The organism is Nocardia sp. NPDC049526 (assembly GCF_044465765.1).
Classification (GTDB): Bacteria; Actinomycetota; Actinomycetes; order Mycobacteriales; family Mycobacteriaceae; genus Nocardia.
This window is the reverse complement of sequence record NZ_JBITMA010000002.1, coordinates 173,014-288,356: the sequence shown is the minus strand read 5'-3', so window position 1 is coordinate 288,356 and position 115,343 is coordinate 173,014. Positions and strand designations below refer to the sequence as shown.

58 protein-coding genes and 6 pseudogenes (1 of these 64 running past the window's edge) are annotated in these 115,343 nt (G+C 66.4%); 38 read left to right on the top strand and 26 right to left on the bottom strand.

Annotated elements, in window-relative coordinates:
- Nucleotides 1-173: 173 nt before the first annotated feature.
- From ACIBW7_RS05990 to ACIBW7_RS05965, 6 genes are all read left to right on the top strand, one after another.
- On the top strand, nucleotides 174-890 hold the full coding sequence (locus tag ACIBW7_RS05990; protein WP_397044606.1) for an alpha/beta fold hydrolase: 717 nt from the start codon (nucleotides 174-176) through the stop codon (nucleotides 888-890).
- A gap of 127 nt (nucleotides 891-1,017) precedes the next feature.
- Nucleotides 1,018-2,061: an L-glyceraldehyde 3-phosphate reductase gene (mgrA, locus tag ACIBW7_RS05985; RefSeq protein WP_397044604.1), complete on the top strand. Its 1,044-nt coding sequence runs from the start codon at nucleotides 1,018-1,020 to the stop codon at nucleotides 2,059-2,061.
- A 180-nt stretch (nucleotides 2,062-2,241) separates the two neighbouring features.
- Nucleotides 2,242-4,524 (top strand): glycosyl hydrolase family 65 protein, encoded by a 2,283-nt coding sequence (locus tag ACIBW7_RS05980; protein ID WP_397044602.1) that lies wholly within the window; start codon nucleotides 2,242-2,244, stop codon nucleotides 4,522-4,524.
- An 827-nt stretch (nucleotides 4,525-5,351) separates the two neighbouring features.
- Complete coding sequence (locus ACIBW7_RS05975; protein ID WP_397044601.1) at nucleotides 5,352-5,633, top strand: hypothetical protein; 282 nt, start codon at nucleotides 5,352-5,354, stop codon at nucleotides 5,631-5,633.
- Entirely contained in the window at nucleotides 5,626-6,678 is a 1,053-nt protein-coding gene (locus tag ACIBW7_RS05970; protein ID WP_397044599.1) for a polyprenyl synthetase family protein, read from the top strand. The genes ACIBW7_RS05975 and ACIBW7_RS05970 overlap by 8 nt, the downstream gene beginning before the upstream one ends.
- Nucleotides 6,679-6,704: 26 nt before the next feature.
- Nucleotides 6,705-7,868: an oxygenase MpaB family protein gene (locus ACIBW7_RS05965; RefSeq protein ID WP_397044598.1), complete on the top strand. Its 1,164-nt coding sequence runs from the start codon at nucleotides 6,705-6,707 to the stop codon at nucleotides 7,866-7,868.
- Nucleotides 7,869-8,384: 516 nt separating this feature from the next.
- On the opposite strand, the pseudogene ACIBW7_RS05960 reads toward ACIBW7_RS05965, so the two are convergent.
- Nucleotides 8,385-8,852: pseudogene (locus tag ACIBW7_RS05960) on the bottom strand (SDR family NAD(P)-dependent oxidoreductase); the annotation flags it as partial.
- Nucleotides 8,853-9,119: 267 nt separating this feature from the next.
- Here ACIBW7_RS05960 and ACIBW7_RS05955 point away from each other — a divergent pair.
- The 10 genes and pseudogenes from ACIBW7_RS05955 (at nucleotide 9,120) to ACIBW7_RS05910 (ending at nucleotide 19,547) form a co-directional block, all read left to right on the top strand.
- Nucleotides 9,120-9,389 (top strand): acyl carrier protein, encoded by a 270-nt coding sequence (locus ACIBW7_RS05955; protein WP_397044596.1) that lies wholly within the window; start codon nucleotides 9,120-9,122, stop codon nucleotides 9,387-9,389.
- The gene (locus ACIBW7_RS05950; protein ID WP_397044594.1) at nucleotides 9,386-10,897 is read left to right on the top strand and encodes an AMP-binding protein; all 1,512 of its coding nucleotides are present in this window, start codon (nucleotides 9,386-9,388) and stop codon (nucleotides 10,895-10,897) included. The genes ACIBW7_RS05955 and ACIBW7_RS05950 overlap by 4 nt, the downstream gene beginning before the upstream one ends.
- The gene (locus tag ACIBW7_RS05945; RefSeq protein ID WP_397044592.1) at nucleotides 10,897-12,042 is read left to right on the top strand and encodes a beta-ketoacyl synthase N-terminal-like domain-containing protein; all 1,146 of its coding nucleotides are present in this window, start codon (nucleotides 10,897-10,899) and stop codon (nucleotides 12,040-12,042) included. The genes ACIBW7_RS05950 and ACIBW7_RS05945 overlap by 1 nt, the downstream gene beginning before the upstream one ends.
- Nucleotides 12,039-13,034, top strand: coding sequence for a beta-ketoacyl synthase N-terminal-like domain-containing protein (locus tag ACIBW7_RS05940; RefSeq protein WP_397044590.1), 996 nt, complete (start codon nucleotides 12,039-12,041; stop codon nucleotides 13,032-13,034). Before ACIBW7_RS05945 ends, ACIBW7_RS05940 begins: the two co-directional genes overlap by 4 nt.
- Nucleotides 13,031-13,300, top strand: a complete 270-nt coding sequence (locus ACIBW7_RS05935) for an acyl carrier protein (protein WP_397044588.1) — start codon at nucleotides 13,031-13,033, stop codon at nucleotides 13,298-13,300. The genes ACIBW7_RS05940 and ACIBW7_RS05935 overlap by 4 nt, the downstream gene beginning before the upstream one ends.
- Nucleotides 13,301-13,302: 2 nt before the next feature.
- Nucleotides 13,303-14,703 (top strand): salicylate synthase, encoded by a 1,401-nt coding sequence (locus tag ACIBW7_RS05930; protein WP_397044586.1) that lies wholly within the window; start codon nucleotides 13,303-13,305, stop codon nucleotides 14,701-14,703.
- A 216-nt stretch (nucleotides 14,704-14,919) separates the two neighbouring features.
- Entirely contained in the window at nucleotides 14,920-16,371 is a 1,452-nt protein-coding gene (locus tag ACIBW7_RS05925; RefSeq protein WP_397044584.1) for a PLP-dependent aminotransferase family protein, read from the top strand.
- Between the two features lie 368 nt (nucleotides 16,372-16,739).
- Nucleotides 16,740-18,311: an HD domain-containing phosphohydrolase gene (locus ACIBW7_RS05920; protein WP_397044583.1), complete on the top strand. Its 1,572-nt coding sequence runs from the start codon at nucleotides 16,740-16,742 to the stop codon at nucleotides 18,309-18,311.
- A 96-nt stretch (nucleotides 18,312-18,407) separates the two neighbouring features.
- Nucleotides 18,408-18,771, top strand: a pseudogene (locus ACIBW7_RS05915) (peroxiredoxin).
- 26 nt (nucleotides 18,772-18,797) lie between these two features.
- Nucleotides 18,798-19,547: a hypothetical protein gene (locus ACIBW7_RS05910; protein WP_397044581.1), complete on the top strand. Its 750-nt coding sequence runs from the start codon at nucleotides 18,798-18,800 to the stop codon at nucleotides 19,545-19,547.
- A gap of 127 nt (nucleotides 19,548-19,674) precedes the next feature.
- Here the strand turns inward: ACIBW7_RS05910 and ACIBW7_RS05905 are convergent, their stop codons facing one another.
- The 10 genes and pseudogenes from ACIBW7_RS05905 to ACIBW7_RS05860 form a co-directional block, all read right to left on the bottom strand.
- On the bottom strand, nucleotides 19,675-21,213 hold the full coding sequence (locus ACIBW7_RS05905; RefSeq protein WP_397044580.1) for an alpha/beta fold hydrolase: 1,539 nt from the start codon (nucleotides 21,211-21,213) through the stop codon (nucleotides 19,675-19,677).
- A 227-nt stretch (nucleotides 21,214-21,440) separates the two neighbouring features.
- Entirely contained in the window at nucleotides 21,441-22,565 is a 1,125-nt protein-coding gene (locus ACIBW7_RS05900; protein WP_397044578.1) for an MSMEG_0565 family glycosyltransferase, read from the bottom strand.
- Complete coding sequence (locus ACIBW7_RS05895; RefSeq protein ID WP_397044576.1) at nucleotides 22,565-23,416, bottom strand: carbon-nitrogen hydrolase family protein; 852 nt, start codon at nucleotides 23,414-23,416, stop codon at nucleotides 22,565-22,567. Before ACIBW7_RS05895 ends, ACIBW7_RS05900 begins: the two co-directional genes overlap by 1 nt.
- Nucleotides 23,417-23,424: 8 nt before the next feature.
- The gene (locus ACIBW7_RS05890) at nucleotides 23,425-24,696 is read right to left on the bottom strand and encodes an MSMEG_0569 family flavin-dependent oxidoreductase (protein ID WP_397044574.1); all 1,272 of its coding nucleotides are present in this window, start codon (nucleotides 24,694-24,696) and stop codon (nucleotides 23,425-23,427) included.
- The gene (locus ACIBW7_RS05885) at nucleotides 24,680-24,997 is read right to left on the bottom strand and encodes an MSMEG_0570 family nitrogen starvation response protein (RefSeq protein ID WP_397044572.1); all 318 of its coding nucleotides are present in this window, start codon (nucleotides 24,995-24,997) and stop codon (nucleotides 24,680-24,682) included. Before ACIBW7_RS05885 ends, ACIBW7_RS05890 begins: the two co-directional genes overlap by 17 nt.
- Nucleotides 24,990-25,913 (bottom strand): carbon-nitrogen hydrolase family protein, encoded by a 924-nt coding sequence (locus ACIBW7_RS05880; protein ID WP_397044570.1) that lies wholly within the window; start codon nucleotides 25,911-25,913, stop codon nucleotides 24,990-24,992. The genes ACIBW7_RS05885 and ACIBW7_RS05880 overlap by 8 nt, the downstream gene beginning before the upstream one ends.
- Nucleotides 25,910-27,373, bottom strand: a complete 1,464-nt coding sequence (locus ACIBW7_RS05875; RefSeq protein WP_397044569.1) for an MSMEG_0567/sll0787 family protein — start codon at nucleotides 27,371-27,373, stop codon at nucleotides 25,910-25,912. The genes ACIBW7_RS05880 and ACIBW7_RS05875 overlap by 4 nt, the downstream gene beginning before the upstream one ends.
- Nucleotide 27,374: 1 nt before the next feature.
- On the bottom strand, nucleotides 27,375-28,433 hold the full coding sequence (locus ACIBW7_RS05870) for an MSMEG_0568 family radical SAM protein (RefSeq protein ID WP_397044567.1): 1,059 nt from the start codon (nucleotides 28,431-28,433) through the stop codon (nucleotides 27,375-27,377).
- Nucleotides 28,434-28,442: 9 nt separating this feature from the next.
- A complete protein-coding gene (locus tag ACIBW7_RS05865) occupies nucleotides 28,443-28,988 on the bottom strand; it encodes an MSMEG_0572/Sll0783 family nitrogen starvation response protein (RefSeq protein ID WP_397044566.1) in 546 nt (181 codons plus the stop codon).
- A 396-nt stretch (nucleotides 28,989-29,384) separates the two neighbouring features.
- A pseudogene (locus ACIBW7_RS05860) lies at nucleotides 29,385-29,528 on the bottom strand (ATP-binding protein); the annotation flags it as partial.
- Nucleotides 29,529-30,284: 756 nt separating this feature from the next.
- Here ACIBW7_RS05860 and ACIBW7_RS05855 point away from each other — a divergent pair.
- From ACIBW7_RS05855 to ACIBW7_RS05815, 9 genes are all read left to right on the top strand, one after another.
- The gene (locus tag ACIBW7_RS05855) at nucleotides 30,285-31,667 is read left to right on the top strand and encodes a hypothetical protein (protein WP_397044564.1); all 1,383 of its coding nucleotides are present in this window, start codon (nucleotides 30,285-30,287) and stop codon (nucleotides 31,665-31,667) included.
- 18 nt (nucleotides 31,668-31,685) lie between these two features.
- Nucleotides 31,686-33,275 (top strand): hypothetical protein, encoded by a 1,590-nt coding sequence (locus tag ACIBW7_RS05850; protein WP_397044562.1) that lies wholly within the window; start codon nucleotides 31,686-31,688, stop codon nucleotides 33,273-33,275.
- A gap of 9 nt (nucleotides 33,276-33,284) precedes the next feature.
- The gene (locus ACIBW7_RS05845; RefSeq protein ID WP_397044560.1) at nucleotides 33,285-61,127 is read left to right on the top strand and encodes a helix-turn-helix domain-containing protein; all 27,843 of its coding nucleotides are present in this window, start codon (nucleotides 33,285-33,287) and stop codon (nucleotides 61,125-61,127) included.
- 27 nt (nucleotides 61,128-61,154) lie between these two features.
- A complete protein-coding gene (locus ACIBW7_RS05840; RefSeq protein ID WP_397044558.1) occupies nucleotides 61,155-61,328 on the top strand; it encodes a hypothetical protein in 174 nt (57 codons plus the stop codon).
- A gap of 447 nt (nucleotides 61,329-61,775) precedes the next feature.
- Nucleotides 61,776-63,257: an SDR family oxidoreductase gene (locus tag ACIBW7_RS05835; RefSeq protein WP_397044556.1), complete on the top strand. Its 1,482-nt coding sequence runs from the start codon at nucleotides 61,776-61,778 to the stop codon at nucleotides 63,255-63,257.
- Nucleotides 63,258-63,753: 496 nt separating this feature from the next.
- Nucleotides 63,754-63,954, top strand: a complete 201-nt coding sequence (locus tag ACIBW7_RS05830) for a hypothetical protein (RefSeq protein WP_397044555.1) — start codon at nucleotides 63,754-63,756, stop codon at nucleotides 63,952-63,954.
- Nucleotides 63,955-64,390: 436 nt separating this feature from the next.
- Nucleotides 64,391-65,080, top strand: a complete 690-nt coding sequence (locus ACIBW7_RS05825) for a hypothetical protein (protein WP_397044553.1) — start codon at nucleotides 64,391-64,393, stop codon at nucleotides 65,078-65,080.
- Between the two features lie 400 nt (nucleotides 65,081-65,480).
- Nucleotides 65,481-65,882 carry a hypothetical protein gene (locus ACIBW7_RS05820; protein WP_397044551.1) on the top strand — a complete coding sequence of 134 codons (402 nt, stop codon included), beginning with the start codon at nucleotides 65,481-65,483 and terminating at the stop codon, nucleotides 65,880-65,882.
- A gap of 482 nt (nucleotides 65,883-66,364) precedes the next feature.
- The gene (locus ACIBW7_RS05815) at nucleotides 66,365-66,742 is read left to right on the top strand and encodes a phage tail protein (RefSeq protein WP_397044549.1); all 378 of its coding nucleotides are present in this window, start codon (nucleotides 66,365-66,367) and stop codon (nucleotides 66,740-66,742) included.
- Between the two features lie 262 nt (nucleotides 66,743-67,004).
- Here the strand turns inward: ACIBW7_RS05815 and ACIBW7_RS05810 are convergent, their stop codons facing one another.
- The 3 genes from ACIBW7_RS05810 to ACIBW7_RS05800 all read right to left on the bottom strand — a co-directional run bounded on the left by ACIBW7_RS05810 (nucleotide 67,005) and on the right by ACIBW7_RS05800 (nucleotide 68,551).
- Nucleotides 67,005-67,325 carry a hypothetical protein gene (locus ACIBW7_RS05810; protein WP_397044547.1) on the bottom strand — a complete coding sequence of 107 codons (321 nt, stop codon included), beginning with the start codon at nucleotides 67,323-67,325 and terminating at the stop codon, nucleotides 67,005-67,007.
- Between the two features lie 106 nt (nucleotides 67,326-67,431).
- On the bottom strand, nucleotides 67,432-67,893 hold the full coding sequence (locus ACIBW7_RS05805) for a PPOX class F420-dependent oxidoreductase (RefSeq protein ID WP_397044546.1): 462 nt from the start codon (nucleotides 67,891-67,893) through the stop codon (nucleotides 67,432-67,434).
- A 247-nt stretch (nucleotides 67,894-68,140) separates the two neighbouring features.
- A complete protein-coding gene (locus ACIBW7_RS05800; protein ID WP_397044544.1) occupies nucleotides 68,141-68,551 on the bottom strand; it encodes an ArsR/SmtB family transcription factor in 411 nt (136 codons plus the stop codon).
- Between the two features lie 62 nt (nucleotides 68,552-68,613).
- Here ACIBW7_RS05800 and ACIBW7_RS05795 point away from each other — a divergent pair, with 62 nt between their 5' ends.
- On the top strand, nucleotides 68,614-68,952 hold the full coding sequence (locus ACIBW7_RS05795) for a putative quinol monooxygenase (protein ID WP_397044542.1): 339 nt from the start codon (nucleotides 68,614-68,616) through the stop codon (nucleotides 68,950-68,952).
- Nucleotides 68,953-69,098: 146 nt separating this feature from the next.
- Nucleotides 69,099-69,284, top strand: a complete 186-nt coding sequence (locus ACIBW7_RS05790) for a hypothetical protein (protein WP_397044540.1) — start codon at nucleotides 69,099-69,101, stop codon at nucleotides 69,282-69,284.
- 22 nt (nucleotides 69,285-69,306) lie between these two features.
- On the opposite strand, the gene ACIBW7_RS05785 is transcribed toward ACIBW7_RS05790, so the two are convergent.
- Both ACIBW7_RS05785 and ACIBW7_RS05780 read right to left on the bottom strand, forming a co-directional pair.
- Nucleotides 69,307-70,881 (bottom strand): molybdopterin-dependent oxidoreductase, encoded by a 1,575-nt coding sequence (locus tag ACIBW7_RS05785; protein WP_397044538.1) that lies wholly within the window; start codon nucleotides 70,879-70,881, stop codon nucleotides 69,307-69,309.
- A gap of 244 nt (nucleotides 70,882-71,125) precedes the next feature.
- A complete protein-coding gene (locus tag ACIBW7_RS05780) occupies nucleotides 71,126-71,329 on the bottom strand; it encodes a cold-shock protein (protein WP_327099590.1) in 204 nt (67 codons plus the stop codon).
- Nucleotides 71,330-71,600: 271 nt separating this feature from the next.
- On the opposite strand from ACIBW7_RS05780, the gene ACIBW7_RS05775 reads away from it, so the two are divergent.
- Entirely contained in the window at nucleotides 71,601-72,656 is a 1,056-nt protein-coding gene (locus ACIBW7_RS05775) for an endonuclease/exonuclease/phosphatase family protein (protein ID WP_397044536.1), read from the top strand.
- A gap of 7 nt (nucleotides 72,657-72,663) precedes the next feature.
- On the opposite strand, the gene ACIBW7_RS05770 is transcribed toward ACIBW7_RS05775, so the two are convergent.
- The 3 genes from ACIBW7_RS05770 to ACIBW7_RS05760 all read right to left on the bottom strand — a co-directional run bounded on the left by ACIBW7_RS05770 (nucleotide 72,664) and on the right by ACIBW7_RS05760 (nucleotide 76,909).
- Nucleotides 72,664-73,356, bottom strand: coding sequence for a response regulator (locus ACIBW7_RS05770; protein ID WP_397044534.1), 693 nt, complete (start codon nucleotides 73,354-73,356; stop codon nucleotides 72,664-72,666).
- The gene (locus tag ACIBW7_RS05765) at nucleotides 73,353-74,588 is read right to left on the bottom strand and encodes a sensor histidine kinase (protein ID WP_397044532.1); all 1,236 of its coding nucleotides are present in this window, start codon (nucleotides 74,586-74,588) and stop codon (nucleotides 73,353-73,355) included. Before ACIBW7_RS05765 ends, ACIBW7_RS05770 begins: the two co-directional genes overlap by 4 nt.
- Nucleotides 74,589-74,677: 89 nt before the next feature.
- Nucleotides 74,678-76,909: an MMPL family transporter gene (locus tag ACIBW7_RS05760; RefSeq protein WP_397044530.1), complete on the bottom strand. Its 2,232-nt coding sequence runs from the start codon at nucleotides 76,907-76,909 to the stop codon at nucleotides 74,678-74,680.
- Between the two features lie 68 nt (nucleotides 76,910-76,977).
- Between ACIBW7_RS05760 and ACIBW7_RS05755 the strand changes: the two are divergent.
- Nucleotides 76,978-77,278: pseudogene (locus ACIBW7_RS05755) on the top strand (putative quinol monooxygenase); the annotation flags it as partial.
- Nucleotides 77,279-77,678: 400 nt separating this feature from the next.
- The gene (locus tag ACIBW7_RS05750; protein ID WP_397044529.1) at nucleotides 77,679-78,293 is read left to right on the top strand and encodes a cutinase family protein; all 615 of its coding nucleotides are present in this window, start codon (nucleotides 77,679-77,681) and stop codon (nucleotides 78,291-78,293) included.
- An 842-nt stretch (nucleotides 78,294-79,135) separates the two neighbouring features.
- Here ACIBW7_RS05750 and ACIBW7_RS05745 read toward each other — a convergent pair.
- Nucleotides 79,136-79,807: a DNA alkylation repair protein gene (locus ACIBW7_RS05745; protein ID WP_397044527.1), complete on the bottom strand. Its 672-nt coding sequence runs from the start codon at nucleotides 79,805-79,807 to the stop codon at nucleotides 79,136-79,138.
- Between the two features lie 800 nt (nucleotides 79,808-80,607).
- Between ACIBW7_RS05745 and ACIBW7_RS05740 the strand changes: the two genes are divergently transcribed.
- Together ACIBW7_RS05740 and ACIBW7_RS05735 are read left to right on the top strand one after the other, a co-directional pair.
- On the top strand, nucleotides 80,608-105,042 hold the full coding sequence (locus ACIBW7_RS05740) for a non-ribosomal peptide synthase/polyketide synthase (protein ID WP_397044525.1): 24,435 nt from the start codon (nucleotides 80,608-80,610) through the stop codon (nucleotides 105,040-105,042).
- On the top strand, nucleotides 105,036-105,824 hold the full coding sequence (locus ACIBW7_RS05735; protein WP_397044523.1) for an FkbM family methyltransferase: 789 nt from the start codon (nucleotides 105,036-105,038) through the stop codon (nucleotides 105,822-105,824). The genes ACIBW7_RS05740 and ACIBW7_RS05735 overlap by 7 nt, the downstream gene beginning before the upstream one ends.
- Nucleotides 105,825-105,842: 18 nt before the next feature.
- Here ACIBW7_RS05735 and ACIBW7_RS05730 read toward each other — a convergent pair.
- Nucleotides 105,843-106,022 (bottom strand): annotated as a pseudogene (locus ACIBW7_RS05730) (SAM-dependent methyltransferase); the annotation flags it as partial.
- A 510-nt stretch (nucleotides 106,023-106,532) separates the two neighbouring features.
- On the opposite strand from ACIBW7_RS05730, the gene ACIBW7_RS05725 reads away from it, so the two are divergent.
- Nucleotides 106,533-107,939 carry a selenium-binding protein SBP56-related protein gene (locus ACIBW7_RS05725; RefSeq protein WP_397044521.1) on the top strand — a complete coding sequence of 469 codons (1,407 nt, stop codon included), beginning with the start codon at nucleotides 106,533-106,535 and terminating at the stop codon, nucleotides 107,937-107,939.
- A gap of 197 nt (nucleotides 107,940-108,136) precedes the next feature.
- Nucleotides 108,137-108,538, top strand: a complete 402-nt coding sequence (locus ACIBW7_RS05720; protein WP_397044519.1) for a hypothetical protein — start codon at nucleotides 108,137-108,139, stop codon at nucleotides 108,536-108,538.
- 298 nt (nucleotides 108,539-108,836) lie between these two features.
- Here the strand turns inward: ACIBW7_RS05720 and ACIBW7_RS05715 are convergent, their stop codons facing one another.
- Nucleotides 108,837-109,613, bottom strand: coding sequence for an SDR family oxidoreductase (locus tag ACIBW7_RS05715; RefSeq protein WP_397044517.1), 777 nt, complete (start codon nucleotides 109,611-109,613; stop codon nucleotides 108,837-108,839).
- Between the two features lie 282 nt (nucleotides 109,614-109,895).
- On the opposite strand from ACIBW7_RS05715, the gene ACIBW7_RS05710 reads away from it, so the two are divergent.
- On the top strand, nucleotides 109,896-110,462 hold the full coding sequence (locus ACIBW7_RS05710) for a flavin reductase family protein (RefSeq protein WP_397044515.1): 567 nt from the start codon (nucleotides 109,896-109,898) through the stop codon (nucleotides 110,460-110,462).
- Between the two features lie 124 nt (nucleotides 110,463-110,586).
- Here the strand turns inward: ACIBW7_RS05710 and ACIBW7_RS05705 are convergent, their stop codons facing one another.
- From ACIBW7_RS05705 to ACIBW7_RS05695, 3 genes are all read right to left on the bottom strand, one after another.
- Nucleotides 110,587-111,450 (bottom strand): helix-turn-helix domain-containing protein, encoded by an 864-nt coding sequence (locus ACIBW7_RS05705; RefSeq protein ID WP_397044514.1) that lies wholly within the window; start codon nucleotides 111,448-111,450, stop codon nucleotides 110,587-110,589.
- Between the two features lie 145 nt (nucleotides 111,451-111,595).
- Complete coding sequence (locus ACIBW7_RS05700) at nucleotides 111,596-112,327, bottom strand: SDR family oxidoreductase (protein ID WP_397044512.1); 732 nt, start codon at nucleotides 112,325-112,327, stop codon at nucleotides 111,596-111,598.
- Nucleotides 112,324-112,593: an Atu4866 domain-containing protein gene (locus ACIBW7_RS05695; RefSeq protein ID WP_397044511.1), complete on the bottom strand. Its 270-nt coding sequence runs from the start codon at nucleotides 112,591-112,593 to the stop codon at nucleotides 112,324-112,326. The genes ACIBW7_RS05700 and ACIBW7_RS05695 overlap by 4 nt, the downstream gene beginning before the upstream one ends.
- 323 nt (nucleotides 112,594-112,916) lie before the next feature.
- On the opposite strand from ACIBW7_RS05695, the gene ACIBW7_RS05690 reads away from it, so the two are divergent.
- Nucleotides 112,917-113,591, top strand: a complete 675-nt coding sequence (locus ACIBW7_RS05690) for a phosphodiesterase (RefSeq protein ID WP_397044509.1) — start codon at nucleotides 112,917-112,919, stop codon at nucleotides 113,589-113,591.
- Between the two features lie 80 nt (nucleotides 113,592-113,671).
- Here the strand turns inward: ACIBW7_RS05690 and ACIBW7_RS05685 are convergent.
- Nucleotides 113,672-114,249 (bottom strand): annotated as a pseudogene (locus tag ACIBW7_RS05685) (maleylpyruvate isomerase family mycothiol-dependent enzyme); the annotation flags it as partial.
- A 514-nt stretch (nucleotides 114,250-114,763) separates the two neighbouring features.
- On the opposite strand from ACIBW7_RS05685, the gene ACIBW7_RS05680 reads away from it, so the two are divergent.
- Together ACIBW7_RS05680 and ACIBW7_RS05675 are read left to right on the top strand one after the other, a co-directional pair.
- Nucleotides 114,764-115,042 carry a hypothetical protein gene (locus ACIBW7_RS05680; RefSeq protein WP_397044507.1) on the top strand — a complete coding sequence of 93 codons (279 nt, stop codon included), beginning with the start codon at nucleotides 114,764-114,766 and terminating at the stop codon, nucleotides 115,040-115,042.
- Between the two features lie 47 nt (nucleotides 115,043-115,089).
- Nucleotides 115,090-115,343: the 5' portion of a hypothetical protein gene (locus ACIBW7_RS05675; protein ID WP_397044505.1), read on the top strand. 118 nt of this gene lie beyond the right edge of the window; the window shows 254 of its 372 coding nt (coding positions 1-254); the start codon lies at nucleotides 115,090-115,092; the stop codon falls past the right edge of the window.

Below are 115,343 nucleotides of genomic sequence, written 5' to 3'. Positions count from 1 at the left end.
CGAGGTTGGCGGTGAACGGGCATCGGTTGGCATTCAATCGGTGGCCAGCCACACCTTGATCCGGTGATACTGGCTCCCTGCGGAGTGGTCTTCAGTCGCGCAGAGCGCCCGACGAACCACATGTCATCGAGACAGCGTGCCTCGATGCCGCAGCTCGAGAGAAGGAGAAACGGATGGCGACGTTCGTCCTCGTGCCCGGCGGTTGGCACGGCTCCTGGTCGTTCGAGGCGGTGGTGCCGCTGCTGGAGCGCGCCGGTCATGCCGTTCACGCCCTGACCCTGACCGGTCTGCGGTCAGACGACGACAAGGCGACGGTCGCGACCGCCAACCTCGACACCCATGCCGACGACGTATTGCGGCTCCTTGATCGCGCCCACATCACCAGCGCGACGCTGGTTGGCCACAGCTATGGCGGGATGGTGATCGCTGCCGCCGCCGACCGCGCCCGCGGCCGGGTCTCACGACTGGTGCATCTCGACGCCTACGTGCCGCGCGACGGTGAGTCGTGCTGGTCGTCAACGACCGAGCGCTACCGGGAAGTGTTCGCTGCCGGCGCTGCGACCACCGGCTACGCCGTCCGACCGCCGGACGGCGGCGATCCGCGCCGCCGTCCCCATCCACTCGCCTCGTTCTTGCAAACGATCCGGCTCACAGGCCCGCTCGCTCAGGTCCCGCGTCGGGAGTTCATCTACTGCTCGGGATGGGAAGACCGGACGCCGTTCGCCGAACTCCGCACCCGACTCCAAGCCGATCCCGAGTGGCAGGTCCACGACCTGCCAACCGGCCACGATGCAATGCATGAGGCCCCGGAGGCTGTCGCTGCACTATTGCTCGGGGTTCGGGCAGGCGGGCCGGACCCGTTGGCCATGTGTGACCGGTTGCCGAGGTAGTGGGCGGTGTTGATCTCGGGCCTGAGCGCGCGAGCGGTGCCGAATGCGGCGTGCATACTCGGTGTTTGGGATACCTAGCTCGAAGTTCGATCAGATCGCGACGACCGCGCGTCTCGGAGGAGTACCGATGACATATGTTGCTGAGCCGGCCCGCTATGAAGGCACGATGCGCTATCGCCGCAGCGGCAGGTCGGGCCTCGACCTGCCGCTGCTCTCGCTCGGCTTCTGGCACAACTTCGGTGACGATCGCCCGTACCACGTCCAGCGTGAGATCGCTTTGCGCGCTTTCGATCTCGGAATCACGCACTTCGACCTGGCCAATAACTATGGTCCACCCTATGGGTCGGCCGAGATCAACGCCGGGCGCTTGCTGCGCGAGGAGCTCGCCGCCTACCGCGACGAATTGATCATCTCCACCAAGGCCGGGTGGGATATGTGGCCCGGACCGTATGGACAGGGTGGCGGTTCACGGAAGTACGTGCTGGCCTCGCTCGATCAGTCGCTGAGCCGGCTGGGCCTGGACTACGTCGACATCTTCTACTCGCACCGTTTCGACCCGACAACTCCGCTGGAGGAGACCGCGGCGGCGCTGGATACCGCGGTACGACAGGGGAAGGCACTGTACGTGGGGATCTCGTCGTATACCGCCGAGAACTCCGCGAGAATCGCGCGGATCCTGCGGGAACTGGGCACGCCGCTGCTCATCCATCAGCCGTCGTACTCGATGCTCAACCGCTGGATCGAGACCGAAGGGCTGCTGGACATCGCCGCCGAGGAAGGGTTCGGTGTCATCGGGTTCACCGCACTCGCGCAGGGCCTGCTCACATCGAAATATCTTGACGGCGTGCCGGCCGGATCGCGGGCCACACAGGGAAAGTCGTTCCAGACCGAGTTGCTGACCGCCGAGATGATCGCGCGGCTGCGCAAGCTCGACGCGCTCGCCGCTCGACGCGGACAGACGCTGGCACAATTGGCGCTGGCGTGGGCGCTGCGCGACCCGCGCGTGACCTCGCTGGTGATCGGCGCGTCCTCGGCCCAACAGCTCGAGCAGAACGTCGCCACACTCGACAATCTCGATCTCAGCGCGGACGAGCTGGCCGAGATCGAGGCGCTGCTCGACGACGACGGTGCGGTCGACCTGTGGCGAGCAGCGCGCGAGGGCACACTCTGAAAGATCGACGCAGTGCAGTTGGGTGCGTGCGTCGTCGAGGCGCGTCCTCGGCAGTAGCCGCGGCGATTCACTAGCTCATCGGACAGCTGCTGCACCGCGCCGTACCCGAGTAGCAGGGACGTGGTGCAGCCGCCGTGTCGTTGCGATCGGCTCCGCGCGACCGCTGCTACTGTCGGCCCGATGCGACTCGTGTCGAGTATCGGTGCGGTGCTGCTGACCTGCGCGTTTGTGCCGCTGCCCGGACTGTCCACGGTAGCGGTCGCGCAAGACGGGCATGCGGTCGGAGACGACTGGTCGGCGGTCTCCGAGACGTTCGAACCCGAGAACTTTCGCGCTGCCCCGTACCTGGGCAACGGGCGCATCGGCGCGATGATCCCGCCGAGCGGCGGCGGATATCAGGACTACGGCGTCTCGGTGCGCACCTCGTTCCCCTTGGTGGAACCGCGCTACACCGGAACATATCTCGCGGGCTTCTATGCCATGAAGTCCATGTCGTGGAACAACACGGAGGCGATCGCCGCCCTCCCCGCGTGGTCGAGCCTAACCGTCGACGTCGCGGGCCGAACCTACCGGGCCGACGTCGACCCGGCCACGCTCACGCACTACCGGCAGCGCCTGAATTATCGCGATGCCACCGTCACCACCGAAGCCACCTGGACACCCGACGCGGAACACCGGCTGGATCTGACCTACCGGACCTTCGTGTCACGGGCGCAGCAGAACCTCGCCGTCCAGCAGCTCACTGTCACTCCGCACTTCTCCGGGCCGCTCACCGTCACCGACCTGATCGACGGGGCCGCCGCGCGCCGGGTCACCCCGACGACGGCGGCCTCCGATCCGAACCGGGGGCAGACCACGGTCGGCGTGCGCGCCGACGGCACCGACCACACCGCCTTCCTGGTATCCACGGTCACCACGCCTGATGAGCTGGGTGGCGCCGCACTACCTACGAACGGGGCGACGGCTGGAACACGATTCGACGGCACCGTCGTGGCGGGCCGCAGTTACACGGTCACCAAGTACGTGGGAATCGCCTCCGGCGCGGACGGCGCGGATCCGCACGCGATTGCCACCGAAGTCTCCGAATCCAGCGCGGCGCGTGGTTTCGCCGCCGCCCACGCCGAACACGCAGCAGAGTGGGATCGCTTGTGGCAGCCCGCCATCGAGATCCCCGGCCGCGACGACTATCGGGACTGGATCCGGCCCGCACTGTATTCAGTGCTGTCCAGCGTCCGAGCCGGACAGCGGTGGTCCGTGCAGCCCGCGGGGTTGTCCTCCGACGACTATGGCGGCCTGACCTACTGGGACGCCGAGGCCTGGATCTTCCCCACCCTGCTCGCGCTCTATCCCGAATTGGCCCGCACCGTGGTGGATTTCCGCGTCGCGGCGCTACCGCAAGCCGAGGCGAACGCGCGCGCCTTCGGGCTGAGCGGCGCATTATTCCCCTGGAACGACGGACCGACACAGCGGTGCGCGTCGCCGTGGGTGTGCGGACTGGTCCAGGAACATTTGGGGAACGAGATCGCGCTCGCGCAATGGCAGTATTATTCGGCCACCGGCGACGAGCAATGGCTGCGTGACAGCGGCGCGCCGGTCATCACGGCTATCGCGAACTACCAGGCTGCCCGCGTCGGCCCGAAGCTGCCCGACGGTCGCTACCACTACGCGCCCGCGGCGGGCGCCGACGAATACGTTTCGGTTTCCGTGGACAACGCACTCACCAACGTCGGTGTGATGGCGACGATGCGCACCGCGATGTCGGCCGCCCGGCTGGCCGGACTGCCGCTGAACCCACGGTGGGCCGATATCGCCGCCCATATGGCGATGCCGCCGGACATCGTGCCAGGGGTGCCCGCCGAGTATCTCGGGTACCAAGGGGCGAAGATCAAACAGGCCGACACGGTGCTGATCAGCTACCCGTACTCCTATGCGGCGCCGGGATATTCGCCCGAGGCGACGCTGGCGTACTACTTCGACCGCACCGATCCCGACGGCCCGAACATGAGCAACAGCGCAGGCGCGATCCTGAGTGCGCAGTATGATCCCTGCCGCACACAGCAGTTCCTGGATCAATCGGTGCAGCCGTATGTCCGACCGCCATATGGTTTCCAGTCCGAGGCGCGTGGCGAACGGTCGGGTGAGAACACGGTCGGTCAACCGGCGTGGATCTTCGTGACGGGTGCGGGCGGATTCCTGCAGGGTTTGCTGTACGGACCGAGCGGGCTGCGATGGACTGAGACGGGTCCCCTGCTGGACCCGATGCTGCCCAGCGGGTTTCCCGAGGGGATGACGGTGCGCGACCTCGCGGTACGCGATAGCAGGTTGACCTTGCGCATCCGACCGGAAGGCACGACCGTCGACGTCACTTCGGGTGGTCCGGTCACCGTCGAGACGCCCGGCGGCCCGGCGACCGTCCGCCCGGAAACACCGCTGACGCTGCCGACCAGGAGCGCCTGTCCCTGATCCGGAAGACATCGCGCGGCGAACATATCGGCGCGGGTACCGCCGCAGACCGTCGGCGGTTTCGATAGAAACCGACCGGTGCGGATACGTGATTGAGTAAAGGTGATGGCGCGGATGTCGCGTGCCTCGGCGATCAGCTGCGCAGCATCCCAATCACGCTGGGACACAGGGTTTTTCTTCCATTTGTAGAACGCTTGGCTGGTGCGGCCGAGTGCCCGGCAGCCGTCGGAGGGGAAGTTGCGTGAGTTGTTGGCGATAAGTGATGAAGAGCGGCAGCGTCCGTGGACTGAACATCGCGAGCAGTACCACGCGACGGCGGGGTAGGGGACGGGCGAACAACAGCTCGGCCACATCGGTGTCTTTCTGCGTTCGCCGGAGCAACCCGAACTGTCGGCATAGAAACAACGTAATGGTGCCAACTAGGATTCGCGGTTGCGCGAGTTCACGGATTGTCGGCGGCTGACTTCGGTGGCGTAGTTGTATGGCTGGGCGTGCAGCCGTATTCCGTTCGGTCAGATCGTGGTGGCCTCGATCAGGACAGTGGGCACGTCGCGCTCGAGATCGAATGCACGCGACAGCAACATCGTTATTCGGTCGATGTCTGGAACATCGAACACCACTCTGCGTCAACGGGTCTCATCTGTTGATCACTGAGGGAAGGTCGGCCGTCTCTGGTGCACTCCGAGACCGTTCAGATTCCACAGCTTCCAGCAGGTTCTCGGCGTGTCCCGGTGGGCTCGGTGCCACACTGGGCGGGTCAGGCCGATTCCAGCCGGACGGAACTGCACGAGTGCCCGGTGCCGAACGTATGGATGGAGCGTGATCGCATGTCGCAGAATTCGAATCACTCCGGTGGCCGCGGAGCGGACGCCGTACTGCTCGCGGCAGGACTCGCAGATCTGGCAATGAGCCGGGTCGGGCCTGCGGTGGACCGGCTTCGGGGCCTATTGAGGCGGTCGGACCTGGCGGGGCTGGCGAGTGAGGTGGAAACGGATCTGAAGGCGCGCGGACGGCTTGCGCTGGACCGGTATGCCACCGTGCCCGAGGCGCATCTGGAAATCCTCGCCCGGCAGGTTGTTGCGCGGCGTAGCGCTTCCGGCGATGTCTGATCGCTACGATCCGGGCGCCTTCAAGGCTCGTGTCGATGCCGTGCTGGAACAGTTCGTCGGGCAGGAGAACGACCAGCTCCTGGCCATCGATCCGCAACTGCGGCCGGTGGCCGAGCAGATCGTGGTGGCGACAACGCACGGCAAACGGATGCGCGCGGCGTTCTGCTACTGGGGTTGGCGGGCGGCCGGACAACCGGATAGTGACGCACTCGTGCGGGCTGCGGCGGCAATGGAATTGGTGCACGCGGCGGCGAGTGTGCACGACGACATCATCGATGACAGTCCCCTGCGGCACGGTCTGCCCACCGCACACGTCACGCTGCGGGAACCGCTGCGGGATCGGCCGAGCTCCAAATCGTCCGCCCGGGCGCTCGCGATGCTGGTCGGCGATATGTTGATGGCGTTGGCGGGACAGCTTTTCGTCGCCAGCGGCCTGCCCTCGGCGTACCTGTCGCGGGCGCGTCCACTGTGGGCGTCGCTTGCTCGGGAATTGATCGCGGGGGAGTGCCTGGAAATCCTCTGCACCGGTGCGGCACCGGACATCGCCGAGTCGTTGAAGGTGGTGCGATACAAGACCGCGAAGTACACCGTCGAGCAGCCGTTGCTCATCGGCGGCGCACTGGCCGGCGCCGACCCCCGGCTGCTGAAGGCGTTCTCCGCGTACGGATTACCGCTGGGCGAAGCGTTTCAACTGCGCGATGACCTGCTCGGCCTGTTCGGCGATCCGGCCCGGACCGGTAAGGCGAACCTCGACGATCTCCGTACTCGACGCCCTACCGCCCTGCTCGCCGAGACCTGGCAGGCCGCCGACCGCGCACAGCGTAAACAATTGCGGCGCTTGTTGAATCGACGCGAGGCCAGCGACGGCGACCTGCACGAAATCCGCGATCTGATGACCCGTGTCCAGGCTCCTGCCCGCATCGAAGCGATGATCACCGCACGGGTCGAGGAGGCCACATCCGCACTGAGTGGCGTCGGCGTTGCGGCACACGCCGCCCGAGCACTGACCGAACTCGCCCGTGCCGCGACCGCACGCCGGCATTGACCCTCGCCTGACAACCAGGAGCCCAGATGACCTACACCGAAACGTCATTGGATGCGCTGCGGCAGTATGGCGACGAAATCGCCGACGCCACCGTTGCCGCGCTGTTCGAACGCGGCGAGGTGGGCAAGTTCAACACGCTCATGCGCTACGTCTCCACCGCGGGCGCGCCCCTGCCCGACGGTCTGCCCGATGTCGCCCGGGACTATCTGCACGAAACCTCGGCTCCCCCAGCATGGGTGGACTGGGACGAGATGGAAAAGGCCAGGCTGTTCTTCATCGATAACAACGTGCACATCTCCACCGCGTTGTCTTTTGCCGCGATGCCCGCCTGCTACGTTCTGCCGCCCGTCGCGAAACTGCTGTCGGCCACGCATTCGCTGGATTACCCCTCCAAACGCATGGCCGAGACCGGGCAGTTCACCGTCTACCTGATGCAGCCCGATGCCTTCGAGGCAGGCAGCCGGTTCATACCCGCAGTCCAGAAAGTGCGGTTACTGCACGCAGCCATCCGTCACCACCTGTCCCAGGAAAACCGATGGGACACCGATACATTCGGCACTCCCATCTGTCAGGAGGACATGATCGGCGGCCAGATGTTGTTTTCCCTCCTCGTGCTCGACAGCCTGCACCGACTGAACATCCACATGAGCGTCGACGGCGCGGAAGCGTACTTCTACGCTTGGCGTGTGGTCGGCGCCATGCTCGGCGTCGACCAAGAGCACGCACCCAAAGATGTGGAGTCCGCGCGGCACTTCCACGACCTCTATATGACCCGCCATATGGGCCCCAGCGACGAGGGCGTCCGCCTCACCCGACAGCTCATCGACCTCTACGAGGAAGTCGTACCCGGCACCTTCTTCGACCCGATCGTCTCCGCACTGATCCGCTACCTCGTAGGAGACACCTGCGCCGACTGGCTGCAAGTGCCGCGCACCGCCTGGGACACCGCCGTCAAGACCGCGCCCACCCTGCTCGGAATCCTGGAAACGATCGAGGACAAATCCCCATTGGGCGCTTGGGCCCTCGATCGCCTCGGCCACTTCAGCACTGTCTTCGAACTCAGCTCGCTCACCCGCGGCCGCGTCATGCAGTACGCCATCCCGGACCATCTCAAGCCGGAGTTCGGTGTCTCGCCCACACTTTCGCGCACCCGCCGCTGGACACCCCCGGCCGTCTCCATTACGACCTGACACACGATCAGTACGTGCCAGGTGGTCGGCCCAGGTTCGATACCGGCTACATCCTTGTTTGTGCGAACTCGTGCAGCGCCGCAGACGAATCTCGGTCAGTGTTGTTGAAATCGTTTGAGTGCCTTCGTATCCGGTGCTTCGCATCGACATCTACCTTGAATTGCTGTTGAGGAACTAGGGTTCGCCATCCCGCAGAGGCGTGACCGAAGCCCTGATCACATGACGGTTGGTTTTCCGTCTGAACACCATGCAGGCCACCCGAGGCATCGACCTCCAGGTCCTAGCTCCCGCTGTCGGTTGCGACGTTGGCCTCGGTAGGGCGAGCGATCGCAGCAAGCGGCTGTGGCAGGAGCGGTTTGGGGGTTCACGTCCGGAGGGGGAATCGACCAGTACGCCAACTCCTGCAACACCGAAAACTGCTGGTCATCGGCAAATAGCTGCGGGTTGACGGTTCTGGTCCGGTTGCTGCGGGTTCGTGCCCAGGACAGGGCTCTACATGGATGGGAACAGGACCGATCAGCATCTTCTTGCTGGCCACTCGTCATCGATGCCGATTTCCCGTCGAGTTCCGAGGTGTACTCGATGGTCGCCATGATCATCGCCAGCTTGGCGCAGCAGTACGCGGTGTACGCGCCGTAGTCGTGCTCGAGGTTCGGATCGTCGGGGTGCGATCTCCTGCTGCCCGGCGGAGGGCACGTTCACCACCCGCGCCGGTTCCGATGCCCTCAGCAGCGGAAGCAGCCGCCGCGTCAGCCGATACGGTGCCAGATGGTTGACCGCCCACCGTAATTCGTTGCCGTCGGCGCTGAACTCGCGTTTCCCGTTCGGCCGGCCGCCGGTGCCGGCATTGTTCACCAGCACATCCGATCGCGAAGTGCGGGCGATTATCTCGTCGGCCAGCCGGTCCACCTCCGCGAGCCGCGACAGGTCGGCCAGGACGATCTCCGGCGTGTGTCCACTCGCGGCGGTGATCTCGGCCGCGACCGCTGGGCGTCGATCACGGCGACATCGCCTCCAACCGGGGCCCTCGCGTTAATTCGGCACGCGACTGGACCACTGCGGTTCGTCGATATTGGCACTTTTCCTTGCAGGTTCGGAAATATATGGTGCATCCGTACGAGGAAAGAAATAGCGGACCGGGTCGGCGAATTCTTGTCCACCGCCCCGGGAAACAACGCCGTCCGATCCGGTGCACGACCGTATTCCGGGTGCCTCGTCCATGATGGAAAGAATAATTGTCAGGATATGAATATGGCCGGATTCGAAGAGTATTACGGCGGCAGCAATTGTGACCGGCTTCGCGCCATTACGGCCGAAGTGCTCGAGATGAACGTCGATGGTGTAGACGTGCGGGCGCATTTCTACGAGGATCTGGGCGCTTCCTCGCTGGAAAAGGTCGAAATACTTGCCCGTATAGAACGCGAATTCTCAGTGACGCTTTCGGACGGTTCGATCGCGCGCCTGGATTCACTTGGCGACGTGTTGGCGGTCGTCGAGGGCTCGGGTGGGGTGCACCGGTGAACCTCGTCGAATTTTTCGTCGGAAGGCACCTCGATTCGCCCGGAAAAGACGCGCCCGCCTATATCGATTCCGATCTCGGCGAGGTCGGTTACACCGAGTTGTTCCGGGCTGCGGGCGCATTCGCGAATGTGCTCTCCGACAATGGAGTCGTGCCGGGCAGCCGGGCCATGGTGTTGGCGGACGACTCGGTTGCCACGGTGGTGGCGGTGCTCGGGCTGTGGTGGCACGGCTGCGCAGCGGTCCCGGTGAATCCGGCGCTGTCGGACAAGGAGATCGGGTTCATCGCGGCCGACGCCGGGGTGAAGTTCGGATACGTCGACGTCCCCGGGACGCGTCGCAACAGACTTGCCGCGGTGCTGCCGGACATCGGGCAGCTCGACGGGGACCACATCCGCGAGTCGGTATTGCGGCAACGGCGCTCCGGCGAGCGGGCCGTGCTGCCGCCGCAGCAGCAGTGGCTGCCCGATCAGGAAGCCCTGGTGCAGTACACCTCCGGCAGCACCGGCGTGCCGAAGGGTGTCGCGCATCGGGCGAGCGCGCTGCAGTGGGTGCCCTCCGGGTTCGGGCGGATAGCCGCGCTGGCTCCCAACGACACCGTGCTGTCGACGGCCAAACTCTCGTTCGCGTACGGGTTCGGCAATTCCCTGTTATTGCCGCTGCACGCGGGTGCGACGACCGTGCTGCTCAACGGCGGGGTGGACGCCCAGGTCGTCGCGAGCGCGCTGCGCCGCCACCGTCCGACCGTGCTGTTCTCGGTGCCGCGCCTCTATGCCGCGCTGGCCGAATCGTTCGAGGACCCCGACAGCAGGCTGCGCCTGGCGGTATCGGCGGGCGAAGCGCTGCCTGCGGACCTGAGCGAACGGGTCATGCGGCGACTCGGGGTTCCGCTGGTGAACAGTCTCGGGACGACCGAAGCGCTGTACATCCTGCTGGCGACGACACCCGCCGAACCGGGTCCCGGCACCATCGGTGTGCCCGTTCCCGGGGTGCGGGTCACGGTGCGCGACCAGAAGGGCGAGATTCTCGACGGTGACGAGGTGCAAGGCCGCCTGCACATCGCGGGTCCATCTGTCGCGACCGGGTATCTCGACCGGGCGGAGGCGACGCGGGAAACCTTCGCCGATGGCGGCGCGTACACCGGCGACATTGTCCGGCGCGCCCGCGGCGGTCCGATCCACTATGTCGGTCGAGCCGACGACTTTCTGAATCTCGGTGGCTACAAGGTGGCGCCTGCCGAGATCGAGAGTGTCGTCCGCGCTGTCGCAGGCGTCCGCGATTGCGCCGTGGTCGGGGTGTCGGACGGCCACGGGCTGCAGGAGGCGGTGCTTTTTGTCGTCGCGGACGGTGAACGGGAGCCCGGTACCGTCCGTCGCGCTGTCATCGCCTGTCTGCGTGCAGAGCTGGCGTCGTTCAAGCGCCCCGGCCGCATCGAGCTGGTCGATGCCCTGCCGACGACGTGGACCGGCAAGCTCGCGCGAAACCGGCTCCGGGCGATCGGAGCGAACTGATGGCCTGGGATGTCATCGGAATGGCGGCTTTCGCGTCCGTCGGGGAGACGCCCGACGCGATCTTCGAGTCGCTGTGCGCACGGCGGAGCGGGATCTCGAAGCTGCGCGCGTTCGACGCGGCGAAATACCGGACGTGCCACGCGTACGAAGTCGACGACCGCATGGCAGAGGGCGACCGGCCGTTCCGCGCTACCGAGTGGCTTCGCGCCGTGATCGAGGCGGCGCTGGCCGACGCGGGCCTTGCGGCGGCTGCCGAGCGGTATCCGGTGGTGGTCGGAACCACCCTGCGGGAACAACGGTCCGCTGAACTCTGGTGGCGCAAAACCGGCGGAAAGACCGGGGATGTGCTCGATCCCGATCGACTCGACTTCTCTGCCGCCTTGCGGGACCTTCCCCAGGTCGGACGCGTGCACACCGTTGCCTGTGCCTGTGCGGCGTCGCTGTATGCGCTGGGAATGGCGACCGACATGATCGAACTGGGCCTCGCCGAGACCGTGGTGGTCGCGGGAACCGACTCGATCACCGAGAGCGCGTTCGGCACCATCGACCGCGTTCAGACCAGGACGCCGCAGGCGCTGCGTCCGTTCGACGCCGCGCGCGCGGGCATGATCATGGGCGAAGGCGCGGTGGCAGTCGTCGTGCGCCGGGCCGGGACCGATACCGCACCACACGCACGTCTGCTCGGTGTCGGCATGAACTGCGACGCCCGCCATGCCACGGCGCCGGAGCGGGAGAGCATCCGCGAAGTCATCGCCGACGCCCACGAACGGGCCCGCATCGACGCCGCCGATGTAGACCTGGTGATGTTGCACGGAAGCGGAACGCAACTCAACGATGCCGTCGAAGCGTCCGTACTGACCGACGTGTTCGGCGGGCCCGCCGCGCCACCGGTGATGACCGCGATCAAGTCGATGACCGGCCACACGCTCGGCGGGTCCGGGCTGCTGAGTCTGATCGTCGCGGCCATCGCCATGCGTCGCGGGCTGGTGCCACCGATTCTGGGTCTCACCGATCCGATCGCCGAGGCGGCCGGGCTGCATCTGGCTCGCGACGTCGTGCGGGCGGACCCGGCCGTCGCGCAGATCGACGCGTTCGGTTTCGGTGGCATCAATGCGGTCGCCGTCATCGGGAAGGGGACGCGATGACGAGCCGGGCGACGGTGGTCACCGGAGTCGGCCTCGCCGTCACGGGCTTGCAGACCGCTACCGATCTGCTGTCGACCGATCCGGTCGAGCCGGGAGCTGGACCGGCACCCGACCTTACGGGACGGCACATGCGACACAAGGACCGTGCGTCGCGACTGGCGCTGCGCGCGGTTGAGCAGGCGCTCGCCGACGCGAACCTGGCCACCGAATCGACCGATCGCGCGGACACGACGACAGCCACCGTAGTCAGCTCCAACTTCGGCAACCTCGACAGCGTCTGCGAGTTCGCCGACCGGATCGCCGAGCAGTCCACTGCCGCACTCAGTCCGCTGGGTCTGCCGCACGTGTCGTCCAATGCCATCGCCGGGTGGATCGCGATCCGGCACGGGCTGCGCGGACCGAATGTCACCCTGTGCAGCGGGCGGACCAGCGGGTTGGATGCTTTGTTGTGGGCCGCCACGCTCATCGGGGCCGGTCGGGCCGACGCTGCGGTCGTCGTCGGGGTCGAACCGGACACCGGACCGGTGCGCAGCTTGTTCGGACCGGGTCGGCGGGTCCTCGACGGAGCCGCAGCGGTGGTCCTCGAATCGGAAGCGCACGCGGCGAATCGGCAGGCAATCGTCCGGGCGTTGGTCGGCGATGGTTACCACAGCGACGGTGTCGATCAGGTGGTCGCCGCGATCCGCACGGCGGCCCGGCCGCCGGGATTGTGGCTTACACCGGCGGATGTGTCGCCGGAATTCGGTTCGCCGATTCGGGTCCTGGATCTGACCCGACCGCTCGGGGAGTGCTCGGGGGCGCTCGGAGTGCTCCAGTGCGTGGTGGCGGTGGCGCAGTTCGACGGCGGCGAGCGGAACCCGGTATACGCCACCTGTGGCGATCAGCACGGCGGCGAGGTCGTGACCCTACACCTGCGCGCACCGCATGCGGCGGCGTCCGTTTCGGTCGGACCCAGCGTCGGAAACCGCGAGCTCGACCTGGAGGAACGATGACAAGAAGCATCCCCGAGCGGGTGGACCCGGAGGACCTGCGGCAATTGGTGGCGCGCGTGTTGGAAGTGCCCGCCACCGAAATCGGTGACCACACAAACTTCGTCGACGAATGGAACGTCGATTCGCTGCTCGAACTCGAGCTCGCGACCCGCATCGAGAAGCGCTACCGCATAGCGATTCCGGAGACCGAGGTCGCTTCGCTGACATCACTGGCGAATGTCCGCGAACTCGTCGACCGCATGCTGGGTGCGGACCCGAATTCCTGAAGATGGAGAACCACGTGACCACCCCGGAATCCGTGCGAATAGCAAGCGCGGTCGATCCCGTGACCGCGGTGTCGCGGCTGGCAGGCTCTGGCCGCTTCGGTGACCACGTCGTCTATGAGCGGCCCGGTCAATGGGTGTTCGCCGCCGACCCGCTCGGCCGGGTCGAGCTGGACACCGACGAGCTGCGGGTGAGCGCAGCCGGAGGGTCCACTCGCGAACGCTGGACCGGCAGACCCGTGGACGCGCTGGAGCGAGGGGTCGACTCGCTGCGGGTGGCCTGCGGCGCAGGAGCCTCGGGCACCGCCTACGGCTGGATTGCCTTCGAGTTCTGCGCCGATGCGTTCGGCGCGCAACGGTACCTCACCGAGCGAACCAGCTTGGCACACATGATCATTCCGCGAATCGAGGTGACGGTCACCGAATCGGAGGTCACCGTCGACGGCGCTGCCGCTGCCGATCTCGAGGTGATCGAGCAACTGCTGCGCTCACCGGCCGAGCCGCTGCCGACACCTCATCCAGTCGACGTGCGCACCGACGCCTGCGGCTACCGTGTACGGGTCGCGGCGGCTGTCGCGGAGATCGCCGCGGGCGACTACCAGAAGGTGATCCTATCTCGCCGGGTCGAGCTGCCCTTCCGGGTCGACCTGCCTGCCAGTTACCGCCTGGGCCGGGCGCACAACACACCCGCCCGGTCGTTCCTGCTGCGGCTCGGTGGCCTGGCCGCGGCTGGATTCAGCCCGGAGTTGGTGGCGTCGGTCGACGACGAGGGTGTCGTCACCACCGAACCGCTGGCGGGTACCCGGGCGCTGGGGCAGGGCGTCGCGGCAGACCTGGCCGCCCGCAATGAGCTGGAGTCGGACCCGAAGGAGATCGTGGAACACGCCGTGTCGGTGAGAACGTCGTTCACCGAGATCGCCTCCATCGCCGAACCGGGTTCGGCGGCGGTGGCAGACTTCATGACGGTCCGCGAGCGCGGCAGCGTCCAGCATCTGGCCTCCACGGTGCGCGGCAGGCTCGCCCGGCACCGGACCCGGTGGGATGCGCTGGATGCGTTGTTCCCGGCGGTCACGGCGTCCGGCATCCCCAAGCGGGCGGGTGTCGACGCCGTGTTCCGCCACGACGCTGCCCGCGGGCTGTATTCCGGTGCGGTGGTGACACTTTCGGAAAGCGGCGCACTGGAGGCAACCCTGGTGTTGCGGGCGGTGTACCAGGACGAAGACGCGGCGTGGCTGCGAGCGGGCGCCGGTATCGTGGCCCAGTCGCGGCCGGACCGGGAATTCGAGGAAACCTGTGAGAAGTTGGGCAGCGTCGCTCCGTATCTGGTGCCCGTGGTCTCTCGTGGACCTGGGTCTACTCCGCGATCACCGATGGTGACGGGTGGGTCGCGCCACCGGCAGCGTTAGGGAATCGTCGAGTCTCGCATCCGGCGTCGTCCCGGTATAGCGGAGAAGTTGCGTCGCCCGAGCATGCCTGATTACTCTCAGGCATGCTCGGCTGGATTCCCCTGTGATCGCCGCACTTTCGGTTGCCCCGCGTGACGCCGGGCAGGCTTGGCGGGCTACCGGCCCTACCCATGTTCCGTCGTCGGCCCACCGCTGAGGCCGACTGTGGACTTGCATGTGAGCCTCACCGGCCGCGGGGACCTCGGCGGGCAGATATACCGGCAGATCAAAGACGCCGTGCTGGACGGGCGGCTGGCGCCGGGCCAACCGCTGCCGCCTTCCCGGGAACTGGCGCGCAGGCTGGCGGTGTCGCGCAATACCGTGACCGGCGCCTACGACCGACTGGTCGCCGACGGTCTGGCCGAAAGCCGGGTCGGCGCAGGCATTTTCGTGCGCGCTATGGTCGCGCGGCAGCGGCGTCGCCCGGCCGCGCCCACATCGGTCGCGGTGGTCCACCCGTCGCCGTCGTGGGTCGACATCAGGGTGCCCACGCCCGGCTTCTTCACCGACGCGCCGCCGTACGACCTACGGCCCGGCATCCCGGACGTGCGGTTGTTTCCGTATGAGGCGTGGCGGCGGTTGACCTCGCAGGCGTTCCGGGCATCATCGATCGGCACCGGAATGCCCATCGATCCGGCGGGGCTGCCCGCGCTGCGGGCGGCCATTGCCCGGCACATCGGGGTCTCGCGGGCCGTGCGGGTGACCGCGGACAACATCATCATCACGCAGGGCATCCAGCAGGCGCTGGACCTGGTGGGGCGGGTGCTGCTGCGGCCGGGCGACTGCGTGGCCATCGAGAATCCGTGCTATCCGCTTGTGCGGGAGCTTTTTCGCAGCCTCGGGGCCGACGTCGTGGGAGTCGACGTGGACTCGGAGGGCTTGCGGGTCGACCTGCTGCCCGATCGCACGCGGATCGTGTACGTCACCCCGTCGCATCAGTTTCCGCTCGGCATGCCGATGTCGGCCCAGCGCAGGCGGGCGCTGCTGGAGTGGGCGAGTAGCCGCGACGTGGTGGTGATCGAGGACGACTACGACACCGAGTTCCGATACGGTGGCCGTCCGCTCGAGCCGCTGCACAGCATCGACCCCGCAGGCCGGGTCATCTACGTGGGAACATTCTCCAAGGTCATGCTTCCGGTACTGCGGATCGGTTTCGTCGCCGCCCCCGCGCCGCTCTTCGCGGCATTACGCGCCGCGAAGTACGTGACCGACTGGCATTCGCCGCAGCCTGCGCAGGCCGCGCTTCTCGGCTTCATCGAAGAAGGGATGCTGGCCAAACACATCCGGCGGATGCGCCGGGAGTACCAGGCCCGCCACGACCGGATAGTCGAACTGTTGACCACGCGCTTCGCTGACTTGCTGACGGTCATTCCGTCGGCGGTGGGCCTGCACGTGTCGGCGTGGACCCAGCCAGGTGTCGACGCGGCTGCCGTCGCGGCTCACGCGCGGGCGGACGGCGTCGGCATCTTCCCGATCTCCCGGTATCGCATGGGCGACGGTCCAGACGGCCTTATCGTCGGATACGGGGCCATCGCCGCGACCGACGTCGACCACGCGCTCGACCTGCTGCACACCGCGCTGGAGCGGAACCGGGCGACGGCGCAGCGAAGCCGGGACTGCCACGCCTAGCGGCGATTTCACTGTGTGCTGCGGTTCCACGGGCACTGATAGGAACAGCGCCGGGTGTCCGCGCGCCGCATGCCTGGGCGATCTGAGCCGGGAGGACACGGGTGGGCCGGTGGCGAGCTGGGACGAGCTCGATTCGATCGCCCGATCTCGAGTCCGCATGGCGCTCAACCGGCTGAAAAAAGACGTTGCTCGGCGATGCGGGCAACTGGTGTCGCGGTTGCTCATGCGATTTTGTGACTTGGCTGCCCGTCGAAGCTGTGCCCATAGTCTGAGACTGTGCACGGACGTGTCAGCGAGGGTGGATGCTGCAGCGGAGCTCCTTTCCAGGGATCAACCGCTGCGAATGCGGAGACGCCTATGCTCGCAGCATGACGCGTGACGCTCGGGATTCGGGTGTTTCGCTGGCCGCGTTGCTGGCCGCGTTCTCGTTTGCGATGGATCTCGGCCTGGGCCAGCCGATGGCGCATGTGCTGCGGTCGTGGCTGCTGGCTTCGCGGCTCGGAGAGCGAGTCGGGTTGAGCGCGGAGGAACGGTCCGACCTGTACTACACCGCGGTGCTGGCTTGGACCGGTTGTGTGGCCGACGCACCCGAGGTGGCCGCGTGGTTCGGCGATGACATCGCTTTTCGCGCGGACAGTTACAAACTGGATTTGCACGGGTTGGGCGGGGCGGTCTTCTTCCTGTCGCATGCGGGGTCCTCGGGACCGTTCGCGCAGCGGGTGCGCAAGACCGTGACGATCGCGGCGAAGGGCGGCCGCGATATCGAGCGGGGGTTGATGTCGCACTGCCTCACCACATCGACGATGGCGGAACGTCTCGGGCTGGGCCCGGCTGTCGGGGACTCGCTGCGGCAGTTCTTCGCGCGATGGGACGGCAAGGGCGTGCCGGGCGGTGTCGCCGGGGAGCGAATCGGGCTCGGGATGCGGCTGTTCCATCTCGCCGACGTCGTCGAGGTGCTGCACCGTAGTGCTGGAATCGATGCCGCGATCGAGGTCGCTCGTTCGCGGCGTGGGACGCAGTTCGATCCGGCCGTGGTGGACGCGTTCTGTGTTTCGGCCCGCGACTTGCTGGCGGATGCGGAAGTCGAGCCGGATTACGGGGAACTCATTGCCGCTGATCCGGCGCTGCGGCGGCACCTTACCGGCGCGGAACTGGATTCGGCGCTCGAGGTGATCGCCGACTTCACCGATCTGCGCTCGCCCTATAGGGCAGGGCATTCTCGTGGTGTAGCCGATCTCGCAGGCCGTGCTGCGGCTATCGCCGGTTTCCCCGAAGCCGATATCACCGTGGTGCGTCGCGCGGCGTTGTTGCACGACATCGGGCTACACGGTGTTCCGGCCACCATTCTGGACAAGCCCGGAGCGCTGAGCGTGACCGAGCTCGAGCGGCTTCGGATGAGCTCGTACTACACCGAGCGGGTGCTGGCCCGCCCGGCCGCACTGTCTCGCATCGGGGCTGTCGCGGCCTTGGCCTATGAGCGCCTCGACGGCTCCGGTGCACATCGCGGGCTGACCGGACCGTCGATCCCGGTGTCGGCGCGCCTGCTGGCGGCGGCCGATACGTATCGGGCCATGACCGAGCCGCGTCCGTATCGAGATCCTTTGCTACCCAAGCAGATTCTCGCCGAACTACGTGCCGAGGTGCGCCGCGGTCGACTCGATGCGGGGGCGGTCGATGCCGTCCTCGAGGCAGCGGGACAGCCGCGCCATCGCCACCGCTCCGGCCCGGACGGTCTGACACCGCGCGAGCTCGAGGTCCTCGTACTGATCGCGCGGGGTGCCTCGACTCGGCACGTCGCACGCACTCTGGGCATCACCCCGAAAACGGCAGGCACTCACATCGAACGCATCTACACCAAGACCGGATCGTCGACCCGAGCGACCGCTACCCTCTACGCGGTTCAGCACGGCTTGCTGGACACACTTGCCGCCGATTCGTAGGGAGAACACCCGACGACACGCATATCCGTCGCGCCTAGCGTTCGTTTCGTGATCCATTCTGTCGTCCGGCGGCAGTGCATGAAATGAGGTTTCGCGATGTCGAACGCCGTGATCAGCTCGACCACGGGTCGGGCGGACCCGGATAAGGGTCGCCGTCGCGTTCCCGGTGGCCGTCTGCGCCGCCGAGACGGGGCGCGAAACCCTGATGTTCCTGATGAAGGAAGCCGTCCGGCTCGCACTCGAAGGCACCGCGCTCGGCGTCGCTTGCGACGGTTGTCCGCCGCTCACCGAGCTGTGCAAGCGCTACCAGGCTGGTGGTGGGCGCTGCTGCGTCTGCCCGATCGGCTTCGACACCGAGCAACTCGAGAATGGCGCGTTCGTCGGCAACGCCGAACTGCGGGGCATCATCCCGATGTGGCAGTGGATCGGCGACGTCCCGGCCACCACATTCAGCTACTGAGGCGCGCCGCGCCGGAGGTGAGGACCATGTTAGATCTGGCATCCCAGTTGACCGACCTGCCCGAACACCGGGGCCACGCGCCGTGGCCCGGCCACGAATATGTCAAGGGCTGGGGCGTTTTCGGTCTTCCCTTCGACAGCGGCCACATCCTCGCCCTGCGCGTCTTCCCCGAAAACGACTTCGGCCCATATAAAACCGTCTGGCACCGCGACCCCGACGGCCGATGGTCGATCTTCGTCGACGGCGACCGGCTCGAGACCGCCTGCCCGCGCTACTACGGTCCCGCGTGTGCCTACACCGGGTTCGCCACGATTCGAGTGGCGTGGACCGGACCGGCATCGCTGCGAGTCACCGTCGACGAGCCCGCGCTGGACTGGACGCTGACCGCACAGGAGACTCCGGCGTTGCATATGCTCAACGCCATCGGGCGGCGTCTGCCGCTTGCCACCTGGCGGCCGCGTTCGCTGGTGCGTGCCCGGGAAATGATCGCCGCCGCACTGGGGTTGGGGCATCTGAACATGACGGGTGCCATGCCGAGCGGGCACGTCGGAATCCTCATGCCCCAGCAGATGTACCTGATCACGCAGTCGACGGCCGTGCTCGACGACCGCGACCTCGGGCATCCCGCACGCCTGGACATGAACCCAGTCATCGGCGACGTCGCCCTGCCCGCCCGGGGCGTGGTCGCTATCGGCCAGGCGATGTGGCAGGCCCTAGCGCCGACCGAGAGTAATTCGGGCCCAGGCAATCTCACGCCCAATCCCCACTCACGATAATCAGGACCGTATCCCGATCGAAGCGGTCGAGCTACGGGGCTTTCGCAAGTGTTGGCCTTCCGCGCCGGAATCGGTTGCCCCACTCCAGGTTCAGGGCTCAGTTACAACGGTGCGGAACGCCACCCGGTTATTGGCCAGGTGGTGTCCGGGGCATGGAGGCGGCGGGAGTCCGGTCTGCGGCTTCCGCATCCGCGTAGCAGGTGATGTCTGTATCCAGCATTGTTCCCACGCTGAAGTATGTGTTGATCGCGTTGTTCACGCAGTTGCTCAGTTCGGGCCGGAATGTCATGTGGATACGGACATCCTGCAGCGTCACCATCCGCGACTCGGACATGTCCTGATGCAGTCGGACGCCGTGGGCATAAGGAGTTCGGGGATCTCCCGTCGCCTGCAAGATGAGCGCGGGTACCGAATTCCGGACGACAGTCGCAGGCTCGACCGGCCGAGGCCAGAAGGCGCACGGCTGGATGTTGTTCGCCAGCGCGCCGAACACCGGCTGCGTGGCGCGGGTCTCTTCGATGTTGCGCCAGTACCAGGTCGGATCAATCGGTGCCCCGACATCGCCGCAGGCGATCTGCGCAAGCACCGAGTTCTCGTTGTCGCGCAGCGCCTCCACGATGGCGCGAAGCCGGGGTGTTCGCGATGTAGTGGGCGGACCGCCCGCGGCATCGGCGATCTCCCGCACGGTGGCGGCCATCGCTTCGTTCAGCCGGAAGTTCATCAGCAATCCGTGCAGGATGAACGGAAGCCAGTGATCGTCAATGGCAAACCCATCGATGACAATGGGTTGGCGTGCGGCGATACGAACGAGCTCCTCGATCTTCGCTCGCACCTGCTGCGGAGTAGCACCGAGCCGGAACTCGTCATCTCGACCGGAAACCCAGCCGGCCCAGTCGTCCAGCGCGATCTCGTCTGCCGGACCCCAATCCTGAACCAAGCCCTCCCAATACCGATCCGGGTCGATCGAGCTATCGAGCACGACGCGGTCACTGCTCTCGGGGAACATCTGCGTGAACACGGCACCGAGGTAGGTGCCATAGGACACGCCGTAGAAGTTGACCTTCTCCTCACCCAGGGCGCCTCGCACAATGTCCATGTCACGCGCGGTGTTGCGAGTGGTGAACTGCCTCAGCTTGTTCGGATCACGAATCAGGCAGGTCGCGGCCATCCCAGCGGACTGAACGGTGTCGTGCACGAATCCCAGCGGATCCAGACCCGCCGACCGAATCATCTCGCCAACCGGCCACCCGCACCGCGGACTCCGCCCGGATTCGCCGACCCCGCGCGGATCCATGCCGATCAGGTCGTAACTCGCCAAGACCTGCGGCGAGAGCACATCACCGAGCAGATCCAGACTGTCCAGCCCCTCCGCACCTGGGCCGCCCGGATTGGACAGCAGAATTCCCCGCCGCTGCACCGGATCGCCGGCCTTCACCCGCGAAATCGCCACGGTCATCGTTCGATCGTCGGGATTCTCGTAGTCGAGCGGCACCAGTACATCCGCGCACTCGCCACCGGCCTTGTCGATATTCTCGACGCCGCAAGGCTTCCACTCGAGCCGCTGGTGATAGAACCAGTCCAACCCGATCGGGTGCGCGTCGTCCATCGGGCCCGCCTGGCTGTACGCCGGCACAGCCATCAGCAGGGCCACCGCCACTACAGACATCGAACGCCTGAGCAGGTTCACCGACAACAGACTTCACCTCTCGACATGAGGGATCACGCAGGTTGGTGCGACGTGAACCGTAGCCGATACGGCGGTTCGGTTGTGGTAACCCACACCCACTCAGGCTGAGTCAAGACGTTCGACGAGTAGCGTGTCCCAGGGATGCGGGTGGAGCTGACGGATCGGATCTGTACAAGGTTGGTGGGGATTTCCCTTCTTGCTCCGAGTCAGCGGTGGGTTGTCAGCATTCGGTTCGGTATGTCGGTCGGGTGGGCCTGGTAGAACTCGAGATGGGCTCGGGCTGCTCGCTCCCAACTGAATTCGGCGGCGAGTGCTCGGCCGTGTGCGGATCGGGACGGGTCGGGCCGCAGCGCTCGAGCCATGCCCGTAGCCATTTCCGCGGGAGTGACGGCATAGTGGACGGTGTCGCCGAATACCTCGCGCAGGACCGGTAGATCGCGTGCGACGACGGGGATTCCAGCAGCCAGGGCCTCCATGGCGGCCAGACCGAATCCCTCCTTGGTGGAGAAGAACGGCACCAGGGCTGCCCCGGCCATCAGGGCGGGCAGATCCTGGTGGGGGACCGTACCCAAGATGGTAGGGCGGATGCCGAGTTCGGTGGCGCGGGCATCGAACTGGGCGCGGTAGGCGCGGTAGTCGAAAAGTGTTTCACCACCAGCGAATACGAGGCGCAGTTGTGGCTGGTCGTGTTCGAGGAGGGCGAAGGCTTCGAGAAGGTCGATGCTGCCCTTGCGGGGTTCGATGCCGCCGAGCGCCAGGATGTAGGGGCCGAGTCGGTGTTGCCATGCGGTGCGTTCGGCGATGGCGGTGGCGGAGTCGCTCGCGGCGGTGGCGAACCGATCGTATTCGACGCCGTTGGGAATCACGGTGGGCCGCAGGCCCCATCCGGTACGGACTTCGCCTGCGACCGCGTCCGATACGCAGATGTGGGCATAGGGTTCGACGATGGCGCGTTCGTGGCAGCGGGCCAGTTCGGGGGTAGTGAAGGTATCGAGATGGTGGATGGTGCGGACGCAGTGGCCGACGGCGTTGGCACTGATGCAATCCTGTGCGTGCACGATGTCGTAGTCGTGCGGCGTGAACGTGTCACGTAAAACGTTGATGGAGCGTATGATTCGTCCCCCGACCGGCTCGTCGTCGACACTGGCGAAGGGCACGACTCGAACATTCACCGAGGGGGCGACCGGCCGGAAGAACCCGGCATCGCCGCTGCGGCCCAGCGTCCATACGGTGACGTCGGCGCCGAGGCGGGCGAGGGCTTCGGCGAGGTTGAGGGTGTGCACGACCCCGCCGCGGGGTTTGGTGGAGTAGGTGAGCAGCGCGATCCGCATCAGTGGCCGCCTTTGTCGGACATGAGGTTGTGGTAGGTGTCGATGCGGCGTTCCTCCAGGTGCCGCAGCACGCGGCGGGCGCGTTCGACTTCGGCGTCGATATCGACGTCGGCCACCGCGAGTCCGCCCTTGGACCAGGTCTTGGCGAGGATGTCGCCGCCGGGACCGACGATTTTGGCCTGGCCCAGGAACCGCAGATTGCCAGTGATGCCGGTTTGGTTGGAGGAGGCGAGAACGATCTGGTTCTCGGCGGCGCGGGCTTGATCGTAGAGGTCGAAGAGGCGGGATTGTCGGTCATTGGGCATGCGGGAGGCGCGGTCGGTGACGCTGGCGGGCCAGGCCGATAGCGCCGCGATGGTGCGCGCGCCGTCGAGAGCGAGCGAGCGCGCCGACTCCGGGAAGGTCTTGTCGTAGTCGATGAGCATCCCCATCCGCCCGACCGGAGTGTCGAAGGCCGCGAAGCGGTCTCCGGCGGCGTAGGCGAGGTGCTCACCGGCGGGCTGGTGCACCTTGCGGTGATGGCCGAGTACTCCGTCGCCGGTAAGGCACACCGAGGCGTTGTAGCGGGTGCCGTCGGCGTGTTCGGCGTAGCCGATGCAGATGGTCATGGCGCCGGCGAGCCGGCATAGCAGCCGGATCTCCGGCCCGTCTGGGTCGATGGCCTCCGGTACGGTGGCCGGATCCGGATTACGGAGGTCGCCGATGTAGCCGCCGAGGGTGGCGTCGGGCAGTACGAGTAGGTCGACACCGTCGTGGGTGAGCCGCTCGACCATGCCGGTGATCTTTTCTAGAGCGCGGGCGATATCTGCGCCGAAATGTGCTGCGACGGCGGCGATTCGGGTGCGTGCCATGGCTGTTCTCAGGCTGCGGCGGTTTCGCGGGCGGTGACGGTGATCCGGTCGGCGAGGTGTTCGGCGTCGCGGGCGATGGCGGCGAAGCGGCCCGAACCCCACGTGTGCAGCCAGGGCAGCCCGAGGAAATACAGTCCGGGTTCGGTGGTGACGCCGCGGTTGTGGCAGGGGTGGCCTTCGCCGTCGAAGACGCCGACCCGCAGCCATCGGTAGTCGGTGCGGAAGCCGACCGACCACACCACCGAGGTGATATCGCTTGCGGCCAAGTCGATTTCGGTGACCTCATGCTCGGGTCGCCACGCCGGCCGGTAGCGCGGTTCGGTCGGCACGTCTATGCCCGCGTGGGCGATGTAGGTGTCGATGGAGTCTTTGATGCTCTCGGCAACCGCGTCGGCGTCGTCGAGAGATTTTTCCAGCGATGGCTCGAAATGCGCTGTGCGGCTGGTGATGTCCATCATTCGGCCGTAGAGCGACATGCCTTCGACCGCGAATTGGCGCAGGTCGATGTCACGGCCGCCGTCGCGGCCGGTGACATAGTGGTTGGTGTTCTCCCGTTTGCCGAGCCCGCCGGGCTGGTCTTCGATGGGAATGTCGTAGTGGCCCATGTCGTGCAGCCAGGCCACGCAGTCGCGGCCCCGGTAGAAGCGGGCGACGCGCGGTGCGCTGCCGACCGCGAGGTGCACCTTTCGGCCTTCAAGGTGGAGATCCTCGGCGATCTGTGCGCCGGACTGTCCGGTACCGACGACCAGGACGGCACCGGCGGGGAGGTCTGCGGCGCTGCGGTACTCGCCGGAATGCAGTTGCCGGATCGACGCGGGCAGCCGCTCGGCGAAGCGCGGTGTGGTCGGCGTGTGATAGCCGCCGACGGCGACCACAACCTGATCGGAATGTATTGGACCGGAGGTGGTTTCGATGTCGTAGCCGCCGTCCGCCGCTACCGTCACCGCGGTGACGGCGACGTGCTCGCGAACCGGCGGGGTGAAGGTATCGGCATAGCCGCGAACCCAGGCGTAGACCTCGTCGCGTTTCATGAACCCGTGCGGGTCGGGACCGTTGTAGCGGTAACCGGGCAGCACGCACTGCCAATTCGGTGTGACGAGGGTGAAATTGTCCCACCGGGTGTCGCGCCATTCGTGGGCGACGGTGTCGCGCTCGAGTACGACGTGATCGATGCCGCGGGCGGTCAGATGCCAGCTCATCGACAGCCCGGCCTGCCCGCCGCCGATGACGACGACATCGCGGCGTTCCGCGGCCAGACTCGACTCAGCTTGCGGGGTCACGATTTTCCTCCGAAGGTAGGGATGGTGGGGTCATCGACAGCACCCGCACCGTGCCGGGTGCGGTCTGTGTGGCGGCCGATTCGATGGCGTCCAGGGTTTGCATAGCGGAGCTGCAGTAGAAGCCGAACTTCTCCTTGACGCGATCAGCCGCGATATTCAATGCGGTGGATGCGCGCCGCACGAAGTCGTCGATCGGATAGTCGACCCCGGTGGCGAGATGGTCGTGGATCACCAGCGAGGGTGAATAGCAGGACTGCACTGTGCCGTTGGGCCAGCGGATATCGAAGGTCATCTCAGGCATGGGTGGCCGCCAGTTCTTCGGGCACGGTCGGTTGTCCGACGACGCCGTGCTGCTCTACCACGCTGTGGTAGAGCTCCGGTCTCCGGTCGCGCAGGTTGTACATGCCGCCGCCGCGCGCCTGTCCGAGCGCGTGCTCGACATCGACGGTGGCGGTCGCGAGGCCGGGCTCGGTGCCGGTGGTGGCGAGGATGTCACCGCCGGGGCCGACGATCTTGGCGCTGCACACGAACCGCAGCGAGCCGAAGGTCCCGGCCTGGTTGGACGCGATCCACACCACCTGGTTCTCCACCGCGCGGGCACGGTCGAAGATGTCGAAACGCTGGGTCCATCGGTCGTCCTCGAGTCGTTCGGCGGTGGCGGTGCGCGAGGTCGGCCACGCCGACAGCGAGGTGATGATCTCCGCGCCGTCCAGCGCCAAGGCGCGTGCCGCTTCGGGGAAGGCTTTGTCGTAGCAGATCTGCATACCCATCCGGCCGACCGGGGTGTCGAACGCTGCATATTCGGATCCTGCTGCGTAGCAGAGGTTTTCGCCGAGCGGCTGATGCACCTTGCGGTAGGAGCCCAGGATGCCGTCGCCGGTGAGGGTGACCGCGGCGTTGTAACGCAGTTCGCCGTCGGCTTCGCAGAAGCCGAGTGTGACGACCAGATCTCCGGCCATGGCGGTGATCCGGCGCAGCTCGGGCCCGTCGAGGGTCAGCGCGGGCGGCAGGCTGCGCAGGCGGCGCTGTTTGGCCTCCTCGCTTTCCTCGCCTCCACCCAGGCTGGGCAGGTAGCCGCCGAGGCAGGCTTCGGGCAGCACGAGCAGTCGGCTGCCGCGCGCGCGGGCCTGTTCGATCAGCCCGGCGATGGTGCGGTAGCAGGCGTCCATGTCGCGGCTGAATTCGGCGGCGGCCACGGAGATGGTTAGTTCTGTCATGAGTGTCCCAATCCGGTGACGGTGCCGGGCACCGCTGTGGTCGTTGTTCCATCCGGCCAGCGCAGTCGCACGCCGGGAGTCGAGGTGAGCACACCGCACACCGCGGAGGTGGCGGGTCCGGCGTCGGCGATCGCCGCGCCTGGGCGGTCGGCGGTGAGCATGGCGAAGCCGGGGAAGCAGGTGATCCATTGCGCGAGTGCGGCTTTCGTTGGCCGGGGGATTCGCGCCACGTCCAGTTCGATGCCGACACCGGACGCTTCGGCCAGCATGCCCGCTGTTCCGGCGATACCGGCCATGCTGACGTCCTTCGCGGCGGCCGGAGCGGTATCCGCGACGAACCGTCCGAGTGTCCGCAGCTCCGCGCCCGTGCGATGGGAGGACGAATCCCATTGGTGACCTTGATATCCGGGACGCCACCCACCGCCGAGATCGGCAGTGAGGCGCAGCTCGTCGCCGACTCGCCCACCCCCGCCGGGCACCGGGCTCGCGGCGCGGCCCAACGCGGTCACCGACAACGCGGCCGGGCCGATCTGGGTGTGCCCACCCAGAATCGGCACACCCCACGTCTGACCGGCTCGAGCAAGGCCACGCAGGATCCTGGTCAGCAGCGACCGAGTTGGAGCGGCGACGGCATCGAGCAGCCCCACCGGCTCGGCGCCCATGGCGGCCAGATCATTGAGATTCACCAGCGCCGAACACCACCCGGCCCATTCCGGATCGCGTTCGACCATCGACGGGATGATCGCGTCACAGGCGGCGACGAGGTCACTACCCGGCACCGGCGCACCATCGTCGCCACGGAACCCCATGCCGCCCAGAGCCATCGGCTGATTGCCGAGGTCTTTCAGCAACGGTCCGAGCATCGACTTGGTGGTCTGTGCCAGTCGTTCGATGCGATCGATCGGCCAATGCATCCGCACATGCGGGGTGCCGCTGATCTCCGTCTCGCCCAACCGGATCCAGCCCAGGTGGGTGAACATCACGGCGTAGCGGGCCTGCACTGTGGCCTCGAAGCGGAGCACATTGTTACTCTCCGCGTAGGCGCAGGCCGCCCGCACCAGGGCGTTGCCGACGCCCCGGGTGCGCAGTCCGCAGTCCACGACCAATCGGCTACCGGTCCACCAGCCCAGGTCCTCTGCGGTGACCGGGGCAACCCGAACGCCACCGAGGACGGTGCCGTCCGGGGTCAGCGCCACCAGCACGGTGGTGCGCGGGTCATCATCGATATCGTCGGCGTCGCTGCCGCTGAACAGCCCCTGCTCGATCACGAAGTTCTCCCGGCGCAGCGCCCGGTAGGCGGCGAGCTGTGCGGCGTCGGCGGGCCGGATCAGGAATCCGTCCTCCGCTTCCGCCGGGCACGGATGCCCGGACAGGACGCAATAATCCAGCGACGGTGCACTGGGCGTGGCCGATTCGTCGAGCCACGAGCGTTGTGTGCGACGGGGTTCGGTGGTGGTCATCTCAGCCTCCCGCGGTCTGCAGTACGCTGCACGCCCCACAGGCCGCGCATCCGGCCTTCTGTCCGGAGCCGAACATTTCGGCGTTGCGCAATTCGATTGCGACCCTTTGTGTTACGTCCTCGAGTAGCTCCGGTGTAGGTGCCATCGCGCCGTCCACGTCGACGGCGAGGGTGCCTGAGAGCGGGCGGAACGGCACGATGAACGGATACACCCCCATCTCGATCAATTCCTTTGCGCCGAAGATCAATTCGTCCGGATCCTCGCCGAGGCCGACGAGCAGATAGGTGGACACCTGGTTGCGGCCGAATACGCGGACCGCCTCGGCCCAGGCCGCCCGGTACTCCGTCAGCGGCACGGTCGATTTACCGGGCATCCAGCGGGCGCGTACCCGATCATCGAGGGACTCGACATGGATACCGATGGAATCCGCCCCGGCCTCCCGCAGTTCGGTGAGGGTGGCCAGGTCGCCCGGTGGTTCGCACTGCACCTGGATCGGCAGGTCCGGCACGGCCCGCTTCACTGCCCGCACACAGCGCGCCAGATGCCGTGCGCCGCGGTCCTTTCCGGCGGAGGTGCCGGTGGTCATCACCATCTGGCGTACGCCATCGAGCCGGACCGCGGCCGCCGCTACCTCGGCGATCTGCTCGGGCCGTTTCACCGCGATCGTCTGGCCCGCTTCCAGGGAGGCCTCGATGGCGCAGAACCGGCAGCGTTGATCTTCGGCGTACCGGATACAGGTCTGCACCACAGTTGTGGCGAGTACATCCGCACCATGTAGTTTGGCGATTTGCTCGTACGCGACGCCTTCGGCCGTGCGTACGTCGTAGAAGCGTGGCCGCCGCACCGGCTCGACCGATACGCCCAGGTCGGCGCCGTCGAGTAACAGTCGATCGCCGTGCAGGGTGTAGGGGCTGTCGGACCGGATGGGAATGGCAGCGCCGGCACCCCCGAACAGCACATGACCGTCGTCGCTCGGCCCGGCCCCGGAACGGCGCTGCACCGGCACATCGACGCGAATGCCGAGTAGCGCCAAGTCTACTCGAGTGGATACCCCGGTCATGGCAGCGGCCTATACCTGGTAGGTGGAGTTGATGATCGCGCCCTTGCGCGCGTAATGGATCAGCGCGTCCTGCACATCCAGCGGATGCGCCGGAATCACGCCCTCGATCAGGTCTTCCTCACGCGCACCGTGCAGCGCCAGCCCGAACCGGCAGGCGAACACTTTGCCGCCCTCGGAGATGAAGGTGGCCAGCGCATCATTGATGTTCTGCTCGCCGGGGAACCCGCTGTCGCCGGTGGTCGGAAAGCCGCGGGTCGCAACAGCGTTGATGGCACCAGGACCATAGAAGTAGATCGCGGACTCGAAGCCCTTGCGCAGCGCCCGGGTCGCCTGCAGGACCGCCACGAAACTCACCGACGATTCGTGCGCGATGCCGTGCACCAGCGTGAAGTAGGTTTCCCCGGCCTCGGCCTGATAGTCCGGGAAGATCTTGGTCGCGCCATAGATATTGGTACCCTTCGGCAGCGCCGGATGCGGGATCTCGGCCAGCGACTTCGCGATGTTCTCCTCGATCGCCTTGTCGATATCGGTGGTCGACGTGGTGGGTGCGGACATGATTCATCTCCTGCGAAAGATGGAATTGGACTCGGTGAAAGGGAGATCTGCCGGTTCGTGATCGGCTCACCGATGAATCAAGTTGACGCCCGGCGCATTTCCGGTTGGTCACGTCCGGAAGAATACGGCGTTGCCGGGTGCTCACCATTGGAATCAAAGGTCGATCGAAGCGTATTGCATTGTGCCACAACAAAAGTCAGCCATATGCTACCCCCGGATACAATGACCGTCTCGATGCTGAGTAGTTGCGGCGTAATCGTCCTCCAGGACTTTTCGCTACTGAGTTAACAAGCGCTGTCCCTGATCCCGTCAGTTCGTAACATCGACGAAATCGCTATCTCGAGGTACAGACGCCGTCGTGCGTATAGGGGGCAATGAGGACGTCGAGGCCGCAAACAGTTGGGTGCCGGTGTCGTCCAGGGGCGCGAACCCGATCTCGTCGAGAATCATGAGGGCCGTGTGTAGGAGGGTGTCGATGATTTTGCCGACGGTGTTGTCGGCCAAGCCGCGGTCGCGGGTGTCGATCAGGTCGGCGGCGGTTTCCTCGTACGTTGACCGCGGCCGTGTGTGCGGGGGCCAGTGGCACGCGATGAACCAAGAGACCGTCGGTGCGCAGGCTGCACAAGCGGCCAGGTGGAGCGGCGATCACACGCAGCCGGGAGTCTGAGTGCAACGGCCTGAACAACTGGTCCGTCACTTCAGTCCCGTGTGGTGCTGTCGGCACAGTATGCCGCCCTGGTGGAGAGCTCGTGTTGCGTTAAGTCCGCTATACAGCGAACTTAGGATTGCGCTGCCGCGGAAACTGCTTCTGAACTGCGTGCTTCTGTGGCGACGCTGGCGCTCGCCACCCCTTTCCGAGGTTCCTTGGCTCGAACAAGAGCGGAGCCATCGATGCTGTTGTGCAAGTGTTGAATTCGGTTGTGCGGGCCTTGTGGCTGGATGCGGCGGAGGAGGCGCATCTGTATCGGCTCGCTGATGTGCCGACCCGCACGCGGGAACCGCTCTGCTGGAAGAGCTTCAGGTGATCCTGGGTCATTTGGAGCTGTTGCCGAGTGTGGTGTCGAGTGCTCGTTATGACGGGGATCACTGACCGGTGGGCTTGCCATGGCTGGTAAATACCGGCATTGCGCCGGGACGCGAAGTGCGAAATCTTCAGCCTGGGACGTTCCAAATCTTGACGACGAACCGATCCAGGCGATTTGGGGGAACTGCTCGTGAACTGCTCACTGTCGAGGCCGCGCGTTGGCGCCTCCGAGGTTTCGGCACGTTTGTCGTTCCTGGAACACGGAGAGTGCCGTGACGCAGGCCGAGGATGAGAACCTCGCGGGGTTGGTCGATCGGATCGCCGATGGGCTTCGTGCGGTAGCCCCACCCGGGTGGCAGCGGCTGGAGGCGTGGTTCGCGATGACCGTGGTCGCCGAATCGGCGCTGCTGGTGGTCGACGACGGCATCCGGTCGTTCCGGTCCCCGGTGCCAGATGCGGTGTGGGATGGAGTGCGCCGGCATCGGCAGGTGTCGGCAGGGGCCGACGGCGGGCCGTGGTGGCGGTTGCTGGTGCGCATCGATGCGGACGGTGTCGAGGCCGCTGCCGATCACGGTGCGGTGCCGTTTCCCGGCGAGCAATTGTTCGCACCGGAGGCCTACCTCGCCGACTTGGAACGCTATCCGCGGGATCGGCTGCCGGTGTGGCTGGCGGCCTACCTCGGGCGCGGCGAACGTCGGACGCGGCCGCCGCGCGTCGCCGCCGACGCGATGCGTGCGGACCAGCGCGCGGGTCTGCGGGCGGTGGCCGTGGACAACGAACTGCCGGAGCTGGCCGTGTTGTGGGCCCGGTGGGCGGTGCTGGCGGCGGCCTTCGTGGCGGTCGGGTCGGGGCATGGGCCGCGGATCGGTCCGTCGGTTGGCATTTTCGAGGGCGCCGGACGCAGCGGTTCGACGTTGACGCTACTGCCCGGTGACCGGGCCGTGCTGTCGGGTGGTGTGTGGGATGCGTCGGTTCTGGACGCCGCCTACAACGGGGGTGCGGCAATGCCGGACTTGTTTGCGGGAGCGCCGGATTGGGTGGCCGACCCGGTGCTCAATCCGCGGGCGGCAACCGGTTTGCTGTCGTTTTGTTACTGGTGGAAGGCCGGTCGGTGGTACCGGGGTGAGTCCGCGCCTCTACCGGAGTGCGCACCGGCGCTGCCCGCAGTGTGGACCGTCGGCACCGTGGCGGGTGTCGTCGGCAACCTGCTGGACGACCAGTCGGCCGCGGCCGAGTTGTTGGTATCGGCCGCGCAGGCCGGAGCGGTGACTCGCGAGGCGATCGTGCAGGTCTTCGGCGGCGGTGACGGCGCCGACATTGATGGTGCGATGTTCCAGTTCATGCTCGCGGATCTGGACGCGAACCACGCCGAGGGGATCGGCGAAGCGGATGCGCTCGACCTCGTCCGTGATCACATCCGACGGCAGGCGTACGACACTACGGGATACTCGCTGTCGACGTTGCGGGCCGATCGCGTCAGCGTGGGCTGGTTGGTGCGTTCGCCGGTGCCGGACGGCGACATGGCTTTGGACCGTTCGGTTTTCTATGTCGCCGACGATGGTGTTGTGGAGCGCTCGACCACGTCGGTGCCGCTGTCGGTGTTCGTCGCCGGTTTCGAGCGACGTTTCCGGCTGCGGGGCAACGGCCGAGCCTGACCGGAGGGGGATCGCGACGTGAACGGTGAAGTTCGGTTGGATCCGGACCACATGCGAAATCGGGGAGCGCGGCTGGCCGAACTCGGGGACCGCGTGGGGCAAACCTATGCGGGACTGCGCGATTCCCTGGCGCACGCCGAAGGCAGTTGGGGCAACGACGACCTGGGTATCGCGTTCGCCAAGGAGTTCAAGCCGCATGCCGACCAGTTGCTGGCCAACCTTCGGGCGATGGAGCAGAGCCTGCACAGCACGGCCGCTGGAATGGTCGACGCCGCAAGCCAATTCGAAATGCAGGACAGGTTCGGCGCCAGCTGGGTCGGTACTACGGCCGATGACCCGGACCCGATCGGCGAGCCGGCGCCGCCCCGGCCGGATGGCAGCGCGAACACGTCCTCGCTCGCCGGTGCACCGTCGCCTGTGACGTCCGATCCCGCGGCGACCTTTCCGGCAGCTGGGCCCCCGGCGTATCCAACGGACCGGGCTGACCCCACCGAACGATCCATCCCCGGCGGATCGCGGACACCGGACGCGTCCGCGGGACGCTCCACGCCGGAGAGCGGTCCGCAGCGGGATCCTTCGGGTCGGGCTGCGGGCGGAGAGGCGGAGCGGGGAGTCGGCGGTAACTCCGGCAAGCCTGCCGGAGACTCCGGTCGCCGTCCTCCGGCCGCCGCGGTGTTCCCGCCGGCCGCCGCAGTGTCCCCATCGATCCCCGTGCCCCCGGCCGCCACCCGGGGTTCATCCAGTGCCGCAGCAGGACGGCCGGCATGGGCGAGCCCACCGGGCGGCGCGGGACAGCGAGATACGCCGTGGTCCGGGCGGCCGCCCAAAACGGGCGGACCACCCGCCGGTGCCGCGCCGAGACTCCCTGGTCCTCGGGTGGCCTCTTCGCCGCGGACGCAGAAGCCCGCCGACGAATTGCCGCGCGATCGGCGTCGCTCTGGCGCGCGCCCGGTTAGTGATCCCGTGGTCGGCTGGCTGGCGTCGACATTGGCCGAGAACCACGACGTGCGGGTGACCGGATTCGATACCCCCGGCTTGCAGGTGCCCGTCATACGAGAATTCGTGGCCGCTGTGGACCGGGTGCTCACCGAGTACCCGGTGATCGATCTCGATGTCGTCGCGGTGGCGGAGCTCGATGTCGAACCGGGGCCGGTGTGGTGGAGTCGCGAACCGCGCGACACGCGGGGCAGGGGCGCCGGTCGGTCGATCACCCTCGACCAGCGGACCGCGCAGGAGCCGACGCGAGCGATCGGAACGGCGGAGTCCGACACCGAGCCGGCGGAGCTGGAAATTTATCAGGCGACGCTCCGCGAATTCGGCCGAGCACTCGACTTCGCCGGTGGCGGTCTCGCACGCAGGCGGGCACAGCGTGTCCTGATCGCGGAGTACCTGTGTCTGGAGGCGGGACGCAACAGCACACTCGCCGAGGTAGTGCGCGGTTACCGGCGCTGGCGTGCCGAGTTGACCGGGGACGCCGCGGACGCACGCGGGTTCGACGTGAGCCGGGCCCTCGGTGCCGCGTTCACCGATGTCGTGCTGCATGGAGACGAGGCGAGCCTCCAAGCGCGAGCACTGCACGCGGTGCTCGTCGACGCGACGTCGCGGTAGGCGGTGCCGGTGGACGGTTCGTGGTCGCTGAACCCGGTCGTGGAGCTGCGCCGATTGTTCGAGGGTTTGCCCACCGTGGTGCGGCGCCCGATCGAAATGGTGGTCTTCGGGGGAGACCTGCCGCGCGCCGACGTGTCCGGGATGCGGTGGATGGCGGCCGAGCTGCGGGCCAAGGCAGCCGCCATGAACGGTCATGCGGAGGACGCGGAACAATTACTGGCGCAAGAGGATTCGCTCGGCGCGCTGGGTGACCGAGTGCGCGAGGTATTGCGTCTGCAACACGAGGGCGCGGCCAGGCTGCGGGAGGAAGCGCTGGCTTTGGCCGATCAAGCGCACGCGGCCGCCAACGATGCGGAGAAGACGCTGTGCGTGATGTTCGTGTTCGGCATCGAGCTCGCCTGGCGCATCATCAAGATGCTCTCGACGGCCGCCGCGGCCGGTCCGGCCGGAGAGCTTGCGGCGGCTCCCTTGGTGGATTCGATGCTGGTCGAGGGCCGAGGCAAGGTCGCGCTGATGCGCGCGGGCCTGGAGCAGGCCTACAAGGTGGGCGCGGCGAAGACGGCGGCCCGCCTGTCGGCGTTGGGGCCGTACCGGTTCGCGTTCGCGGTCGGCAAGGCCGCCGCGCTGCCCGCGGGTGCGGATCTCGGGGTTCAGCTGATGCAGGTCTTGTCCGGCGACCGGAACCCGATCGTCAAGGGCGCGAACGGGGAGAACCCGACGGGTATCGATCTGAAGTCGATCGAAGCTGCAGGAGTGTCGGGCGCCGGGGGTGCGGTGGGCGGCATGTTCGCGCCCAAGGTCTTTCCCCGTCTGGAGACCAGCCGCGCGACGTTCGGGCTGGTGCAGGGGATTGCGGGCGCGGTGTCCGGTCTGGGTGCGGCGGCGTTGATCACGGGCTGGCCGGAAAACTTCGAAGATGTTCTGGCGTCGCTGCTCAGCGGCGGAGTCGCCGGAGTCGTGGATGTCCACGGTGGCGCCCATTCGGATCTCGGTTCTCCGATCGGGGAAGTGGTCGACGGCAGCGGGGCCCACGTCGCTCCGGATCCTTCCACGGTGAGTCTCAGCAAGGAAGCCGTGATGCGGCTGGCGGGGGCTCCCCAGGGTACGAAATCGCTGGCACTCGCTCCGACTGCTCCGGTGGACAGCAACGGCGGCACCACCCCACATCTCGCGAACTCGGCCGTGCCCGGCCATGCTGGGGGCGCCGGAGCACTGCAGCCGGGACGGAACCCGGTTTCATCGGGGCCGACGACAGCTACGGGTGATGGACAGCACGAGCCGGACGAGTCGGGAGGCCTGACGAGGCGCCTCGCCGATTCGGCATCGGGTGCGCAGGCTCCGGCCCCGGATGAAGACGCGAACGATCAGGCGAGGGCGGACAGGCAACCGGGCGAGCCCAATTCGCCTGCGCGGCAAGGCGACCACGCGCCGGAAGACCGTGCCGGCGATCGAGAGCCCGGTGTAGACCTTCCCGCCGGTGGTGATGAGCCCTCCGGCGGCGGGTCGCAGGCCGGTGGGGATGTGCAGGGCGGTAGTGGCGCTGCGCAGACCGGTGCTCCTGCGCACGCCGGTGCAGATGCGCAAGATGGTGCTAGTGCGCATGGCGGCGGTGCGCAGGTTGGTGGCGCCGGAAATGCACAAACTGGTAACGGCGGGCAGTCCGGTAGTGGCGCGGGTGCGCAAGCTGGCAATGGGCAGGCCGGTGGTGGTGTTCACGGTGCTGGCGGAGGTGGCAATGCGCAGGCCGGTAGTGGTGCGCCGGCTGGGGGTGGTGTGGCTTCCGGTGCGGTCCTGTCGAGCTCGGACGGCGACCACTCCGGTTCGGAACCGCAGCAATCGGCAGATCACGGCGAGGACGACGCACATGCGGTCGGTGGCGTCCGGAGCCCCCGGGCTCCGGACAGCGACGGTGCGACCGGGCACGAGCCGGCGGCTGCGCGGCCGGGGCGGGGGTCGGCGAAGGTTGATCCGCCGGTGGAGGTGGGCGATGCGTCCGGCCGCCATGCGGGTGGTGAGGGCCCGGCCCGGGTTACGGCGCCGAAGCAGGCGGACGTACCGCCGGCACACGACGCGCCGTCTGTGGCGCACTCCGAGGATGCGGTGCCCGCTGACGCGCGCCCGTCCGGACCCGACCGCCCGGTGGAGGAGCTGGCACAGGAGCTGGTGGGTTTGCCGTCGGCGGATCCGGCGACGAAGCGGGACCTAACCGCCGAGCAGCAGACGCAGTTCAAGGCTGCGGCGAAGAAGGCGCTGGCGTTGTATCGGCTGCGGCAAGAGGAGTTGGCCGGTGAGTCGTGGGGGCAGCGCAGGCACGCGATGGAGCATGGCGATCGGGTGGAGTCGCTGCTGCGGTACATCGACGCGGTGCGCGAAGGTACCGGGAAGACGCCACGGTGGAATCAGATCAAGGCGTTCCTGCTCGGCGAGCACGGGTTCATGCGGCAGATGGGCACGGGGCAGGGCAAGTCCATGGTCGGTGCGCTGGATACGTTGGGGCAGTTGTCGCGCGGGGAGCCGGTGGAGCTGGCGAGCGGCAAGTCGGTGCGGGTGCATCATGTGATCACCACGACCGAGGTGCTGGCCAACGAGGGGGTCCGGGAATTCGCGCCGATGCTGCGCAGTCTCGGGTACGAGGTCGCGCGCTGGGATCCGCACAATCCTCCAGGCGAGGCCGAACACCCGACCGTGTACTACATGACCTACGACGAGCGCGCGACCGCCGAGCTGTTCGACCGGCCGCCGCCGGGAAAGACCGCGACCATCGATGAGGCGGACGCGGTGCTGGTGCACAACCAGACGGTGCACTACCAGTCCGAGGGGCAGCGGGAGATCGCCTCGGAGGTCGAGGCCGCCGGAGTGTACCGGGTGCGGGACTTCTTGAAAGCCGTCTTGCGCAGCAGAATCACGGCGGCGAAGGACCTGTCGGTCCATCTCGAAGAGGCACTCCACGATGGGCCGTTGACGGCGGAGGGGGCCGGAGCGGTACGGGCGCTGTCGGCGGAGGAGATCGGGGCGGCACGGACGCTGACGGCGCGGTTGCTGCGCGAGCAACCCGAGCAGTGCCTCGACACGGTGAACCGGTTGTGGGAAAGCTACGCCGGGCGGAAATTCACCGCCGAGGAAACCGAGATGGCCCGTGCTTTCCTGGACGTCAAGGCGGGCCGGTTGAAACTGAATCGGGATTTCCAGATCTTCGGAAAGGATTTCGAGAAGAAGGTACAGATTCTCGATGAGTACGGGAAGCCGCGCAGCGATCCGAAGATCGGCACCGAGAGCCGGTGGTTCGGCGGCCGCCACAAAATGGTGGAGGCAATGTTCGGTGCCCCGGTGTATTCCGACGGGACTGGATCGAAACACGTCACGGTGGAGGACGTCCTCGGCGGGTATGAACAGTTGCATCTGATGTCGGGCACGCTGGAGCGGAGCGTGGCGGAGATCAAGGAGAATTTCCCGGTTCAGGGCGGTTTGGCGAAGGTGGAGGACTTCGGCCGGTCGAAACTGGTGGGGGAGCAGGATCGGATATTCCTCACCGAGCCGGAGAAATTGCGGGACGCGGTGAGCCGGGTGCAGCAGTTGCAGGCCGAGGGGCGGCCGGTGCTGGTGATCTGCCCGTTCAACGATCTGGCTCGGAAATTCTCGCTGATGCTCACCAAGGCGGACGTGGAACACAATGCGATCGACGCCCGGTGGTTCGCCGAGCACCGCGACAACAATGCCGCCGAGGAACACCTGCTGTCGGTCAAGGACACCGCGGGCGTTCGGGGCTCGGTGACCGTTGGCACGGGGATGCTGGGCCGGGGTTTCGACGTGTCGATCAGCGACGAGGTCAATCAGCTGGGCGGAGTGCACGCGCACATGCTGGGGCGTTCGCCGACCAATCCGGACGAGGACCATCAGTGGTCGGCGCGCGCGGGCCGCAACGGCCGCAACGGCAGCTTCTGTTTCAACGTCGCCACGTCCGACCGCCTCTACAGCGAGGCGCAGCATCACGGTGCGCGGGTCGCAATCACCCACTATCGGGCCGCGGTGGCCAAGCACACCGAGGCCACCACCGAATACACCGAAGCCGCCCGTCAGATGGGCAATACAGATGCGGCACAACCGGGGGAGGCCGTGCAGTCGGCGCGGACGAAGGTCGCTGCCACCGCGGCCGATGTCGCCGCGGCCGAGCGGGAGATGCGCAGCCTGACGGCCCCCCTGCAGAACGACGCGGCCGACCGCGCGTATCTGCAGCGTGCGATGCGCCGAGCCAACCAGGCCCACGCGCCCCCGATCGCAGGAGATCTTGCTGCCGGCTCGGCAACCTCGCCTCAGACCACCATCGCTGCGGGCCTCCACCACACCGGGCCGGACACCGGCCACGCCGGGGCGGATATGGACCGCGCCGCGATGGAGGCCGTGCACGCCGGGCCCGACGCCGTCCAACCGCACCTGCGGGGGGACCGGTTCGCGCGGCTGGCGGGCTGGCTGGGGATCCCCGCATCGGTCCAGGCGGCCGCGACCGTGTTCGACACCGACGATGACGACGACCCGTTGAGCCGACTGCTGGAACGAGCAGGCATCTCCTCCGCTGCCGTGGAAGCGCTGAACCAGCACCTCGATTACGCCCCGCCCGCGGCGGTGATGCACGCGGACGCCCTCACCGACGAGCAAGCGCTGAATCATCTGATGCCGCAGCGCAACCGGCTGGCCGCCGAACTCGGCTGGGAACCCGCCCGGGTCGCAGGCGCGGAGGGCGTGCGCCAAGTCGGTGCCGCCGTCGACACGGCCCGCAAAGAGCTGGCGGACCTGCTGGACGTTCCCGCCACCGAGGTGAACGCCGCCACCGCCCGCGACGGGCTCGCCGCCGCGGTCGCCCGCCTGCTCGACCCCACCGAAACTGCCGACGACCCGGCCTCCGAAGTCCTCGTTTTCGCCGCCTCCACCTACCTGGCCGTCACCGCCCTGCTCGACCTCACCGTCGCCATCCACCAGCGCAGCCCGAAGAGCTGCGTCAACAACGGCGTGACGATGATGCGGGTGCTGTACCCCGACAACGAGCACGCCTACCACCTGCCGGACGACATGCCACTGCGGGGCCACAACGCCGATGACACCGAGCGGGCCTTCGGCGGAGCCTTCCGGACATTCGGGTCGCTGGACGCGGCCGCCGAATCGCTGAAAGAGTGGCCCGGGGGTAGCCAGGCACTGGTCTACAAGTGGGTGAACAAGGGGCAAGTCGAAAGCCACCTGGTGCTGCTGGTCAATGACAGTGACCGGGCCGACGCCCCGAACCTGGTCGTCCTGGACATAGCGGCCGCCCCCGGCGAGGCTCCGATCACCCCCGCCGAGCTGGCCAAACCTCGCGCGCTGCTGAACAAAGCCGTCCCGTTCGAGCAGTGGCACCGCGAACAGCAGCCGTACATCGACCTACTCGATGAGGCGGACCGGTACATCCTCGCAATCGAATTCGACAGTACGGGCGAACCCCTCGACCGTCTGTCCACGACGCAGCGTGCGGTCGTCTCCGCCCAAGATCCTGGTTCGCCCCCGCCATCGCTGTGGTCGAGCCGCGCTCCACCGCCTCGGCGGGAAGAGTTCGCGCTCGCGGGCCAGCGCCCGCCCGGCGACGGCTTGTCACCGGACGGCTCCGTCCCGGCCGAGTCCAGAGACGCGGAGCAGACGCAACCGATCGAGTGGCCGGACCCTGGCGAGGTCAAGCCGTTCGGTCAATGGCTCGAAGCTGCCCGCAATTCCCGGGGCATGTCTCGCAGGGAACTGGGCGCCCGCATGGGTGTGCCCGGTTCGGCCACATATATCGGTTCATTCGAGCGCGGTGTCAAGCCGACCCGCGAAATGATTGTGCGCATCCTCGATGCCCTGGATGCCCCGGCCGACGTAGCCGAGGCGGTGCTCCGGGAAACGTTCACAGCGGAAATCGACAACCTGCCCGATCCCACAGATCCGAAATTCCCGCACCCCAATGCTTGGCTCGTTGCCGCGCGTAAGCGTCGGAAAATGTCGCAAAAGGAATTAGCCGCTCACGTCGGCCTGAGCGTGACCCAATGGGCACCGAGAGAACGTGCCACGAACCCCCGGACCAGGGCGTATCAGATCACTCAGGAGCAGGCGCAGCGCGCGCTCGAAGCCCTGGCAGCCACGGAGGAGGTCGCCGGCGTGTTCATGCAGCGATTCTATCCGGATGCCACATCGGAGACCGCGCCGCCGAACAGTGGTCGCGGTAATCCTCCCGATCTCATCGGCAGTCGTCCGCCGGACGACGAAACTCCCCTTCCGACCTGGCGTGGCGTCGATCCGGTTCCACCGCACGATGCGGACGGACCGCCCGGTCGGCCGTCCACGATCCCAGCGGACACACCCGAGCAGCCGGAGCGTCCCTTCCGGATCCTCGACGACCCCGGGATGTCCGGTGACCGCGAAGTCGAGCCCGGGTACTGGGGCCATTACGGGGCGGCGGGTGTTCTGGTCCGGCACGTGAACGAACTCGGTGCGGAGCTGTTCCTGGTTTGCAGATCGAAAGCCGGTTTCTCCCAGGGGAATTGGCAGCTTCCCGGCGGGGCGCTGTGTTCGCGGGAAACGCCGGCCCAGGGCGCGGCCCGCGAGATGAGCGAGGAACTCGGCGCGAGCGGGGAGTACCTGGCTGGCCTGGCCCATGTCGGGACGCATGTCATCCACGGGCCACGCGGGTGGAGATACCACGTCCTCGTTGCCGATGCGCCGCAGCGGCTCGATCCGGTGGTGGACGACAAGGAAATCGCGGAGGCCCGCTGGGTGAGCCGCAACGAGCTGATCGCGATGGCCAACCGCACCGAGTTGCACTCGGCGCTGGCAAGGAACCTGCCCCGAGCGCTCGGCCTGTTCGATCCGGGCGCGGACGACCCGGGCGAAGCACCGCCGGTCCCCGACTCGACGTCTGTCATGCCCGCCGAACCGGTGCGCGCTCGGCGGCAACCGGCCTTGCGCGCCCTGGACCGCGCGATGCTCTACGACTACACACAGCTGTACGAATTCGGGCGAGCGTCTTTCGGTGATCCGTCACGCACGCCCGAGGTAGCACGACGCAATGAGGAGTTCGTCGCCCGATATCCACAGGCGCGTGAGCCGGCCGTACACGGCCAGCTGGGGCAGTACCACGCCCTGCTTCGGGAGATCGGTGATCTGGCAGACGACCTCGGCCTGAGTGTCACCGAACTCCGCGCGCAGATGACCGGCGAACTCACCGATCTGGTCGAGGGCAAGCCGCTGGCGCTCCGGATGAGACAAGAGGCCCTGTTCGGCCTGCTCGCCGACGGTCGGTTCAAGACACAGTTCGAGGGCACGGTCGGTGGTGGTCGCCAGACCGATGTGGCGCAGCTGGAGAACCGGTGGTTCGGCAACCCCGAAGACATGGATCCGCGGCTGCGGCCGGTCTACGGGCACGTGCTCGTCGACGGCGAGCGCCCGGCCGGGCTGTCCGACGCCAGCGTCTCGGCGGGGCTGCCCGACCTCCACATCAGGCTGCACACCGAAAAACTGGCGATGTACGGCCGAATCGATCTGGTGTTGAAAGACGATGTCCGCGAACGGGCCACGTTCTGCGTCGGTGACTCGCTCGTCTACTCCGGCTCCGTGTGGGGGGGTAAACCGACACGAACCGTACCCTCGCCGCTGCTGGACCCGCAGCCGGAATCTTTCGGCGCTACCCCGTTGTCCGCGAACGCCACCGTGGAGGATCAACCCCTACGCGGAACGAATCGCGACTACTCCGGCCAACACTTCCGGCGGCATCAGTTCGTCGAATGCCATATCCACGGCGGAATAACCCTCGCCGACATCGATCACATCAACCTTCCCGAACCACCCGATCCGGAGTTGCGCGCAGCACTCGAAAACGCAGGCGTACCGTGGCGCGTCCTCGACAGCCACGCCATTGCCCGCAGCGGTGACCCCGAAGCGATCGCGAGAGAAAAGCGGCGACTCGAGGAAGACCTCGCGATGATCGAGGCCAGGGTCGCCGACATCCGCCGAGAGCTCGACGCTACCGAACGACCGGATGCCCCGCGTCGGCTGCGGGAACTGTCCGAACGCGTGCGAGTCGAGCTGCGCAACGCCGATGCGATGCGGACCCGGATCATCGAAATGCTCGCCCCCCTCGACGCCGGTCGCATCGGCAGCAGTCCTGATACCGAACCGGACGGACCGACAAGCTTCATCGGCAACCGTCCCTCGGACAGCCCGCCCGGCCGGCTACCAAACGTGTTTTCGCCCGACATGTCCGTGGCGGACGTTCGTGCGGCGGTAGCGCAGGCGCTGAGCGATCGTGACGCCGACGGTGCGTCGGCGGAATTTTCGTCGCAGTTGCCGGATGTCGCCGCGATGCTGGTGCACTACGCTCTGCAAGCTTCCGGCGGAGACGGGGCCCGCTTGTGGTCGAGGACGATGTGGACTGCCACCGGATACGCGGTGCACGGGCGGGTCGAAGGGCTCCGAATTCCCGAGCCGAGAGGTGTGCTGGCGGACAGCTGGGGCGGTGAGGTGTTCGGCGAATTCGAGTGGACCGATCCGGGAGACGGATCGGATCCGTCGTGGTCGGTTCAGTTGTGGGGTGGTCGCAAGCGCTTCAACCGGCTGGCTGCCGCTTTGCCGGCGCAGTTGGCCGGCTTGGTACCGGGTTTCGCTGTGCATCGGGCGGGTTCGCTGATAGCCGAGGCGGTCGAGGTGGCATCCAGCCGCAAGGGTGTCGGACGCGGCGGGACGCTGGCTGTCGAGGCGCAGGGCATCGAACTGAGGGTGCGGGTGCGAGAGGGCGTTCTGCCCATAGCGGGGGTGCCCGACAAGTACGTCGGCACCATCACCCGGGACGGACCGGACGGCCCGCAGGGCTTGATCGGCAGCAGGCCGCACGACGACGGAAACACCCACACCGCGCCGTTCGATCCGGCACAACCGGCGAGTATCTGGAACCTGCCATCGACCGAGCAGCTGAGTTTCGTCCATCACTCGGAAGGCCATGCGGGCCACAATTTCCGCGTCGAGTACAACGGCGACGCCATCGGCTTCTGGCACCCGCGCTTGCCCGACAACAGGGATACGCGGTTCGAGATGACGAATCGGGTCAATGCCTGGCGCGTCGATCACGAGATGCTGCGCCTGGGTCTCGTGCCCGATGCCAGGGAATGGACCGGCCCGGCGACGCTCGACGGAATCGACGTGCCGCGGGAAGGAACGCTGCACGCGTACGTGGCCAACGACGGCCCGGCGTGCGAAAAGCCGCCCGAATCCGGGGAAATGCCCGACCAAACGCTACGGGTACTGCGCAGCTCGGCCGGGAAGGCGGTCGCTGTCTTCCACTACATCATGGGGTGCTTCGACGGGAACCACCAGAACGCCCTGCGCCGGACCGACATTGCGGAAGAGTTCACGTTGGGAGGGGGCGCTGCGAACCGGATCGCGGTCATCGATACCGAGTGGATCATGGATGGTCCCTACATCGAATCCGACTACGTCGTGGCAAACCTCAGCATCGACGGCGAGGTCCACCCCCTGCCCTCCGGCCTGATAGCACACCTTCGAACAATCGATCCGTCCGAGTTCCGGCTCTTCCTCGGGACCCTCGGCTACACCCGGCACGACGCAGCCCGAGCGGCGAACCGGCTCACGGAGATCCGAACTACCGGCCTGATCACTGGCCACAGCAGCGATCTCGACATCCAAGACAGCCGCGAAAACGTAATCAGGCCTGCCCACGGACCCGATGGTCATATCGGCGCCAGACCGACCGGCCGAGCCGAGACCGCACCGACAGCGTTGCCCGACGGGGCGGACACAGGCCGCGGAATCGATCGCGACAGGGCCCAGGAGACACCCGATGTGGAGCGAACCCAGGCGATGCGGGGACGTCCGGGAGTCACGATCGAGCTGATGACCTTCGAGGACGGTGTCCAGGTCCTCCGTGAGACCTACGCCTATGCCGAACACGCCATGCAGGAGTGGGCGAAGGCGCTGATCGGCCGGGTCATGGGAGCACCGATCGCCGAGGTGCGCCTGAGTCCACCCGAATATCATGTCCTCTACCGCGATTATCAGTATGAAGGAGCACGTCGCGACCCCCGTGCGGCCGACATGCTCGGCATCTTCGCGGCCATCACCGGCAAGAAGAGCCCCTTCGCCGCCGCCTTCGTCCGCCATGTCGACGGCCGCAGCGTGTGGCAGGCCCATCACCTCGGTCGGCAAGATATCGTCGATATCGGACAGCAGGTGGATCGCCTCGGGGACGAGCTGGAACAGCTGGCATTTCCCGGGTCGCTCTCGCGGACAGTGCTCGATACGCAGATGTCGGCGATGCGCGCGCTGCGCGCGCTGGCACAGCACGCCGAGCATCCGCTGCGCATGGCCGGGCTCGACGACGAAACAAAGGCCAAGGCCCGGCTGGTCGAAGACTTCGCGCTCGACCACCCTTATCTCGAGCTGGCCGGGTTCGACAGTCCGCACGTCCCGGTGGCGACGGTCGGGGAAATCCTGGGGAAACTGGATGACCTGCTCGGAAGGTACCGGTACGCCCCCGGTTTCCAGAAGCTCATGACCAATATTCGCAAACTGCGGATCGACTTCCTGTTCGGGTCGCGCGCCGAGGCCGAACCCGAGCAGGACAAGCACGGTACGGATGGCGAGGTTTCCACCGTCCGGACGGAATTGACATTCAGTTTGCAGTACGCGGCCGATCGGGATGAGGCTCGCGCTGATAACGACCGTCGTCTCCAGTACGGAGCACATCCGAGCAGTGGCCAACCGTATGCAGATGACGTCTGCCACGAATTCGCCCACGCGATCGACCAAGCCACCGGCGGGGAACTCAGCCGGAACCTCACCACCGTGCTGCGCAATGCCCACGCGAAGCTGAAAGAGCGCGGCCTGATGGAGAGTTACGAGAAATGGCGCAATCGCCTGCCGTCGTACGCGTTCACCAACTCGGCCAAGACCACACTCAAAGAAGGCGAGGCCATTGCCGTCGGATTCGCCGACGCGGAGATCAACGGCATTGTCGTCGGCACCCCGCAATGGGTGATCCACGAGTACGTCACGAAACTTCGACCGCCGGAAGTCGAGTCGGCACGCCCCACCACGCACCGGCCGGACGGTTCCGAAGGTTTGATCGGCAGCAGGCCGTCGGATGGCCCGATCGACGGCGCTGGGCGAGCCGACGAAACCGGCACGGACAGCACGGTCGCCCGCCGCAACGCCGGGCTCGAGGATCATCACGACGGACCGGGCGAGCGACGCACTCCTCCTGGCGCGAGGTTCGCAGAGCTCATAGACGACGGTCTCGTCGCCGGGGTGGCACGCACCGATTCGTTGCCGGGATCGCCGGGAGTCAAGTGCGAACTGGTGACCTTCGGCAACGGCTACCAGGCCGTCAGGGAGACCTACGATGCCGCAGGCAACGCCACGGTGGAATGGCTGAAATCGTTGATCGGCGGTGCCATGGGCGCACCGGTTGCCGACACATGTCTGCAGCCCGGCGACTACACGGTCCTGTACCGGGAACTCATTCCCGGCCGACCGGCGGACATGGTGCTCCCGCAGCCCACGGCCCGAGCCTACGACTGGGGACTGGTCCACGATGACCTGAACGAACAAGAACGGGAGCTGGCCGCCGCGCTCGGCCCCCTGGACCGCCGGTATCTGGACGCCGCCCCCGGGGATCTACTCGGGCTGTTCGACGCCGCAACCGAGACGAGGCGCAGCACTCGGCACTGGAGTATCGGCCCGGACGGCACTGTGCTGGCAGGGCGGGGCGCAACCACCGCCGAGGATGGCGGACCCAGCCCATTCGCCGCGAAGTTCGTACAGCGCGTCGATGGCAGGGCGGTGTGGCGAGACCACCACCTCCCACGGCAAGACATCACGGCCATCCGGGAGCAGGTGTCCAACGTCGGGGAACTGGTGGAGCAGCGGCTGGCCGATCTTCCGGAGACGCACCGGAAAATGCTGCACGACACGCACCAGCGAGCGCTGGCGGCGCTGGCTCGGGTCGAGCAGCACGCTGTCCACACCACGGAGGAGACCTCGCATGTCAGCGGGTTGAGCGCGGACGCGCAGGCCAAGGCACGGTTGGTGGAACAGTTCACCCTCAACCATCCGTACTTTGCGATCGCCGGTCTCGAGCACCCCCTCGTGCTCGTCGAAGCCGCGCGGGAAATCCTCCAGACGCTGGACGAACTGCTCACGAGATACCACTACACGCCCGGGTTCCGCAGGCTCATGACAAACATCCGCGGGCTGCGGATCGACTTCCTCGACGATCCGGACATCAACGCCGAGACCGTTCCCGGCGGCCGCGATCGGACCCAGTGGATGACGTTCAACATGCGCAGGGCCGCCAACCGAGCCCAGGCCATCGAGGACGACAGCGAAGACAGCGCGACCGGTTACCACCCGAGCAGTGGACATCCCTACCACGACGATGTCGTCCACGAATTCGCGCACGCGATCGATCACGCCACCGGAAGGCGTCTCAGTGCGAATGTCGAAACCGTGCTGCACGACGCCTGGGAAGCGCTGCGGCGGCACGGCCTGATTGCCGAACCGTATGACGCGTGGCTTCGGCACCTCCCGGAGGCAGCCTTCACCAGCACGACGAAGGAGACGCTCGCCCCGGATGAAACCGTCGCGGTCGGGTTCGTCGACGTGGAGATCAACAGACCCGTTGTCGGCACCCCGCAATGGGTTGTCCACCACTACGTCACCACCCTGCGGCCGCCGGAGGTTGCGGGGGCGGGCGGAACGGCCGATCGCCTTCGCCCCGCGCACGACGAGCCGGAAAGTCGCGGTACGGACGCCGATTCCATGGACGGCTACATCGGCAGCAGGCCGGTATCGGATCCGGGCGATCGCTCCGACCAGGACGTCGCGGCGGACCCGGTGGAAGGCGCCACCGACAGTGATGTCGAACCACACATCGCAGATGAGGGCGCGATCGGCAGTGAATCACCCTATGATATGCCGTTCCACGCGGGGGATCTCACCGATCAGCAGATGACGGGGCCTGCTCTCGTTCCCGAGCAGCTTCTGCTCACCCAGGAGCATGCCGCCGCACTGTCGGATGCACTGACCGAACGCGATCAGGCAGTCGACCGGATCACCGATCAGGTGCGCGAATTGGAGCAGGCGCTCGCGGCATTGGTCGGTGAATCGGGAACGGTAGACATGATGTCTCTGACCGGTGTCCGCGATGAGCTGAATACATTCTTGGACCAGCAGTTGGCCGCATACGCCGAAACTCCAGAGGGACGGCGTGACCAGATGATCGCGACCCTGCGTGACGTCACCGCGCTGCCACGTCTCGACGATAGCGATATTCGAGTGCTTGCCGAGATAGTCCCGGCTAAGCACAGTGGACTCGCCGCGTTCCTTCCCGGGGCGAAAGATCGTTATGCCCAGGCGTTGCACAGCGCGGCCCGGGTTCGGCTTGCGGAACTGGATTCGCGTCGGGTGGAGGCCTTCCGAATCGATGACGCGATACGGCGTTTGCAGCGCGGAATCCAGGGTCAGCTCGACCGCGCGGCAGAGGTGCTCTATGACCGCGGTTCGCGCCGGACGGTCCAGGGTTTGCTCGACGACATCGATTCGATGCGGTCCGAAATATCGGCGGCGTGTCGGCATATCAGCGTTGGATGGCACGACATCCCGGGCGACGGGCTTGCACCGTTGCTATCAGAGATCGCCCGAGGTCTGCGTACCAGAGACGATGTAGTTGAAGCAGTAGCCGCCATCGCCGCGCCCCGGCACATCACCGTGAGCGTTGATGACGCACTGAGGATGGTCGAACGGTCCGCGGTAAGCATATTCGCCGAATCCTCGATGCGAGGATTCGTGTTCCGGGATCACGAGGCAAGGAACGTCAGGGCCTTGGCGGACACCATCGCCCGCGTACGCACCATGGTGGGCATTCCCGAGAGTACCCCCGACCTGTACACCCAAGTAGTGGACAAGTCGGCGGAGTACCGATCCGATTTCGGCACCTTTGTGGATCCGGCCGACACGTTATACCTGCACTTCACCCCAAACATTCGCGCCATCGCCACAGCGGGCATGATCCGGTCCGGCGCACACGACGAGGTCATCAACACCACGGCCGCCCATTCCGTCGGGGTGCATTTCATCAAGCCGGGGAACTGGCAGGGCACGGAAAACTTCAATATGTACGTCGGATACGCCGGACTCCGCCGCACACTCGAAATGGGAAACAGCACCGTACTGCCTGACCCGCTCGGCGCGATCGTCGTGATGCCACTCGGCGCGATCACGAAGACAACGCCGTTACGCAACGAGGCCAAGACGACCGCAGCGGACGAGGCTCATCTGGCCAGCGACGCCACGTTCCGTCCATTGAACGGGGATCCCAGATACGCCTACTCCCTCGACGACGCCTACATCATTCCTTGCTACAGCGACCAGCAGGTTTCTCGGGAGCAGCGTCTGGTCATCGACCCCGACACTGGGGAACGAAGCTTGCGACCGGTTGCCGAGCCGATTCGCGACGCCTTTCGCCGCGCCGGATACGACGAGACTTGGATCGACCGGCACGTCATCGAGCTACCAGAACGCATCGCAGCGGACCCCGGCACTCGTGGCCTCCACGGGGAGTACGACCGTACCCAATGGCTGATCCGGCAGGCCCAGGACGAGATCAAGCGGCGGATGGCCGAGGACGGGACGTACACGGATCGAGTCGTCGTTCCATTGACCACCGAGCATGGGCGGCAGTTCGAGACCCTCGACTTGCACGGCACAACGCGGCGGGGTTACCACTCGACATCCGATCTTGCCATCGAACGGCTGATTGTCACCGACCGGCACCCGCCGGTCGGTGACGCGGAGAAACCGCGCCGCCCAGGGGAATCCACGCCGCGGCCAGGTCGCAGCCGAGGTCCGAGTGGCCTGATCGGCAGCCGGCCACTGGAAGCGGGCTCCTCCCGCGACGGCGTGTCCGCCGGTCCCGACTTCCAGGACTTGGTGGTCGCAGGCATGCAGTCCGGAATAGTGGAGAGTTCGCTGGTCGAGGAGGCGCCGGGGGTGCGGGTCGAGGCGGTGACCTTCGGCAACGGCTCGCGCGTGTTAATGGAGACGTACACCGCCCCGGTTGCCGCTCTTGAGCAGGTGTTGCAGCGGGAAGTCGCCGCGATCATGGACGCGCCGGTAGGGCGGACCTGCCTGATTCGGGAGGGCGGCACCGTCTGCCGGGAGATCACTCCTGGGCAGCCGGGCGACAGCCTGCAGGCACTGGACCGCGGGATTCTCGGCTCGCGCTCGGCCCGGCGACTCGGCCTCTTCGACGCGGTGACCAGGACGAACCGCGCCACGCGAGAGTGGAATGTGGCCCCGGACAACGAGGTGGTAGGTGGTCGTGCCCCGTCTGCGATCGACGCGACGCCGACCGGTGTGTTCGCCGCGATGTTCGTGCGGCATATCGACGGCCGTGAGGTGTGGCAGCACCACGGCATCCCGAGGTCGGAGCTCTCGGCCATCCGGGAGCGGGTGGCGTACCTGCAATCGTGGATTTCGGATCTTCCGATACCCGATGAGTACAAACCCGCGCTGCGTCACATACACGGCGGGTACATGGACGCGCTGGCGGAGATCGAGATGCGCGCCGCACGCACGCCCGGCGAGATATCGCATCGTGCCGGGCTCGATGGCGAAGCACAGGCCAAGGCGCGGCTGGTCGAGTCGTTCAACCTCGACTACCCGCATATCACGATCCTGGGGTTCGAACATCCGGATGTTCCCGCCCATGTCGTCGAGGAGATCCTCGGTGCGCTGGACGAGATGCTCACCAGGTTCCCGGGCCGTACCAATATCCGGGGACTGTGGATCGATTACCTGGGTAACGAGGACGCAGGCGCCGCATCCTTCGCCCAGCGCGATTCCGCATCGACGTTTCGAACTGTGGGGATCCAGTTCAGCCTGCGCAATGCGAGCAGGCCGGCATGGACTGTCGAACGCGGTATCGAGATGCGCGAGCTTGGTGTCAATCCGGTCGGTGACAGACCGTTCCACCACGATGCTGTGCACGAATTCGTCCACGCGATCGATGCCGTGGAACTCCTGTCGGTGACCCTGCCGCAGGTGCTGGACGAGACCTGGTCCCGGCTCCACGAACTGGGCTTGATCCGAGAACCCGAGCAGGCTTGGCTGGCGCGACTGCCCGCGTACGCCTTCGTCGACGCAACCAAGGCACAGCTGCGTGAATACGAGGCCCTCGCCGTCGGGTTCGCCGAGACGGACATCCACGGCGCTGCGGTCGGCACGCCGCAATGGGCGATCCACGAGTACGTCACCACCGGTCGGCCACCGCAGATCACCCCGGACCTCGATGTCCCGACATCGGACCACCCGGACATCGCCCCCCCGAGGTTCATCGGCAGCAGACCACAGCAGGGCACGCCCGAGCCGCCCGACTCGCGGCCGGGTGCGGCGGTCACCGACGACGTGCGTGTCGTCAACGAGGCGGTGCGGGCCGGGCGGGGACCGCTTCGTGCTGAGCATTTTCCGGTGCCGGGGCTGCGGATAACGAGCAACGATCCGGGCCGGAGCGCGGCATTGCGGAGGTTCTCACTGTGGCAGGCGTACGTGGCCAATCGCGGATTGGGAAAGCTTGTCAGCCGGTGGGGTTCGGCGGTGACTCCGGCGGCGCGGCGCAGGGTGCTGGCGGAGCTGTATTTCTGGATGTCGCATCAGCGCTACATGCGGCAGGTCTGGGCCGTCGAGCGTGACCCCGGCGCGGTGGGGGAGCACGGGGAAAGTCATCCCGACTACTTCCGCACGAGGCTCGGCGACGACGCGGCCAACACGGATATCGTGGGTCGCCTGACCGGTCTACGCGCCGAGGTTCATCGCGATCCTCGGACCGGAAGATGGCACGGCGGCGTTGGGACACAGGCGTTCTGGACCACCGTGGCGATCGGCCGTCTCGTCCGAGCCCGGATGGACAAGGAGGTGCCGGGCGGCGAGGTGCTCGGCGAGGTGCTGCAGAACATCGTGGAGCTGCCTGGTGGCACCCGCGTCAACGGAAACGCCCTGTACGCGCTCGAGCACGACCGGTTCGTAATCGAGACCGCGCAGTCCGACGACCAGCGGACGATCTTCGATGCCGCCATAGCCGAACTGGCCGCCGCCCTCGACCAACGATCGGTGGAACCGTCTGTCGATGTCCTGCGACGGTTCGCCAACGCGGTCTATCTGTTGTTCCAGGCGCCACTGATGACGCGGGGTAGCGACGCGACGATCAGGACGTTCGCGGCAACAGCGTTCACTGTCGCCTTCGGCCGACCGGTCCGCCTGCCGCACGACATCGACCTGCAGGCCATGTCGAGGCGGCAGTCGGACTTCGTCGAGTGGTTCGCTGCCGCGCTCGGCCGGAGTCTGTACCGGGTCGGCGGATCGGATGCGGAGGGGCGCCCGGACGCCTGGACGGCGACAGGCAAGGACGACCGTCCACCCGGATTCATCGGCAGCCGTCCCCGGGAGCAGCCCGATCCGCCGCCGGGCGCCTTGCGCGGTGCGTGGCGTCGAGCCACCGAAGTCGGTGGGGGCGAACAGAATCCGCCGCGTCGCCTGGAAGGGCCACAACCGGGATCGCTGATAGGTGCGTCAGGAGAGCCTGTGCCGGGTCCCTCGCGCCTGATCGGCAGCCGTCCGTCGGAGGAGTCCGGACCGACCGATTCCGCACTGTCGGTGCCCGATGTCTCACCGGGAGCATGGATCAAGGCGCAGCGACACGAACGGGGGATGCAGCAGAAGGAGGTCGCACGAGCGGCTGGGATGGCCGCAGGCCACCTCTCGGCCATCGAAAACGGCAAGAACATCCCTCGGCTGGCGACTTTCCGACAAATCGGTGCGGCGTTGAACATCGGCGAGGCGCTGCTGCATGCCGCGACACGTCGCTTCTATCCGGACACCGATACCGATACCGATCCGGACGCGCACGATTCCGTCGGTAGTTGGGTTGCCGCGCTGCGCCACGGCAAAGAAATGACCAAGACTGATCTCGAGCGCGCGACAGGCGTAGATCTGTCACACATCGCCGATATCGAAAACGGCAAGTATATTCCACGCCTGCCGACACTGCGGCGAATATGCGAGGCACTCGATGTCGAAGCAGAAATGCTGCGGGCCGCGGTCAGTCGCTTCTATCCAGAGACCGACAGCGATACCGATCCGGCTGCGTACGACTCCACCGGAAATTGGATTGCGGCACTGCGACGCAACAAAGGAATGTCGCAGACTCGGCTGGGCGACGAAGCCGGAATGGCCCAAACCTACGTTGCCGGTATCGAAAACAACAAGCATGTTCCGCAGTTGAAAACATTCCGGCGCATCTGCCTGGCGCTGGGGGTGGAAGGGGAACTGCTGGAGGCCGCAGTCCGTCGCTTCTATCCGGAGACCGCCGCCGATACCGATCCTGCCGCGCACGAGACGCTCGGCGATTGGATCGAGGCAAGGCGCAGCAGCCTCCGGATGACACAGGTGGAATTCGCTCGCCTGGTGGGCCTCTCCGGCCGCTATATCACCGATATCGAGAACGGAAAACAAATTCCGCACTTCCGCAGCTTCCGGCGTATCTGCCGAAAGATCGGAGTTCGTGGTGGCGAGCAGATCGACGCTGTCCGGCGTTTCTACCCTGATATCACTGCCGATATCGATCCCGCTTCGCACAAATCATTGGGGCGTTGGATTGCGGCGCTGCGTTACGACGAAGGAATATCGGCGACTGAGCTCGCGCGGCGCGCGAGGATGCCGCGTAGCACTATTTCCAGTATCGAGAACAATCGTTATCTTCCTCGGTTGCGGAAATTGCGGCAACTGTGTCGGACGCTGGGAATCGGTGGCGATATGTTGCTGGAAATCGTCGATCGTTTCTATGGCGAGCGATACGAGCGATCCGGCTATCGCGAGGAAGAAGAGCTGTTCCAGCGGTATGTGGTAACTCGGGTGGGGTCCCGCGAAGAGCGTGAAATCCAGGATGAGATACTCGAGAAGTTTGCCTGGGTTCCGAATGCGGTGGCGCGTCGAGAATCCCCCGATATCCGTGACGAGGCGGTTAATGTCGCCTGGATCGCGACTATCACCGCGATCACGAGCCACATTCCCTCCGCCTCGTTTGCCGCTCATGCCTGGGCCAGTTGCCGGGGCGCGCTTTTCCGCTTCCGTCTCGAGCGTAAATTCCCGAACCTCGATAATCGAACACGGAAGATGGTGAGCACGGTAGGCGCCCAGATCGGCAGGATGGTTGCCGAAGGGGAGGATCTCGACGACGCGGCGATCGCACGAATATTGCGATTGAGCGTGGCCGAAGTCGTGCGAGCGCGCGAAATTCTGGAGCGACCCACGGTTTCGGCGGATGCGCCGGTGCGCGGCAAGTCCGGCGGCGCCGTGCCCCGCGAGATCGCCGACCCGTCTGGCGCAGGGTTCTCCGATACGGACTTCATGATGACCGTCCGAGCGGCGCTGGTGGATCTGCCCGATCCCGGTGTCGCCGAACGGCTGGTGCTGGCTCATCTGGTCGAGGGCGTGTCGCTGGCCCACATCGCAAGGCGGCTGGGCCTGCCACATGCGATCGCGGCGGACGTCCTCGCCGACGCCATTGCCCGGTTGCGTACCGCATTCGACCCCGACGTCACCGCAAGTGATCGGGACACCACCGCGAGCGAGCAGAATCTGCCACTGCCGACACCGACACCGTGGAGCTCCTCGACCAAGGAGTCGGATCGACCGCCGAATCCACCAGTGTCGCAAGACGATTCCGCGCCGGGCGAGGGCACGACCAGGCCGGGCGGATTCATCGGGAGCAGACCACCCGAACCGGGGGAGTCTGCACGTAGGCCGGCATCGGAGGAGACGCCGCGGGCGACGCCATGGTCGCGGCTCTCCGACAGTGAAGCACACGATGGTGTCGGCGGCGATGGAGAAACGGCCGAGATGGTCGCGGCGGAATCATCTGCGGTACCCGCGTCGGCCAGGGTCGTGGAGCACTTGCTCGGGTACTTCACCCGCAGAGATACGGCCTACTGGTGTCAGCTGAAGCCGGACAGCGTCTTCGCCGACTGGGGCTGGTCGAGTGATGAACAGCTCCCCGCCCTGGCCTCGGACCTGCCGCTCAGCTGCATCGACATGGTGGTGTACGCCGCCGTCGCCGCGGGTGTACTCGGCCGCGAGCAGGTCCCCGCGATCTACAACTGGGATGGCCCAGATGACTTCTCCCGACGCTGGGTGCGCGAACTGCCCGGCCTCCTTGCCCCGGCAGGACGGCAGCGCCTCTCGGACGGTGACCCGGGGTCACGCCCACAGCACGGTGACGTCGTGATGTGGTTCGGCACGGATCAGCCGGGCGGAGAAGAGCGGTTGATGCATGTCGCGGTGGCGGACGGCAAAGCCGATCGCAGGGCTGACTCCGCCTCCGTGCTTTCGTTCGGCGCCCGTTGCTCTTGGCTGCCGTCACAGCCGCGCCGCCGCGAGACCAGATTGAGCGGGGTCGAAGTCACAACAATCGCGGAGATCAGCACCGCAATGCTGGCGAACTGGTCGCACACGGTACGTGTCGAGTTCGGACCCGGGCCGTGGACGCAGCGACCGGCGATCGGTGGGGAGCTTCGAGTGCCACCGAGCCGGGAATCGCGGGCCTTGCGGCCGTTCAACAAGAAGAATTGGCGACGTGAGTTCCCTGGTTTCGCTGAATGGGTGCAAGGACGGCCCGACGTACAGCGATTGACCGCCGCGTTCGACGAGTGGGAGCGGGCCGAGGGCGCCGCGGGTGCGCCGACGCGACTGGTCGAGATGGTCGACACCGCCGTGTCGCGCACGCGGATCGAGGAGGTGCTTCGGTCGCCCGGGGCATTGCCGATCGACGGACACCCGCAGGTGGCAGTACAGGTGGACCGGGATGACAATCCGACCGGCCTGAGAGTCGCGAGCATGGGCGGGCACGGCCGTGTCCTGCGCAAGCTGTTCACCGAACGCCCGGATGTGCTGGACACGATTCCGCGCGACGGTGGCCGCCTGCGGATCGCCTACGACGGTATGCAGCTGCGGATCGACGGGGAGGTTCGCAGCGAGCATCTCCAGCCCGACGATGCCGATCCGAGCCGGAAACTGATCCCGGGTCGGCTGCTCGACGAGTACCTGCGTCTGTGCAATGCGGGAGCGCTCGACAAGCTGGGGACCAAGCCTGGGAAATCGCCGAAGCGGCCGACCTTCGAGCAGTGGATCCAGGGGCTCCCGCCGAGCGTGTTCAAGGGCCCTGGTGACTCCTCCTACACAATGACGACCATCGGCCACATTCTGACCGACCGTGCCGTAGAGGAGGGGTGCCGGCCACCACGGGCGAGTGAGTCCGACGATCCGCACGGTGCGTTGGCGGCGCTACGCCGGGTGGTCCTTCAAGCCCCCCACGATGTCGCCCGCCCCGCGCCGATCCCGGAACAACCGGCACCGTTGACGGAACGCACCAGCGAAGTGCTCGACCTCGGTGTGATGTCGGCGCGTGTCACGGTGGGGAAGGACCCGTCGGGCAGGTGGCGTCTGCTGGTGCCGTCCTACTCCGACTTCTACCCGGGCGATGTGCTCGCCCGCTGGTGCGGGCAACTGCATGCCGGCCACCGCCGCCGGTTGCTGAACCTCATCCGGAGGCAGCTGAACGGCCGAGTGGTCGCCGCACCCGCGACCACCGCTGTCGGACCCGGCTACATCGGCAGTCGCCCGACGGACTCCTCTGATTCGGTACCGGTGGTGCTGACACCAGAGGAGAGATCGGCGCTGCGAGCGGAGCTGGCCGCACTGCTGCCGGTGGATCAGCAGATGCCGGAGCGCCGGGGACCGGGCACGGTGCTGGAGCGGCTGCTGACCGAGGAGTTCGCCGCCGACCCGCTACGGCCGGGCAGCTACGAGGCTGTAACGGAAGCTATCGCCGACATGGTGGCGACCGCATTCGGTGAACCGCCCATGCCCGCCCGCAGGAACCTGGTGGCGGCCATTCACGGCATACTCGCCGACCGGGCCGTATTCGGCGATGCCAGCGCCCTCCGCCGACACATCGCCGCTCTCGTGGGACATGGCGCGCAGTCGGCTGCTTCGGGCAACCCCCCGCCCGCCGGCACCGGACCGATTGGTGGGCAATCGCTTCCCCGAACCGATGCCGAACCGCCCGAGCCCGGCCCCACCGGGCCGGAGCACCGTGAGCCGGGCGATTCGACCCCCGAGGCCGCACGACCTGACGATGCGCCGACCGGTTGGCTGCCGTCGGCGCAGGTGCCGCGCACGGTCGTGTCGCTGATTCGCGGGCTGTCGAAGGAGGGCATGACGCGAGTGCTCGCGGAACCGGCACGGGCACGGGCGGTTATCGCCGAGGTCGGCGAGCGGTTCGCGGAGACGGATCTCCCGGTGCGCGTCGGCGGTGTCACGAGGCGGCTGGCGGAGTTGTTCCCGCCGGATGAGCTTGCCTATCTGCAGTATTCGCTGGAGCGGTCGATCGCGTCGGGATGCCTGCAGTACAAGCTGACCGAGACGGCGTTGCAGCAGATGATGAGCCACCCCGAGCGGGTAACCGCGGCACTGCAGGCAACGTATTCGGAGGTCGAGCCGGGGTATTTCGCGTCCTGGCTGGACGACGACTACGTCATGCACGGCCGCGACGGATACCCCCGCGACAGCGGCCGGCATGCGTTCATGCAGGCGGCAGTCGAGCATCTGACCGAGGTCTGGGATCTGGTGGACGAGACGGTATGGCAGGAACTCGCGGCCATCAAGGACGAACGCTCCCGCGACCGGGCACCGATGCTGAACTCGATTCCGCCGCACCGACGAGCCGAACTCGACCTACCCGCCCACTCGGTCGACGAATTCTCGATACCGGGCAACAACACGGTGCTCAGCGCCGCGACCAACATGGGCAGCGTGCAGATCGTGCTGCGGGGCTACCTCGAAAGCCTCGCCGAGCATGCCGACGTGATCGAGGGCTGGCCGTGGGCCAGCATCCAGCACGGCGTCCTGGAATTCGCCAGCCGGTTGAGCGTGCTGGCGGGAGTCACCTTCACCACGCTGGGTGAGTTCACCGAGCCGCGTAACCCGCCGCGGTTCGCCGTCGAATTCGACACCACGAGCCAGACGATCACGTCGGTCGCGATCACCGGACTGGCGAAACAGGCACGCGCGGCCGACCGCGGGGGGGTGTGCCCGGGTTTCGTCACGTTCGAACCGACCGGAGTAGCCCGGGCGTCCACCGACCGGCTCCGGGAGTCACTGGTGGGATTCGACGTCGAGGCGTACCGCCAGACGTCGGGCTCGAAAATCGCCGTAATGGCCGGTGGGTTGCTGCTACCGCTGCTCGGACGCGATTTCCCGCAACTTCGACTCACCGAACCGACCCTCACCGGCCGGATGTCCGACCGCTCCGGCGAGCCGGTCCGAGCCGTGCCGCGGCCGGTCGGCGACTCGTCCGTACAGCCGGTAGACGACCGGCGAGAACACCTTCTGACGCAGTTCCTCGCCGTCGCGGCCGACCAGGGATACGGTTCGATGTCGCTCGAGACCGTCCTGGAGCGCGCCCAGTTGACGCGCCGGACGTACTTCCGGATGTATTCCGGTAAGCGGAGCGGCTTCGAGGCCGCCTGCGCTGCGGCGCTCGACCGCGTGCGGACGGCCTGTGACGCGGCGATGCCGGATGCGCCTGAGCGGCCCGGCGGCGTGCGGTCGCGGCTGGAGACCGCCACGCGCGCATACCTCACCGCCCTGGCCGAGCATCCGGACGAGGCCTGTGTCCTGCACCGAGATATGTTCGCTCCCGGTCTCGAGGCACGTCCGCTGCGCGACCAGCACCGGTCCATGCTCGCCGAGCACTTCGCCAGGGCGCTCGGTTGGATCGACACACAAACCGGCCGCCTGCTCGCCTCGGCGGTCACCGGCATCGTCACCGATCGGATCCGGAGCGCAGGTGCCGAACGCCGAATGATCGCGAACCTGCCGGACCTCACACCCACGGTCACGGCCTTGGCCCAAGCCCTCCTCTCTGGCGGGACCGAGGTGATCGAGCCGGACCAGGTCGTGCTGGACGGCACGGGAGACTCCGGGAAAGCGAACATCCGGCCGGACAGCCCCCGTCCGCTCACATCCGACGGATCGGCGCAATCGACGGAGCGGCCGACTCCGAACAGTCGCGAGCCGTTTCCGCCGGACGGGCGAGGAAACATCGGATCCGACGGATACATCGGCAGCCGACCCGGTGGCGGTGACGAGTCGGCCGATCCGGCCCGGGCGCAGGAGCCGGAAGGTGCCGGAGCGGATGGTCACATCGAGCTCATCGGGCCGGTCGATGCGCGTGCTGGGCTGCCCACCTACACGCCGCCCGATGCGGACCTGCGTATGCGGGCCGAGCGGGTGTTGCGTGAGCAGTGGGGGTTGGCGGCAAGCCCGCAGGATCTGGTGTATCGGTGGCGGCGGCGACCAGCCGCGAACCGCGCGATTGCCGTCCAGGAAAGTGCAGAGCACGCAGCCGAGAACGAGCGGCGCGCGCGGCGTCTGAGCGTGGACGAGCTGCGTGCGCTGGTGCGGGTGTGGCCGGAACTTGTCGGCAAAGCGGGCGGATTCCCGAGAAATGTACGCGACCAGGCCAATCGGTGGGCGTTCGCGAAAACGAAGGCCGCGCTCGACGACACCGCGGCGACGACCCGGCCAACCGCGCCGGAACGGGCGCTGCGGGAGTATCTGCTGAATGTCGAGGACTTGCTGATCCGGGCGCGCCAGCTGGCCGCGACGGTGGAGACTCCCGGAGTACCGGTACCGACGGTGCTGCTCGAGCAGTTCGTGGCAGACCGCCCGGTCGCCGGCTCGATCATCATCTCGTTCGGCAGCGGAGATCCACTGGCGGAGGCGTGGCACGTGGATGGCACCGCCGGCGACCTGCGCCGCCTGGATCGGCGAATGCAGTTGGCGTGCAACCACTATGAGGCGGCCGTACGGGAAAACCCGGATCGCCCCGTCAGGATCGTGATGTGGTCCGGGACCGATGGTCACCGGTTGGCCGGGGATATGGCGGCGCTGGACGCCGACATGCACACCGGCGCAGCGTCTTATCCGGCGGTGCGGCCGGAACGCCAGCTGGTTGTGCACGGTAACGGCGGTCGAACCGCGAAGAAGGCACTGGTTCACGAGTCGGCCGCGCATACGGTCGACACGGTGGTGGTCTGTGGCGAATCGAATCTCGCGACGATGCGTGACGCACTGGCGGATATCGCATCGTCCGCCGACGTGTACTACGGGATCGCATCGCTGTCGAGTAGCCCCGCAAGAGCAATGGATTTGCCTGGCGTGCAATTCGCGTGCCGGTTTCCGACCGGCGATGCGGGAAATTCCAGTTCCGTCCTGAAGGACATGCGCGATATGGCGCAGAGATACGAGAAGGAGCCGTTCGAGGCGGGCAAGCCGATCGATGACGAATTCCTCCTGTATGTCGACGATCGCACCAAGGCGCCCACGGAGTCGCTGGACAATATGAGCCACATTCTGGCCGGCCGCCCGGATCGGGTCGCGCGGCATGATGACGCGCAGGATGCGTGGGTGCGCTTCACCGACTGCATTGAACGCACCGCCGATGAGCAGATCGAGTCCGCCTATATTGATGTCCTGCCGCGCGATCCGAACACTGGCGTGCCTACCTTGGTCGAGACCGGTGGCGACGGTGCGCTCGCCCGAAGCGCGATCGAGAAGCGCGGCGGCGATCTGGGGCCCGATGTCCTACTGCATCGGGGTCTGCCGGACGATTTCACCAGAGTCGGCCGGCTTGCCGTCGACAACAAACGGTGGTGGAATTCACTGCACCGCGACGAGCAGCGCGCAGTCGTGGCCCGGCATCCCAAAATTGTGGGCAACGCCCCGGGCATTCCGTCCGAAGTGGCGAACTACGCGAACGACTATTGGCGATATGCCACTTCCTCGGCTATCCACGCGAAAGGCAGCAGGAAAGCCGGCCGGGCGGAGCATCAGATTTTCAGAAACCTCTACGCCGTCGACGAGGCACTCACACGCTCGGTCACGGTGCACCGCGACATCCCTGCGCCGATCGTGTCAACGGTGGCGTTGGACCCGGAGGCGTTCGGCGGCAACGGATCCGGCACGTTCGTCATCGGCAACTGCCGACTCGAGGACGCCGAACACGTGGTCTGGTACGTGGACGGCGTGAACACGCGGCTGCAGTCGGCACCGGCCCGGCTGGGGAGTGCGCGGAATCTTTACGAGGAGCTGGTGCGGGCGGATCGTTCCACCAGGGTCGCGGTGGTGTGCTGGATCGGCTACGAAGCGCCCGCCAAGAACAAGGAAGCGTGGGCTGCCAGGCCAGAGCTCGCCGAGGCCGGTGGGAGGCTGTTCGCGCGCGACGTTCTGGCCTTGCGCGCGGTGAGCAATGCGAGATTTTCCGTGCTCGGTTACAGCTACGGAACCCCGGTCGTGTCCGACGCGACCGTGGGTGGGCGACTGGATGGTGTGTTCGTCAACCGCGCGATCGTGGGGTCGCCCGGGCGTGGCCGACGCTACGACAGCACGACCGATGCCAGTTGCCGGAACACCTGGGTGCTGGCGCAATCCGACGACCCGGTGACCGGTTTGGGCGGCGATTCACCGGGAGTGCGTGGCCGGTTGCTCGGTGACGGGCCACTGGGGCTGGGGACCGATCCGGCAACCGACCTCAATGCGACGCGCGTACATGCGGAACGCGGTTTCCCGTACTCGCTGGCTCCCTTCGACGGGCATGGCGAGTACCTGCAGTACTCATTGATAGGTGCCGCGCAGGCCACGGAATCGTTGCGGTACGCCGCGTGGTGTCTTGCCGGCCGGGGTGCTGAGGTGCCTACCGAGCAGCATCGGCCTACCGTCGAGAACCCGACAGCGATGCATCGCATTCGTGCCGCGGTGGTCGATGCCGCGCGTGATCGCCGTGCGCCGCAATTGGACGCGGCACTCGACGAACCCGCTGGAATAGGAGCGACCGATCCGTTTGGTGGACGGCGGACGCGTCCGGCCGAGCCCGGCCGGGCGGCAGCGGGAGCTTCCGATGCGGCTCGCGTGGGGATCAGGATCGCAGTACATCTCGGGGGAGGCGGGCTGACGGATGACGGGCAGGCGTTGACCGACGCGCTCGCGCTGGGAGTGAACGCGGTCGTCGTGGAGCTGGGCCGGGCCGCCGCCGACATGGCTGCCCTCGACGCCGTATGCCGGTCGGCGGCCTTCGCGGATGCGGCGCTGTCGGTGGAGGTGCCCGCGGGGCCCGCCTGGTCCGACTCGGAGGTCCGTGCCCAGGTGGGAGCGATTGCGGGCACGCTGGAGCGGCACGGCGTGCGAGGAGAGCTGCACGCGGTCGACCTGCGAGTATTGGCAACGGCCACGGAGCTGGCACCGGATTTGCGGCGCGTGGCGATGATCAACTCGCTGACGGTGGCCACGAGAGGGATGCATGCCGCCGCCGGATGGGTGGCTCGCGCGGTGCGGCCGGGTGCCAATGACATCGATGCCATCATCGACGAGGTGCACCGTGTGGGGGCTACCGGTCTCACCGTCCCGTACCCACTGCTGTCCGCGGGCTTCGTGCGGCAAGCCGGCGAGGCAGGCATGGGTCTGGCCGTATGGGGCGTAGCCGGTTCCGGCAGGATGCGCGCGGCGATCGCACTGGGCGTCGGCGAGATATGGACTAGAAGCAGTGAGCATCTCGCACTCCTGCGCGCCGAGGTCGCCGAAAGCGGGTTCCGGATACCCGAAGCGTTCTCGCGCTCGACGCCACCGCCGGACGGCCCGTCGAGAGCCACGCCGTGGTCGGGGTTCCTGGGCCGATGACGGGGGCGGGGAACCGGACACTTGCCCGTGTCTCGTCGATCCGCACCGGGCGCGGCGCACGAGGGGCAGGGTCGCGAGCAGCCGTTGCTTCGCGATATGGCCGACGGCCCGCGCATCGCCGAATTCACCGCCGGAAATTCGAACGACGAGACAGCCGTACTATCGGTGCTTCGTCAACTGCGCCGCGTCGCTGATAATTGACTGACCGTTGAATGGTTTTCGCTCAATCTCTTGGCGATTCGAATCGAGTTCCAGTTAGCGAGATGGTGGCTGGAGGATCGTTTCAGGGGTCAAGTCGTGACGTCGTATCCTCATCCGCCTGACCGGGCTGATCTGCGGCGACAGGCCCGTCGTCGCCGTCGCAGGCCAGATTCGCCTCGGCGGTTCATGCAACGTTTATGCATTGGAATAGGTGGTAAGCCCGAGCCGCAGGGCGGCGCGTAGTCGCCAACGGCTGACATACCAGGAGTCTTCCGATGGACCGCCTCGACAGCAGTCACCGGCCAGGCGAATCCGTGTGCGGCACAGGCAACAACTCATTCCCGCACACATGGCGTACGCAAGCGTGGGGTATGGCGCGTTGGTGCCGGGGCGGTCGCGGTCCTCACTGATCTCGACGTCCATGACCGGGAAGAAGGATGGTTGAGCATGCGGTGTGTGGTTTTCGGCGCGACCGGCTACATCGGCGGACGTTTGGTGCCCGAACTGGCGCAGGCCGGTCATCAGGTGCGGGCGGTGGCCCGGACGCCGGCGAAGCTGGCGGAGGTGCCGTGGCGGGATCGAGTCGAGGTGGTCCGCGGCGATGTCAGCGATGACGACGAGGTGCGCGCCGCGGTCGCCGACCAGGAGGTCGTCTACTACCTGGTGCACTCGTTGACCCGCCGCGACTTCGCAGGCATCGATCAGCACGCCGCACGGGTCGTCGCGGCCGCGGCGACCTCGGCCGGGGTCAGGCGCATCGTCTATCTCGGCGGCATCATCCCGGAACATACAGAGCTCTCGCGCCACCTCGCCTCCCGCGCCGAGGTCGGAGAAATCCTGCGGGCATCCGGGGTCCCCACTGCGGAACTGCGCGCGGCAGTCATCATCGGATCCGGCTCGGCCAGTTTCGAGATGCTGCGCTACCTGTCCGAACGCCTGCCCGCGATGATCACCCCCCGTTGGGTGCGCAACCGCATCCAACCCATCGCCGTGCGCGATGTCTTGTACTACCTGCTGCGGGCCGCGGAGCTGCCCGCCGACGTCAACCGCCCGTTCGATATCGGTGGCCCCGACGTCCTGACCTATCTGACCATGATGCGCGAATACGCAGTGGTCGCCGGGCTGACTCGTCGGGTGGTGCTGCCGGTCCCGGTGCTCACGCCATGGCTGTCGGCGCAATGGGTCAACCTGGTGACCCCGGTGCCGCGCGCCTTGGCCGTCCCGCTCATCGAATCTCTCGTGCACGAAGTCGTGTGCGGCGACCACGACATCGCCGCGCACATCCCCGATCCCGCCGGCGGCCTCACCAGCTGCGAACGTGCCGTGGAACTGGCACTGACCCGCATCCGCAACGCCGAGGTGCCGACCCGCTGGTCGGACGCCAGCACACCCGGCGTGCCCTCGGATCCGCTGCCCACTGACCCGGCCTGGTCCGGCGGTTCACTCTACGAGGACTTCCGCGAGCGCCACACCCACGCCGACTCCGACACCCTGTGGGCGGTCATCGAATCCATCGGCGGCGAAAACGGCTGGTACTCGTTTCCGCTTGCCTGGTCGCTGCGCGGCTGGATCGACCGGGTCACCGGCGGGGTCGGTTTACGTCGCGGCCGCAGAGACCCACACCGCCTGCACCCTGGCGAAGCCCTGGACTGGTGGCGCGTTGAACACATCGACCGTCCCCACCTGCTTCGGCTTCGCGCCGAAATGCAGGTCCCGGGACTGGCATGGCTCGAACTCGGCGTGGAGCCCGACCCCGGCGGGGGTTCCCGCTATCGGCAACGCGCCATCTTCCAGCCGCACGGACTTGCTGGGCACCTCTACTGGAAGGCGATCACACCGTTTCACGCCGCCGTGTTCGGCGGCATGGCCCGCAACATCACCGGGACCGCCGAACACACCCCCGCCGCGGGCGCGCCCTCATCGAACTGAAGATTCGACGACCTACCCAAGGAGTTCCTGGGCTTGCTACCTGCTGGCCGTCATCCCGCAGGCCGGCCACGTGATCCCGATGCGGTGTCGGGAAATCTGTTCTCGCAGCGGCTGTTTGCCGTGATGGGCGGGTACGGGCAGCTTTTCCGGACGGCATAGTCCGGGTGGAGTTGGGCCCGAATCCGGTGATGCCGACCAGACAAGCACAGGTGGCGGCCGCCTTCGGGCGGCAGGGTGTGGTCTACGCCGATGTTCAGCACGGTAAGGCGTTTCTCACGCAGCTTTGCTGGCGGGGCGGCGTTATCTGCTTGTCGTCGACAATGTCTGGGCGGCTCAGGATCTCGGCGATCTCGATGCTGTCGAGGTGCCTGGACGGTTATTGTTCACCACCCGGGATATCGCTCATCGTGAGCGGTGGGCGCGACCTGCTTCGAGGTGACCGTGCTGAGCATCCGGGAATCGCTGGTCTTGCTGACCCCGGTGGGCACGGCTCGCGGTGGAGGCACTACCGCAGGAGGCGTTGGGGATCGCGGCCGGTGGCTATCTGGCGCTGGCGGGCGCCATGATCGCTGGTCGTCCGGAGCGCTGGCCGCCTGGAGTGCTGCGCCGACTGCGCCAGGCCGATCTCGCCGAGATCGCCCAACCATCCATACCCAGATCTTTTGCGCGCGATCAGCGTCAGCGTCGACGCCCTTGATCCTGCCGATCGCGCCGCTATGTCGAACTCGCGGTATTCAACGGCAGGAATCCGACTATCGGTGCGGCACAGGCACTTTGGCAGCACGCCGGACTCGATGAACTGGATGTGGCGGAGCTGCTCGACCACCTCGCGATCGATCGCTGATCAATCTCGGTAGTGACGGTCGTTTCGGAATGCACGATCTGCAAATGGGCTATGTGCGCCACCAGGTTTCAGAGCTGACGCACTGCGGGCGATGGCGCGCAACGGATGACCCAACCTTTCGGCACGTGTGGTGGTTGTTTCCTGTAAGGAGGTCGACGCCAATGACTTTCACTGGAGGTGCACCGATGAACAGTGGCCGAACCGAGCAGGGGCGGAGATGGTCGCGACGTGGGGCGGGATTGTGTGGGGGTGCGGTGTGAGGATCCGTCGACTGCCGTACGGAGGATCCTTGTGTGAGCGTTCTCTTCGGCAGTGGATCATCGTCGCGCTCGGTCTGGGTGTGCTTGTCATGGCGCTCGCCTCCGCCGCTGGCCCATACCGGCAGACTCGGGAGTTCCGGGCGGCCGTGGAGTGCGAGGAGACCGCGGGCGACTGTTTGGCCGGCGAGCGGGGTTCCATTGCGGGCCGGCGCACCTACACCACGACGACGACGCAGACCGACCCCGACGGCCACATGAGCACGACCACGACCACCCACTACGAGGTCACCTGGCAGCGGACCGACGGGTCCCGGCAGACCCGCGAGGTGTCGTCGAGCTTCTACGGCAAGGCACGGGAGGGACAACCGGCCACCCTGCGACTCTGGCGCGATGAGGTCGTCGGCGTGGAGGTGGCGGACGGGACCCAGTGGTTCCTGCCGGAGTCCGGCAAGATGCTCGGCAACTGGCTGTTCCTGGCCTTCTTCGGCCTCGGTGTCCTGCTGTGGGGACTGTTGTTCGGCTGGTGGGACGGGTTGTTCATGCTCGCCTTCCGTACGTTCACCTGGATGGTCATCGGCGTCGTGCCGGTAGGCATGACGACGCATGCTTTGGCCTACGGCCTGCGGCCCGGGGTCGGTCTCGGCTTCGAGATCGCGATGGGCGCCTTGTGCATCGGCGTCGCCGGTTGGATGCTGATCAGCTCGCTCAACGGCGAGTGATGCGGGTGAGCGACCGCTCCGGGTCTGCCGGTGCCCATCTCGAAGCGGCCGTCGGTCAGTAGCCGTCGGTGTGGAGCCAGCGCTGAAAAGGTGCGGATTGCGTGCCTGCGGCCAGGTTCGGGCTCCCTCATCGAGGACGGATGCGTGCGATTTGCCGCGTCTCCGACGGGCGTGCGGAGTTCTACAGCCGCAACCGCAACAGCGTTGTGCGCGCAGTCTTGTCCGGTCCCGACGGTCGCGGCGTTCGAGCATGGCCGGTTCGAGCAGCACCATAGTGGCCTGTGTGCTGGCGATACCTACGCGGCGGATCGGCCTCAGGCGTCCGATCACATATTTACGCAGTTCCGGGGTAGTCGAGTGGCGTTAGGAAAAAAGGGGGGTGAGTGCGAGGAGTCGAAAGATGAGCACCACCGTTGTGATCGTGATAATTGTCGTCGTTGTTTTGGTTGTTCTGCTTCTGGCAGGCGCATGGGTGTTGATGCGCAAGCGGCGCGAACAGCGGCGGGTCGAAGCCGAGGGCATCCGTGACCGCGCGGCGGAACGGGAATTCGAAGTCGGTCAGCGGGAAGCGCGGGCGCAGGAGACTGCCGCCAGGAGCCGGGCGGCAAAGGCCGAAGGCGAGATCAAGGCGGCACAGGCCGAGCAGCTTGCCCAGCAGGCGCGTGCGCATCGCAGCGAGGCGGCGGATTCGCGAACCGAGTTGGACAAGGAATGGGAGCGCGCGGATCGGGTCGATCCGGACTCGAAGCCAGGTGAGAAGGGGCAGGGGGCTGATCCGGGAGCGCCGTCGCACAACCCCTGAGTGCACGAATTCACCTCCGGTGTGGGCGCCGGGGACCCGGTTGACCAGCCCACCTGATACGAACGGATCAGCTCCCGATATCGAGGCGACGCGGTCCGGAGTAGCCCCAGCATGATCGGCCCGACCGGACCCAGCCGGTGTTGCTATCCACGCGAGTGGCCGAAGCGTGAACGAGATCGCAGGGGGCCGACCCGACGCGGCCGGTGCCCGGGCCGGGCCTTCGGCGGGGGCTCCCCAAACCATTCGATGGGTTTTCCGAACGCCGACCATCGCTCGGAATGGGCCCCCGAGGTCGCCGCGACGCACATGACTATGCCCCCGGCAGCATACGGTCGATCACGCGAATGCTGCTGGCCCCACAAACGCCGACGACCGACGGGATTGGGCGAATTCGCACTCCGGTGGCCCGAGCCACACCGTATTCTCGAGTGGCATTGCCTCATGAGAGAGAACCCAACCGGTTACGAATTCAGGAGGTCGACATGCAAATCCAGGACAAGACCGACAGCCGCAGCTTCGCCATCGATCTGGGCGATTTCAGGGTGGAGACGGTGCAGGACGTGAGGGGTATCAGCACGCCGTCGGAGGGCACGCTGGGGGAGGTGCGAATCACCCGGGGGCTTGATCGGAGCAAAGCGTTCACCGATTGGATCGAGCGAACGTTGGCCGACGGCGACGTGGATTCGGCCAGAGAGGACATCACCATCACCGTGATGGACGCTGATAAGAAGCCTGGTCGGCGGATTCGCTTGCTGCGCGCATTGCCGACCAGTTGGACGGAGCCTTCGCTCGACGCTGAGAATGCAGAGCCGGCGAGTGAGAGCGTCACTGTCGCCTACGAAGAGATGAGAATCGAGTAGCGCAGTTCGCTCGGCGTCGTTTCGGCGACCAGCCCGGGTCTTCGGCGCTGGATCGGCCCGCGCTGGTCCGCGGCGGGCCGACTCGGCGGTTGATCATCCGTGAAATGCCACCGCCGCACCCAGGCGCACTATTTCACCCAGTTCCTCGGCGAGGTTGTCGCTGGGATGCCGCGCACGATCCGCGTACGCCGGCGGCCGACGAGCACATACGCACCGTCCGGGATTCCGGTGCCGAAGCTGACCGTTCCAGCGCGGTCGGTAATCACCTTGCCACGGCGCTGTCACCGGCTTCTTCGAGTTCGTCGGCGATCCACTCGATCAGATTGCCCAGCCCTTTCAAAACGGGCACCTGTACTTCCTCGACGGTGTCGATTGCGGGTCCAATGAGACCATGTCGGGCAGCCGACCAGACCGCGGCCGCCCCGACCTGTTGGTCGATATGCGGGCCCTCGATTCCGGCTTCGAGTGTGCCGATGGCGGTTTGCGCCAGCCCACGTGTCAGTACCGCCCGCAGGACGGCATCGTCGACCGTCGCGGCAGCGTCGGCGGCGCGGCCTTGTGATGTCGTCGCCAGTGTGGTCACATTCGTGTGCTCGCCGCGAACTTGCCACGCTCGCAGCGGTTTCGGATGCTGCTCATGAGTGCCTGGCGCTGCATGGGGATCGGCCGCCCGGTGGACCACGACCGTCTCAGTCCGCGAGTTCGGGCGGGAAGCCGCCCGTCGCGACCGGGCCCCAGCGCTCGATGTCGATGCGCAACAGCGACTTGTTCTGCCGTGCCATGGCCTCGCGATACTCGGCCCAGTCCGGATGTTCGCCGGAGATGGCGCGAAAGTACTCGACGAGCCCTTCGAGGGCCTCCGGCATGTCCAGCACCTCGGCGCGGCCGTCGACCTGCACATAGGGGCCGTTCCAGTCGTCGGATAGCACGCAGATGGACACGCGCGGGTCGCGTCGCGCGTTGGCGACCTTGGCGCGGGCCGGGTAGGTCGACACCACGATGCGGCCCTCGGGATCAATCCCGCATGTTACCGGCGACAATTGTGGGCGGCCGTCGCTGCGGCTCGTGACCAGGACGCCGCGGTTGCGAGTGCGCAGGAATTCCAGCAATTCGGCTCGTTCGACCGGGTCGGCGGTGGCGATACGTGGCATGGTCGGGCTCCTGTCGTGGCGGTGCCAGGGACAAACGCGGTCGCGGGTCATCGATGACGACCGCGTCACCGACGACGATGGGAGTAACCGTCGGGCCCGCCGCGCGATCGTACCCGCTGGGCGCTGCCCGATTTGGCCACCTGGCCCGCCGACCCGCGAGACCCGCTGCCGCGCAAGCCGTCCCGACCCAACCGCTCCAGCAAGCAACTAGGCTGCCGTGACGATCGGGCGTCACCGGCCTGTCTGATCAATGAGGGGTTTTCGATGACCTCGGGTGCATCCCGTCCGGCGGAAGGGCTGCTGTGGTCGGCGTGAGTACGTCGGCGTCAGTGCTCGTGGTTCGGCGCTTGTTTTCCCCGATCAACAATTCGACCAGTCCAGGAAACCGCTGCTCCAGCTCACTCTTCCGCAATTGCGCCATGTTGCTGTTACCGCGGTTGACCTGCCGGATGATGCCCGCCTGTCGCAGGACCCGAAAGTGGTGTGTGCGAGTTGCTTTCGACACCGGCAGACCGAACGAGCTGCAATGCCGCTCCGCGCCGTCGGCGTCCGCGAGTAGGGCCAGCACCACCTCGAGGCGGTGTCGATCCGCCAGCGCGGTCAGTACGGCGCCTAGTTCCACATCCATCGGATCGGGCTGGTCGTCCCGCATCTTCACCCCACCCTCCTCAAGGTATGACTTGCATCGTACCTCCGATCGACTTACCGTCTGGAGGTATGATGGATTTCGTACCTAACGCGGTGGTTCCTTTCGTCCTGATGGGCTTCGCCCGCCCCAAGCCGGATCGTGTATCAGAGCTGAAAGAGCTTTTGTTGTCGTTCGTTGCGCCCACCCGGGCGGAGGACGGTGCTCTCGAGTATCACTTCCACGAGGATGTCGACGATCCGTCCACCTTCGTTTTCTACGAGGTGTGGCGATCGAAGGAGGATCTCGACCGACACCTCGAGCTCCCGCATATGCGCGACTTCTGGGAACGTCGTATGGACTACCTCGAGCAGGATCTCGAAATCCGATTCCTGTCCATGCAGAGTGCGTATCCGCGGCCGATCACCGCATAACGCCGGCTCGGGTGCCGCGGCCGGACGGGCCGATTGTCCTGTGTCGCGGCCGCATCCCACCGATGATCGGCTGCGGAACGGCGGCAGCTACTTCCGTGGCACGATGGATTTTCCAGGTTGCTTGCGACCGAAGCTGAGGAGCGGCGATGCGCTGGGTGTGGTTGATCATCGGGGTACTGCTCGTGTTGATGGGTGGTCTGTGGACGCTGCAAGGACTGAACCTGCTGGGGCAGACCGGTGGCATGAACGGGCAGGCGATCTGGGTCGTCATCGGCCTGATCGTGGTCGTGGTAGGCATTTTTCTGGCGGGTGTCGGGCTGCGGAGGCGATAGTCGGCGGGCCGGCATCGGGCCGCTACCCGACCCGCACGGACACCGACGGATAGCCGGACGCACCGTCTGGAAGTACGTCCTTGCTCTCGGCGGTCTGTACGGCACCGGTACCGTCGGTCGCGCGGGCGCGCACAGTGTGTGGCCCCGGCGTCGCGTTCCACTGATAAACCCATTGCCGCCACGTGTCGATCGAGTACTCCTCGGACAGTTGCGCGGGCTGCCAATCCTCGTTGTCCACCTGGACCTCGACGGCTGTCACACCTCGACGCTGGGCCCAGGCGACGCCCGCGATCGCGACCGGGCCGGTCGATAGTTTCGTCGATGATTTCGGCGTATCGATTCTGGCTTCGGTCTTGATCGGCCCTTGGGTCGACCAGCCGCGCCGCGCCCAATAACCGCGCGCCCGATCGAATCTGGTCACCTCGAGATCGATCACCCATTTGGTTGCCGAGAGGTACCCGTAGAGCCCGGGGACGACGAGGCGGGCCGGATAGCCGTGGGGTACGGGCAACGGTTCGCCGTTCATGCCGATCGCCAGCAGCGCATCACGGCCGTCGGTCAGCGCCGTCAGCGGGGTTCCGGCGGTGAAGTCGTCGGTGCTGGTGGACAGGACCATATCGGCGCCTGAGCGTACGCCTGCCTCGGCCAGCAGATCGGCGACCCGATAGCCGAGCCACCGCGCGTTACCGGTCAGGTCGCCGCCGACGGGATTCGACACGCAGGTCAAGGTGAATATCCGCTCGATCGGCGTGCGCTCGGCCAGATCAGCGTAGGAGAGGGTGACCTCGCGGTCGACCATGCCGTGGATGCGCAAGTTCCAGTCGTCGGTCGAGAGCTGCGGCGCGGTCAACGCGGTATCGATCCGGTAGAAGCTGGAATTCGAGGTGATGAATGGTGTCAGCCCGGAAACCCGCAGCTCGGCAGCGGCCGGAACGGACGCCGCTGGCTCAGCCGGCGCGGGCAGGCGGACCGCCGCCCGATTCGCGGACACGTCGTTGGCTCGCACGGCGAGTTGCCGTCCGGTCAATCCGGTCACCAGCGCGAGCACTCCGACACCGACCACTCCGCCGAGCAATCGGCGCCGTGCCAGCTGCTCCGACGAGGGCGCAGCGGTGGCCGATTCGGTAGCGGCAGTGCTCTTTTCGCGCGATGCCTGCCGGGGTTTCGCGGGCGGGACGGCGTCGACGCGTCGGATCAGCATCCGCAGCGTGAACAATCCGACAACGCTGCCGAGCAGCGTCGGCAGGGCGTAGGTCCACGACGCGTTCGCCCGGGTACATGCTGCCATCACGCCTGCGATGCCGAAGGCGACGAACAGCGCCGACCCGAGTGGCCGGGTGGTCCGCTCGAGCAACCCGGCGAGAGCGGCGACGCCGATCGCCACCAGGAACATCGCCGCGTACAGCAAGAGCTTGTCGTTGGTCCCGAAGGTGCCGATGACCCATTCACGAAGATTCTGCGGTGTGGAATCGATGACAATGGAGCCGAAAGCGTTGAACGGCGCGCTATTCGGTCCGATCGGGGCCGAAATCAGCTCGGCGACACCGAGGGTCGCCCCGGCGGACGCGATCCCGCTCGATGCGCGCAGATTTGCCATCGATAATGAGCCTACCCGGCCTCGTGACACCGCTGCCGGGCTCTGTCGATGCCTTCGATCTCGACCTCGACGCCGTCGCACAGGTCGGGATAGCGGCCGGACAGGGCTCCCGAATGGCGTACTGCTCCAGTGCGATCGAAGGATCTCAGCTGAGGCCGACCAGTAGCGCTGCCCCGGTGCATAGTCCCGGAATACGCAACAGCCCCGCACCCTGAGGGTGCGGGGCTGTACCGAGCTGCGTCGATCAGATAGCGCGGACGTCCTGGGCCTGCGGGCCCTTCTGTCCTTGTCCGACCTCGAACTCCACGCGCTGTCCTTCTTCGAGGGACTTGAATCCCGAGCCGGATACGGCGGAGTAGTGCACGAAGACGTCAGGGCCGCCACCGTCCTGCGCGATAAAACCGAAGCCCTTTTCGGCGTTGAACCACTTCACACTGCCTTGAGTCATTGCTTACGTCATTCTTTTCTGTAGATGAGCCAAGCGGATCACGTCGATAAGCCTGATCTCACTGAATCATCATCCCATGGATATACGGCAGAAACGCAGAATGTGAGCCAACCGACCCTCAGCGCCCGGTACGGTCACTGCCTGCCGAGTGAGCTGCCGAAAAGCGCGACCATCCCTCCGGCACGCCGGAGATGGGCCGGACCCTGAGCCCCGGACGTGCTGCAGCCTTGCTCGCAATCGTTGGAATTTCGGTGCAGGCCATGATGGATTTATGAGGCGAAGCGACTTGGGGTCGGCAGGGGCTGGGGCGGGCGGAGCGCTCGAGGCTGGTTCGGAGATTTCCGCCGCTGCTGCATCCGCGGCGCGCGAGATCCGGGTGCTGGCATTGAACACGTGGCACAGTGGGAGCAAAGTCTCCGATGGTATTCAGCTGATCGCCGATCTCATCGTCTCGACACAGGCCTCGATCGTGCTCCTTTCGGAGGCAACCGAAGCGACCACGGCCGTCGCGGCCGAACTGGTGCGTCGGGGGCGTGTGTTCGATGCCGTCCCTTCGCGCGACACGGGAATTCTGTCGGTGTTTCCGGTCCAGGACAGCGCCGATCTGGGATGGATGGTCAAGGCGCGGTTGAACATCGACGGAAAGCGCGTCACCGTCTACTCCGCGCATCTGGAGTATCGCTGGTACGCGTCCAATCTGCCCAGAGGGTACGGGCCGGGGGCCCCGGCGCCGGGCGAGTTCGCCGAGCACGAGTGGAACAAGCTGCCCGACGGACCGGTGACCGATCCTGCCGTGATCGAGCGCATCAACGCGGCTTCGGGCCGCCCAGGGGTCATCAGCGACTTTCTCGCCGACGCGGAAGCCGAGATCGCCGGCGGGTCTTCGGTCATCCTGGGTGGTGATCTGAACGAGCCGTCCGTGCTGGATTGGACGCCGGCCACAGCGAAGTTGTTCGACCACAACGGTGTGGTGTCGGCGTGGGAGAGCACTCGTCGCCTGCGCGAAGCCGGTTTCATCGATGCCTACCGATCGATGTATCCGGACCCGGCCACCCATCCCGGACTCACCTGGCCCTCGGACAACGTCGATGTGGATGTCTGTGAGCTCGCTTGGGCTCCTGAGGCCGACGAACGCGACCGCGTGGACTACATCTTCGCTCATGGTGCCGCGCTGTGTCTGTCCACTGTGGGCATCATCGGCCCGCGCGAGTCCATCGTGCGCGGTACCCGATCGCAAGAACCGACCCAGGACAATTTCCTCGCCACGCCAACGCGGTGGGGCAGTGACCACAAAGGCATCTTCGCGACATACCAACTCACCGACTGACGGGCTGTCAGGGGTGACCGGTGCCGTGCTGCCGTGGCGGCTCGACGCGTACCAGCCCCGACTGGAACGCGATCACTACGAGTTGGGCGCGGTTCTGGGCACCCACTTTCGACATGGCCCGTTGGACGTGGGTGCGGACGGTCAGCGGGCTGAGGTACACCTTCTCGGCGATCTCCTCGTTGGACAGGCCTTCTGCGACCATGGCGACGACTTCGCGCTCGCGGGCCGTGAGGATCTCGAGGGATTCGGCCGCGTTGACATGGCTTTCGGGGCGGGCGAGGTAGCGCGCGATCAGAGTGCGAGTCGCAGTGGGTGAGAGCAAGGCGTCGCCCGCTGAAATGGCGCGGATGGAACGCAGGAGTTCTTCGGGGCCTACGTCTTTGCCGAGGAATCCGCTGGCCCCGGCGCGAAGGGCCTGTGCCACATACTCGTCGAGTTCGAAGGTGGTGAGGATCAGGACGCGGGTCTCGCGTAGGGTCGGGTCGGCGCAGATCTCCTGGGTCGCGGTGAGGCCGTCGACGCCGGGCATGCGAATATCCATGACCACCACGTCGGGTTTGGTCGCCTGGGCCAGTTCGACTGCCGCACGGCCGTTTCCGGCGATGCCTACCACCTCCATATCCTCGGCCGAATCGATCAGGAGCCGGAAGGTCCCGGCCAGCAGGGCTTGATCGTCGGCCAGCAGTATCCGGATGGTCATGGTGTCTTGTCCTCGTGGTCAGGGGTTTTCGGTGGCTCGAGGGGAAGTTCGGTGGTGACTTCGAAGCCCCCGTCGGGCCTGCGTCCGGCGCGCAGGTGTCCGCCGACGGAGACGGCTCGTTCGTTCATGCCGATCAGGCCGTAGCCCTCGTTGTCCGAATCCTGTTCGCCGCGAACAGGTTCGGACACCGTGCCGCCGTCATCGGTCACACTGATCGTCAGTAGCAGCCGGGAATAGACGAGCCGGACCGTTGCCGCCGCGGTACCCGCGTGCTTGGTGATATTGGTGAGCGCTTCCTGGATGATCCGATACGCCGTCAGATCGGCGCCGGGCGAGAGTGGACGTGGCACCCCGGTGATCGACAGCGACAGGGTGAGGCCGGTTCGCTCGAAAGAGGTGAGCAGTTCGGACAACTGAGCCAGGCCGGGGGTGGGTTCCAGTGGGGCGTCGGAATCGTCCTCGCGCAGCAGTCCCACGGTGGCCTTGAGTTCCCGCAGCGCTGCGGAGGTGGTGCCGGCCAGTTGGTCGAGCATCTCCTGCGCCTGGTCGGGTTGGCTGCGCAAAAGGTATGCGGCGGTGGAGGCTTGGGCGTGCGCCAACGCCATGTGGTGCGCGACGATATCGTGCAGCTCGCGCGCGATCCGGAGCCGCTCCTCGCCGACACGCTGGCGAGCCTCCTCCTCGCGGGTACGTTCGGCCAGCTCCGCCCGTGCGTGCAGGGCCGCGAGGTAGTTGCGTCTATTGCGTCCGGCCTCGGCGAACGCGCCCGCCACGAGCACTCCGGCGATCAGGGTGACGCGTCCGCCGGTCAGCACCGGCGTGAAATTGTGGACGAGGGAGGTGAGCAACAGCACGCCACCCGAGATCAGCGGCGCGATCTTGGCCGTGCGCAGATACGGGGACCACAGCCCGAGCGAGTACGCCGCGACGAAGGCCGCGCCCGCGGTGAAAATCGAGACCTCGAAGCCCAGGGCGCCGATCGCGATTCCGCTGGCGGTGGTGACCAGCAGCACCGCACACGGAAACCGCCGCCGCCACAGCAGCGTGAGTGACGCCATCGCCGATAATCCGAACACCGCGAGCGACGCCGGACGGACCACCACCGGACCCTGTCCATGGCCTTCATCGCTCAACCGGCTCGCGTATGTGGCCAGCGCGCACAGCAGAATGGCGATGACCACATCGACGGCACGGCTGTGCCGTCGCGGCCATTGCGCCCATTCGGCGGTCATTGAGATTCCTCCTCGCTATCGAGAACCCTAATCGTCCCGAAGCGACCGGTAGGCCGCCCACCCGGGACGGCCTACCAGTGCGTTTCCATTCAGGCGCGGGCGGATTCGAGTTCCCGGACCGGTTCGACGGCCTCGATACGGTTCAGGCTCTCGCCCTCCACGTCTACGTTCGGCAGGATCTTCGCCAGCCACTGTGGCAGCCACCAGGCCTTGTCGCCGAGCAGTGCGAGCACGGCCGGGACCAGGGTCATCCGGACGATGAAGGCGTCGAAGAAGACCGCCGCCGCCAGGCCGAGGCCCATCATCTTGATCATCGGCTCACCGCCGCCGATGAATCCGGCGAACACGGCGATCATGATGGCCGCTGCGGCCACCACCACTCGTGCGCTGTGCCGGAATCCGGTAACGATGGCATCGTTCGCGCTCTCGCCGTGGGCGAATGCCTCACGCATCCGGGTGACGAGGAAGACCTCGTAGTCCATCGCGAGTCCGAACACCACGCCGATCAGGAAGATCGGCATCATGCTCATCACGGGTCCGGTCTGCTGGACTCCGATGAGATCGGCGAGCCAACCCCACTGGAACACCGCGACGATCACACCGAACGCCGCACCCACCGAGAGCAGGAAGCCGAGCGCCGCCTTGATCGGGACCGCGATCGAACGGAACACGACCATCAGCAACAGGATCGCCAGCCCGACGACCACCGCGAGATAGGGCAACAGTGCGTCGGCCATCTTCTGCGAGACGTCGATATTCATGGCGGTCGTGCCGGTGACCAGCATGGTCGCACCGGTGGCTGCCTTCAGATCGCCTGCCTCACCGCGCAGTGTATGCACGAGATCCTTGGTCTCGGTGGAAGACGGGCCGGTAGCGGGTACCACGGTGAGCATGGCGGCGTCACCGGCCTGATTGAACATCGCGGGCGCTACCGATACGACGCCCTTGGTCGCCGCCAGAGTCCTGCTCGCCTGCTCCACCGCGGCCTTCGGGTTACTGACGCCCTTGACATCCACGGCGACGGTGAGTGGCCCGTTGAACCCGGGACCGAACCCCTCGGCCAGCGCGTCGTAAGCGCGGCGCTGAGTCGTCGAGGTCGACTGCGATTCGTCACCCGGCATGCCCAGTTCGAGGCTACGCACCGGCAAGGCCAGTGCACCCAAACCGATCAGGCCGATCAGGAGCACTGCCACCGGGTGGCGCACGACGAATGTGGCCCAGCGAGTGCCCATATTGGGCTTCTCCGCCTGAATTGGGTTGGCCACCAGCACATTTCCGTCAAGCGATGGCCGCGCACCAGTGGCCTGTGCCTTGCGGAACGCCCGCGGCATAACCGCCCGCTGGAAGAATCCGAGCAGCGCGGGCAGCAGCGTCAGGGCGATCGTGACGGCGACGGCGACGGTGCCCGCAGCGGCCAGACCCATCTTGGTGAGGACGGGGATGCCGACGACGGCCAGTCCGGCCAGCGCGATGACCACGGTGAGTCCGGCGAAGACCACTGCCGATCCCGCGGTGCCGACGGCCCGGCCCGCCGCTTCCTCGGCGCTGTATCCCTCGGCGCGTTCGGTCCGGTAGCGGGAGACGATGAACAGCGCGTAGTCGATACCGACCGCGAGCCCGAGCATCATGGCGAGAGTCGTTGTCGTGGTGGACATTCCGATCGCCACGATCGCGGCGATACCGACGCCGATCCCGACCAGCGCGGTGAGCAATGGCAGCCCGGCGGCTGCGAACGCACCGAAGGTGATCATCAGTACCACGGCCGCGATGGCGATGCCGACAGCCTCGGTGGCGCCGCCCATTTCGGGTTTGGCCTGGAGCGCGGACCCGCCGACCTCCACGGTGACTCCGGCGGCCTTTCCGGTCTCGACCGCGTCGGTCAGCGCGGTCTTGCTGGTGTCGGTGAGGCTATCGCTGGTCACGCCGTAGCTCACGGTCGCGTAGGCGGTGGTGCCATCCTTACTGACCGCACCGGTCTGGAATGGGTCGAGTACGCCCTTCACCTGCGCACCGCCCGCCACGTCCGCGACGATCTGCTCGACCGCCGCTTTGTTCGGTTCGGAACTGATTTGCTGGCCGCGAGGTGCCACGAAGACGATTCGGGCTTGTGCGCCATCGGATTTGGTGCCGGGAAAGCGTTCGCCGAGTAAGTCGAACGCCTGCTGGGATTCAGTGCCCGGGATCGAGAATGTATCCGTCGGCGCCGTCGGCGCATTGGCTGCCCCGGCCACCAGGGCGGCCATTACCCCCAGCCACAGCACGACGACGAGCCGCCGTTTCTCGAACGCGAACCGACCGAGCCGGTACAGGAATTTCGCCATGTCGCCATGGTCGGTCGACGGCTCTGTAGTCGGCATCGTGCGTGCGGAGGCCGTTGCGCGTACTGCGGATGCAGTACGCGCAACGGCCACATACTCGATACGCAGGCTCGAAACTCGTCGGCCCGTTCACCCGCGGCCATCCGAGCCGAGGAGGGCATCCTCTGGTTCGACTGGTCTCGCAGTGTCGACGACCCGACCGAATTCGTCCTCGTGGAGGCATTCCGAGGCAAGGCCGCGGGCGCCGCCCACGTCGGCAGCTCCCATTTCAAGGCCGCGATGACCGAACTTCCCGTAGCCCTCGCGCAGATCCCGCGAATCATCAGCCAAACCATCGCTGGCACCGACTGGTCCGAAATGGGGGAGATGACCACGACTTCGGCATCCTCGCCCGCACCGACACGATCCCGGATGTCCGGAACATCGCCACCTCCAAACTGGGAGGCTGTCGCGGTTCGAAGGCTCGGATTTACCGGAAAAGTCTGGTCAGCTGCCACCTTGCGGATATCTCATCTCAAAAGTCTACCGCCACAACCATTCCCGTCAGCCATGCCCTGCGACGTTCGACCATCGAAGCTCGGGTAAAGGGGAGGGTATCGCTCGGGCAGGCGGATCCCGGTTGCGGATCATGGCCTCCGACATTGCGTTACGGCCAATATATCGACGGCGTGCGTAACTATTTCGCCAGATAGCAAGAACGCGAGCAACTTCTGGGTACTCCTGACATAAGCCGGGCTGGACCCGGAGGCACGATAAATGAAGAAGTACGACCATGCGTAGAGCAACGGCGCTCTTCGCCGCATTATTGTTGGCTATTATCCTTTCCTTCACAAACGAGATGGGGCCGAAGGCCCACGCCGACAACTGCATTGGCGACTGGGCCATCGGTATCGGCGGTCTCGGCGATAACACCTCGTCGGTGTTCATCCCGTATGTGGATCAACCTGTCGGCTACAATTCGCTCGACCCGATGTCGGGACTGAACGAACTCGACCGCTTGTTCTGGCTGCATCGCAGCGAATGTCCGGACGACCACATCAGGCTGATCGGACACAGCGAGGGCGCGGGCATCGTCCATGCCTGGGTCACCGCCCACCAGAATGTCGGCAATGCCAACGCTATTCTCCTGTCGGATCCCAAGAGAGCCCCCGGACCTGGTTGGGGTGGCCTGTCGTCGTCTCCCGGGAGTGGGATCGTCGGATATCCACTGGCCGGTGTCGACGACTGGTTCGGCGACTTTCCGGTGCTGACGGTGTGCAACCACGACGACCAGATCTGTGACACCTCGGCCGGATGGTGGGGCTATCTGTTCGGGGGTGCGCATGGTCGCTACGATTTCAACGTGTGGGACTACGGTGATCGGGATTCCGGTATCTGGTATCGGTAGCCGGTGATTCGTGGGGATCAGTAGCCTTGCGGCACTGGTCCCCATTGGCTGAACCCGTGCCCCATCGATGTGCACACTGCCGCACCTTGATAGGTGATTTGGCAATTCGCTCCGGCATATGTGATCGAATACTGTGGGTCACGGTAACTCACGGGTGCGATGCGCGGTAGCGGCGGATTTCCGCCTGGCACAGTGTGACTGCCGTTGGCGTTCCACTGCGGATGTGCCGGCCACATGGTCGAGTCGATGATGATGGCCGACGCATTCGGCACCGACACCTGCATTCCGGCATACAGCACATTCATGGACGGGGCCGGGACTGCGAGGTCGCAGCCCACTGTGCCGTCCGCACCGATCGAGCAGTTCCAACTGCCCATAGCGAAATACGCTGTGTCACCGACCATTAACGGGCCACTTCCATCATCGGCGTGCGCGGTGCTCACCCCGACCGAACACGCGAGTGTTACGAGAATTCCCCCGCAAACCCTTGTAGCGGCGACGTTTCCGGCCCTTGACACGACATTTCCCTCGATGCGCAGCGAGTATGAGATCTAGCCGATCATATAAAAAAACTATCACCAAACAGCGCAATGGCAAGAGGCCTGTCAAGGGGGCTTCCGCGGCAATCGCCGCGCCGCGCACGCTCATCGGGATGTGGTGCCCTGCGGTCCAGGCGGATGCCCCAGTCGGACAAGCGATCAGGAGCGCGAACGCGCTCAACTCGGCAATATCGTGCACTGCGACGGACAGGTGGATCCTCGAAATGATCTCGGCCCGTTGATCTCCGGGCATGCCGCATGACCGCTTCGAACCGCGGGCCATCCGGCGTTGTCGGAACTTTGCTACTTGTCGTGCTGTCTGCGCACCATCTCGGTGATCCAGATGGGCGCGAACGGCGACGTGCAGTTCGGTGGCGTCGGGTAGTCCGCGAGCACCTCCAGGCGCTCGCCGATGTCTATTGCACGGGCGCGGTGCTCGGCGTGTTCGATCCCGATCTGAGCCAGGCAGTGGTTCATCCTCCACTGCAAGCGATCCGGGGCATCTTTCATCTCCGCCTCGATGACATCGAGTAGCCCTGCGAGGTCGAGGCCCTCGGGCTTCTTCGCCACGCGTTCGATGGTCAGCGCCCAGCCGGCGCTCGCGACGACTGGATCCGGATCGGCGGACCAGGCCAAACGCAGCTCTTCGGCGCGCGGGTTCTTCTTCACCACGTAGTTCACGAGCCAGTCGTGCACCTTGGGTGTGCGCGCCTGGCGCACCATGACGTCCAACTCGTCACGCTCGAATGCCTTCGGGCGGCAGATCAGGGTCGCCAGCAGTCTCGCCGCCGTGTCGTCGGTCTCCCACAGCTGGCACGCGAGATCCTGCCGCGTTTTCAGCCGCTTCGCGAGCGCGCGCAGCCTGCTGAGGTTTACACCGTGATCGTCACCGTGTTTCTCGTTCACCGCGCGTGCCTTCGGGTCCTCGAGCGTGGCCAGCTCGGCCATCACGTCGGCCACCGTCGCCTCGGCCATTCAGCCTCCTGTCCATCACATGGGAGATTCAGCTTACGAGATGGCACGGCGGACGAGGTGATCAGCAAGCGCATGGTTAAACGCTGGACCTGCCGGCCTGGTTTGGGAAACTGCGACAAAACCGGAGGCTGCGGAAGTATTCAGGGCGTCGAGATTCATGTCGAGTTCGAGACATCAAAAGCCGGTGTCTAGTAGCATTAGATGGGTGCGGCGCAACGGGTTTCCATATATCGCGGATGCAGAAGGTTCCTACGCGCAGTCCCGGCGCGTGGACGTGTGAAAATCTTGTCTTTTGAGGGGTCGGATAATGTCCGAAGCGGCAGCCACCCGGGTCGGGCTCGACTTTGGAATGGGACACCGAGCCGAGGTGGGGCGGGTAATCAGCCACTTCGAACAACTGATATCTCATTTGATACGGACATATCGTACGTAGCTTGACATATCCGGCGAGGCCTCCATCGACCTCGCGTGAGCAGGGGGTTTCTGAACTTCTACACGCTTGCGGCGGCACATCGTCGTGTCGCCGCTACAACGAATTTGTTGCAAAGTTGCTCGGCATGGTCGGGGACAGGGGTTTGGTGTACCTATGGAGCGGCTACGACTTCGAGCTGCCATTAGTGAAGTCATGCACTTCGGCTGGCGCATGACCGCAGCAGGGGATTGATGCTCGCTTCGACGTCGGTGAGGTGCATATGTAATTGCATCGGTGAGTAAAGAAACACCTACCGGAAATTCCGGGCACTGACGGGTCTTTGTTGCGCGCTGCTCCTGTGTCTCGGAATTCGAGGAGAGGTCAAACGATGAGTCCGAATTCAGCCACGCCTGCCGACCGAGATCCGGATCTGATTCCGCTTTCGAGGGCGCAATACGGAATGTGGCTCGCAAACAACCTGCCCGGCGGCCCGAACGTCAATATCGCACACTACGTCGAGATCGAGGGGCCTATAGACTACGACGCGTTCACCAAGGCGGTGAACGACGCCGGCCACGAGACCGAGTCTCTTGTTGTCCGGGTGGTCGAATCCGGCGGTAACCCGTATCAATTCGTCGACCGCAGCATCGTTTACGACGAACCGTTGCTGGATCTCAGCGCCGAAGAAGATCCGTACGCGGCGGCGATGGAATGGATGCGCCGTGACTACAACACCAAGGTTATCGACCTGGCCCAGGATCGGCTCGCCGCCACGCGGCTCATCCGGCTCGGCGAAGACCGGTATCTATGGTACGCGCGCGCCCATCATCTGGTGATCGATGGCTATGGCGCGTTCAACACCCTGAACCGAGTGGCCGAGCACTACAACGCGCTACTCGAGGGCAGGCCGCCGGCCCGGCTGGTGGCGGCCCGGCTGGCGGACATCATCGCGGCGGAGCGCGAATATCGCATGAGCGGCCGGTTCGACACCGACAAGGCGTACTGGCTGGACAAGGTCGCCGATTTGCCGCCGACGACGAGCCTGTCCGGTCGCACCGCCAAGTGGAGTGAGGACGACCGCTTCGCCGGTCGGCCGCTGCCGTCGCGGTTGACCGCCATGCTCGACCGTTTCGCCGACGACCTGCACGCGTCGTCCGCGCAGGTGGTGGTGGCCGCGTTCGCCGCGTTTCTCGCCCGCATGACGGACACCGACGACGTCGTCTTGTCGCTTCCGGTGACCGGACGGACGACGTTGCGCTTGCGGAACGCCGCAGCGATGTTGGCGAACATGGTGCCGATCCGATTCGCCGTGGACGCGACGACCACCGTGGAAGGGCTGATTCGCGCGTCGGTGTCCGAGCTCGTCCTGGCGATGCGGCACCAGCTCTACCGGTTCGAGGATCTGCGCCGCGATTCCAACGCGTTGGACGCGGCCGCGACCTCGTTCGGTCCGATTCTCAATATCTTGTTCTTCGATTCCGAGATTCGGCTCGGCTCGGCGCTCGGCCGCTACCGCGCACTGACCTCCGGTGCCCTGGACGACCTGCAGCTCAATATGTACCGCTCCGGGGCCGACGCGCCGCTGCTCATCGAATTGCACGGCAACGCCAACCTGTACAGCCAGCACGAACTCGACGTGCACACTGATCGATTCATCGACTTCTTGCATCGCATGATGGACTCGCCCGTCGACACCCGCGTGGTCGACATCCCGCTCGTCGATCCCGCTGAGGAGCGGCGCATGCTCGGCGAACTCGCCGGCCGCGACGGCTCGGCGAGTTCCGCGACACTCGTCGATCTGCTCACGCGACAGGCCGTGGCCACGCCGTCCGCGGTCGCCGTCACGTCGGGTACGACCGCGCTGACCTACCGTGAGCTCGACGAGCGCTCGAACCGGTTCGCCCGCAAGCTCATCGCCCTCGGTGCTGGGCCGGAATCGCTGGTGGCCATCGCGATGCCACGCGATGCCGATTTGATCATCGTCGCGGTGGCGGTGCTGAAGTCGGGGGCCGGGTATCTGCCGCTGGACGTCGCGCACCCGCTCGATCGACTCGAGTACGTGCTGCAGGATGCCGATCCGATCGCTGTGGTGACGAACCGGAGCATGCGCGATCAGGTGCCCGGCGACGCCGGTCCCGTGGTGCTGTTCGACGACCACTCGGGTGTGGAAACCGCTCATCCGATCACCGATGCGGATCGCACCCGCCCGCTGCGCCTCGACAACGTCGCCTACGTCATCTACACCTCCGGATCGACGGGACGGCCGAAAGGCGTGCCGATCACCCATCGCGCGGTCGCCACCTATCTGACGAACGCGTGTACCGAAATCGGAGTCCGCGCCGACGACGTGTGGACGTTGTTCCATTCGTTCGCGTTCGACTATTCGGTGTGGGAGATCTTCGGTGCGTTGGTTACCGGCGGCCAGGTGGTCGTGGTCGACAGCCCCACCACGCGTTCGCCCGACGACGTCGTGCGCTTGGTGGCGCGCGAGAAGGTGAGCGTCTTCAGCCAAACACCCTCGGCATTCCATCAATTCGCGACCGCGCGACAGCGATTTGCGGCCGCCGGGGAGCCCGACAGTGAGCTTTCCTTGAGACTCGTCGTTCTCTCGGGCGAAGCTCTCGATCCGGCGGGTTTGTCGGACTGGTACGAGCACAATCCGAACCCGCCAGTGCTGGCCAACAGCTACGGCATCACCGAAACCACCGTCTTCGTCACCTATCTCCGGTTGACACCCGATATCGCCGTGCCGGGCGCACCGAGCACGATCGGCCCACCGCTTCCGGGCTTGCGCGTGTACATCCTGGATGAACGATTGCGCCCGGCGCCGCTGGGCGCCTGGGGCCAGATCTATGTCGCGGGAACGCAACTCGCCCGCGGCTACCGCGGCCGCCCCGGGTTGACCGCAGGACGCTTCGTCGCCGACCCGTTCGGCGAGCCGGGTGCGCGTCTCTATCGCAGCGGCGACGTCGCTCGACGAAATACCAAGGGTGAGTTGGAATATCGCGGACGTGCCGATCAGCAGGTGCAGCTGCGCGGGTTCCGGATCGAGCTGGACGAGATCCGCAGTGCGCTGCTGAGTCACAGTGCGGTCTCGACGGCGGTCGTCATCGTGCACCTGCCGGGCACGGAAGCGGCCCGGCTGATCGCCTATGTCGTGCCCGCCGCCGATGCGGTGTGCGAGCCCGAGGTGCTGCGCGTGCACGTCTGGTCGATGCTGCCGGACTACATGGTCCCGGCCCACATCGTCGTATTGCCGGCGTTGCCGCTGACCGTCAACGGCAAAGTCGACTATCGGGCGCTGCCCGAGCTGGCCGTCGGTTCGGCCGCGGCGTACTTGGCGCCGAGCACCGTCGTCGAGGAGACCATCGCCGACGTCTTCGCAGAGGTCCTGGACACTCCGCGGGTCGGTGTGCTGGACAGCTTCTTCGACCTGGGTGGCAATTCGCTCACCGCCACCAGCGCTTGCGTGCGGATCACCGAGCTGACCCGGCGCGAGGTATCGGTGCTCGATCTGTTCGCCAAGCCGACCGTCGCCGAACTCGCCGCCCATATCGAAGCCGGTCAGCAATCCAGCCGCCCCGCCCTGCGGGCGCAGCCACGCGTCGAGCCGATTCCGTTGGCGCCCGCACAGAATCGGATCTGGCTGATCAATCAGGTCGACCCGGGATCGGCGGCGTACAACATTCCGCTGGTTCTGCAGCTGACCGGACACCTCGACACCAGGGCACTGCGCTCGGCGCTGACCGACGTGATCGAACGGCACGAATCTCTGCGAACCGTCTATCCCGCCGTGAATGGTCAAGGGACGCAGGTGATCCTGTCGGCCGAGCAAGTCGCTGCCGATCTCGATTCGACCCCGCAGCTCACCCGCCCCGAAGATCTCGACAACCGGATCCGCGAGCTGGCTTCGACCGGGACCGACGTGCGCCGACGTCCGCCGATCCGGGTCGCACTGCTCGCGTCCACCGACCAGCGGCGGCACGTCTTGGTCGTCGTCCTGCACCACGTCTGCTGCGACGGATCGTCGCTGCCATCGCTAGCGGCCGATTTCGCAGCGGCCTACCGAGCGAGGTCGCAGGGACACGGCCCGGACTGGCAACCACTGACCGTGCAGTACGCCGACTACAGCATCTGGCATCGCAGTGTGCTCGGCGACGAAAACGATCCGGACTCGCTCGCGGCACGCCAATTACATTACTGGACAGCACAATTGGCGGGAATGACTCGGCTGCTGGAACTCCCCGCCGACCGGCGTCGGCCGGCTCGCCAGTCCATGCTCGCAGATGTCGTCGACACCGCGCTCCCCGCCGAGACCCGCGCCGGGATCGAGCGGGTTGCGCACACGGCGAACGTCACGACCTTCATGGTCGTTCATGCCGCGTTGGCCATTCTGCTCGCCCGGCTGTCGGATTCGGCGGACATCACCATCGCGACGCCGGTCGCGGGCCGCGGCGAGCGCGCGCTGGAACCGCTGATCGGCATGTTCGTCAACACGGTGCCACTGCGCACCCCGGTGCGCGGCGACGAATCGTTCACGGAGTTTCTGACGCGAGTCAAAGACATCGATATCGAAGCTTTCGCCCACAGCGACCTGCCGTACGAACGCATCGTCGAAGCGGTCGATCCGATGCCGTCGGCAGCGCACGATCCGCTGTGTCAGGTGTACCTCGCCTTCGACAATATGGACCGCCCGAGCCTGGAGCTGCCCGAGCTCACCGCCGAGATCCTGGATCCGGGACCGCAACCAGCGAAGGTCGACATCATCGTCACCGTCGCCGAGAACACCGGGGCGGCAGGCGATCTCGGAATACGGATCAACTACGCCACCGATCTGTTCGATCGGGGGACGATCGAGGACTTCGCCGCGCGACTGAATCGGATCCTCGACTCGGTCGTGTCGAATCCACAGCAGCAAGTGGGTAGCGTCGATGTGCTGTCGACGACCGAGCGAGCCGCGTTGGTGCCCGCGTCGGGCGGCCGTGCCGAGACACCACGGGTGCTGGCGGAGTTGCTGACGGTCCAGGAACCGGATGCCGCGGCGATCGTGTCGGGAGAACGCACGGTGTCGTACGGGGAGTTGGATGCTCGGTCGAATCAGCTCGCTCAGTTGCTGATCGAGTGGGAGACGGGTCCGGATGATCAGGTCGCGCTGGTGATGGCGCGGTCGGTGGAACTCGTGGTGGGGATGTGGGCGGTGGCGAAGGTGGGTGCGGCATTTGTCCCGGTGGATCCGCGGCATCCGCCCGAGCGAGTCGCGCTCATGGTCGCGGATGTTCGGGTGGCGTTGACGGTGGAAGCGACCCAGGGCCTGCTCCCGTCCACGGTCGAGCGGTTGATTCTCGACGATCCGGGCACCGAGGTCTGCATCGCGGCGCGATCCCCGGCCGCCGTGACGGAAGCGGATCGGGTCCGCGCCTGCCGTGCCTCGAACACGGCGTACGTGGTGTACACCTCAGGGTCGACGGGGGAGCCGAAGGGCGTCACTGTGACGCACGAGGGGTTGGCAAATTTCGCCGCCGAACAACGTGAACGCTATCGGATCGACAGTTCCGCGCGGGTGTTGCAGGTGGCAGCTCCGGGCTTTGATGCGGTGGTTCTGGAGTTGTTGATGGCGCACCCGAACGGAGCGGCCTTGGTGGTGTCGCCGCCGGATGTTTTCGCTGGCGTTCGCTTGACGGAATTGATTCGCAAGCAACGGGTTTCGCATGCATTCATCACGCCGAGCGTGCTGGCGACGATGTCGCCTACCGATGTGGATTCATTACAGGCGTTGGTCGCCGGTGGGGAGGCAGTGTCGGCGGAAACGGTCGCGGTGTGGAGTCCCGGCCGTCTGTTGTTCAACGGGTACGGGCCGACCGAGACCACGATGATGGTCGCGATCAGTGATCCCCTGTGCTCCGGTGCCCGCGTGACGATAGGTGGCCCGATCCGCGGTGTCGAGGCCCTGGTATTGGACGCGAATCTGCGGCCGGTGCCGGTCGGGGTGACGGGACAGCTGTACATCTCCGGTATCCATCTCGCCCGCGGATACCTCGCCCGACCCGCGGACACCGCGTCGGCATTCGTAGCCGATCCGTTCGGTGCGGTGGGGGCACGTATGTACCGCACCGGCGACCTGGTCCGCTGGACACCCGAGCGCACCCTCGAATACGCCGGGCGCACCGACTTCCAGGTGAAGATCCGCGGCCAGCGCATCGAACTCGGCGAAATCGAAGCCGTCCTCGCCGGGCACCCAGCGGTGGCGGCCGCGGTGGCGGTCAGCGTCGCGACGGAGAGCGGACCGAGGCTTGCCGCCTATGTCACGCCGGCGACGGATGCCGTCGATGTCGCGGAGCTGACGGCCTATGCCGCGCAACGCCTGCCGTTGCACATGGTTCCGGACGCGGTGACGGTGCTCGACGCGCTACCGCTGACATCGGTGGGCAAGGTCGACCGTGCCGCGTTGCCTGCACCGGTGTTCGCCGCCGCGACCACCGAGTTCGTCGCGCCCCGCGACGCAGCCGAGCAGATCGTCGCCGATGTGTGCGGCGCTGTTCTGGGCATTGATCGCGTCGGCGTCCTCGACAACTTCTTCGATCTCGGCGGCAATTCGCTGTCGGCGACGCGGGTAGCCGCGCGGCTGAGCGCAGTGTTCGGTGTCGAAATTCCGCTGCACACCGTGTTCGACGCGCCGACCATCGCGGCATTCGCGGAGGATCTGCGGGCCATCGACGCACCCGGGCGGGAACCACTGATTCCGCAGGTACGTCCGGCGCGGATGCCGCTGTCGCCCGCCCAGGCCCGCATGTGGTTTCTCAATCAGTTCGACACGGGCTCGGCGCTGTACAACATCGCCCTGGTTGTGGACATGTCGGGCCCCCTCGACGTGGCCGCCTTGCACGCGACGATCGCCGATGTGCTCGACCGGCACGAAGCTCTGCGGACCGTTTACCCGGACAGCGACAGCGGCCCGCACCAGCTGATCGTGTCGGTGCAGGCGGCACTACCCCCGCTGGAGCCCGTTGAGGTGGTGGCGGCAGACGTCGAGGCGCACATCGCCGCGGCGGCCGCGGCCGGATTCGATGTCACCCGCGAGGTTCCGTTCCGAATCACGTTGCTGCGCAGTGCATCCGATCAACACGCCTTGGTTTTCCTCGTTCATCACATCAGCTTCGACGGATCCTCGCTCGCGCCGCTGGCCGCGGACCTGATGACCGCCTACAACGCTCGCCTGCGGCACGAGGCGCCGCAGTGGTCGCCATTGCCAGTGCAGTACGCGGATTACGCTCTGTGGCAACGCAAATGGCTCGGCACCGAGGACGACCCGAACTGCCCGGCGGCGACCCAGATCGAGTATTGGCGGGCTGCTCTGGCCGGTCTGCCCGAAGTACTCGACCTACCCACCGATCGTCCGCGCCCGGCGCGGCAATCGTTCCGCGGTGCGGCCGTGTCGGCGACACTGCCCGCCGACCTCGGTCGTCACCTGGTCGCCCTGGCCCGCCGCCGTGACGTGACGGTCTTCATGGTGCTGCATGCGGCGTATGCCGCACTACTGGCCCGGCTTTCGGGAACCGGTGACATCGCTGTCGGCACGCCCGTCGCCGGTCGCGGCGAGCCGGGACTCGAGCGCCTGGTCGGAATGTTCGTCAACACCCTGGTGCTGCGGACGCACATCGAACCCGGCGCGTCCTTCCTCGACATCCTGGAACAGGTCCGGGCTACCGATCTGGCCGCCTTCGACCACGCCGACATCCCGTTCGAGCGCCTGGTCGAAGTGCTGAATCCACCACGCACGGCCGCGCACGCGCCGTTGACGCAGGTGGGTTTCTCGTTCCACAACATCGAGATTCCCTCGGTGCAGTTCGAGAAACTGACAGTGTCGGCCCGGATCGCCGATTCCGGTGTGGCCAAATACGATCTGCATCTGAATCTCGTCGACACCGCAGAGCGCGACGGTGAACCGGACGAGATGGCAGTCGAATTCAGTTACGCTACAGACCTTTTCGACGAGGCGACGATCAATTCGATGGTCGACCGATTCGTGCTGCTGCTGCGTGCGATAGTCGCCGATCCCGCCCGCGCGGTCGGCGATATCGAGCTGCTGACCGCGCACGAGGCACGCGAGCTGGCCGTGCGCGGAACAGGAGGGACGACGCCGCCGTCGTCTGCGACGATCGCGGACCTGTTCGCCGCGCAGGCCGCAACGACGCCGGACAGCACGGCGGTGCTCGACTCCGAAGACGGCGCGCGACTCAGCTACCGAGAGTTCGCGGCGCGGGTGAATTCGCTGGCGCGTTCGTTGATCGAACGCGGAGTTGGCCCCGAAACCGTTGTGGCCGTGGCGATGCACCGCTCCATCGACCTGCTGACCACGCTGTATGCGATCCATGCGGCCGGCGGGGCCTACCTGCCTCTGGACCCGGATCACCCGCTCGATCGCGTGTGCGTCGTGCTCGCCGCCGCGCGGCCGCTGGCGGTGCTCACCCGTCCGCTCGACGAAGCGAATCTGCCCGACGACATCCCGGTATGGGCGCTCGCGGAACTCGACGCCGAGTACCGGGATGCGGCGCCGGTGACGGACGCCGATCGGCTCGAGCCGCTGTATCCCGAGAACCTGGCGTATGTCATCTATACCTCGGGCTCGACCGGGGTGCCGAAGGGGGTGGCGGTACCGCATGCCGCGGTGGTCAATCAACTCCGCTGGATGCGTGAGCACTACCAGCTCGGCGACGACGTCATGCTGTTGCGGACTCCGGTCACCTTCGACCTGTCGGTCTGGGAGTTGTTCTGCCCTTTGATATGTGGTGCGAAGTTGGTTGTCGCGGGCCCCAACGGGAGCGGCGACCCGGATGCGATGGCCCGGTTGACAGCCGAATATCATGTGACGACAGCAAATTTCGTGCCGTCATTGCTCTCGGTGTTCCACGAGACGGCCGACGGGCGCAGGTTCCCGGACCTGCGGCGCGTGCTGTGCATCGGCGAGGCGCTGCCGACTGAAACCGTTCGCCGTTTCCGGGATCTCAGCGACGCGCGTATCGACAACCTGTACGGACCGACGGAGGCCGCGGTCAGCGTGACCGCGTATCGCATCGACGGGATCGACGGCTCCGCGGTGCCGATCGGGGTTCCCGAGCCGAACGTCATCGTGCACGTGCTGGATTCGCGACTGCACCCCGTTCCAGTGGGGGTGACCGGTGAGCTGTATCTGGGCGGCATTCAGCTGGCCCGCGGATACCACCAACGTCCCGATCTGACGGCGGCGACATTCGTCGCCGACCCGCTCGACGGCGCGCACGGATCTCGCCTGTACCGCACCGGCGACCTTGTTCACTGGGACAAAGGCGGCGCCCTGCGCTATATCGGACGCGCCGACGATCAGGTGAAGATTCGCGGGCTGCGGATCGAATTGGGCGATATCGAGGCAGCGCTGCTCGCGCACGAACAGGTGACCGCGGCCGTTGCACGGGTGCATTCCGACGGCGACGAGCAACGCTTGGTCGCCTACGTGGTCACCCCGGAGACATTGGACACCAAGCAGATTCGACGCTTCTTGCTGGAGCGACTGCCGGCCTATATGGTGCCGTCCGCGATCGTCCGGATCGACGCCGTCCCGCTGACGACGAACGGCAAGGTCGACTACCGGGCATTGCCTGCTCCGGATCCGATCGATCACACGGAATACCGGGCGCCGCGAGGGCTCGTGGAGCAGGCCGTCGCCGAGGTTTTCGCCGAGCTGCTCGGCTTGCCGACGGTCGGTGCGGACGACGACTTCTTCGACCTGGGTGGGAATTCGCTGGTCGCCACGCGCGCGCTGAGCCGGATCGGCGCCACCGTCGACGCGACCCTACCGGTGCGCATGATGTTCGAGGCACCCACCGTCGCCGAGTTGGCCGAGCGCATCGCACAGCTGCGGGGGGCGCCCGGTCTGCCTGCCCCGACGCCGAAACCGAGACCGGACCGTCTGCCGTTGTCGACGGCGCAGGCCCGGATGTGGTTCCTCAACCAGTTCGATCCGGCTTCCCCGGGATACGTTGTGCCGCTCGCGTTTCGCCTCGACGGAGTGCTCGATGTCGATGCGCTCGCGGCGGCTGTCGGGGATGTCGTCGAGCGGCACGAGAGCTTGCGCACCGTGTACCCAGCGGTCGACGGCACACCCACGCAGGTGGTGCTGGACGCGGCCGATGTCGTCGCGGGCTGGGACCTCAGCCCGCAGCGGATCGATCAGGGCGAGCTCGCGCGTCGGCTGGCCGCGTTCTCGAACACCGGATTCGATGTGTCGAAGGGCGTGCCGGTGCGGGTCGCGCTGTACCAACTGTCGGACAGGGCCTGGGTGGTCGCGCTGGCAGTACATCACATCAGTTGTGACGGTTATTCGGTGGCGCCGCTGGCCGCCGATATCGTGACGGCCTATCGTGCGCGGTCCGCCGGAAACCTGCCGGACTGGGCACCGCTCACGGTCCAGTTCGCCGATTACGCCCTGTGGCAGCGCGAGGTGCTGGGCTCGCCGGACGACTCGGGTTCGCCCGTGTCCCGCGATATCGCTTACTGGCGAACCCGACTCGCGGGCATACCCGAACTGCTCGAGCTGCCTACCGATCGACCGCGCCCGGTGGAGCAGAGCCACCGCGGCGCGGTGATCCACGTCGAGATTCCGGCGGATGTGCAGAGCCGGGTGGAGTCCCTGGCCCAGCGAGCCCGCGCGACGACATTCATGGTGGTGCATGCGGCGCTCGCGGTGCTGCTGTCACGGCTGTCGGGCAGCGACGACATCGCCATCGGCGTGCCACACGCGGGTCGCGGCCACCGGGCGCTCGACCATCTGGTCGGGATGTTCGTCAACACCTTGGTCCTGCGCACCCGCGTCATGCTCGATCAGACGGTCACCGGCTTGCTGGATGCGGTGCGGCACAGCGACATCGAGGCCTTCGACCACGCCACCGTGCCGTTCGAGCAGCTGGTGGAAACGCTGAATCCGGCACGGTCGACAGCACACACGCCGTTGTTCCAGGTCATGCTCGCCTACCAGAACATGGTGCGTGCGCGCGTGGAACTTCCGGGGCTCACGGTCGAGACCATCGATCCGGGCGACAGTGCCGCGATCTACGACCTGCTGCTCATGATGACGGAGGACCACGGGCCGGACAATGAGCCGGCCGGCATGACGCTGCGCCTGACCTACGCCACCGACCTGTTCGACGCGGACTCCGCACAGCGTTTCGCCGACCGGTTCGTTCGCCTGCTCGACGGCGTCGCGACCGATGCCGATGCGCCGATCGGTGAGCTCGATCTAATGGATGCCACCGAGCGGCAGCTGGTGCTCGACCGTTGGAACGACACCGGCGACCCCGTATCCGTGGGCCGAACCCTGGTGGACGCCTTCGATGAACAGGTGGAAGGCAGCCCGGATGCTCCGGCGATTCGGCTTCCGGACGGCGACGTGCTGACCTACCGGGATTTCGCCGCCTGCGTCAATCGGCTGGCCAGGTGGCTCATATCGCGTGATGCGAGGTCGGAAACGGTTGTAGCCGTAGCTATTCGGCGCTCGATCGACCTCGTGACAGCGCTGTATGCGGTGCTGGAGGCGGGTGCCGCGTTCCTGCCGATCGACCCGAATCAACCGAGCGAGCGAATCGGCGGTGTGCTGGGTGCGGCGCGACCGCTGATGGTGCTCACGACATCAACGGACGGCACCGGACTGCCCGAGGGATTCACCTGCGTTCGCGTCGATCGGCTGGACCTGGCCGGGCTGTCCGGTGCGCCGATCACGGACATGGAACGGTGTGCGCCGCTGCGGCCGGACAATGTGGCCTACGTCCTGTTCACCTCCGGCTCCACCGGCGTTCCCAAGGGGGTGGCCCTGACCCATGCCGCGACCATGAGTCAGCTGGCGTGGGCACAGCGGCAGTGGCCGCACACCGCGGCCGACTCGGTGCTGTACAAGACTCCGATCACCTTCGACATAGCCGTATGGGAGTTGTTCTGGCCGTTGCAGATCGGCGCGCACATCGTGGTGGCCGAACCCGACGGCCACCGCGATCCGGCCTACCTCGCCCAGGTCATCGCGAGCCGCAACATCAGCACCGTGCACTTCGTCCCGTCGATGCTCGATGTTCTCCTCGAAGCCGTCGGTGATACCGAATTGCCCTCGATCCGGCGGATATTCGTCGCTGGTGAGGCGTTGGCGCAGCACACCGTCGACGCCGCGGTGCGAGTGTTCACCGGCGCAGAGGTGGTGAACTGGTACGGCCCGGCCGAGGCCGAGGTGGTCACCGCCGCGCACGGCCTGCCCGGCGCGACAACCCCTGCGACGGTCCCGATCGGCGCGCCCGTGTCCGGCATGCGGGTCTACGTGCTGGACAAGCGACTGCAACCGGTGCCGGTCGGTGTTGTCGGTGATCTGTATGTCTCGGGTGTGCAGCTGGCGCGCGGTTATCACGGCCGCGCCGATCTGACGTGCACAGCCTTCGTCGCGCATCCGTTCGGCACGCCGGGGGAGCGGCTGTATCGCACTGGTGACCTGGTGCGGTGGACGAGAACTGGAGAGCTGGATTTTCTGGGCCGCAGCGACTTCCAGGTGAAGGTCCGCGGTCAGCGGGTGGAGCCGGGGGACATCGAAGCGGCGGCGTGCGCGATAGCGGAGGTTGCTCGTGCTGTTGCTGTCGCGACCTCGGAGCGAATCGTCGCCTACGTGACGCTCGCGCCAGGAGCGGTTACCGCTGGTCGCGCGATTCGCGACCAGCTCGCTCGCACACTGCCGTCGTATCTGGTTCCGGTGCGCGTCGAGGTGCTCGCGCAGATGCCGCTCACCCCGAACGGCAAGCTCGACCGAGCCGCGTTGCCGCAACCGACGTTCGACGACGGCGAGGGATTCGTGCCGGCGCGCACCGAACGCGAAGCGGCACTGGCCGATATCGTCGCCACAATCACGGGTAGCGATCGGGTGAGCGTGCGGGCGAACCTGTTCGAGATCGGTGTCGACTCGCTCTCGGCTGCCCGGATCGCCGCGCGCGCCGAGGCGGCGCTCGGTGTCCAGGTCGGTATCCGCGATATCTTCGAGGAGCCGACGATCGCCGGATTGGCGGCACGCCTGGCGCAGCGCACGCGGTCGTCGCTGATACCGCTCGCGCCGCGGCCGCGCCCGGGGACTGTCCCGCTGGCGGCGGCGCAACGACGGTTGTGGTTCATCAACCAGTTCGATACCGACTCGGCGGCCTACAACATCGGTTTCGCGGCCCGGTTGACCGGCGCGCTGGACGTCGACGCGTTGCGTGCGGCGTTCGAGGACGTGGTGGCGCGGCACGAGCCATTGCGGACGGTGTATCCCGCGGTCGGCGGCGAACCGTGCCAGGTCGTGCGGGATGTGGCGACAGTAGTCGATGGCCTGGCACTGGATCCGGAGCCGGTCGCCGACGAGATCGTGCTGGGCGAGCGGATCCGGCAGACCGTCGAGACGGGCTTCGACGTCTCGGCAGCGGTGCCCGTGCGGGTGCGGCTGTATCGCACCGGCCCTGGCCAGCACATTCTGGTACTGGTCGTCCATCACATCGCCGCCGACGGCTCGTCGATGGCGCCGCTGGCACGCGACATGTTCGCAGCCTACCGTGCGCGGGTGAAAGACCAAGCGCCGCAATGGAAACCACTGCAAGTCCAGTACATCGACTACGCACTGTGGCAGCGGGAGATGCTCGGCGCAGAGGACGATTCGCCGTCGTTGATCGCGCGTCAGATCGCCTACTGGACCGAGGTGCTCGCTGACGCCCCCGAGCTGCTCGACCTACCGACCGATCGACCTCGGCCTGCGACCATGTCGATGGTCGGTGGCAGTGTTCGCTTCGGCATACCGCAGCGGCTCCACGACGAGGTCGTGCGGCTGGCCCGTCGAGAGGGCGTGACCGTATTCGTCGTGCTGCATTCCGCACTGGCAATCGTCTTGGCGCGCACCGCGCACACCGACGACGTGTCGGTCGGCACGCCTGTAGCGGGTCGCGGCATCCCGGCGCTGGACGATCTCGTCGGCATGTTCGTCAACACCGTGGTGCTGCGCACGCCGGTCCGCGACGACAGGTCGTTCCGGCAGCTTGTCGCGGAGGTGCGCGGCGTCGATCTCGAGGCGCTCGCGCACGCGGATCTGCCCTATGAGCGACTCGTCGATCTGCTCGACCGGCCCCGGTCGACGGCGTATACGCCGCTCTATCAGGTGCTGTTCGGGTTGCAGAACACCCCGGCGGCCCGGTTCCAGCTGCCGAACGTCGATGTCGAACTGCTCGATCCCGGTATCGCCCAGGCCAAGACCGACCTCACGGTGTTGCTGACCGAACGCATCGAAGGGGATCGACCTGCCGGTATCGAGGGCGAAATCATCTATGCCACAGACATTTTCGTCGAATCGACCGCGGCTTCGCTGGCCGAACGATTCATCCGCGTCCTGGATGCAGTGGTCTGCGATCCGACGCGGCCGGTGGGCGACATCCCGCTGATGGGTGCCGAGGAGGCCGAACGGCTGGTCCCGGCGCGCGGCAGTGACGCCCCTGCGCCGCGTCTGCTTCCTGATCTGCTGGCCTCGGCCGTGGCAACCGCCCCCTCGGCGATCGCCCTGGTCGACGGCACCCGGGCCCTCACCTACGCCGACCTCGACCGCCGCGCCAATCAGCTTGCGGCGCAGTTGCTTTCCTGCGGCGCAGGGCCCGGAATGTGCGCCGCGCTGGCCGTGCCACGATCGGCCGACTATCACGTCGCCATGTGGGCGATCACGAAGACCGGCGCCACCTTCGTCCCGGTGGACCTGCGCTATCCGCCGGAGCGGATCGCCTACCTGCTGCACGACTCCGGTGCCGAACTCGGCATCACGGTCGCGGCCGCGCGTATATCCCTACCCGACGACGTCCGCTGGCTGGTGCTCGACGACCCACGCACGGCCGCCGACATCGCCGCACGTCCCGGCCACGCCGTCTCGGACGCGAACCGCCCACGCGCACTGCGGATTCAGGATGCGGCATACGTGATCTACACGTCGGGTTCGACCGGGACGCCAAAGGGCGTGGTGGTTACCCACGAGGGGCTGGCGTCCTTCGCGGCCGAGCAGCGCGAGCGCTATCGGGTGGACGGCACGTCGCGCGTGCTGCAAGCTGCGGCACCCGCCTTCGACGCGGTCCTGCTCGAAGCGTTGATGGCGCACGTTGCCGGCGCGGCGCTGGTGGTGTCGCCGCCGGAAGTGCTCGGCGGCGCAGACCTGGTCGCGCTGATCCGAGCACATCAGGTGACGCATGCGTTCCTGACACCGAGTGTGCTGGCGACGATGTCGCCTGCCGAGGTGGATTCGATACGGATGCTGGCGGTCGGCGGCGAGAAGGTGGCGCAGGATCTGATTGCCGCCTGGGCGGCCGGGCGGCGATTGCACCACATCTACGGTCCGACCGAGACGACGATCGTGATCACGATCAGCGACCCTGTGCACACGGGCGAGGTGCTCACCATCGGTGGACCGATCCGCGGTGCGGAGGCGGTGGTGCTGGACGCGCGGCTGCGACCGGTGCCGATCGGAGTAGCGGGGGAACTGTACTTCTCGGGGGCCGCGCTGGCGCGCGGTTACCTGAATCGCCCTGCGACAACGGCAGCTTCGTTCGTGGCGAACCCCTACGGTTCGCCGGGTTCACGGATGTATCGCACCGGCGATATCGTCCGCTGGACCACGCAGGACACGCTGCAATACATCGGCCGCCTCGATTTCCAGATCAAGATTCGGGGCCAGCGTGTCGAGCTGGGCGAAATCGACGTCGCGCTGCTCACGCATCCGGCGGTTGCCACTGCGGTCACCGTAAGCCGTACCGGGCCCGGCGGGCAACCTGTGCTTGCCGCCTACATCACGGCCGAACCCGCAGCGGTCGCCGATCCGAGCGCGGTACTCGATCACGTGGCGACCGCCTTGCCCGCCCACATGGTGCCGGCGACGATAACGGTGCTCGACCACCTGCCGCTCACCTCGACGGGCAAGGTGGATCGAGAAGCGTTGCCGGAGCCCGTCTTCGAGACCATTGAGGACGGTGCCGCCGCGGCATCGACCGAGCTGGAACGCACCATCGCCGCCGCCTTCGCGGATGTCCTCGGTGTCGCGACGGTGGGCGCGACAACCTCCTTCTTCGCGCTCGGCGGCGATTCCATTATGTCGATCCAGTTGGCCTCGCGGCTGAAGTCCGCAGGCATCGGCGTGGCGGCTCGAGACATCTTCGAGCGCAAGACAGTTCGACGACTGGCACAGGTGGCGCAGGCCGCCGAGCGGGCGTCGCTCGACGAGCTGCCCGGCGGTGGTGTGGGCGAGATTCCGTTCACGCCGATCGTGTCCTGGTTTGTCGAGCGACTCGGGGCACCGGCTCGATTCGCGCAGTCCATGCTGGTGCGCTTGCCGCGTGACGCGCGCGTCGACGACGTGGTCGCGACCGTGCGGGCGATCGTCGAACACCACGATGTGCTGCGCTCGCGGCTCGATGCCCAACGCTGGGAGGTGCTGCCACCGAGCGCTGCCGATCCCGCCGGTTCGGTCTCCGTCCGGACCTTCGGCGCCGGCGAGGCTCCGGGCAGCGCCGGTTTCGCCGCCGTGGTGGAGGCGGCGGCCACTACGGCGTTCGACCGGCTCGACCCGGCGGTGGGCAAGATGGTGCACGTTGTGTGCCTGCTGCCCGAAACGGGCTTCGACGCGCAGGCCCGTGCCCTCGTCGTGATCCATCACCTGGCAGTCGATGCGGTGTCGTGGCGGATTCTGCTGCCCGACTTCGTGACTGCGTGGCAGCAGATCACCGAGGGGCGGCCGGTCGAGTTGGCCGCGCCGGGCACCTCTATGCGTCGGTGGTCGGCTGCGATGATCGCCGCCGCGGCAGCGCGCGCCGGCGAATTCGAGCTGTGGCATCGGATCTGTTCGGCACCCGATCCGTTGCTCGGACGTGCGGATTTTGATCCCACGCTGGACACCCAATCGACCGTGGGTCAGCTGACCGTGTCACTCCCGGCCGAGGTGACCTCGGCGTTGCTCGACGAGGTGCCCGAAGCCGTGCGCGGTAGCGTCGACGATGCGCTGCTGGCCGCTCTCACCGTGGCCCTGACTCGCTGGCGGCGGCGTCGCGGCATTGCATACGCGGGCATGAATGTCCTGCTGGAGGGGCACGGTCGCGAAGAGCAGATCGTCGAGGGCGCGGACGTCTCCGGAACCGTTGGCTGGTTCACCACTCGATATCCGGCGGCGCTCGACCTGAGTGGTGTCGATCCCACTGATGTGCGCGCGGCGGTGAAATCCGTCAAAGACCAGCTGCGCGACATCCCGGACAAGGGAATCGGTTACGGCCTGCTGCGCTATCTGAATACCGCTACGGCCGAGCGGCTCGCGGTATTGCCGGAGCCGCAGATCAGTGTCAACAATCTCGGGCGAAGCGGCGTCGATCTCACGGCATTGTCGGATCTGCCATGGGTTCCGACCGACGAACCTTTCGACCGACGGGCCGCATTCGATCCGGATATGCCGGCGGCGGCGGTCGTCACGATCGACGTGAACATCGTCGACGCGGCAGCCGGACCTCAGCTGTCGGCGTACGTCGGCTACGCCTCGCGGCTGCTCGACCACGACGAGGTGGCCGAACTCGTCGAAGAATGGGTCGATGCTCTGACCGCCATCGCGGCCGTCGCGAACCAGGATTGGGGACTGACTCGGGCAGACGTTCCGCTCGCCGACGTCACCCAGCGCGATCTGGACGCGTTCGCCGACCGGTACCGACGATTGAGCGACGTGTGGCCGTTGGCGCCGCTGCAGGCGGGGCTGCTGTTCCACGCCGAGGTAGCCGCGGGCCACCTCGACGTATACATCGCGCAATCGGTGCTGACGCTATCGGGCGCGGTCGACGAGCACCGGCTCGAGCGCTCCGCGCGGGCCCTGTTCGCACGCCACAGCAACCTGCGGGCCGCCTTCACCCGAACCGCCGAAGGCGTTCCGGTGCAAGTGATTCCGGCCGATACCGACATCCCGTGGCGCAGCATCACGCTGTCCGACAGCACACCGGACCTGAACGAGGTGATCGACGCCGAGCGGGCGGCCGGGTTCGATCCGGCTGATCCGCCGCTGCTGCGGTTCGTGATCGTTACGGTGGGACCGCGAGACTTCCGGCTGATACTGACCGCCCACCACCTTCTGCTCGACGGCTGGTCGCTGCCGCTGCTGTGGCGTGAACTGGTCGGCTTGTACGCGGTGGACGCACAGCCGCAGCTGTTGCCCGATGCGGTGCCCTACCACGATTATCTGGAATGGCTGGACCGGCGCGATCGCACCGGAAGCATCGAGGCGTGGCGGGACGCGCTGCGCGATGTCGCCGAGCCCACGCTGGTCGCCGATCCGCACACCGATACGACCGCGACCATCCCGATCGATCTGCCGGTCGTTCTCGATCGCGACGCGACGGCCGAGTTGGTGGAATTCGGCCGGACACACGCGGTGACGATGGCGACGATCGTCCAGTTCGCCTGGGCGGTGGTATTGAGCAACCTGCTCGGGGCCGACCGCGTGGTGTTCGGCAGCACGGTGTCCGGCCGTCCCGCCGACGTGTCCGGGGTCGAGTCGATGATCGGTCTGTTCATCAATACGATTCCGGTCGTCGTCGAGGTGCGCCCGGACCGGACCATCGAGGATGCGCTGACTCGACTGCAGGCCGACAACGCCCGTCTGCTCGACCACCACTACCTCGAACTACCGCAGATTTTGGCGGCCGTGGACGCCGTGTCCCTGTTCGACACGCTGGTCGTGTTCGAGTCCTACCCGGTCGACAGCAGCGGATTGGGCGACGCCGACATCGATGGGATGCGGGTGGTCGCGGCGGAAGGTCGCGACGCCGCGCATTACCCGATCACCGTGCAGGCGCACCACACCGACCAACTGCACGTCCGCCTGCGCTACCAGCAGGACCGCATCCACGACGAGACGGCGTCCGGTCTCGCCGCCCGGCTCGACATCGTGCTACGCGCGATCACGACTGATCCGAACGCGCGGCTCGATTCGGTCGATCTGCTGTCCACAGCCGATCGGCGTGAATTGGTGCCGGCCACAGGTGGCAGTGCCGCGTCGCCGCAGCTGCTCGCGGAGTTGCTGGCCGCAGGCGTGGACATGAATCCCACTGCGGCAGCGCTGCTTTCAGGTTGGTGCACGATGTCCTACGCCGAGTTGGATGCAAGATCGAACCAGCTGGCGCGGCAGTTGATCGAGTGCGGTGTCGGCCCCGGCGACCACGTCGCGCTGGCGATGGCGCGGTCGGCGGAGTTCGTGCTCGGCCTGTGGGCGACGGCCAAGGCGGGTGCGGCGTTCGTGCCGATCGATCCGCGCAATCCGGCCGAGCGCGTGGCACACATGATCGCGGACTCCGGTGTGCGGGTCGCGCTCACCGTCGAGGCATCACGGGATCTGCTTCTCGATGCGGTGCGCCTGCTGGTCCTCGACGATCCGGACACCGAGACCGCTGTCGCGGCCAAGTCCGCGGCCACCGTCACCGACGCCGATCGTCTGCGGACCCCACTACTCCGGGATGCGGCGTACATGATCTACACCTCGGGGTCGACCGGATTCCCGAAGGGCGTCGTGGTCACCCACGAGGGGCTGGCGAATTTCTCCGCGGTAGTGCGTGACCGCTTCGGAGTGGACACCGGTTCGCGCGTGCTGCAGGCGTCCGGTCCCGGGTTCGATGTGATGGTCCTCGAAGTACTGCTGGCCCATGCGAACGGCGCATTGCTGGTGGTGCCGGCACCGGACGCGTTCGCCGGCGATGAGCTGGCGGAATTGATTCGGGTGCAACGGGTATCGCATGCGTTCCTCACCCCGAGCGTGCTGGCCACCATGGCACCGGCAGGTATGGACTCACTGCGAGTGCTGATCGCCGGCGGCGAGGCGGTGACACCGGAGCTGGTCTCGGTGTGGGCACCGGGCAGGCGCTTGCTGAACGGGTACGGACCGACCGAGGCCACGATTCTGGCCGGGATCAGCGGTTCGCTGCACCCGGGCGATGCGGTGACGATCGGCGGACCGATCCGCGGCGTCGAAGCCGTCGTGCTCGATCCGTGGTTGCGTCCGGTGCCGGTCGGGGTGGTGGGGGAGTTGTACCTCGCGGGGATCCAGCTGGCGCGCGGGTATGTGAACCGGCCTGCGGCAACCGCGGGTGCCTTCGTGGCGAATCCCTTCGGCGCGGCAGGGTCGCGCATGTACCGCACCGGCGATCTTGCCCGCTGGACTTCGGACCACGCCGTGGCGTACCTCGGCCGCCGTGATTTCCAAGTCAAGATCCGCGGTCAACGCATCGAACTCGGCGAGATCGAGGCCGTGCTGTCCGAGCATCCCGGAGTCGACCACGCGGTGGTCGTGTTGCGAACGGACGAGCGCGGCACCGACCAGCTCGTCGGCTATCTGGTTGGCGACGAAAGCATCGATCCGAGCGAGGTCAAGGCTGCTGCCCGACGTCATCTGCCCGCGCACATGGTGCCCGGCGTACTGATGCCGCTCGCCGAGTTCCCCCTGACCGCGACCGGCAAGCTGGATCGGGCGGCATTACCCACGCCGGAATTCCCGGACAAGCGGGAATGGGTCGCCCCGAGTACCGACACCGAACAGCGCGTCGCGGACGTTTTCGGCGACGTCTTGGGCGTCGGCGGAGTAGGCGCAGCGGACAGCTTCTTCGAGCTCGGCGGCAATTCGCTGTCGGCGACGCGCGTGGTCGCGCGATTGCGCACGGCACTCGGCGTGAGCGTCGGTATTCGGGACCTGTTCGACGCACCGACAGTCGCCGAACTCGCCGCGCATCTCACTACAGCCGACCGGAACGTCGCCGTGCCGCTGACACCGCGCACCCGGCCAGCTCTGGTACCGCTGTCCCCTGCACAGCAGCGGATGTGGTTCCTCAATCAATTCGACACCTCGGTCGGCGGGTACAACATTCCGCTGGTGGTCCGGCTGCGGGGCGAGCTCGATATCGATGCGCTGCGGCAGGCGTGCGAGCTGGTCATCGACCGGCACGAGTCGCTGCGAACCAAGTTTCCGATGATCAACGGGACGCCCTGTCAGGTCATGGTCGGCGCCGACGAGGTCGCACCGGCTCTGATTCCGATCCGGGTCGACGAACAACATGTGCTGGAGCGGGCGACGGCGGTGGTCTCCGCGGGCTTCGATGTGACCCGAGTACCTCCGGTGCGAGCCGAATTGTTCGCCCTCGGCGACCGTGATCACGTGCTGGTGATCTGCGTGCATCACATCTGCGCCGACGGACAGTCGATGATGCCGCTCGCGCGGGACGTGGCGGTGGCATATGAGGCGAGTAGGCAAGGGGAACAACCGAACTGGCCGCCCCTTCCGATCCAGTACGCCGATTACGCGCTGTGGCAGCGTGCGGTGCTCGGCGACGAACACGATCCGGACTCGCTGGTCTCCCGGCAGCTGCGATTCTGGACCGACTGCCTCACCGGGCTGCCCGAACTGCTCGAGCTGCCGACCGACCTGCCCCGGCCGCCGGTGCCGTCCATGCGGGGCCGCGTGGTCGATTTCGAGCTGTCCGCCGAGTTGCACGCTCGCATCGTTGCCCTCGCCCGCGAGGCCAACGCGACGGTGTTCATGGTCTTGCACGCCGCCTTGACCGTGCTGCTGTCCAGGCTGGCCGACGTCGACGATGTCGCGATCGGCACCCCGGTGGCCGGCCGCGGCGACCGCGAACTCGACGATCTGATCGGCATGTTCGTCAACACGCTGGTGTTGCGGTCGCGGGTGTCGTCGCGGCAGCCGTTCGCCGCCCTGCTCGCTGCCACCCGCGAGACGGATCTCGCCGCGTTCGCCCATGCCGATGTGCCCTTCGAGGAGGTGGTGGAGGCGCTGAATCCGCGGCGGTCGACCGCGCACATGCCGCTCTATCAGGTGATGCTCGACGTCCAGGATCTCAGCGCAGCCGCGTTGGAGCTGGCGGGGCTCACCGTCGAACCGATCGAGAACGGCTTCGACCAGGCCCGCGCGGATCTGAACGTCAAGCTCGTCGAACGGTTCGGTGCGGGGGGCCGTCCGGACGGCATGGTCGGGCGACTGACCTTCGCCGACGATCTGTTCGTCGAGCAGACGATGAGTCGGTTCGCGCACGCGTATACCCGGATCCTGGAGCATGGGGTCGTGAATCCGGCTGTCGCCGTGGGCGATATCGACATCGTGGATCCCGACCAGCGGCGCGAGGTGCTGGCCGCTGCCGGAGTCGACGGCGTCGCGGTCGCGGATGTGACCCTGGCCGACCTGTTCACCTTCCGCGTCGCGGCGCAGCCGGATGCGGTCGCGGTGACCGATGGTGTGTCGCAGCTGACCTATGCGGAGCTGGATCGGCGAGCCACCCAGCTGGCCGTCCGGCTCACCGAGCGCGGTGTGGGGCCGGAAACCCTGGTGGCAGTGGCATTGTCGCGTTCGGTCGACTTGGTCGTGGGCCTGCTCGCGGTCGTGCGCGCAGGCGCCGGATATCTGCCGCTGGATATGGCGAGCCCGCCGCAGCGATTGCGCTTCATCCTCGACGACGCGCGTCCGGCCGCGGTGTTGACCTCTGTCGAAATGGCGAAGGACGTAACGGGATACGCGGCACCGACGCTACTGATCGAAGAATCCCGGACCGCGGTCCCGGACGGTCCGGTGCCCTCGGCCGCGCGACCGGACAACCTCGCCTACGTGATCTACACCTCCGGGTCGACCGGCACCCCGAAGGGAGTGGCCGTCAGCCATCGCGAAGCCGTCACATTGTTGACCCATGCCGCCGAACGATTCGACTTCCACCCCGACGACGTGTGGACGATGTTCCATTCGTACGCTTTCGATTTCGCGGTCTGGGAAATGTGGGGTGCCCTGCTGACCGGAGGCAGGCTGGTCGTCGTCGACCACGACACCTCCCGGTCACCGGAGGCGTTGGTGGAACTGGTGGCGCGTGAGCGCGTCACGGTGTTGAGCCAAACCCCCTCGGCCTTCTACGGATTCGTCGACGCGGAGCGCCGATATCGGGAATCCGGTGGCGGCTGCGGCGATCTCGTGCTCCGGTATGTCGTCTTCGGTGGCGAGGCATTGGATGCGGCGCGGTTGACCGGCTGGTTCGCTGCGCACGAACCCGGATCGCCGCAATTGGTCAACATGTACGGGATCACCGAGACGACCGTGCACGTGACATTCGCCGAGGTCGATGACCCGGGCGCAGCCGGGATCGGACAACCGCTGCCGGGGCTGCAGGTGTATGTGCTCGACGACCGGCTACAACCGGTGCCGATCGGTGTCCGCGGCGAGATCTATATCGCCGGAAGGCAACTCGCGCGCGGCTACTTGCGGGCTCCGGCGTTGACGGCGAGCCGCTTCGTGGCGAACCCGTTGGATCCGAACGGCGGCCGGTTGTATCGGACGGGCGATGTCGCCCGCTGGCGCAAGACCAGCAGCGGGCTGGAGTTGACCTACGCAGGCCGGGGCGACGCGCAAGTTCAGTTGCGCGGGTACCGGATCGAGCTGGGCGAGGTGGAGTCGGCGCTGCTACGGCATCCGTCGGTGTCGCGGGCCGCCGCGGCGGTGCACCGCCACGAGCGCGACATCGATCAGCTGATCGGTTACGTCGTCGGCACCGACGGGCAGCGGATCGATCCGCGCCAGGTCCGGGCAGCCGCTGCCGAGGTGCTGACGAGCTACATGGTGCCCTCGGTGGTCATGGTCCTGCCCGATCTGCCGTTGACCATCAACGGCAAGCTGGATCGAAAAGCATTGCCCGCTCCCGATTTCGACGGAGCAGCGTATCGATTCGTCGCACCGCGGACTCATACCGAGAAAGTGATCGGCGATGTGTACGCGCAGGTCTTGGGAACCCCGCGGGTCGGGGTGACCGACGGATTCTTCGACCTGGGGGGCAACTCACTGCTGGCCACCATCGCGATAACAGAGTTGCGGACTCGTGGTGTGACGGTCGAACTGCCCTGGATGTTCGAGGATGCCACTCCGCAGGCGTTGGCGCGCAGGGCCGACGACTCGGAAGGCGACTCCGGCCTGAAGGTACTGCTGGCGCTGCGCGCGAGCGGATCCGAGCCGGCGGTCTTCGCCGTGCACCCCGCGGGCGGTCTGGCGTGGTTCTACGGCGGCGTCATCGAACATCTGCATCCGGATCGGCCGGTGTACGGGTTGCAGGATCCGCACGTCGTTTCCGGCGAACCACGTGCGGAGTCCGTCGACGAACTGGCCGCACGCTATGTGGCCGAAATTCGCCGAGTGCAGCCTACGGGGCCGTATCACCTGCTCGGCTGGTCGTTGGGCGGTCAGATAGCGCACGCTATGGCGGTACAACTGCAGCGCGACGGTGATCGGGTCGGCATCGTGGCCCTGCTGGACAGCGCAGCAGGTGCACCATCGCAACCGGCCAAATCCCCCGCGGGCCAGCCCGCACCGGGACAGCTGATGGCCGATTTGCTCGGCGGCTGGCGGGAGCTGTTCGACCTCGGCGACGAGCTGCAGGCGACCACCCACGAGCAAGCGTGGAGTGTCATCCGGGATCAGGTGATCGCAACTGGAATGTTCACCGCCGAACAGACGGATCGGGTGATGGAGAGCTTCCGAACCGCGAGCGAGATCGCCGCCGGTTATCGGCCGAGTGTCTTGGATGGCGACCTGGTTTTCTTCACCGCCGGAAAGGACCACGCCGACCGCGATGCTCTCGCGCACACGTGGCGGCCCTATGTCAGCGGCGACATTCACAACGTCGTCGTCGACGCCCGCCACCTCGAGTTGAGCCATCCATATGCGCTGGCCATCGTCGGCCCTGTCCTCGAAAGGTTCATGGAACAATGCTGACCAATTTGCAGCAACTGCGTCTCGACGACGGCAGAACGGTGACCTGCACGAGCCCGGTCGAGGCCCGGATGCTTTGGGGCGAGACGACCGCGACGCACGGGTTCTACCAGCGTGCCGCCGCGTGCCTTTGCCCTGGAGACGTTGCCCTCGACATCGGTGCCAACATCGGACTGACCGCGATGATGTTCGCCGACACCTGCCCCGGAATTCACGTCATTGCGGTCGAGCCCGTGCCGATGACTTTTCGTTGCCTGGAGCGCAATATTGCAGCGCACGTTCCGGACGGGACATCTTTCCAGATCGCTGTCGGTGCCACACCGGGCACGCGCCCGTTCACCTGGTATCCGCACGCATCGGCGAACTCGGGTTTCTTCGCCGATCGCGAGGCAGACGACGAAGCCACCAAGATCTATCTGCGCAACAGCGGCTTGGACGACAAGGCCATCGCGCTCATCACCAGCGGCCTGCACGAGGGCGTACCACTGGAGGTCGAGGTCACCACCGTTTCCGCGATACTGGACGAACATTGCCGCGACAGCGAGATCGGGTTGCTCAAAGTCGATGTCGAGCGTGCCGAATTGGATGTCTTGCATGGCATCACCGAAGCGGACTGGCCTCGTATCCACGCCGTCGTCGCCGAAGTCCATGATCGCGACGGCCGCGTGCGAGAAGTCTGCGAGCTGCTCGGTCGGCAGGGCCTGTCCGCGCAGACTCAGCAGGATCCGCGTTTGATCGGAACCGAGATACACGAAGTATTTGCCGCCAGGCGCCGCGCCGAATGAACCAATAGTCCGATCGCTGTCGATGACCGCGTTTTCGCATCGCAACTCCAGGTCGGCGACGCGGTCGCCCAAGAGCGACCGGACATGCGTCTCGTCGCCCCACATCGGTGGTGGCAGCGCACCGGGCGGGGGCGGCGGAGCGAACGGTTTCATTGTGGCGAACATCTGCCCGATGAATCCGGTGGGTGTCCAGTTGATTGCGGCCCGGCTTGTCCGCGCCCTTTCTCCGGCAATCGAGTCTCGAAGTGAACGCCTCCGTTGTTGCGTGTGTGAATTCTTGCCTTGAATCGGAATTCACCTGCGCCCTTGATGAATTGGCCGTCGCGTAATCGGAGCCGCTCGAGGACGACTCGGATCCTCTGGCCTTGTTGTTTATCGATCGAGCCGCTCCAGGGCAGGTATGAATTGTTTGCCTGTTCCACGAGTTGGCGCGCACCTTCGCGGGCAAATTCGGTTTGTCGTTCTTCTCCTGCTGTTCGACTCCCATCACGAACTCGCCCCTCCGGCCTTCCCGGAAAACGACTACGCCCGATCGCATGCTCTGCCCCCGCACCGGTGGTAGCTGGTGGATCTATGTCGAAAGGCCGAGACTGGTTACTGCCTGCCCGCGCCATTACGACACGCGACTCACGGGTCGCGCCCACCTCGGAACCGCCGGATCGGGCGAGGTGCGTGGGTCTCCGCACATCGACATGAAGGAGGCTGGAAATGAATCACTCAGACATGGACCCGACCTTCTATCGGAGCGCAGCGGCGGCGGCTGCCGCGCCACCGGAGCGGCTCGCATACGTCGTTGCGTTCGACCGGGCGGCACAGAAGCCGGATGCGCTGTCAGTAGTCGATGTGGATCCGGGCTCGGCCACCTACGGCAGAGTGGTGGGCTGGACCGAGGTACCCCACCTGGGCAACGAGCTGCACCATTTCGGCTGGAACGCCTGCAGCAGCGCGCTGAAGCACGAAGGCCACCACATCGACGGGCTGGCTCGGCGATACCTGATCGTGCCGGGTCTGCGCTCGTCGCACCTGTACGTGTTCGACACCCAGCCCGACCCACGCCAGCCCACCCTGTCCAAGATCGTGGACAGCTCCGAGCTCGCGGCCAGGGCCGGCTACTCCCGTCCGCACACGCTGCACTGCGGGCCGGACGGTGTGTTCATGACCTGCCTCGGCGGTGCAGACGGATCGGAGGGGCCGGGCGGGATCGCGCTGCTCGATCACGGCACATTCGATGTGCTGCGGCAATGGGAGACCGACCGCGGGCCGCAATACCTCGCGTACGACGCCTGGTGGCATCTCAACCAGAACACGCTGATCAGCAGCGAGTGGGGCACCCCGTCCATGATCGAGGACGGGCTGAATCCGGAGCTGCTGCTGGCCGACAAGTACGGCCACGCGATCCACTTCTGGGACCTCACCGCCGGTCGGCACCAGCAGCGGATCGATCTCGGTGAGCACTACCAGATGCCACTCGAACTGCGTCCTTCGCACGATCCGGACGCCACCTGGGGGTACGTCGGCGTGGTGATATCGACCGAGGATTTGTCGGCCTCCGTGTGGCGTTGGCACCGCGACGGTGGAGTGTGGGCGGTCGACAAGGTGATCACCATCCCCGCCGAGCCGGCTGATCCGGACCTGCTGCCGCCGGCGCTGAAACCGTTCGGTGCGGTGCCGCCGCTGGTCAGCGATATCGACCTGTCGGTCGACGACGCATACCTCTACGTCTCGTGCTGGGGTACCGGGGAGCTCGAGCAGTTCGACGTGCGCGATCCGGCTAACCCGAAACAGACCGGGTCGGTCCGGCTCGGCGGGATCGTGGGCCGCACCGCCCACCCGGCCGCGCCGAACCAGCCGCTGGCCGGCGGCCCCCAGATGGTCGAGATCAGCCGTAACGGTCAGCGGGTCTACCTCACCAACTCGCTCTACAGCACGTGGGACGACCAGTTCTATCCAGAAGGGGTTGGCGCCTGGATGGCCGTGCTGCACGCCGATCCCGACGGCGGAATGACCATCGACGAGTCGTTCTTCCCGCACGACGAGGACTTTCGAGGTCTGCGGGTGCACCAGGTGCGCCTCCAGGGCGGCGACGCCTCCTCCGACTCCTACTGCTACCGGTAGTCGGGTCGATCGGGGCGGACCGTTCCCGGTTCGGTGGACACGCGGATCGATGACGGCCGATCGCGGTGTCAGTGGAGGTGTCAGGTGTGTGTCAGGCCGGTGTCAGTCAGCCCGGCGACAGTGTGTACATCGAACAAAACGACCGGCACCGACACGGTTCCAGTCGGTGCCACAACCGATTTCGAGGAGTACACGACATGTCCATCACCATCACCCTGACCGACCAGGACAAGAGCACCCTGCGCACCGCCGCCTACGGCGCCGTGTCGCTGATGGCCGCCTCCGGTGCGTCGCACAAGGGCATCACGCACGGCTCCATTGCCCTGACCTCGGCGACTGGGCTGGTCGGGCACGTGCTCGCCGCCAAGTCCAACGACATTCACTTGCCAGGCAAGTCCGTCGCCGAACTCGCCGACCAGGTGCTGCCGAGCCTGACCGCAGCCATGAGCCTGCTCGGCAAATATCCGGACGAGGCCGACAACTTCCGCGGCACCGTCCTGGTGGCCGTCGAAGCCGCCGCCGGGCCCCGCAGGGGCGAGCCCAGCCCCGCCGTGGCTGCGATGGCCCGCAAGATCACCGCGGCCCTCGACGCCGCCTGACCTGTGCAGGGCCGGCGCCGCACAGCGGGTATCTGGTCGCGGGCCCTCTCCGGACCCGCGACCAGCTACGGCGCTGGTGGTGATGGACCCTGGGAACCTCGGTCGGCAGGCCACCAGCACGGTGACCGAGCGCCGACTCCTCATCGGCCCCAGGTGATCCGGGGACCGTACGGATACTTCGACCTGGTGGGCGCGGGCTTGCTGGTACTCGCGCGGGACCAGCACCGCGGAATGTGCACCGGAGCCGAAAGCTGGACAGGTCCGTGCCGCTCTCATGCCGGAGAGGGCGGCACAGTGGTCAGATGATTTGTGCGGTGGGGAGGATGGTGATTTCGGTGAGGTTGACGTGCTTGGGGACGGCGGCGACGAAGGCGACGGTTTCGGCGACATCTTCGGACCGCAGGACGTCGATCTGGTCGATGAGGTCGGCCATGAGCTTGCTGGCGTCGGGGTCGGTGACGTGGTCGGGCAGTTCGGTATCGACCATGCCGGGTTCGACCGTGGAAACGCGGACGTTCTTGCGGCCCAGTTCGGTGCGCAGCAGACGGGTGAGTTGACTGATGTAGGCCTTGGTGCCGGAGTAGACCTGGAACTTCTCGAGGACGCGGGTGGCGGCTATCGAGGAGGTGGTGATCAGGTCGGCGGGCTTGCCGTCGGCGGCGGCCTCGACGAGGGAGGTGACGAATGCCTGGATGGTGTTCATCACGCCTTTGATGTTCAGGTCGATCTGGGCGTCCCAGTCTTCGACTTTCAGCTCGACGATCTCGGAGATCAGCTGAACGCCGGCGTTGGCGAAGACCAGGTCGACGTGGCCGAGTTCGGTGCGGATCCGGTCCGCGGCGGCCTGCAGGGCAGCGCGGTCGGTGACATCGGCGGTGACGGCGAGGGCGGTGCCCCCGGCGGCGCTGATGCGGTCGGCGGCGGCGCTGATGCGGTCGCCTCGGCGGGCGAGGAGGGCTACCTTGGCGCCGAGCTCGGCGAGTCGTTCGGCGGTGGCCTCGCCGATGCCGCTGGAGGCGCCGGTGACGACGGCGACGCGGCCCGCGAGGGGGGTTCCGCTGATGACCTGGCTCATGATGTTTCTCCTAATGAATGTGTTTTCCGGTTCTCGGAAGTACGCAATCCATCTTCGGCAACTAGAGCGACAGCTAACAGGACGCAACCTGCATAGGAGCAGCGCACCCAGGCATATGCAGGCATTCCGCGGATCTCGCCGCAGGAATTCGGGTTCGCAACTCTTGCCACGAATCCGGGCACTGCCGGTCCTGCGGACAAGGGGGGTGCAGCAGGGCCACGCCAATCTGTGTCGGACCCACGAAGCTGGAGGTAGTCAACACTATTCGAAGGGAAGAAGCGCGTGGCTGTTCCGAACGGATTCATCGCATACCCGCTGTCGAAGGTGCACAGGCTGATCGAACCCGGGCCTGTGCTCATGATTTCGACTTCGGATGGAAAACAAGCCAATCTGATGACCAACGGCTTCAATATGCCGGTTCGCCACGGCGGGCTGATCGGGTTCGTCCTGGGTCCATGGGATTACAGCTTCGAGGTACTGCGCGATACCGGTGAATGTGTGATCGCCTTCCCGTCCGCCGAGCTCGCGCAGCAGGTCGTGGACGTCGGCAACATATCCGGCGTGGAGACAGACAAATGGGCCCAGTTCGGCCTCACTCCCGCCGAATCAACCTCCGTTGCCGCGCCCCTGGTGGTGGAGTGTTTCGCCAATATCGAATGTCGAGTCGTCGATGACCAACTCGTCGAGGACTACGGACTGTGGATCGTGCAGGCCGAGCATGCCTGGCTCGACGAGTCGAAAAGGGGCGCCGGGGAGATCCACCATCGCGGCGACGGAACCTTCTCAGAGAATGGCGACCACATCGACCTGCGCTATCGGATGACCAAATGGCCCTCGCTCATCGATTAGGCGCCACGCCAGTAGTTTTGCCACCGGAGGAGCGGGATATCCGCTCCTCCGGCGCGCGCCGGTGTCGAACCGCTACGCGCCACGACAGGCGTTTCGGCGGCGATTTTCGCTCCGATCGTCTGCGTCAACCGCGATTGTGGAAGCCGGCGTCCGAGTCCCGGCGTTCGCGGTATTTCGTCGCCGAAAGCGACCCCAACAGTTTCAAGGCGTGGTCACTCGGTGACCCAGGCTCGGCCTGATAGATCACCAGTTGCTGCCCCGGCTTGTCCCGCACATCGAACGCTTGAAACGTCAAGCTCAGGGTTCCCACGTCCGGATGCACGAGCTCTTTGGCCTCCAACGTCTTCCCCCGGACATGGCCTTGCTCCCAGTACCGGCAGAACACCGGGCTCGACGCCGAAACTTCAGCCACCAACTGGGTCAGCCGAGCATCGTCGGGGTCGTGCCCAACCGCCAGACGCAACGTCGCGACCGTGGCCTGCGCCGCACGATGCCACTCCGCGTAGAACTCCGCGCCGGCGGGATCGAGAAACACCATGCGCACGAGGTTGTCCGTTTTGGAGAAAGGCGAGAACAGCGCCTCGGCCAGATGGTTACAGGCCAGCATGTCCAGCGTCCGGTTCAGCACAAACGCCGGAGTCGAGTCGTAGGTGTCCATCAGCTGCAGAAGCATCGGGCTCACCGGCTCCCGTCCGCTGGCACCCCGGGACGCCGGAACCAACCGGGCCAGCCGGTACAGATGCAACTCCTGATCAGCGTCAAGCCTCAGCGCACGCGAGAGTGCGTCGAGCACCTGCGCGGACGGGTTGCGTTCACGGCCCTGCTCCAGACGCGTGTAGTAGTCCGAACTGAGGCCCGCGAGGAACGCGACCTCCTCACGCCGAAGACCCGCGACCTTACGAACGCCGTAGGTGCGGACCCCCACTTCCTCGGGAGAAACCTGAGCACGACGCGACCGGAGAAAATCTCCGAGCTCATTGGACGACATGCTTCGAGGGTAGTTCCGCAGCCTTGCTCCTGGGTGGGCGCAATGCACCCACCCAACCAGGCGACGCCGCGCAGAGCACCTGTCTCGACGCAACGCGGTGGCCGTCCCAGAGCCAACGGCCACCGCGGGACCATATCGAGGTCGGCTACTGCGCACTCGCCGACGGACGAACGATAATCTCGTTCACGTCGACCTCGGCCGGCTGACCTATCGCGAAAGCGATCGCATCGGCCACCGCGGCCGCCGGAATCGCCACCGACCGATACGTCTGCATCTCCTCACGAGCCTTGTCATCCGAGATACTGTCCGCCAGTTCGGATTCCGTGACACCGGGTGCAATTGTCGTAACGCGGACATCGCCCGATGATTCTTGGCGCAACCCCTCGGAGATCGCCCGGACGGCGAACTTCGTGGCGCAGTAGACCGCCGCGGTCGGGACCACCTCGTAGGCGCCGACCGAGGCGAGGTTGACGAAGTGTCCACTGCCCTGCGCCTGCATGATCGGAAGTGCGGCGGCGATTCCGTGGAGCACGCCACGCACGTTGACATCCAGCATGCGGTTCCACTCGTCGACCTTCAGCGCGTTCAGCGGCGACAGGGGCATGACGCCCGCGTTGTTGACCATGACATCGATGCGGCCGAAACGCTCGTGGGCGGTACTCACGAACGAACGAACGTCGCTCAGGTCGGTGACATCCACACTGCGGCACGCCGCCCGCCCACCAGCGTCGGTGATTTCACCGACAAGATGTTCCAGGCGGTCGACGCGGCGGGCACCGAGGAACACCTGATGACCGTCGGCAGCCAACTTTCGCGCGGTGGCTTCCCCGATGCCGCTGCTGGCCCCGGTGATCAATACTGTCTTGCTCTGCGTCACGATGCCTGCTCCTCTCGGTACAGGACGAGGTGCTCGTGGTAGAGCACTCCGTCACGAATATCTCCCGTCGCGGTGAATCCAAGGTCATCCACGTAATCGAGGTGATTTCCCGTCACGGTGTAGCGTCCGGTGTACGCACTGCGACGCGAGCCCCTGGCTTCGTCATAGCGACCATCTGCGCGCAATTCCTGCCGAATGTGCCCATCGGCCGTAACCCACATACCGACAACATCTGCGGTATCGATGGGTCTCCTCGAATGATCCATACCAATCCTCTCTCGCGAATGCATGAGCTGATTCTGGTCAGATCTCGCCCAGCCAAACAGGGCACAACCCGGCTAGGTGCCACACACACCCAGCAAGTCACACCGAAGGCGGCGCAGTGTCGTTTAGGCTGCCGGAAGTCGGGAATTGGATCATGCACGGCAACCTCTCAGAACTCCATGAGATCGGTAGGAATGTATCTGCTTCCGGCGGCGATGGTCCGATACCCGGGTCGGGCCACCGCTGTCTCGAGAGCGCCTGCCGTTTATCCGGCGACGCGCGGGGCAACCGGGAAACGACACGTCGTCTACCCGGAGGACTCGCCATGGTCGATGTATCTGCCACAGTCGTGCGAAGTGCGTTCGCAGCCGGGGCCAAGCTCCGGCATGCGCGGGTCTTCCATCCTGACGGACTGCACCTGTCGGGCCGGTTGCACGCCGAATACGAGTTCGAGAACCTGTTCGGCAGCGGAGAACGGGCCGTTATCGCCCGCCTGTCGAAGGGCGCTGGGCTGCCGGGGCCCGTACCGGATGTGCTCGGGTTCGCTTTTCGGGTCCTGGATCGCGACAACAAGCCATGGGACTTCGCCCTTGCGACCACGGGCCGCAGCACGGTCGGACGGTTCGTGTTCACCGTCGCAACTGGCTGGGCCCGCGCCAGGTACGGCAGCCTGATGCCGTACCGTTTCGGCAATTCGATGCCTACTTGGGTATTCGCCGAACCCGATGCGGCACAACCGAAATCCGCCTCCATCGAAGCACTCGCGCAATACCTGGGTGAGCACGAGGTGCATTTCGATCTGATCGGCAGCCCCATCGGCGGCCGGACCCGCAAACTCGCCGAGATCAACCTGCGTCTGGCCGAGGGCGAGCAGCGGACCGACTACTTCGATCCGATGCTCAATCATCCCGACGAGGTCGAGATAGTGCCGAAAGTCATCCAGCAACTGCGCGAGTTCGCCTACGCGGGTAGCCGCCAGGGGCGTGGCGAGGCGCCGTGACGTGCATCAGGCCGAGACAGATGACCTCCCAAGCTTGATTTTTCATCTGTTCGGCGGGGCTATCTATTCCGAGCTAGCTGTTACAGCCATGGCGGCGGACCGGCCTGGTGCTCCCGCACCGATACCCCGACCGCTCCGCGACCGGCCGCCCATCGCACCACTGCGGGAAGCGGGTGCTTGCCGCAGTCGAATCCTGCTGCACCGCAATCGGTTCTCGCCCGTCTACGGCGAGCGTCAGCCCTTCGCCCAGGCCCTTCCTGCGCCACATACCGACGATATCGGCGAGGAATGAGTCGAGCACGACAGTGGGAAAGTCGCCGAAGCGGCCGCCATCGGCGAGATCGACCGCATGGATCCAGACCTCCCGTGTGCGCATCGATGCGGTCTCGGCGGCGGGCACGATCCGGCACTGTGCGGTGCGCACCTCGGCATTCCATGCCGTGGACGGGAGGTTGCGCCACTTCTCGTCGAGTCGAGTCACGTTGTGGCCGAAGAGGTTTCGCAATGCGGCCGCGCTGAGGGTGGCGCCTTCCTCGATCTCGCGGGCCCGCTGATCCGGAGATAATCTTGCCCGGGTTCGGCACAACGGGTGCGTAGTCGGCGTTCGGGAGCGCAATTGTCGGGCCAGATGCATTCTGCGCCAACGTTTTCCAGTCGGCGTTCGGGCAGTTCGAACCGGGCCATGCCCGCCGCGTTCATCACGGCGACGATATCGGCGAGATCCACCGAATGTCCCGGCGTCACCGTCATGTACAAGCACAACCGCTCGCCCAGCGTCGGGTCGGGCCGAGCCGACCGTGCAAGCATCGCTACCGCAGCGTGAACACCCAGCGAGTGGCCAGCAGCTGCCTGCCGCTTTTCGGTTCGATCTCGCGACTCGCGGCCGAGGCGCCCCATTGGGGCGCGCTGTGGAGCGCTTGTCCAGTCGCGGATGCGGTGGGCTGACGCTACGCTCAGGCCCCGACATTCGAAACCGGTTGTCGGTCTGTGTCTTCGGCTGCGGCTGATCGCGGGGTGGGGGTGTCAGGGGAATGAGCTATTTCCCCTATTGATGAGCACGCGAGGGCGGTAGCACGGACTTGTCACAGTCACCGGATCAGCCTCACGGCCGGCTCCCAAAGCCCGCCGACCAGCGTGGCCGCCTGCCACTTCGAACGTGGTCGGTATCTCCGATGGTCGCCGCCACCATCACCGTCGTCGCGGTCTTGTACGCCCCCAACGACTTCCGTATCCCACTGGCGATCGGCGCCGGCGCTGTCGCGCTCATGTTGTCTGCGGCGGTGACAGCGGCGTACTACCGGCGCGCCACCCTTGGCAAGAGGCAATCGCTGTTCACCCGCTTCCCCGACCTGCAGCTGGCGGTGCCGAGTACGGCAATCCGGAACCTGCCCGTGCTGACCCAAAACGATCTGGAAGCATTCCCGATCCACCTCACCACACCAGTCGGCTGATCACGGTCATGGCCGGGGCACCCCAGTGACGCGCTCAATCGTGTCGAATGAGTACCGCCGCGTTCGGCGCGGATCTGGTGGGCGGTTCCATCGTGAACCGTTGCGGGAGTGCGCAATCCGATACCGGAATGTCGATGGGGGCTGTTGTCGTAGGTGAAGAACACGGCGGAGAACCGGTCGGCCTCGCGGATCGAGGCGAGCCGGTCCGGGAACGCCGGACAGTACTGCAGGGTCTTGAAATTCGGTTCGCTGTAAGGGTTGTCGTCGGACACTCGTGGCCTCGAGTGCGAACGGGTGATGT

Bases quoted from the DNA above. Each gene is read 5' to 3' on its own strand.
- ACIBW7_RS05990 (WP_397044606.1), top strand. From the start codon at position 174: ATGGCGACGTTCGTCCTCGTGCCCGGCGGTTGGCACGGCTCCTGGTCG.
- mgrA (WP_397044604.1), top strand. From the start codon at position 1,018: ATGACATATGTTGCTGAGCCGGCCCGCTATGAAGGCACGATGCGCTAT.
- ACIBW7_RS05980 (WP_397044602.1), top strand. From the start codon at position 2,242: ATGCGACTCGTGTCGAGTATCGGTGCGGTGCTGCTGACCTGCGCGTTT.
- ACIBW7_RS05975 (WP_397044601.1), top strand. From the start codon at position 5,352: ATGTCGCAGAATTCGAATCACTCCGGTGGCCGCGGAGCGGACGCCGTA.
- ACIBW7_RS05970 (WP_397044599.1), top strand. From the start codon at position 5,626: ATGTCTGATCGCTACGATCCGGGCGCCTTCAAGGCTCGTGTCGATGCC.
- ACIBW7_RS05965 (WP_397044598.1), top strand. From the start codon at position 6,705: ATGACCTACACCGAAACGTCATTGGATGCGCTGCGGCAGTATGGCGAC.
- ACIBW7_RS05955 (WP_397044596.1), top strand. From the start codon at position 9,120: ATGGCCGGATTCGAAGAGTATTACGGCGGCAGCAATTGTGACCGGCTT.
- ACIBW7_RS05945 (WP_397044592.1), top strand. From the start codon at position 10,897: ATGGCCTGGGATGTCATCGGAATGGCGGCTTTCGCGTCCGTCGGGGAG.
- ACIBW7_RS05940 (WP_397044590.1), top strand. From the start codon at position 12,039: ATGACGAGCCGGGCGACGGTGGTCACCGGAGTCGGCCTCGCCGTCACG.
- ACIBW7_RS05935 (WP_397044588.1), top strand. From the start codon at position 13,031: ATGACAAGAAGCATCCCCGAGCGGGTGGACCCGGAGGACCTGCGGCAA.
- ACIBW7_RS05930 (WP_397044586.1), top strand. From the start codon at position 13,303: ATGGAGAACCACGTGACCACCCCGGAATCCGTGCGAATAGCAAGCGCG.
- ACIBW7_RS05920 (WP_397044583.1), top strand. From the start codon at position 16,740: ATGACGCGTGACGCTCGGGATTCGGGTGTTTCGCTGGCCGCGTTGCTG.
- ACIBW7_RS05910 (WP_397044581.1), top strand. From the start codon at position 18,798: ATGTTAGATCTGGCATCCCAGTTGACCGACCTGCCCGAACACCGGGGC.
- ACIBW7_RS05905 (WP_397044580.1), bottom strand. From the start codon at position 21,213: ATGTCTGTAGTGGCGGTGGCCCTGCTGATGGCTGTGCCGGCGTACAGC.
- ACIBW7_RS05900 (WP_397044578.1), bottom strand. From the start codon at position 22,565: ATGCGGATCGCGCTGCTCACCTACTCCACCAAACCCCGCGGCGGGGTC.
- ACIBW7_RS05895 (WP_397044576.1), bottom strand. From the start codon at position 23,416: ATGGCACGCACCCGAATCGCCGCCGTCGCAGCACATTTCGGCGCAGAT.
- ACIBW7_RS05885 (WP_397044572.1), bottom strand. From the start codon at position 24,997: ATGCCTGAGATGACCTTCGATATCCGCTGGCCCAACGGCACAGTGCAG.
- ACIBW7_RS05880 (WP_397044570.1), bottom strand. From the start codon at position 25,913: ATGACAGAACTAACCATCTCCGTGGCCGCCGCCGAATTCAGCCGCGAC.
- ACIBW7_RS05875 (WP_397044569.1), bottom strand. From the start codon at position 27,373: ATGACCACCACCGAACCCCGTCGCACACAACGCTCGTGGCTCGACGAA.
- ACIBW7_RS05870 (WP_397044567.1), bottom strand. From the start codon at position 28,433: ATGACCGGGGTATCCACTCGAGTAGACTTGGCGCTACTCGGCATTCGC.
- ACIBW7_RS05865 (WP_397044566.1), bottom strand. From the start codon at position 28,988: ATGTCCGCACCCACCACGTCGACCACCGATATCGACAAGGCGATCGAG.
- ACIBW7_RS05835 (WP_397044556.1), top strand. From the start codon at position 61,776: ATGCGGTGTGTGGTTTTCGGCGCGACCGGCTACATCGGCGGACGTTTG.
- ACIBW7_RS05820 (WP_397044551.1), top strand. From the start codon at position 65,481: ATGAGCACCACCGTTGTGATCGTGATAATTGTCGTCGTTGTTTTGGTT.
- ACIBW7_RS05815 (WP_397044549.1), top strand. From the start codon at position 66,365: ATGCAAATCCAGGACAAGACCGACAGCCGCAGCTTCGCCATCGATCTG.
- ACIBW7_RS05805 (WP_397044546.1), bottom strand. From the start codon at position 67,893: ATGCCACGTATCGCCACCGCCGACCCGGTCGAACGAGCCGAATTGCTG.
- ACIBW7_RS05795 (WP_397044542.1), top strand. From the start codon at position 68,614: ATGGATTTCGTACCTAACGCGGTGGTTCCTTTCGTCCTGATGGGCTTC.
- ACIBW7_RS05790 (WP_397044540.1), top strand. From the start codon at position 69,099: ATGCGCTGGGTGTGGTTGATCATCGGGGTACTGCTCGTGTTGATGGGT.
- ACIBW7_RS05785 (WP_397044538.1), bottom strand. From the start codon at position 70,881: ATGGCAAATCTGCGCGCATCGAGCGGGATCGCGTCCGCCGGGGCGACC.
- ACIBW7_RS05780 (WP_327099590.1), bottom strand. From the start codon at position 71,329: ATGACTCAAGGCAGTGTGAAGTGGTTCAACGCCGAAAAGGGCTTCGGT.
- ACIBW7_RS05775 (WP_397044536.1), top strand. From the start codon at position 71,601: ATGAGGCGAAGCGACTTGGGGTCGGCAGGGGCTGGGGCGGGCGGAGCG.
- ACIBW7_RS05770 (WP_397044534.1), bottom strand. From the start codon at position 73,356: ATGACCATCCGGATACTGCTGGCCGACGATCAAGCCCTGCTGGCCGGG.
- ACIBW7_RS05765 (WP_397044532.1), bottom strand. From the start codon at position 74,588: ATGACCGCCGAATGGGCGCAATGGCCGCGACGGCACAGCCGTGCCGTC.
- ACIBW7_RS05760 (WP_397044530.1), bottom strand. From the start codon at position 76,909: ATGGCGAAATTCCTGTACCGGCTCGGTCGGTTCGCGTTCGAGAAACGG.
- ACIBW7_RS05750 (WP_397044529.1), top strand. From the start codon at position 77,679: ATGCGTAGAGCAACGGCGCTCTTCGCCGCATTATTGTTGGCTATTATC.
- ACIBW7_RS05745 (WP_397044527.1), bottom strand. From the start codon at position 79,807: ATGGCCGAGGCGACGGTGGCCGACGTGATGGCCGAGCTGGCCACGCTC.
- ACIBW7_RS05740 (WP_397044525.1), top strand. From the start codon at position 80,608: ATGAGTCCGAATTCAGCCACGCCTGCCGACCGAGATCCGGATCTGATT.
- ACIBW7_RS05735 (WP_397044523.1), top strand. From the start codon at position 105,036: ATGCTGACCAATTTGCAGCAACTGCGTCTCGACGACGGCAGAACGGTG.
- ACIBW7_RS05725 (WP_397044521.1), top strand. From the start codon at position 106,533: ATGAATCACTCAGACATGGACCCGACCTTCTATCGGAGCGCAGCGGCG.
- ACIBW7_RS05720 (WP_397044519.1), top strand. From the start codon at position 108,137: ATGTCCATCACCATCACCCTGACCGACCAGGACAAGAGCACCCTGCGC.
- ACIBW7_RS05715 (WP_397044517.1), bottom strand. From the start codon at position 109,613: ATGAGCCAGGTCATCAGCGGAACCCCCCTCGCGGGCCGCGTCGCCGTC.
- ACIBW7_RS05705 (WP_397044514.1), bottom strand. From the start codon at position 111,450: ATGTCGTCCAATGAGCTCGGAGATTTTCTCCGGTCGCGTCGTGCTCAG.
- ACIBW7_RS05695 (WP_397044511.1), bottom strand. From the start codon at position 112,593: ATGGATCATTCGAGGAGACCCATCGATACCGCAGATGTTGTCGGTATG.
- ACIBW7_RS05690 (WP_397044509.1), top strand. From the start codon at position 112,917: ATGGTCGATGTATCTGCCACAGTCGTGCGAAGTGCGTTCGCAGCCGGG.
- ACIBW7_RS05680 (WP_397044507.1), top strand. From the start codon at position 114,764: ATGGTCGCCGCCACCATCACCGTCGTCGCGGTCTTGTACGCCCCCAAC.